The organism is Arthrobacter sp. UYNi723 (genome assembly GCF_054057635.1).
Window position 1 is genome coordinate 56783 of sequence record NZ_JBSRZM010000007.1, and the last position, 105514, is coordinate 162296.

The 105514-nt window shown below is 66.3% G+C and carries 102 protein-coding genes and 4 pseudogenes (1 of these 106 only partly in view); 47 read left to right on the forward strand and 59 right to left on the reverse strand.

Features of this window, described 5'->3' with window-relative positions; all coding sequences use genetic code 11:
- Positions 1–640, forward strand: partial view of a DMT family transporter gene (locus ACVWY0_RS07515; protein WP_485836133.1) — the 3' portion only. 305 nt of this gene lie to the left of the window's left edge; the window shows 640 of its 945 coding nt (coding positions 306–945); the start codon falls outside the window, past its left edge; the stop codon is at positions 638–640.
- Positions 641–657: 17 nt separating this feature from the next.
- On the opposite strand, the gene ACVWY0_RS07520 is transcribed toward ACVWY0_RS07515, so the two are convergent.
- Complete coding sequence (locus tag ACVWY0_RS07520) at positions 658–1278, reverse strand: class I SAM-dependent methyltransferase (protein WP_485836134.1); 621 nt, start codon at positions 1276–1278, stop codon at positions 658–660.
- Positions 1279–1350: 72 nt separating this feature from the next.
- On the opposite strand from ACVWY0_RS07520, the gene ACVWY0_RS07525 reads away from it, so the two are divergent.
- The 3 genes from ACVWY0_RS07525 to ACVWY0_RS07535 all read left to right on the forward strand — a co-directional run bounded on the left by ACVWY0_RS07525 (position 1351) and on the right by ACVWY0_RS07535 (position 4724).
- Complete coding sequence (locus ACVWY0_RS07525) at positions 1351–1779, forward strand: metallopeptidase family protein (RefSeq protein WP_056348808.1); 429 nt, start codon at positions 1351–1353, stop codon at positions 1777–1779.
- Positions 1780–1789: 10 nt separating this feature from the next.
- Positions 1790–2710, forward strand: coding sequence for a cation diffusion facilitator family transporter (locus ACVWY0_RS07530; RefSeq protein WP_485836135.1), 921 nt, complete (start codon positions 1790–1792; stop codon positions 2708–2710).
- Between the two features lie 568 nt (positions 2711–3278).
- Complete coding sequence (locus ACVWY0_RS07535) at positions 3279–4724, forward strand: C40 family peptidase (protein WP_485836136.1); 1446 nt, start codon at positions 3279–3281, stop codon at positions 4722–4724.
- Between the two features lie 74 nt (positions 4725–4798).
- On the opposite strand, the gene ACVWY0_RS07540 is transcribed toward ACVWY0_RS07535, so the two are convergent.
- The 5 genes from ACVWY0_RS07540 to ACVWY0_RS07560 all read right to left on the reverse strand — a co-directional run bounded on the left by ACVWY0_RS07540 (position 4799) and on the right by ACVWY0_RS07560 (position 12065).
- Positions 4799–5605 carry an ABC transporter permease gene (locus ACVWY0_RS07540; RefSeq protein ID WP_485836218.1) on the reverse strand — a complete coding sequence of 269 codons (807 nt, stop codon included), beginning with the start codon at positions 5603–5605 and terminating at the stop codon, positions 4799–4801.
- Positions 5606–5735: 130 nt separating this feature from the next.
- Entirely contained in the window at positions 5736–6692 is a 957-nt protein-coding gene (locus ACVWY0_RS07545; RefSeq protein ID WP_485836219.1) for an ABC transporter ATP-binding protein, read from the reverse strand.
- Between the two features lie 74 nt (positions 6693–6766).
- Complete coding sequence (locus tag ACVWY0_RS07550) at positions 6767–8182, reverse strand: LolA family protein (protein ID WP_485836137.1); 1416 nt, start codon at positions 8180–8182, stop codon at positions 6767–6769.
- A gap of 100 nt (positions 8183–8282) precedes the next feature.
- Positions 8283–11003: a PEP/pyruvate-binding domain-containing protein gene (locus ACVWY0_RS07555; protein ID WP_485836138.1), complete on the reverse strand. Its 2721-nt coding sequence runs from the start codon at positions 11001–11003 to the stop codon at positions 8283–8285.
- Positions 11004–11027: 24 nt separating this feature from the next.
- On the reverse strand, positions 11028–12065 hold the full coding sequence (locus tag ACVWY0_RS07560) for a universal stress protein (protein ID WP_485836139.1): 1038 nt from the start codon (positions 12063–12065) through the stop codon (positions 11028–11030).
- A 417-nt stretch (positions 12066–12482) separates the two neighbouring features.
- Between ACVWY0_RS07560 and ACVWY0_RS07565 the strand changes: the two genes are divergently transcribed.
- Positions 12483–13103: an FAD-dependent oxidoreductase gene (locus ACVWY0_RS07565; protein WP_485836220.1), complete on the forward strand. Its 621-nt coding sequence runs from the start codon at positions 12483–12485 to the stop codon at positions 13101–13103.
- Here ACVWY0_RS07565 and ACVWY0_RS07570 read toward each other — a convergent pair.
- Entirely contained in the window at positions 13100–13729 is a 630-nt protein-coding gene (locus ACVWY0_RS07570) for a copper resistance CopC family protein (protein ID WP_485836140.1), read from the reverse strand. The genes ACVWY0_RS07565 and ACVWY0_RS07570 overlap by 4 nt on opposite strands.
- A 114-nt stretch (positions 13730–13843) precedes the next feature.
- Positions 13844–16237, reverse strand: coding sequence for an ATP-binding cassette domain-containing protein (locus ACVWY0_RS07575; protein ID WP_485836141.1), 2394 nt, complete (start codon positions 16235–16237; stop codon positions 13844–13846).
- Between the two features lie 120 nt (positions 16238–16357).
- On the opposite strand from ACVWY0_RS07575, the gene ACVWY0_RS07580 reads away from it, so the two are divergent.
- Positions 16358–17800 (forward strand): NCS2 family permease, encoded by a 1443-nt coding sequence (locus ACVWY0_RS07580; RefSeq protein WP_485836142.1) that lies wholly within the window; start codon positions 16358–16360, stop codon positions 17798–17800.
- On the opposite strand, the gene ACVWY0_RS07585 is transcribed toward ACVWY0_RS07580, so the two are convergent.
- Together ACVWY0_RS07585 and ACVWY0_RS07590 are read right to left on the reverse strand one after the other, a co-directional pair.
- Positions 17797–18462, reverse strand: coding sequence for a response regulator (locus ACVWY0_RS07585; RefSeq protein ID WP_058930259.1), 666 nt, complete (start codon positions 18460–18462; stop codon positions 17797–17799). The two genes, ACVWY0_RS07580 and ACVWY0_RS07585, sit on opposite strands and share 4 nt — an antisense overlap.
- Complete coding sequence (locus tag ACVWY0_RS07590) at positions 18459–20036, reverse strand: sensor histidine kinase (RefSeq protein WP_485836221.1); 1578 nt, start codon at positions 20034–20036, stop codon at positions 18459–18461. Before ACVWY0_RS07590 ends, ACVWY0_RS07585 begins: the two co-directional genes overlap by 4 nt.
- Positions 20037–20274: 238 nt before the next feature.
- Here ACVWY0_RS07590 and ACVWY0_RS07595 point away from each other — a divergent pair, with 238 nt between their 5' ends.
- The 5 genes from ACVWY0_RS07595 to ACVWY0_RS07615 all read left to right on the forward strand — a co-directional run bounded on the left by ACVWY0_RS07595 (position 20275) and on the right by ACVWY0_RS07615 (position 24361).
- Positions 20275–21285, forward strand: a complete 1011-nt coding sequence (locus ACVWY0_RS07595; protein ID WP_058930261.1) for a Bug family tripartite tricarboxylate transporter substrate binding protein — start codon at positions 20275–20277, stop codon at positions 21283–21285.
- Positions 21282–21794 (forward strand): tripartite tricarboxylate transporter TctB family protein, encoded by a 513-nt coding sequence (locus ACVWY0_RS07600; RefSeq protein ID WP_485836143.1) that lies wholly within the window; start codon positions 21282–21284, stop codon positions 21792–21794. The genes ACVWY0_RS07595 and ACVWY0_RS07600 overlap by 4 nt, the downstream gene beginning before the upstream one ends.
- Positions 21794–23407, forward strand: coding sequence for a tripartite tricarboxylate transporter permease (locus tag ACVWY0_RS07605; protein WP_485836144.1), 1614 nt, complete (start codon positions 21794–21796; stop codon positions 23405–23407). Before ACVWY0_RS07600 ends, ACVWY0_RS07605 begins: the two co-directional genes overlap by 1 nt.
- A gap of 111 nt (positions 23408–23518) precedes the next feature.
- Positions 23519–23920: a universal stress protein gene (locus ACVWY0_RS07610; protein WP_485836145.1), complete on the forward strand. Its 402-nt coding sequence runs from the start codon at positions 23519–23521 to the stop codon at positions 23918–23920.
- A 183-nt stretch (positions 23921–24103) separates the two neighbouring features.
- Positions 24104–24361, forward strand: coding sequence for a hypothetical protein (locus ACVWY0_RS07615; protein WP_485836146.1), 258 nt, complete (start codon positions 24104–24106; stop codon positions 24359–24361).
- A 121-nt stretch (positions 24362–24482) separates the two neighbouring features.
- Here ACVWY0_RS07615 and ACVWY0_RS07620 read toward each other — a convergent pair whose 3' ends face one another.
- From ACVWY0_RS07620 to ACVWY0_RS07635, 4 genes are all read right to left on the reverse strand, one after another.
- A complete protein-coding gene (locus ACVWY0_RS07620; RefSeq protein ID WP_056348863.1) occupies positions 24483–24719 on the reverse strand; it encodes a hypothetical protein in 237 nt (78 codons plus the stop codon).
- Between the two features lie 161 nt (positions 24720–24880).
- On the reverse strand, positions 24881–26473 hold the full coding sequence (gene hutH, locus ACVWY0_RS07625) for a histidine ammonia-lyase (RefSeq protein ID WP_485836147.1): 1593 nt from the start codon (positions 26471–26473) through the stop codon (positions 24881–24883).
- A gap of 9 nt (positions 26474–26482) precedes the next feature.
- Positions 26483–28201 carry a urocanate hydratase gene (locus ACVWY0_RS07630; RefSeq protein WP_485836148.1) on the reverse strand — a complete coding sequence of 573 codons (1719 nt, stop codon included), beginning with the start codon at positions 28199–28201 and terminating at the stop codon, positions 26483–26485.
- Positions 28202–28386: 185 nt separating this feature from the next.
- On the reverse strand, positions 28387–29241 hold the full coding sequence (locus tag ACVWY0_RS07635; RefSeq protein ID WP_485836149.1) for an IclR family transcriptional regulator: 855 nt from the start codon (positions 29239–29241) through the stop codon (positions 28387–28389).
- A 220-nt stretch (positions 29242–29461) separates the two neighbouring features.
- On the opposite strand from ACVWY0_RS07635, the gene ACVWY0_RS07640 reads away from it, so the two are divergent.
- Positions 29462–30262, forward strand: a complete 801-nt coding sequence (locus ACVWY0_RS07640; protein ID WP_485836150.1) for a GNAT family N-acetyltransferase — start codon at positions 29462–29464, stop codon at positions 30260–30262.
- A 13-nt stretch (positions 30263–30275) separates the two neighbouring features.
- Here the strand turns inward: ACVWY0_RS07640 and ACVWY0_RS07645 are convergent.
- The 4 genes and pseudogenes from ACVWY0_RS07645 to ACVWY0_RS07660 form a co-directional block, all read right to left on the reverse strand.
- A pseudogene (locus ACVWY0_RS07645) lies at positions 30276–31861 on the reverse strand (HNH endonuclease signature motif containing protein).
- 209 nt (positions 31862–32070) lie between these two features.
- On the reverse strand, positions 32071–33042 hold the full coding sequence (locus ACVWY0_RS07650; RefSeq protein WP_485836151.1) for an NAD(P)-dependent alcohol dehydrogenase: 972 nt from the start codon (positions 33040–33042) through the stop codon (positions 32071–32073).
- Positions 33039–33272 carry a helix-turn-helix transcriptional regulator gene (locus tag ACVWY0_RS07655; protein ID WP_058930270.1) on the reverse strand — a complete coding sequence of 78 codons (234 nt, stop codon included), beginning with the start codon at positions 33270–33272 and terminating at the stop codon, positions 33039–33041. The genes ACVWY0_RS07650 and ACVWY0_RS07655 overlap by 4 nt, the downstream gene beginning before the upstream one ends.
- The gene (locus tag ACVWY0_RS07660) at positions 33266–33694 is read right to left on the reverse strand and encodes a hypothetical protein (protein WP_485836152.1); all 429 of its coding nucleotides are present in this window, start codon (positions 33692–33694) and stop codon (positions 33266–33268) included. Before ACVWY0_RS07660 ends, ACVWY0_RS07655 begins: the two co-directional genes overlap by 7 nt.
- A 176-nt stretch (positions 33695–33870) precedes the next feature.
- Here ACVWY0_RS07660 and ACVWY0_RS07665 point away from each other — a divergent pair.
- A pseudogene (locus ACVWY0_RS07665) lies at positions 33871–34299 on the forward strand (LysE family translocator); the annotation flags it as partial.
- 124 nt (positions 34300–34423) lie between these two features.
- Here ACVWY0_RS07665 and ACVWY0_RS07670 read toward each other — a convergent pair.
- Positions 34424–35287 carry an SDR family oxidoreductase gene (locus ACVWY0_RS07670; protein WP_485836153.1) on the reverse strand — a complete coding sequence of 288 codons (864 nt, stop codon included), beginning with the start codon at positions 35285–35287 and terminating at the stop codon, positions 34424–34426.
- A gap of 123 nt (positions 35288–35410) precedes the next feature.
- On the opposite strand from ACVWY0_RS07670, the gene ACVWY0_RS07675 reads away from it, so the two are divergent.
- Together ACVWY0_RS07675 and ACVWY0_RS07680 are read left to right on the forward strand one after the other, a co-directional pair.
- Positions 35411–35806, forward strand: coding sequence for a winged helix-turn-helix transcriptional regulator (locus tag ACVWY0_RS07675; RefSeq protein ID WP_485836154.1), 396 nt, complete (start codon positions 35411–35413; stop codon positions 35804–35806).
- A 261-nt stretch (positions 35807–36067) separates the two neighbouring features.
- Positions 36068–36367, forward strand: coding sequence for a hypothetical protein (locus ACVWY0_RS07680; protein ID WP_485836155.1), 300 nt, complete (start codon positions 36068–36070; stop codon positions 36365–36367).
- A 14-nt stretch (positions 36368–36381) separates the two neighbouring features.
- On the opposite strand, the gene ACVWY0_RS07685 is transcribed toward ACVWY0_RS07680, so the two are convergent.
- Entirely contained in the window at positions 36382–37131 is a 750-nt protein-coding gene (locus ACVWY0_RS07685) for a 3-hydroxybutyrate dehydrogenase (protein ID WP_485836156.1), read from the reverse strand.
- A 61-nt stretch (positions 37132–37192) separates the two neighbouring features.
- Positions 37193–38575 carry an MFS transporter gene (locus ACVWY0_RS07690; RefSeq protein ID WP_056349045.1) on the reverse strand — a complete coding sequence of 461 codons (1383 nt, stop codon included), beginning with the start codon at positions 38573–38575 and terminating at the stop codon, positions 37193–37195.
- 129 nt (positions 38576–38704) lie between these two features.
- Here ACVWY0_RS07690 and ACVWY0_RS07695 point away from each other — a divergent pair, with 129 nt between their 5' ends.
- Positions 38705–39616: a LysR family transcriptional regulator gene (locus tag ACVWY0_RS07695; protein WP_485836157.1), complete on the forward strand. Its 912-nt coding sequence runs from the start codon at positions 38705–38707 to the stop codon at positions 39614–39616.
- 29 nt (positions 39617–39645) lie between these two features.
- Here the strand turns inward: ACVWY0_RS07695 and ACVWY0_RS07700 are convergent, their stop codons facing one another.
- Positions 39646–40596, reverse strand: coding sequence for a spermidine synthase (locus tag ACVWY0_RS07700; protein ID WP_485836158.1), 951 nt, complete (start codon positions 40594–40596; stop codon positions 39646–39648).
- 140 nt (positions 40597–40736) lie between these two features.
- Complete coding sequence (locus ACVWY0_RS07705; RefSeq protein ID WP_485836159.1) at positions 40737–41267, reverse strand: hypothetical protein; 531 nt, start codon at positions 41265–41267, stop codon at positions 40737–40739.
- Positions 41268–41457: 190 nt separating this feature from the next.
- On the opposite strand from ACVWY0_RS07705, the gene ACVWY0_RS07710 reads away from it, so the two are divergent.
- The 4 genes from ACVWY0_RS07710 to ACVWY0_RS07725 all read left to right on the forward strand — a co-directional run bounded on the left by ACVWY0_RS07710 (position 41458) and on the right by ACVWY0_RS07725 (position 44645).
- A complete protein-coding gene (locus ACVWY0_RS07710) occupies positions 41458–42393 on the forward strand; it encodes a hypothetical protein (protein WP_485836160.1) in 936 nt (311 codons plus the stop codon).
- Positions 42393–42824, forward strand: a complete 432-nt coding sequence (locus ACVWY0_RS07715; protein ID WP_485836161.1) for a phage holin family protein — start codon at positions 42393–42395, stop codon at positions 42822–42824. Before ACVWY0_RS07710 ends, ACVWY0_RS07715 begins: the two co-directional genes overlap by 1 nt.
- Complete coding sequence (locus tag ACVWY0_RS07720) at positions 42821–43429, forward strand: DUF3618 domain-containing protein (protein WP_485836162.1); 609 nt, start codon at positions 42821–42823, stop codon at positions 43427–43429. Before ACVWY0_RS07715 ends, ACVWY0_RS07720 begins: the two co-directional genes overlap by 4 nt.
- Positions 43430–43544: 115 nt before the next feature.
- A complete protein-coding gene (locus tag ACVWY0_RS07725; RefSeq protein ID WP_485836163.1) occupies positions 43545–44645 on the forward strand; it encodes a YihY/virulence factor BrkB family protein in 1101 nt (366 codons plus the stop codon).
- A gap of 197 nt (positions 44646–44842) precedes the next feature.
- Here ACVWY0_RS07725 and ACVWY0_RS07730 read toward each other — a convergent pair whose 3' ends face one another.
- The 6 genes from ACVWY0_RS07730 to ACVWY0_RS07755 form a co-directional block, all read right to left on the reverse strand.
- A complete protein-coding gene (locus ACVWY0_RS07730; RefSeq protein ID WP_485836164.1) occupies positions 44843–45634 on the reverse strand; it encodes a glycosyltransferase family 2 protein in 792 nt (263 codons plus the stop codon).
- Positions 45603–47003, reverse strand: a complete 1401-nt coding sequence (locus ACVWY0_RS07735; RefSeq protein ID WP_485836165.1) for a PIG-L family deacetylase — start codon at positions 47001–47003, stop codon at positions 45603–45605. Before ACVWY0_RS07735 ends, ACVWY0_RS07730 begins: the two co-directional genes overlap by 32 nt.
- Positions 46997–48154, reverse strand: coding sequence for an acyl-CoA dehydrogenase family protein (locus ACVWY0_RS07740; protein WP_485836166.1), 1158 nt, complete (start codon positions 48152–48154; stop codon positions 46997–46999). Before ACVWY0_RS07740 ends, ACVWY0_RS07735 begins: the two co-directional genes overlap by 7 nt.
- Positions 48155–48176: 22 nt before the next feature.
- Positions 48177–48656, reverse strand: coding sequence for a Dps family protein (locus tag ACVWY0_RS07745; RefSeq protein ID WP_485836167.1), 480 nt, complete (start codon positions 48654–48656; stop codon positions 48177–48179).
- A gap of 97 nt (positions 48657–48753) precedes the next feature.
- On the reverse strand, positions 48754–49431 hold the full coding sequence (locus ACVWY0_RS07750; protein WP_485836168.1) for an O-methyltransferase: 678 nt from the start codon (positions 49429–49431) through the stop codon (positions 48754–48756).
- Between the two features lie 178 nt (positions 49432–49609).
- Complete coding sequence (locus ACVWY0_RS07755) at positions 49610–49933, reverse strand: thiamine-binding protein (RefSeq protein WP_485836169.1); 324 nt, start codon at positions 49931–49933, stop codon at positions 49610–49612.
- 120 nt (positions 49934–50053) lie between these two features.
- On the opposite strand from ACVWY0_RS07755, the gene ACVWY0_RS07760 reads away from it, so the two are divergent.
- Positions 50054–50689, forward strand: a complete 636-nt coding sequence (locus ACVWY0_RS07760) for a TetR/AcrR family transcriptional regulator (RefSeq protein ID WP_485836170.1) — start codon at positions 50054–50056, stop codon at positions 50687–50689.
- A gap of 162 nt (positions 50690–50851) precedes the next feature.
- On the forward strand, positions 50852–51070 hold the full coding sequence (locus ACVWY0_RS07765; protein WP_485836171.1) for a hypothetical protein: 219 nt from the start codon (positions 50852–50854) through the stop codon (positions 51068–51070).
- Positions 51071–51125: 55 nt separating this feature from the next.
- On the opposite strand, the gene ACVWY0_RS07770 is transcribed toward ACVWY0_RS07765, so the two are convergent.
- The 5 genes from ACVWY0_RS07770 to ACVWY0_RS07790 all read right to left on the reverse strand — a co-directional run bounded on the left by ACVWY0_RS07770 (position 51126) and on the right by ACVWY0_RS07790 (position 54454).
- Positions 51126–51446, reverse strand: coding sequence for a hypothetical protein (locus ACVWY0_RS07770; RefSeq protein WP_485836172.1), 321 nt, complete (start codon positions 51444–51446; stop codon positions 51126–51128).
- Between the two features lie 426 nt (positions 51447–51872).
- Entirely contained in the window at positions 51873–52184 is a 312-nt protein-coding gene (locus tag ACVWY0_RS07775) for an AzlD domain-containing protein (protein ID WP_485836173.1), read from the reverse strand.
- A complete protein-coding gene (locus ACVWY0_RS07780; protein WP_485836174.1) occupies positions 52181–52984 on the reverse strand; it encodes an AzlC family ABC transporter permease in 804 nt (267 codons plus the stop codon). Before ACVWY0_RS07780 ends, ACVWY0_RS07775 begins: the two co-directional genes overlap by 4 nt.
- Positions 52981–53469: a DoxX family protein gene (locus ACVWY0_RS07785; RefSeq protein WP_485836175.1), complete on the reverse strand. Its 489-nt coding sequence runs from the start codon at positions 53467–53469 to the stop codon at positions 52981–52983. Before ACVWY0_RS07785 ends, ACVWY0_RS07780 begins: the two co-directional genes overlap by 4 nt.
- 76 nt (positions 53470–53545) lie before the next feature.
- Entirely contained in the window at positions 53546–54454 is a 909-nt protein-coding gene (locus tag ACVWY0_RS07790) for a glycerophosphodiester phosphodiesterase (protein ID WP_485836176.1), read from the reverse strand.
- A gap of 50 nt (positions 54455–54504) precedes the next feature.
- On the opposite strand from ACVWY0_RS07790, the gene ACVWY0_RS07795 reads away from it, so the two are divergent.
- On the forward strand, positions 54505–55854 hold the full coding sequence (locus tag ACVWY0_RS07795; RefSeq protein WP_485836177.1) for a DUF445 domain-containing protein: 1350 nt from the start codon (positions 54505–54507) through the stop codon (positions 55852–55854).
- 37 nt (positions 55855–55891) lie between these two features.
- On the opposite strand, the gene ACVWY0_RS07800 is transcribed toward ACVWY0_RS07795, so the two are convergent.
- Positions 55892–56641, reverse strand: coding sequence for a LamB/YcsF family protein (locus tag ACVWY0_RS07800; protein WP_485836178.1), 750 nt, complete (start codon positions 56639–56641; stop codon positions 55892–55894).
- Positions 56631–57434 carry a hypothetical protein gene (locus tag ACVWY0_RS07805; RefSeq protein WP_485836222.1) on the reverse strand — a complete coding sequence of 268 codons (804 nt, stop codon included), beginning with the start codon at positions 57432–57434 and terminating at the stop codon, positions 56631–56633. Before ACVWY0_RS07805 ends, ACVWY0_RS07800 begins: the two co-directional genes overlap by 11 nt.
- A 152-nt stretch (positions 57435–57586) precedes the next feature.
- On the opposite strand from ACVWY0_RS07805, the gene ACVWY0_RS07810 reads away from it, so the two are divergent.
- A complete protein-coding gene (locus ACVWY0_RS07810) occupies positions 57587–58945 on the forward strand; it encodes an MFS transporter (RefSeq protein WP_485836179.1) in 1359 nt (452 codons plus the stop codon).
- 75 nt (positions 58946–59020) lie between these two features.
- Here ACVWY0_RS07810 and ACVWY0_RS07815 read toward each other — a convergent pair whose 3' ends face one another.
- The 3 genes from ACVWY0_RS07815 to ACVWY0_RS07825 all read right to left on the reverse strand — a co-directional run bounded on the left by ACVWY0_RS07815 (position 59021) and on the right by ACVWY0_RS07825 (position 63379).
- The gene (locus ACVWY0_RS07815) at positions 59021–61354 is read right to left on the reverse strand and encodes a glycoside hydrolase family 65 protein (RefSeq protein ID WP_485836180.1); all 2334 of its coding nucleotides are present in this window, start codon (positions 61352–61354) and stop codon (positions 59021–59023) included.
- An 81-nt stretch (positions 61355–61435) separates the two neighbouring features.
- Entirely contained in the window at positions 61436–62239 is an 804-nt protein-coding gene (locus ACVWY0_RS07820; protein ID WP_485836181.1) for an HAD family hydrolase, read from the reverse strand.
- Between the two features lie 522 nt (positions 62240–62761).
- Complete coding sequence (locus ACVWY0_RS07825) at positions 62762–63379, reverse strand: alpha/beta hydrolase (protein ID WP_485836182.1); 618 nt, start codon at positions 63377–63379, stop codon at positions 62762–62764.
- Positions 63380–63540: 161 nt separating this feature from the next.
- On the opposite strand from ACVWY0_RS07825, the gene ACVWY0_RS07830 reads away from it, so the two are divergent.
- The 5 genes from ACVWY0_RS07830 (at position 63541) to ACVWY0_RS07850 (ending at position 68212) form a co-directional block, all read left to right on the forward strand.
- Complete coding sequence (locus ACVWY0_RS07830) at positions 63541–63798, forward strand: DUF6458 family protein (protein WP_056348963.1); 258 nt, start codon at positions 63541–63543, stop codon at positions 63796–63798.
- Between the two features lie 214 nt (positions 63799–64012).
- Positions 64013–64816 carry a DeoR/GlpR family DNA-binding transcription regulator gene (locus ACVWY0_RS07835; protein ID WP_485836183.1) on the forward strand — a complete coding sequence of 268 codons (804 nt, stop codon included), beginning with the start codon at positions 64013–64015 and terminating at the stop codon, positions 64814–64816.
- On the forward strand, positions 64813–65838 hold the full coding sequence (locus ACVWY0_RS07840) for a 1-phosphofructokinase family hexose kinase (RefSeq protein WP_485836184.1): 1026 nt from the start codon (positions 64813–64815) through the stop codon (positions 65836–65838). The genes ACVWY0_RS07835 and ACVWY0_RS07840 overlap by 4 nt, the downstream gene beginning before the upstream one ends.
- A gap of 2 nt (positions 65839–65840) precedes the next feature.
- Positions 65841–67868, forward strand: a complete 2028-nt coding sequence (locus ACVWY0_RS07845; protein ID WP_485836185.1) for a PTS fructose transporter subunit IIABC — start codon at positions 65841–65843, stop codon at positions 67866–67868.
- Positions 67869–67933: 65 nt separating this feature from the next.
- Positions 67934–68212: an HPr family phosphocarrier protein gene (locus ACVWY0_RS07850; RefSeq protein WP_485836186.1), complete on the forward strand. Its 279-nt coding sequence runs from the start codon at positions 67934–67936 to the stop codon at positions 68210–68212.
- A gap of 154 nt (positions 68213–68366) precedes the next feature.
- Here the strand turns inward: ACVWY0_RS07850 and ACVWY0_RS07855 are convergent, their stop codons facing one another.
- Together ACVWY0_RS07855 and ACVWY0_RS07860 are read right to left on the reverse strand one after the other, a co-directional pair.
- A complete protein-coding gene (locus ACVWY0_RS07855) occupies positions 68367–68798 on the reverse strand; it encodes an SRPBCC domain-containing protein (protein WP_485836187.1) in 432 nt (143 codons plus the stop codon).
- The gene (locus ACVWY0_RS07860; protein WP_485836188.1) at positions 68798–69643 is read right to left on the reverse strand and encodes a class I SAM-dependent methyltransferase; all 846 of its coding nucleotides are present in this window, start codon (positions 69641–69643) and stop codon (positions 68798–68800) included. Before ACVWY0_RS07860 ends, ACVWY0_RS07855 begins: the two co-directional genes overlap by 1 nt.
- A 261-nt stretch (positions 69644–69904) precedes the next feature.
- On the opposite strand from ACVWY0_RS07860, the gene ACVWY0_RS07865 reads away from it, so the two are divergent.
- Positions 69905–70171 (forward strand): DUF7218 family protein, encoded by a 267-nt coding sequence (locus ACVWY0_RS07865; protein ID WP_056348983.1) that lies wholly within the window; start codon positions 69905–69907, stop codon positions 70169–70171.
- 72 nt (positions 70172–70243) lie between these two features.
- Here ACVWY0_RS07865 and ku read toward each other — a convergent pair whose 3' ends face one another.
- Positions 70244–71263, reverse strand: a complete 1020-nt coding sequence (gene ku / locus ACVWY0_RS07870; RefSeq protein WP_485836189.1) for a non-homologous end joining protein Ku — start codon at positions 71261–71263, stop codon at positions 70244–70246.
- Between the two features lie 40 nt (positions 71264–71303).
- Between ku and ACVWY0_RS07875 the strand changes: the two genes are divergently transcribed.
- Complete coding sequence (locus ACVWY0_RS07875; protein WP_485836190.1) at positions 71304–73865, forward strand: ATP-dependent DNA ligase; 2562 nt, start codon at positions 71304–71306, stop codon at positions 73863–73865.
- Positions 73866–73992: 127 nt separating this feature from the next.
- Here ACVWY0_RS07875 and ACVWY0_RS07880 read toward each other — a convergent pair whose 3' ends face one another.
- Entirely contained in the window at positions 73993–74253 is a 261-nt protein-coding gene (locus ACVWY0_RS07880) for a hypothetical protein (RefSeq protein ID WP_252600640.1), read from the reverse strand.
- 71 nt (positions 74254–74324) lie between these two features.
- Positions 74325–74534: a hypothetical protein gene (locus tag ACVWY0_RS07885; protein ID WP_252600642.1), complete on the reverse strand. Its 210-nt coding sequence runs from the start codon at positions 74532–74534 to the stop codon at positions 74325–74327.
- A 491-nt stretch (positions 74535–75025) separates the two neighbouring features.
- Here ACVWY0_RS07885 and ACVWY0_RS07890 point away from each other — a divergent pair, with 491 nt between their 5' ends.
- Positions 75026–76624: an MFS transporter gene (locus ACVWY0_RS07890; protein WP_485836191.1), complete on the forward strand. Its 1599-nt coding sequence runs from the start codon at positions 75026–75028 to the stop codon at positions 76622–76624.
- A 300-nt stretch (positions 76625–76924) separates the two neighbouring features.
- The gene (locus ACVWY0_RS07895; protein ID WP_485836192.1) at positions 76925–78004 is read left to right on the forward strand and encodes an FUSC family protein; all 1080 of its coding nucleotides are present in this window, start codon (positions 76925–76927) and stop codon (positions 78002–78004) included.
- On the opposite strand, the gene ACVWY0_RS07900 is transcribed toward ACVWY0_RS07895, so the two are convergent.
- Positions 77970–78737: an SDR family NAD(P)-dependent oxidoreductase gene (locus tag ACVWY0_RS07900; RefSeq protein ID WP_485836193.1), complete on the reverse strand. Its 768-nt coding sequence runs from the start codon at positions 78735–78737 to the stop codon at positions 77970–77972. The genes ACVWY0_RS07895 and ACVWY0_RS07900 overlap by 35 nt on opposite strands.
- 18 nt (positions 78738–78755) lie before the next feature.
- A complete protein-coding gene (locus tag ACVWY0_RS07905; protein WP_485836194.1) occupies positions 78756–79112 on the reverse strand; it encodes a VOC family protein in 357 nt (118 codons plus the stop codon).
- 47 nt (positions 79113–79159) lie between these two features.
- Between ACVWY0_RS07905 and ACVWY0_RS07910 the strand changes: the two are divergent.
- A pseudogene (locus tag ACVWY0_RS07910) lies at positions 79160–79636 on the forward strand (RNA polymerase sigma factor); the annotation flags it as partial.
- A 138-nt stretch (positions 79637–79774) separates the two neighbouring features.
- Here ACVWY0_RS07910 and ACVWY0_RS07915 read toward each other — a convergent pair.
- From ACVWY0_RS07915 to ACVWY0_RS07970, 12 genes are all read right to left on the reverse strand, one after another.
- Positions 79775–81628, reverse strand: coding sequence for an IucA/IucC family protein (locus ACVWY0_RS07915; protein WP_485836223.1), 1854 nt, complete (start codon positions 81626–81628; stop codon positions 79775–79777).
- Between the two features lie 77 nt (positions 81629–81705).
- On the reverse strand, positions 81706–82299 hold the full coding sequence (locus ACVWY0_RS07920; protein ID WP_485836195.1) for a GNAT family N-acetyltransferase: 594 nt from the start codon (positions 82297–82299) through the stop codon (positions 81706–81708).
- Positions 82296–83738 carry a lysine N(6)-hydroxylase/L-ornithine N(5)-oxygenase family protein gene (locus ACVWY0_RS07925; protein WP_485836196.1) on the reverse strand — a complete coding sequence of 481 codons (1443 nt, stop codon included), beginning with the start codon at positions 83736–83738 and terminating at the stop codon, positions 82296–82298. Before ACVWY0_RS07925 ends, ACVWY0_RS07920 begins: the two co-directional genes overlap by 4 nt.
- Positions 83735–85381 (reverse strand): pyridoxal phosphate-dependent decarboxylase family protein, encoded by a 1647-nt coding sequence (locus tag ACVWY0_RS07930; RefSeq protein WP_485836224.1) that lies wholly within the window; start codon positions 85379–85381, stop codon positions 83735–83737. The genes ACVWY0_RS07925 and ACVWY0_RS07930 overlap by 4 nt, the downstream gene beginning before the upstream one ends.
- A gap of 299 nt (positions 85382–85680) precedes the next feature.
- Positions 85681–86010 (reverse strand): GNAT family N-acetyltransferase, encoded by a 330-nt coding sequence (locus ACVWY0_RS07935; RefSeq protein WP_252568123.1) that lies wholly within the window; start codon positions 86008–86010, stop codon positions 85681–85683.
- Positions 86007–87371: an acyltransferase family protein gene (locus ACVWY0_RS07940; RefSeq protein WP_485836197.1), complete on the reverse strand. Its 1365-nt coding sequence runs from the start codon at positions 87369–87371 to the stop codon at positions 86007–86009. Before ACVWY0_RS07940 ends, ACVWY0_RS07935 begins: the two co-directional genes overlap by 4 nt.
- 96 nt (positions 87372–87467) lie before the next feature.
- On the reverse strand, positions 87468–87872 hold the full coding sequence (locus ACVWY0_RS07945) for a DUF1304 domain-containing protein (RefSeq protein ID WP_485836198.1): 405 nt from the start codon (positions 87870–87872) through the stop codon (positions 87468–87470).
- 37 nt (positions 87873–87909) lie between these two features.
- A complete protein-coding gene (locus ACVWY0_RS07950) occupies positions 87910–88758 on the reverse strand; it encodes a class II fructose-bisphosphate aldolase (protein WP_485836199.1) in 849 nt (282 codons plus the stop codon).
- Entirely contained in the window at positions 88758–90176 is a 1419-nt protein-coding gene (locus tag ACVWY0_RS07955; RefSeq protein WP_485836200.1) for a GntP family transporter, read from the reverse strand. The genes ACVWY0_RS07950 and ACVWY0_RS07955 overlap by 1 nt, the downstream gene beginning before the upstream one ends.
- A 99-nt stretch (positions 90177–90275) precedes the next feature.
- Positions 90276–91178, reverse strand: a complete 903-nt coding sequence (locus ACVWY0_RS07960; RefSeq protein ID WP_485836201.1) for an NAD(P)-dependent oxidoreductase — start codon at positions 91176–91178, stop codon at positions 90276–90278.
- On the reverse strand, positions 91175–91303 hold the full coding sequence (locus ACVWY0_RS07965) for a hypothetical protein (RefSeq protein ID WP_485836202.1): 129 nt from the start codon (positions 91301–91303) through the stop codon (positions 91175–91177). Before ACVWY0_RS07965 ends, ACVWY0_RS07960 begins: the two co-directional genes overlap by 4 nt.
- Positions 91304–91324: 21 nt before the next feature.
- The gene (locus ACVWY0_RS07970; RefSeq protein ID WP_485836203.1) at positions 91325–92809 is read right to left on the reverse strand and encodes a four-carbon acid sugar kinase family protein; all 1485 of its coding nucleotides are present in this window, start codon (positions 92807–92809) and stop codon (positions 91325–91327) included.
- 146 nt (positions 92810–92955) lie between these two features.
- On the opposite strand from ACVWY0_RS07970, the gene ACVWY0_RS07975 reads away from it, so the two are divergent.
- The 11 genes and pseudogenes from ACVWY0_RS07975 (at position 92956) to ACVWY0_RS08025 (ending at position 102213) form a co-directional block, all read left to right on the forward strand.
- A complete protein-coding gene (locus tag ACVWY0_RS07975; protein WP_248763112.1) occupies positions 92956–93660 on the forward strand; it encodes a FadR/GntR family transcriptional regulator in 705 nt (234 codons plus the stop codon).
- Positions 93661–93765: 105 nt separating this feature from the next.
- Positions 93766–93975: a dodecin gene (locus ACVWY0_RS07980; protein WP_056347910.1), complete on the forward strand. Its 210-nt coding sequence runs from the start codon at positions 93766–93768 to the stop codon at positions 93973–93975.
- Between the two features lie 252 nt (positions 93976–94227).
- Positions 94228–95049, forward strand: coding sequence for an aldo/keto reductase (locus ACVWY0_RS07985; protein ID WP_485836204.1), 822 nt, complete (start codon positions 94228–94230; stop codon positions 95047–95049).
- Positions 95050–95139: 90 nt separating this feature from the next.
- Positions 95140–96111, forward strand: coding sequence for an aldo/keto reductase (locus ACVWY0_RS07990; RefSeq protein ID WP_485836205.1), 972 nt, complete (start codon positions 95140–95142; stop codon positions 96109–96111).
- Positions 96105–97148 carry an SDR family oxidoreductase gene (locus ACVWY0_RS07995; RefSeq protein ID WP_485836206.1) on the forward strand — a complete coding sequence of 348 codons (1044 nt, stop codon included), beginning with the start codon at positions 96105–96107 and terminating at the stop codon, positions 97146–97148. Before ACVWY0_RS07990 ends, ACVWY0_RS07995 begins: the two co-directional genes overlap by 7 nt.
- A gap of 244 nt (positions 97149–97392) precedes the next feature.
- Positions 97393–97806: a DUF2975 domain-containing protein gene (locus ACVWY0_RS08000; protein WP_485836207.1), complete on the forward strand. Its 414-nt coding sequence runs from the start codon at positions 97393–97395 to the stop codon at positions 97804–97806.
- Entirely contained in the window at positions 97806–98033 is a 228-nt protein-coding gene (locus ACVWY0_RS08005; protein ID WP_485836208.1) for a helix-turn-helix domain-containing protein, read from the forward strand. The genes ACVWY0_RS08000 and ACVWY0_RS08005 overlap by 1 nt, the downstream gene beginning before the upstream one ends.
- Before the next feature lie 183 nt (positions 98034–98216).
- Positions 98217–100321 (forward strand): annotated as a pseudogene (locus tag ACVWY0_RS08010) (rhamnogalacturonan lyase family protein).
- A 28-nt stretch (positions 100322–100349) separates the two neighbouring features.
- Complete coding sequence (locus tag ACVWY0_RS08015; protein WP_485836209.1) at positions 100350–101183, forward strand: aldo/keto reductase; 834 nt, start codon at positions 100350–100352, stop codon at positions 101181–101183.
- Positions 101184–101316: 133 nt separating this feature from the next.
- Entirely contained in the window at positions 101317–101583 is a 267-nt protein-coding gene (locus ACVWY0_RS08020) for a GlsB/YeaQ/YmgE family stress response membrane protein (protein WP_248763117.1), read from the forward strand.
- Positions 101584–101694: 111 nt separating this feature from the next.
- A complete protein-coding gene (locus ACVWY0_RS08025) occupies positions 101695–102213 on the forward strand; it encodes a hypothetical protein (protein WP_485836210.1) in 519 nt (172 codons plus the stop codon).
- A 149-nt stretch (positions 102214–102362) separates the two neighbouring features.
- On the opposite strand, the gene ACVWY0_RS08030 is transcribed toward ACVWY0_RS08025, so the two are convergent.
- A complete protein-coding gene (locus tag ACVWY0_RS08030) occupies positions 102363–102938 on the reverse strand; it encodes a DM13 domain-containing protein (protein ID WP_485836211.1) in 576 nt (191 codons plus the stop codon).
- Between the two features lie 282 nt (positions 102939–103220).
- Here ACVWY0_RS08030 and ACVWY0_RS08035 point away from each other — a divergent pair, with 282 nt between their 5' ends.
- Both ACVWY0_RS08035 and ACVWY0_RS08040 read left to right on the forward strand, forming a co-directional pair.
- Positions 103221–105011 carry an HNH endonuclease signature motif containing protein gene (locus tag ACVWY0_RS08035; RefSeq protein ID WP_485836212.1) on the forward strand — a complete coding sequence of 597 codons (1791 nt, stop codon included), beginning with the start codon at positions 103221–103223 and terminating at the stop codon, positions 105009–105011.
- A gap of 140 nt (positions 105012–105151) precedes the next feature.
- The coding region (locus tag ACVWY0_RS08040) for a hypothetical protein (protein ID WP_485836213.1) at positions 105152–105514 on the forward strand (363 nt) is incomplete at its 3' end.

The window sequence follows — 105514 nt, forward strand, 5'->3', positions numbered from 1 at the left end:
CAACGTGGCCCTGAACGCGGCGGAACACCTGCTGGACGCCGGGACCGCCGCGCTGCTGATCAACGTCAACCCCATCCTCGTTGCCATCATGGCCGGCTTCTTCCTGAAGGAGGGCTTCCCGCGCTGGCTGATTATCGGGAGCCTGGTGGCGTTCGGCGGCGTGGCGCTGATCGCGCTCGGATCCGGCTCAGGTTCCGGGGAACGTTCGACGGCGGATGTGGCGGGCGTGCTGCTCTGCCTCCTTGCCGCCGTGCTCGCCGCCGTCAGCGTCATCATCCAGAAGCCGGTGCTGCGGAAGTTCCCGGCGGGCCAGGCCACCTGGTTCGGCATCATGGTGGGGGCGGTCTGCTGCCTGCCCTTCAGCGGCCAGCTGGTGTCCGAACTGCAGTCCGCCCCGCTGCCGGCAACACTGGGCCTGGTGTATCTGGGCGTCTTCCCCACCGCCATTGCATTCACCACGTGGGCCTACGCGCTGTCGCTGATTGACGCCGGAAAACTGGCGGCCACCACCTATCTGGTGCCGGGCACCACCATCCTGATCTCCTGGCTGGTCCTCAGCGAAGTCCCCGCCGTGCTGGGCCTCGTGGGCGGGGTGGTCTGCCTGGTGGGTGTGGGCCTGACGCGCCGCAGGTCCGGGTAGGGGCGGTCCATTCAGCGTCAGGAGGGCTTCACTGCTGTCCCCGCGATGATCGGCGTGGCCAGGGCAACAGCCGGAGCCTCCAACCTGCTGACTTCCGTGAATTCAAACCCGGCCTCGCCGATGGATGCCACCGTGTTCCGGTTGAGGTGGCAACCCGGCGCCACACAACGGCCCCACAGACCGTCCAGCCTGTCCTGCCAGCGGGCCGCACGGCCCTGCCCGCGGACATGCTCCAGCACCGCGAGGGTCCCGCCTGGTTTCAGTATCCTGCGGGCCTCCATCAGGGCAAGCCGCTGATCCGGCACCGAGCACAGCACCAGGGTGAATACAACGGCGTCCGCCGCGCCGTCCGGCAGCGGAAGGTGCTCCGCATCGGCGTCGGAAACCTCCACCGGAACGGGCGACTCCCCCAGACGGGCGCTCAATCTAGCCCGCATATAGCGGTCCGGTTCCACGAGGATCACGCGCTCGGCCTGGCGGAAGTGCCGCAGGTTGGCCCCGGTGCCTGCGCCGACGTCCACCACGGTTCCCGCCAGCGCGGAGAGCAGTTGCGCCCGCCGCGGAGCGAGCTCCCTGCGCTCCACAGAGGCCGACAGCGTGTCGTACATGGCGGCAAAAAGGCGATGGCGGACGGACATCCGGCTCCTCACAGGCAGTCAGGGATGGGATTCAGTATGCGCGCCAACCCGGCTGCGGACTAGAGTCTGCATATGCCCGTCAACCTGCCGCCCGGCCTGCCCATCATCCCGGATGGCCCGCAAGAGTCCGGTCCGTTTGAAATGTCCGCTGACGATTTCGAAGCCGCCGTCACGGATGCCCTGGGCCTGATCCCCGCCAAGCTTGCCGCGGCCATGGACAACGTGGCGGTGTTTGTCGAGGACGACTACGTGCCCGGCCCGGGCGAGGACCCGGACACCGTTCTGCTGGGCCTCTATGAGGGTGTTCCCTTGACGGAGCGGGATTCATGGTGGGATGCCGGTTCCCTGCCGGACCGGATCACCATCTTCCGCCAACCCATCCTGGACATCTGCGGGTCCCGCGACGAGGTGATCCAGGAAGTGGCCGTGACGGTGGTCCACGAGATCGCCCACCACTTCGGCATCGATGACCGGCGGCTGCACGAGCTCGGCTGGGACTAGCCTTGTAGGCATGGGACACGACCACAGCCACACACACGGGATCACGGCAACAGGCCGGCACCGCAAACGGCTCATCGCCGTCCTGACCATCACCCTTGCGGTGGTGGTGGTCCAGGTGATCGGCGCGGCACTGTCCGGATCATTGGCCCTGCTGGCGGATGCCGGCCACATGCTCTCCGACGCTGCAGGCGTGACCATCGCGCTTCTGGCTGCCTGGATTGCCGGACGCCCGGCGAGCGACCAGCGGACCTACGGCTACCAGCGTGCCGAGGTCCTGGCAGCCCTGGCCAACGCACTGATCCTGATTGTCATCTCGGTGGTCATCTTCACCGAGGCCATCCGGCGGATCGGCTCGGCGCCCGAGGTCCGCACCGACATCATGCTCTTCGCCGCCATCCTGGGCGCAGTAGCCAACCTGGTCTCGCTGCTGATCCTGCGCGGGGCACACCAGGACAGCCTGAACGTCCGGGGCGCCTACCTTGAAGTGCTGGGCGACCTGCTGGGCTCAGTCGCCGTCATCGTGGCTGCCCTGGTCATCATGTTCACCGGCTACCAGGCCGCCGATACGATCGCCTCCGTGCTCATCGCCCTGATGATCCTGCCTCGGGCCTGGAGCCTGCTGCGGGATGTGGTGGACGTCCTCCTGGAAGCGACCCCCAAGGGTGTGGAGGTGCAGATGATCCGCGAACACATCCTCTCCGTTGACGGAGTAGTTGACGTCCATGACATCCACATCTGGACCATCACGTCCGGCGTGCCGGTGTTTTCGGCCCACGTGGTGGTGGAGGACGGCGTCCTTAATGCCCGCGGCGCCGACCAACTCCTGGACAAGCTCACCACCTGCCTGGGCTCCCACTTTGACACCGAGCACTGCACTTTCCAGCTGGAACCCGCCAGCCACTCGGAGCACGAATCGCGCCAACACGCATGACACGGCGGCAGTGAGGCTGACATCCTCTGCGTGCTGCGCCCCACCGGCACCCCTAACCTCGCAAGCTCGGCCAGGGAACCCTGCAGGCGGGGGCCCACTACATCGCTTTGACGCACGCTGCCGGATCCAGCCCAACCGCGAAGCCCCCTTGCGTCACGCCGAGCACCCTTTTGGCCACCGGCGAAGTCGCGAACCCCGGAAATCCGCGGCCGGCAGACGCCCGGGCACGCAAAAATCTGCCTCCTGTGACGCCAAGTCAAGGGGCATAGCCAGACACAGCGGCGGTGACTTCCGGCCGCCCACCACTGGATCCCGCCCACGCGTACCCGGCGGAGCCCTAGCCACTTGGCAGGGAGAGATCTGTCCTGCGGAGCGGGAGCCGATTCCGCGACACGCCGGCCCAGATGCGCCGGAATTGCACTCTTGTTGTTTATGTTATTGATGTGACTAGTGTTGCCAAAGTGCACACGCTCACGTAGCCTCGGACTGCTGGGAGATCAGCAGAGGGGCTCCTTGTGCCGCCACCAGACCTCGCTCCCCCAGCCTTACTGCGTGCGAGGTTCTGCGAATGGGTTTGACCGGATCCGGCCTGAAGGCCGCCGTACTGTGCACCGCCGTCGTACTTTTCGGCAGCCTGACCCTCCCCGCCCAGGCAGCGCCGCTACCGCAGGCTCCAACAGTCCAGCGTCCGGCGTCACCGGAACTTCCCACCCCGGAGGACATCGCCACGGCTAAGGCGAGTGAACGCGCGACGGCGGATCAGGTCGCCATCATCGAACGCCTCCTGGCCGACGCCACCAGCGCCCAGCAAGCCACGTTTGCTTTGTCGCTGCAAGCCAACAACGCCTACGGCGAAGCCCTGGTAGAACTGCAGGACCGCAGGACGGCTGCGGAAGTGGCCACGGCCAAGGCCACCGCTGCGACCAACGAGCAGGACAGGACCCGGAAACAGGTCGGCCAACTCGCCGGTGACCTCTACCGCAACGGCGGGCTGAACCCGACGCTGGGCACGTTCGTCAGCGGCAATGCCGAAGCCCTGCACCAGGCCGCGACGCTGGAAGCCATTTCGGCCAGCCGGAGCCGCGCCTTCGAAGCGGCCGCATCCGCAGCGTCCGCGGCTCAGTCCCTGACGGCCGCCGCCGACGACGCCAACCGGGCCGCCGATGACGCCGCCCAGAAGGCCGAAGCCCGCAAGGAAGAAGCCGAACAAGCCAACGCCACCCAGGCCAAGGCCGTAGCCGAAGCCGCGGCGCAGCGGACAATCCTCGTGGATCAGCTCGCCCAGCTGCGGAACACCACAGTGGCCCTCGAATCGGCTCGCATTGATGCCTTGGACAGGCGGCGCGAGGAGGCCAGGCTCGCCGAACTGGCTGCGGCTGCTGATCGGGCTGCGGCCCAAGCAGCGCCAGACCGGCCCGCAGCCGGACCGGCCGCTGGCGGGAACCTGCCGGCCGCACCTGCACCCGCTCCAGTTCCAGCACCGGCGCCAGCTCCCGCCCCTGCACCGGCACCCGCGCCCGCCCCTGCACCGGCACCCGCGCCAGCTCCCGCGCCTGCACCGGCTCCGGCCCCAGCGCCTGCACCAGCCCCGGCTCCAGCACCCGCGCCTGCTCCTGCGCCTGCTCCAGCCCCATCGCCGGGCGGTTCCAATGAGACTGCCATTTCCGTGGCGATGTCCAAGGTGGGGGCGCCGTACTTCTACCAGTACGGCGGCACGGGCCCCAACGGCTTTGACTGCTCCGGTCTCGTGCAGACGGCGTTCGCCGCCGCGGGCAAGTACCTGCCGCGTACCGCTGCGCAGCAGTACGCGGCAGCTCCCGTTCACGTGCCGATCTCCCAGGCGCGGCGTGGAGACCTGCTGGTCTGGGGCTCAGCGCCGGGCTTCTATCACGTGGCGATCTACCTGGGGAACGGCCAGGTAGTGCAGGCGCTGAATCCGGATGAGGGCATCGGCGTGACCCAGTTGAGCTGGATGGCCGGGATGCAGCTCCACCCTTACGCAGCCCGCTACTGACCGGGCCAGGGCTCCTGTCCGAGGCTCCGGCGCAGGACTTCAGGCGCAGGAATGAAAGCGCAGGACATCCAGGCTCAGGACAGAACGTCCTTGGTGACGAACCGGCCATAGGCGAGCGCCCCGAAGACGGCGATGTAGCCCGCCTGCAGCAGCGCGTTGCTGGCAAAAGAGTCCCACAGCACCGGTTGGCGCAGGACGTCCGCGAAGCCGAACCAGTAATGTGTAAACAGCCAAGGGTGCAGCCATTCCAACTGCGGCAATTGGTCCAGGACCTGCGAGACCACTGACAGCACCACAGTGGCGGCCATGGCGCCCACCGGGACCACCGTCAAGGTGGACAGGAACAGGCCGATCGCCGAGAGTCCTGCCAGGGACACCGCAAGGTAGGCAGCAATCAGGACCAGCCGCAGCGCGGCCTCGGGTGGCTGGACGACGTCGCCGGACAAGAGGGTCACAGGCCCAATGGGAAAGAGCGACACTCCGATCGCCGCCCCGGCAAGGGCCACCGTGACGGGGGCGGCCAGGCAGAACGCCAGCGCTCCCGCGTACTTCACCAGCAGCAGACGCACGCGCCCGGCGGGCGCCACCAACAGGTAGCGCAGCGTGCCCAGACTGGCCTCGCCGGCGATGGTATCGCCCGCCACCACCCCAATGGTCAGGGGAAGAAAGAGCGGCACAGAGACCAGCATCGCCGTGACGGCCACAAACAGCCCGTTCTGGCTGATCCGGTCCAGGAACGCCGGTCCTCTCCCGGGAGGAACGGATGACGAGAGCCGGACGGCGACGGCGATCAGCACCGGTATCGCGGCAAGCGCCAGCAGCATGGCCGCGGTCCGGCGACGCCGGAACAGCGTCTTCAGCTCAGACGCCAGCAGGGACAGGCTCGACGGCGCACCAGGAGCGCTCCTGAGCCCAGAACCACTGCTGGTTTCGGAACCACTGCTGGTCTCAGAACCGCTGCTCGTCTCAGGAACGCTGCTGGCTGAAGGAAGACTGCCGGCCTCGGAAGCACTATTGGGCAATGTCGAACCCCTCCCCCGTCAGCGCCACAAAGCGCTCCTCCAGGCTCTCCCGCTCAACGGAAAAGCCCCGCACCCGCACCCCGGCCGCCACGAGCTCCGCCACAATGTCCTCCGGGGCCTCCAGCCGGGACGCAGCCGCGACGGCGGTCAGCACGTCCCCGTCCGGTTCAGGCGTTCCCGCCTCAGGGCTTCCCATGGGGGACATGCCCAGCCGCAGCAGGACCTCACTGGCCGTCCCGGCGTCGGGCGTTAACAGGCGGATCCGCGTCTCACCGGCCTGGCGGAGCTCCGCCAGCGGCCCCTGAGCCACCAGCCGGCCGGCGCTCATGATGGCCGCGTGCGTGCAGATCTGTTCCACTTCTGCCAGGAGGTGGCTGGAGATGAAGACGGTGGCGCCATCGGCGGCCAGCGACCGGACCAGGCTCCGCACTTCCCGCGTTCCCTGCGGGTCCAGTCCGTTGGTGGGCTCATCGAGCACCAGCAGTTCCCGCGGCGACAGCAATGCGTTGGCGATCCCCAGCCGCTGCTTCATGCCCAGAGAGTAGGCGTGGACCCGCTTGCCGGCGGCGTGTGAGAGGCCCACCCGCTCAAGCGCGGCGGCAACTCGGGCGGTCCGGGAAGCGGGCGCCGCATGCCGGCTGGCAGCATCCAGGCGGTGCAGGTTGGCGGTGCCGGAAAGGAACGGATAAAACGCCGGCCCCTCCACCAGCGCCCCGACGCGCGGCAGGACCTCATGCAGCCGCTGCGGCATCTGCAGGCCCAGGACGCTGACGGTTCCAGCCGACGCCGCGGCAAGGCCCAGCAGCATCCTGATGGTGGTGGTTTTGCCCGACCCGTTGGGGCCCAGGAACCCGAACACGGCGCCGTGGGGAACTGCGAGGTCCACGTTGTCGACCGCCAGCTGGTGGCCGAAACGCTTGGTCAGGCCTTGGGTCTCGATGGTCAGCCCGGCCGTCCCATTGCCTGTGGAAGTGGTCCGGGCGGCGGCTATCCCGGCGGCAGCCGTCCCCCCGGCCGCAGTCACGCCGCGCCGGCGGCGGCCTGCAGCCGCTCCGCCGGGACCATCCCCACAAAGATCCTGCCGTCGTCCGTCAGGAAGACGTTGACCAGTGCCGTGGACAGGAGCCGTCCGCCGGGAACGACGACGGCGGCCTGGGACAGGAGCGGATCCTTCAGCAAGGATTCAGTCCAGGCAGCCCCTTGCCCGCCGGGTGCCGCGGGGAACCCGAGCACCGTTTCCCAGCCCCGGCCGGTCACTGTTGGCCGGGGTGCATCACGGTGCCGCAGGCTGGCGTCGCGGCCGGGAATCTTGTCCGGGGCGGGGAGCTCTTCCGGCACGGCGGTGGGCTGGTCCAGCGGAACCGCGTCCGGAGGAACCTGGTCCGGCGCGGTGGGCTGGTCCGGCGCAGTGGGCTGGTCCGGGCCGCTGTCTGGAACCACGCCGGGCGTAATCCCGCCGGGACTGGGCGGGAGAGCTGGCATCCCGGGCATATACGGGACCGGCGGCACCGGCAGCTCCTTGACCGTGGCGCCCGGCGGGGCAACAAACGTAAACACCGAGTCGTCCGGGGCCGCCAGGGACAGGCTGGTGAAGCCGGCCTCAAAAGCCGGTTCCGCCTGGCCGCGTGCCATCACAGTTACCCGCAGTGGCATTCCTGTCTCGCCGTCCACGGCGATGGCAACTTTCTCAAGCAGCGTCCCCTGCGTCCTCGGCACCAGAGCCAGATTGTAGGCGGACCGGCCGGCGACTTCGACGTCCGGACCCACCGTCACCTCGGTGGAACTGTCCACGACGGCGAGGAACTTCCGGGCCAGATCCTCGGGCGTCGGCATTACGGGCGGGCCAGGCAGGTTCTCGCCGGGCAGGATGGGCATAGGCAGAACGGGCAAGGGCAGGTCCCGGCCCGGCAGGTCGCCGGGCGGTGCGGGAGGTTCAGGCAGGGCGGGAGGTCCTGGCAGAGCGGGGGTTTCGGGGACAGGCAGCGGCAAATCGGTGGCGAACGCCGGCAGGGCCAGGTGGGCGGCGCTGTTGTCCTTGGAGTTGTAGAACCACACGTCATTGTCGCGCCGGATGACGTCGCGTTCAGCGAGCCGGTCCATCACTTGGACCCGCATCTTGGTTGGCCCGTCCATAAAGATCCGGGCGGTGTGTTCGCCGGTCAGGAACTCCAGGACCGACGCGGCCCCGCCGGCCGACACCGGTCCGGAGCTGGGACCGGCGGCCGGCAGTTCGGGCAGGCCCAGCTCGGCGGACTGCTGGACTGTTCCGGAGAATGACTTGGTGTTGTGCTGGCCCAGGAGGGTCAGGACCTCAGCCGGAGACTTTTGTGGCAGCGGATCGCCGGCCCGAGCCGGAATGGATCCCACCAGCACACCGGCGGCGATCACTGCAGGTACAGCTGCGGCAGGCACCCAGCGCAGCCATGCGCGGTTCATGCCAGCCCCGCTTCATCCTTGGAGCCCATACTTCAGGTTACGCCTGGGGACCGCCGCCGCACACGTCCCCTTCTGGAAGTCATGCCGAGGGGCACTCCGGCTACGACGGCACCACGGTTCCGGCGCCGCCGTCGACCGTTATTTCCTGCCCGGTGAACAGCCGGAGCGTGGCGTCCGGGACACCCACCACCGCCGGGATGCCGTACTCCCGCGCCACCACGGCCCCGTGCGAATTGGGTCCGCCCATCTCCATCACGAGTCCGCCCGCGGTGAGGAACAACGGCGTCCAGCCGGGGTCCGTGGACGGCGCCACCAGGATTTCTCCCGGTTCCAGGTGCGCACCCACAGGGTTGAGGATCACGCGGGCGGCCGCTGTGACAACACCGGCCGACGCCGGGCTGCCGCTCAGTGCCCCCGGCACCGTGGATGCCGTCACAGCGTCGCCGGATGGAATGGCTTCCGGCTCCGTGCCGTCCGACAGCAGCACCCGGGGTATGTGCCGCCGTTCAAGTTCCACGGCGTAGTCCGCGCGCCGCTGCGCCACCAGGGCCCGGAGGTCAGCTGCTCCCGAATCGAGGCCGGTCCGGGCTTCATTCAGGTCCAGGAAGAAGATGTCATCCGCCTCGGCTACCACCCCTGCCGCAGCCAGCGCCGCGCCGGCCAAGGCCAGTTGCTTCCGCACTTCGGCGAGGCCCACCACCAGCTGGTACTTGGGCAGCTCGCGCAGTCCGGCGAACAGCCTGGCCCGACGCAGCGCGGCCCGGACCACCGTTCCGCGCAGCCGGCCGCGGCTCCGCGCCTCCGCGACGAGGCGGTCAACGCAGGCGTCCGCTTGCTCGGCGGCGTTGCTGAACTGGACATCCGGCGCCAGCGCGGAACCCTCAAGCCGGAGATAGTTGGCCAGGACACCCAGGATATGGGTGGGATCATCAGACCAGCGCGGCATACCGACATCGATCTCGGCCACCGCCCGGTGACCGTACTGGCCCATAAACCGCGCCAGCCCGGACTGCAGCACCGCGGGCAGCTGGCCCGCGCGGAAGTCTTCGGCCAGCTCGGCGGGTTTCCGGTCCGTCACGGCGGCGCGGGAACCGCCGTCGTTCTTAATCACCTGGGCGAGGCGCCACAGCTCCAGGTCCATCTCGGTGGTGACGTTGTTGGGCAGCCCGCGGAGCACAACCTGCAGGTCATCCCACCGGCCGCCGCCCAGCAGTTTTCCGGCGAGCGCCAGGGCAGCGAACCCGAGAGCCGGGAGCGGCAGGATGGACGGCACCACCGAGAAGATGCGCGTGCCGAGTACGTGTTCAGCGTGGTCCAGGCGCTGCAGCGGGGTGAGGCCGGCGGGCGGTTCGAGGGAGTCGGCGAACTCGCGCGCCCGCCGGTTGGTCCTGCGGAGGGCCGCGTCCGGGCGGAAAACGGCCCGAAGCAGCGTCTCCGGCACCCTGGCATGCACCGCCGCCGGGACCACGTGCCGCAGCAAGCCCAGCGGCGTCCTGCGCGTCACGGAAAACCGTGGGTCCTCGAAAACCCTGCGCAGCACCGTGGCCGAGCGAGCTTCCATCACGTCAAAGACGCGCGGAACGATCCGCCGGCCGGTGGTGCTGCGGGCTACGGCGGTCAGATCAAAGTAGATCCGCTGGGCCGCCACTGCGTAAGGGGACGGACCCCTGCGCGGCTCGGGCACATCGAATTGCGCCGCGCGGGCCACCGAGGAGGCAATAAGCCGGAATGCTGCCAGACCCATGGGCGTGATGGGGCGGGTCAGGCCTTGCGCCAGGCTGAAGCAAAGGTAAACGCGCGTGCCCTCCCCGCCGGCCGCCCGTTGCGGGACGGGGAACAGCGTGGTGATGGGCCGCGACTGGGTCAGCCAGAAATGACCGTCGCCGGCAATGGCCCATTCAATGTCCTGCGGCGAGCCAAAGTGACCCTCCACCCGGTGGCCTAAGGCTGCAAGTTCGGCGGCCTGCTTGTCCGTCAGGCACGCCGCGGCCCCGCCGTTGCTGATGGCCAGAGTCCGTGTGCCGCCGCCGGGGATGGGCCGGACCGCGATGCGTTTGTCCCCAAGCCGGCGTTCCAGGACCCGCCCGGTGAGCGGGTCAACGACGAAATGGTCCGGGTTCACGGCCCCGGACACTACCGCTTCCCCCAAGCCCGGGCTGGCATCGATCACGGCCTGCTTCCGGCGGCCCGTCAGCGGGTTCGCGGTGAAAAGCACACCGGCGGCGGTGGCATCCACCATCCGCTGGACCACCACGGCCAGCGCCACCGCGGCCGGATCGATCCCCCGGCTTGCCCGGTAGCTGACCGCCCGGTCCGTCCAGAGCGAGGCCCAGCAGTTGCGCACGGCTTCCACGACGGCGGCAGCGCCCACCACGTTCAGATAAGTGTCCTGCTGGCCGGCGAAACTCGCCGACGGAAGGTCCTCCGCAGTGGCTGAGGACCGGACGGCCACCGGAACGTTGTCGCCCAGGGCGGCGTAGGCCTGTTCGACGGCGGCGGCCACCTCGGTGGGGACCGGGGCGTTTTGGATAATACCCCGGGCCCGGGACGCGAGCGCAGCCAGGGCGGGGAGGTCGCCGTCGGGCGTTGCTTGAAGCGCCGCGTGGACCTCGGCGAGCGGGCCGCCCGTTCCATGCGCGTGGCCCGCGGTCGCCTCGCGGTAGGCCTCCGTGGTGAGGCAGAATCCGTCAGGCACGGGCAGCCCGGCGGCGAGCAGCTCCCCCAGGTTGGCCGCTTTGCCACCCACCAGGGGAACCATTGCTGCGGTGACCGCCTCCAATCCGAGGATGGGAGACGAACTGCCGGTGCCAGGCATTTTCATGCCTCCTGCTGCGAAGGTGATGGGTCAGGCTGCGCCGGGGATCGGTCCGAACTGTGCCCGGTCCGCCAGCCGCGGATCGTCGCGGTCCGGAACCACGAGGACCGGGCTCTTGGCGTGGTGGAGCACGCCGCCGGACGTGGAGCCCAGGAGCATGCCGGTGAACCCGCCACGGCCCCGGGTGCCCACAACCACCAGTTCTACGTGCCGGCTGGCCTCAACGAGAACATCCACGGCCGAACCGTCCAGCAGTTCCGACTCCACGGAAAGGTTGGGGTAGTGGCTTTTGAGCCAGGCCATCCCGGCGTTAAGTTGGACCCGGATGTCATCGAAGAGGGCTTTGCGGTCCATGGGGGCCGGAACCCAGGCCAGGGAGCCGCTGAACTGCGGCACCGCACAGATCACGCGCAGGGTTGCCCCGAGCCGTTCAGCCTGGTCCGCAGCCTCCAGCACGGCGATGCGTGCCTGTTCGGACCCGTCCACGCCCACCACGACAACGTTCTCGACCTGCTTGTGTCCTGGCTTGGCCTGCTCGGCCCTGATGCGCTTGTCTTCGGTGGTTTCGCCCAGCCGGTCCGAACACACCAGCGGCACCGTGACCGTGGGGCACTTGGCGTGAGCCGGCAGGGCGCTGCTCACCGAGCCCAGCAGGCGTCCCACAAATCCGCCGCGGCCGCGGGTGCCAAACACCAACAGATCGGCTGTCTCGGACATTTCCAGGAGCACGCCTGAAGCGTCTCCGTTCTCCACGGAGCCGTCAACTTCGATGTTGTAGCCGGAAACCTTGTCCAGCGCCTGCTTGACGATCGCTTCGGCGCCCTCGCGGATAACGGAATCATCCACGGTGGCGTACCCGCCGTCCAGTCCGGACGCCGCAAAGATCGGCACTGAATACGCGGTGACAATATGCAACGGCCGACGGCGGCGCACGGCTTCCCGGGCTGCCCACACCAAAGCGCACTGGCCGTGGTCGGAACCATCCACCCCCACAACTATCCCCACCGGAGCAGCCGAATTTCCGGCCCGGTCCTGGTCCGGATCCGGATGCATCTCTTGTGCGCCCATCGGGCCGCCTCCTCGCGATACTGCCTTATGTTGCGGCTATTCTGCCAGAAGCGGCGCCCTCCGCCCGCACCGGCCGCGATGTGGGCCCCGACGGGCTGGAGAACCCTGCTTCCGCTTCTCACTATTCTCGGTCCGCAGACACTTAGCAAGCGGCTGCGGACCGCTGGATGACGGGTTATCCACAGCCCATGGCAAACGGAGTGGCAACCGTATTCAACGTTAAGGAGAATGTTTGTGTTTGGGCTATCCACGGCCCTGAATGTTCTGTAGTCTTCGAGGCACTGCCGGTCCGCCGACGCCCATTCAGGTGCGTCCCGGGCCGGTGCTGCGGCCGGACTTTGGGGGTAACGGAACGCATGCGGGGCAACGCTGCCTGCATCCGAAAGCCTTTGAAGGAGGAAAACTGTAGTGTCAAGCATGCCTGTGAATGGCGGGACCGAACGGACCACCACGGTGATCATCGGCACGGGGCTCTCAGGCCTGGCTGTTGGCGCAGAACTGCGCCGCCGCGGCGTGGACGCGATTGTGGTGGATGGGCTCGACATCCTCGGCGCCGGACAACCGGCCAACACTGCTTCACTGCAGCGCTGCGACGCAGCAGACTCCGACTCCCTCCGGGAGCGCAACGAGATCCTCCGCCACCTGCGCAACTACGCCGCCAGCCACCACATGGATGTCCGCAACACCACCCGGGCGGTTCAGCTGACCATGGTGGGCGGCGCACCAGGCGGAAATACTGCGGGAACAGCCGCGGGCTCCCCGCCCGGCAAGTGGGAAGTCCATACGCCCAACGGAATCCTGCTGGCTGACAACATTGTGCTGACCCGGTGCGCACACAGCCAGCTGCGGCGCATGCTCAGCGACTTCGGCATCACGGTTGGCCGCAACCTAGTGGCGGCCATGCGGCAGATCGGCATCTACCTCGTGGGAGTGGGCGAGCTCATCACGCCCTCACCCAAGGAAGTCCTGCGTCAGGCGAAGACCGTGGGCCAGGCCATTTCAGCAACGGTCCACCCGGAAAGCGCCGCCGCCGTCTAGGCCTGTTCGGTTTCTTCGTCGCTGCCTGCGGTGAGGCGACGCTTCGCGAGGATACCGATGGCCACCAGCAGCCCGACGGCCACTGCCGCAAAGATCACCAGGCTCCAGGGGAACGGTTCGGACGCGTCTTCGGCCGGGGCCGGAGCTGCCACCGTTCCCGGCTGCGCGGTTCCCATCGTGGGAACAGCGGCCGACGGCGACGCTCCCGCCGACGATGTTCCCGAGGGCGCGGCTCCCGCCGCCGCGGCGGTCGCCGTGAAGCCGAACGTCCCCTCGATCGGGTGGGAATCCGAGCTGACCACCCGCCAGGCCACCGTGTACGCCCCCGCCGGAGCGCCGGCCCTGAGCTTTTGGGTGGCAGTGCTGTCCACGATCTGAACAGCGCCGTCCGCCCACTCAGCCCCGGCGGAATCCTTGACGGAGAACTGTGCACCGATGCCCAGCGGGTTTTTGTTGAACGTGACCGAGACCTGCTCCGGCGTTGTGGCCACCGTGGCCCCCTGTGCGGGGCTGCTGGACTCGGCGGCATCGTGTGCCGACGCCGGGGCGGAAAACCCCAGCAGCGCGGCGGCGAGAACGAAGGTCCCGAGCACAACGCTCAGCAACTGGCGGCGGATTGATCGCATGGGTGTACTGCTCCATTGGGTTGGCGTCCTCCAAGCCTAGGCGAACTTCCCCGGGCAGCGGCAGCGCGCGCTGTGCGCGCACGCTTCCCGGGCACGCTCCCCGGGCACCGGCATTCAGCCGGCGACGTAGGCCGCGAGGTGCTTGCCGGTGAGCGTGGACTTGGCCGCCACGAGCTCTGCGGGCGTCCCCTCGAAAACGACCTTGCCGCCGTCGTGCCCTGCACCGGGACCGAGGTCGATGATCCAGTCGGCGTGCGCCATGACCGCCTGGTGGTGCTCGATGACGATGACGGATTTGCCGGACTCGACAAGCCGGTCAAGGAGGCCCAGCAGGTTCTCGACATCGGCGAGGTGGAGGCCGGTGGTCGGCTCATCGAGGACGTAGACGTCGCCCTTCTCTGCCATCTGGGTGGCCAGCTTGACGCGCTGCCGCTCGCCGCCGGACAACGTGGTGAGCGGCTGGCCGAGCGTCAGGTACCCGAGCCCGACGTCGACGAGCCGGTCCAGGATCTTGTGGGCGGCGGGCGTGCGGGCCTCCCCTTCGCTGAAGAACACTTCAGCCTCTGTCATGGACATGGCCAGCACTTCGGAGATGTTGCGGCCGCCCAGCGTGTATTCCAGCACTGACGCCTGGAACCGCCGGCCCTCGCAGTCCTCGCACGTGGACTCGACGGTGGCCATCACGCCGAGCTCGGTGAAGATGACGCCCGCGCCGTTGCAGGTGGGGCAGGCACCTTCAGAGTTGGAGCTGAACAGCGCCGGCTTCACGCCGTTGGCCTTCGCGAACGCCTTGCGGATCGGCTCGAGCAGGCCCGTGTACGTGGCGGGGTTGCTGCGGCGGGAGCCCTTGATGGCGCCCTGGTCTACCACCACAACACCGTCGCGGCCGGCCACCGAGCCGTGGATCAGCGAGCTCTTGCCGGAACCGGCCACACCCGTCACCACGCAAAGCACGCCGAGTGGAACGTCGACGTCGACGTCCTTGAGGTTGTGCGTCGAGGCGCCACGCACCGCGAGCGTGCCGGACGGCGTACGCACTGCTGCCTTCACCGACGCCCGGTCATCGAGGTGGCGGCCGGTGATGGTTCCACTTTCCCGCAGCCCCGCCACGCTTCCCTCGAAGCAGACGCTGCCGCCCGCGGTGCCGGCGCCGGGGCCGAGGTCAACGACGTGGTCAGCGATGGCGATGGTCTCGGGCTTGTGCTCGACGACGAGCACGGTGTTGCCTTTGTCGCGCAGCTGCAGCAGCAGCTGGTTCATCCGTTCGATGTCGTGCGGGTGGAGGCCGATGGTGGGTTCGTCGAAGACGTAGGTGATGTCCGTGAGCGACGAGCCCAGGTGCCGGATCATCTTGGTGCGCTGGGCCTCTCCTCCGGAGAGGGTGCCGGCCGGGCGGTCGAGGGAGAGGTAACCCAGCCCGATCTCGGCGAACGAGTCAAGGAGGTGCCGCAGGCCTTTGAGGAGCGGGGCAATCGACGGCTCGTCGAATTCGCGGACCCACTCGGCCAGGTCGCTGATCTGCATCTCGCAGAGGTCGGCGATGTTCTTGCCCTGGATCCTTGAGGACCTGGCCTCGGGGCTGAGCCGCGTGCCCTCGCACTCGGGGCAGGCCTGGAAAGTGATGGCGCTCTCCACGAAGCGCCGCACGTGTGGCTGCATCGCCTCGACGTCCTTGGACAGCATGGACTTCTGGATCTTCGGGATGATGCCCTCGAACGTGAGGTTGATGCCCTCAACCTTGATCTTGGTGGGCTCGGAGTACAGCATCGTCTCAAGCTGCTTCTTCGTGAACGTGGCAATCGGCTTGTCCATCGGGAGTCCCATGCCCTCGAACAGCCGGCCGTACCAGCCGTCCATGCTGTAGCCGGGGACGGTCAGTGCACCGTCGCCGAGCGACTTGCTGTCGTCGTACAAAGCCGTGAGGTCGAAGTCGGAGACCGAGCCCATGCCCTCGCAGCGCGCACACATGCCGCCCAGGTAGACAACGTTCTGCACCACAGCCTTCTCCACCCGGCCGCCGGCCTTCTCGGTGCTCATCACACCGCTGGCCTTCCGCGTCGGGACGTTGAAGGAGAATGCCGTGGGCGGCCCGACGTACGGCGTGCCCAGCCGGCTGAAAAGGATCCGGAGCATGGCGTTGGCGTCCGTGGCAGTGCCCACCGTGGAGCGAGGGTTCGCGCCCATCCGCTCCTGGTCAACAATGATCGCCGTGGTCAGCCCGTCGAGGTGGTCCACGTCGGGCCGCACCAGGTTAGGCATGAACCCCTGCACAAAGGCGCTGTAGGTCTCGTTGATCATGCGCTGGGACTCCGCGGCGATCGTCGCGAACACCAGTGAGCTCTTGCCCGATCCGGACACCCCGGTGAACACCGTCAGACGCCGCTTGGGGATCTCGATGCTGATGTCCTTGAGATTGTTCTCCCGGGCGCCCTGCACACTGATCAGATCGTGGCTGTCGGCAACGTGGGTCGCGGGGAGCTGCTGGACTGTCGATGTGTCAGTAGTCATGGCGTCTCCAACATTGCTCGGCATTGTGAGGTTCCTGACAGACATTCTAGGGGCGCATACTAGGCGCGGTCCCCCGCCCTCTAGGATCGAGTAACCCCAACAACACATCCCGGAGGACTAATGCTTAAGCAGGGCTTTGCCTTGGACCGGTACTTCAAGATATCCGAGCGGGGGTCCAACCTCTCCCGCGAGATCCGCGGCGGCTTTGCCACGTTCTTCGCCATGAGCTACATCGTGGTGCTTAACCCCCTGATCCTCTCCGGCCCGGATTCCAGCGGCAACACACTTGGTTTTGCCGCAGTGGCCGCTGTGACGGCTTTTGTGGCAGGCATCCTCACTATCCTGATGGGCGCCTGGGGCAGGCACCCCTTCGCGCTGGCCGCGGGGCTGGGCGTGAACGCGTTTGTGGCCGTCACGGTCGCCACGAACCCGGGCCTGACGTGGCCGGACATGATGGGACTGGTGGTCCTGTCCGGCGTGACCATGATGATCCTGGTCCTCACCGGCTTCCGGACCGCCGTCTTCAAGGCCGTCCCGGACGGGCTCAAGACCGCCATCGTGGTGGGAATCGGCCTGTTCATCGCCCTGATCGGGCTGGTGAATGCCGGCTTTGTGCGCCGGATCCCGGACGCTGCCGGCACCACCGTTCCCGTGGGCCTGGGCTTCGACGGCAAACTGCTGGGCTGGCCCACGGCCGTCTTTGTGTTCGGCCTGATCCTCACCATCGCCCTGGTGGTCCGTAAGGTCAAGGGCGCCATCCTGATCGGCATCATCGCCTCCACCATCATTTCCGTGATCCTTGAAATGACCCTCCACATCGGCCCCGGCTTTGACGGCACTACGTCCAACCCGCAGGGCTGGTCCCTCGTGGCGCCGTCCTTTACGGGGTGGAGCGCCCCGGACCTGTCGCTGATCGGCAAGGCCAACCCGTTCGGCGCTTTTGAACACCTGGGCTTCGTGGCCGCCACCCTGCTGGCCTTCGTGATCCTGCTCAGCATCTTCTTCGATGCCATGGGCACCATGGTGGGCCTGGCCAACGAGGCCGGCACGGTGGACAAGGACGGCAACATCCCGGACGTGGACCGTGTGCTCCAGGTGGACGCGCTCGGCGCGATCGTGGGTGGCGGCGCATCCGTCTCCTCGAACCAGATCTATGTTGAGGCCGGCGCCGGGATCGGCGAGGGTGCTCGGACGGGCGTGGCGTCCATCGTCACCGGCCTGCTGTTCCTGGTGGCCATGTTCTTCACCCCGCTGATCAACCTCGTTCCGTTCGAGGCGGTGGCCCCGGCCCTGGTGGTGGTGGGCTTCATGATGGTCTCCCAGGTGGGCAAGATCGACTGGCAGGACTGGGGAATCGCCATCCCGGCTTTCCTGACCTTGACCCTGATGCCGTTCACGTACTCCATCGCCAACGGTCTCGGCGCGGGCTTCATCGCCTATGTCCTGATCCGGACATTCCAGGGCCGTATCAAGGACGTCCACCCGCTGATGTGGGCGGTGGCCGGCGCGTTCCTGCTGTTCTTCGCCGTCGGTCCGATCGAGGCCGCACTGGGCATGCCCTAGCCCTTCAGCACATACCGCCGCTCGGGCCTGCCCACGCCGTACTTGAGCCGGACCTCCAGCACGCCTTCGTCGTGGAGGTACTCCAGATACCGGCGCGCACTGACCCGGGACGTGCCCAACTGGACGGCCACTTCGGCGGCGGAGAGGTCGCCGTCGGCCTCCTTCAGGGCAGCTTCCACGAGCTTCAGCGTTTCGATGCTGCAGCCCTTCGGCAGCGGCCGATCGGTCCGGTCCAGCCCGAACACCCGGTTCACGTCCGACTGCTCCGCCACATCCTTGGCGGAGTCGAGGCCCTGGTAGGCGCTGCGGTAGTGCTCCAGCCGTTCCTGCAGGTCAGTCTGCGAGAAGGGCTTGATGAGGTAGTGCACAATCCCGCCGCGGAGGGCCTTGCGCACCGTGTCCACCTCACGGGCGGCGCTGATCACCAGGACATCCAGCTCCGGAGCCACCTCGCGCAGTTTGTGCATCAGGTCCAGGCCGTTGATGTCCGGCAGGTGGATATCGAGCAGCACCAGGTCCGGTTGCAGCCGCCCCGTTTCGATGACCGCCTGGGCGCCGGTATGGGCCACCCCGACGACGGCGAACCCGGGAGTGCGTTGAATGAACCCTGCGTGGACCTTGGCCACCATAAAGTCGTCATCGACGATCAGGACTTTGATCATTGCTGCATTCTCCGTGTTCGTTCCAGCCGGGCGGTAAAGACCGCCCCGTTGTTGTTGGTTACCGTGAGGTCGCCGCCGCTGCGCCGGCAGACCACCCGGGAGAGCGCCAGGCCGAAGCCCCTGCTGCCGCCGGGGCCGGGGTCCTTGGTGGTGAAACCCTGCTGGAAGATTTCCCCCGGATCCCCGGCGACGCCGGGGCCGGAATCGCTCACGGTGACCGTCACGCCGTCGGCTGTGTCCTCCACGAGCACCCTGACCACTGCCTCCGGAAGCCCGGTGACGGCGTCGAACGCGTTGTCCACCAGGTTCCCGACGACGGTGGTCAGGTCGCGGGACAGCTCATCATCAACGCGCTTCAGCCCGGATTCCGGGTCTAGCTGCAAGGTGACCCCGCGTTCGGTGGCGAGGCTCGACTTGGCGATCAGGAGTGCGGCGAGCGCCGGGTCCTCGATACGGCTGGTGACCTCGTCGTTGAGCCGGGTCCGGTCCAGGGTGGCACCGTTGACGAACTGGACCACGGAATCGTATTCCCCGATCTGGATGAGGCCGGAAATCACGTGCAGCTGGTTGGCGAATTCGTGGGCCTGGGCGCGGAGGGTGTCGGTGGCCGTCCGGGTGGCCCCGAGTTCCCGCTCAAGTGCGGACAGTTCCGTGCGGTCGCGCAGCGTGGTGACGGAGCCGATATCGCGGCCGCGCGAACGGATGGGCACTCGGTTCAGCACCACCAGCCGGTCGCCAACGAGCACCAGCTGGTCCGGCTCCGGTTGCTCGCGGGTGAGGACTTCCTTGAGCGCAGGCTCCACGGACAGGCCGGCGAGCCGCTTGCCCACACAGTCAGCGGGGAGGCCAAGCAGCGCGCGGGCACTGTCGTTGGCCACGGTGATGCGCTCGTACGGGTCCAGCGCCACGACGCCTTCCTTCAGGCCATGCAGCATGGCCTCGCGGTTTTCCACCAGGCCGGTGATTTCGCTCGGTTCCATGCCCAGGGTCTGCCGCTTCACCCTGCGGGAGAGCAGCAGCGAGCCAGCAACACCCAGCACGCTGGCCACACCGAGATAGGTGAGGAGGTTGGGCACGGCATCCCCCAGCCGCTCCAACGTGGAGGGGTAGTTCCGGCTGATGGAGGCAATACCGATCATTTGTCCGGTGTCGTCGAGGACAGGAACGTGCGCGGACAGTTCCTCCGTGCCGGATCCGTCCACCACGCCGGTCCATGCGCGGCCTTCCAGCACGCGGCTGGCGCCGAGTTCCAGCGGCTGGCCCAACAGGCTGGGATTGGAGGAGGCAACCACTGTGCGGTCGAGCTTCGCGAGCGCCACGTGCGATGATCCGGACACTGTCCGCACCGACTCGGCCACGGCGGGAAGGGCTGAGCCGCCGCGGGGCTCGGCCGCGGGTAGCAGTGCCCGTACGGTGGGATTGGCACCCAGGGCTTCGGCGGCGGACAGGGCCCGGCGGCCCTCAACGCGCTCGAACGCCGCCGCGGACTGGGCCAGGGAGATGGCCACCACGGCCACCAGGACGGCGAAAACGATAAGCAACTGCAGGACCAGGTACTGCCCCGCAAGGGACATGCCTCTTCGTCGAGTCACTGTGGTTCTTTCCTCTTGTTGCGTGGTCTTTGATTGTCGGGTCTCTGGTGGTCAGGCTACCTGAACTATGCCTGCTGCAGAGCCACGGTGTACCGCCGGAAACGTGAACGCAATGAACTTAACTTTCTCTGCGTACACAAGAGTGATGCCCGTCACTTAGGGGCCTAGCATCGGATCACCAGTCAGTTACTTGCTGATCAGATTTAGAGAAGAGGAACACATGCGCCAGATCCGCGCATTGCGAATCGCCGCCGTCGCTGCCGGCATCGCCCTGATGGCCACCGGCTGCGGTGCCACCGGGAAGAGCTCTACAGACGGAGCCAGCTCCGGCGCCCCCGCCGGCCCCCTGACCGGGCTCCAGATCATGGTCCCCAACACTGCAGGTGGCGGCTACGACACCACCGCCCGCGTGGCGGCCAAAGTCCTCGAAGACGAGAAAATCGCCACGAACCCCGAAGTCTTCAACCTCGCCGGCGCCGGCGGAACCGTGGGCCTGGCCCGCATCGTCAACGAAAAGGGCAACGGCGACCTCACCATGCTCATGGGCCTGGGCGTGGTGGGCGCGAGCTACACCAACAAGTCCGAGTCCAAGCTGACGGCCACCACTCCCCTGGCCCGGCTCATCGAAGAACCCGGCGCCATCATGGTCAACAAGGATTCGCCCTACAAAACCATCGATGACCTGGTCACCGCCTGGAAGGCTGACCCGGGTTCCATCAGCGTTGGCGGAGGTTCCTCCCCCGGCGGCCCTGACCACCTGCTGCCCATGCAGTTGGCCGGAGCCCTGGGCATCGACGCCACCAAGGTGAACTTCGTGTCCTACGACGGCGGTGGAGACCTCCTCCCGGCCATCCTGGGCAACAAGGTGGGCTTCGCGGCCTCCGGTGCAGGCGAATACCTCAAGCAGATCGAATCCGGTGCGGTCCGTGTCCTGGCCACCAGCGGCGAGAAGCGGCTCGACGGCGTGGACGCTCCCACGCTCAAGGAATCCAACATCGACCTGGTATTCACCAACTGGCGCGGCATCGTGGCCCCTCCGGGCATCACCGACGCTGACAAGGCCAAGCTGATCGCGGCACTCGAAAAGATGCACGGCACGGCCGCCTGGAAGGAAGCCCTGAAGACCAACAGCTGGAGCGACGCCTTCATCACCGGCGCCGAGTTCGAAAGCTTCCTGGCCGAGCAGGACAAGCGGGTGGCGGACGTCCTCACGAAGCTTGGCCTGGCGTGAGCTCCTCACCAACTTTGGCCTCACGGCTCAAAGGCCGCTCCGAGCTGGGGGTTGCCCTCCTGCTCGGGGCGGCCGGGGCCTTGGTCATATGGGACGCAACCCGCATCGCTACCACCTACTCTCAGTCTGATCCCGTAGGACCTAAGACCTTGCCGTTCATCGTGGGCGGCCTGCTGCTGATCTGCGCCGTGATGCTGGCCGTCAACGTGCTCCGCGGTGGCAAAGGCGAGGCGGAAGGCGGCGAGGACGTGGACCTTTCCCACCCCGCCGACTGGAAGACGGTCCTGCCACTGGCAGGCGCCTTCATCGCGAACATCCTGCTGATCGACTGGGCCGGCTGGGTCATCTCCGGCACCATCCTGTTCTGGGGCAGCGTCTGGGCACTGGGCGGCCGGAACTACATCCGCGACGGACTCATCTCGGTGGCAATGTCCCTCCTGACCTTTTACGGTTTCTACCTTGGCCTTGGCATTAACCTGCCCGCCGGCCTCCTGGAAGGGATTCTCTGATGGATGTCTTCTCCTCCCTGATGGACGGCTTTGCCACCGCCCTCACCCCCATGAATTTCCTCTACGCCGTGATCGGCGTCGTCCTGGGTACCGCCGTCGGCGTCCTCCCGGGCCTCGGCCCGGCCATGACCGTTGCGCTCCTGCTTCCGGTCACGTACGCCCTGGAACCCACCAGCGCCTTCATCATGTTCGCCGGCATCTACTACGGCGGCATGTACGGCGGCTCCACCACCTCCATCCTGCTGAATACGCCGGGTGAATCGTCGTCTGTGGTCACGGCCATCGAAGGCAACAAGATGGCGAAAGCCGGCAGGGCCGCCCAGGCGCTGGCGACGGCGGCCATCGGCTCGTTCGTGGCCGGCACCATCGGCACCGCCCTCCTCGCTGTCTGCGCGCCGATCGTGGTGACGTTCGCCATCAGCCTGGGCGCCCCCAGCTACTTCGCGATCATGGTGCTCGCGCTTCTTGCCGTTACCGCGGTCCTGGGTTCCTCGCGGCTCCGGGGCTTCGCGTCCCTGGGCCTCGGCCTCGCCATCGGCCTGGTGGGCCTGGACGTGGTCACGGGCCAGGCCCGGCTCACGTTCGGCGTACCGCTCCTGGCTGATGGCCTGGACATCGTGGTGGTTGCAGTGGCTATCTTCGCCGTGGGCGAGGCGCTGTGGGTTGCCGCGCACCTGCGCCGCACACCCCTGCAGGTCATCCCCGTGGGACGTCCGTGGATGGGCAAAAAGGACTGGAAGCGGTCCTGGAAACCCTGGCTCCGCGGCACCGCGTTCGGCTTCCCGTTCGGCGCACTTCCGGCCGGCGGCGCCGAGATCCCCACATTCCTCTCCTATGTCACCGAGAAGAAACTCAGCAAGCACCCAGAGGAGTTCGGCAAGGGCGCCATCGAGGGCGTGGCCGGTCCGGAAGCAGCCAACAACGCTGCCGCAGCCGGCACTCTGACCCCCATGCTGGCCCTGGGCCTGCCCACCAACGCCACGGCTGCGGTAATGCTGGCAGCCTTCACGCAGTACGGCATCCAGCCGGGACCGCAGCTGTTCGAGAGCCAGGGACCGCTGGTGTGGGCCCTCATCGCGAGCCTCTTCATTGGCAACTTCCTGCTCCTGATCATCAACCTGCCCCTGGCACCGTTGTGGGCCAAGCTCCTGCAGATCCCGCGACCCTACCTGTATGCCGGCATCCTGTTCTTCGCGACACTGGGCGCCTACTCGGTGAACCTGCAGGCGTTCGATCTGGTGCTCCTGCTGGCGCTCGGCGCGCTTGGCTTCATGATGCGGCGGTTCGGACTTCCCGTCCTGCCGCTCATCCTCGGAGTCATCCTCGGACCGCGCATCGAAAAGCAGCTCCGCCAGACGCTGCAGCTCAGCGCCGGCGACCCCGCCGGCCTTTGGAGTGAGCCGATCGCCGTCGGCATCTACATCATCATCGCCCTCATCCTCCTGTGGCCGCTGCTTTTCAAGCTGATCCGCCGGAACCGGCCGGCAGCAGTGCCGGCAGGTGTGGCCGCCACCCGCTCCGGCGCATCCGAACCGACGGATGCCTCGGGTGGCAGCTCCAGCCATAGCAGCCACCGTGCCACCACTGGCGGCGACGGGGACGGCGACGGCTAACCAGTCGGCTACCCAGTCCTGGGCATCAGGCCCGCATCAGCCCCCCGTATCCGCCCCGCCCCGCATCCGCCCCGCAGCAGAAGATCAACTGACAGAAAAAGAGGTACAGCCATGACGATTGTGGTGGGATACGTCCCTACCCCGGAGGGCGAAGCGGCCCTGGCCCAGGCCATCGCCGAGGCCAGGAGGAGCAACACCACCCTGCTGGTCATCAACTCCTCCAAGGGTGATGCCCTGGTGGACAACCGGTACGCCCAGGAGTCCGAAATGCAGGGCATCGAGGCGCGCCTGGCCGCCCACGGGATCGACCACGTGATCAAGCAGCCGGTCCGCGGCCACGATGCGGCAGCGGAGGTGCTCGATGCCGCGGAGGAGCACAACGCCGAGCTCATCGTGATCGGGCTGCGCCGCCGCAGCCCGGTGGGCAAACTGATCATGGGCAGCACGTCGCAGCGGATCCTGCTCGAGGCTGATTGTCCAGTATTGGCCGTCAAAGCGGGCATGGCGGGCTGATCCGGGCACCGCCTTCTATCCGAAGTTTGTTCGCCGGACCCCGCCCTGACGGTGTGGTCCGGCGAACAAGCTTCGGATTTTTGGCGTCTAGGCGCACGAGACAGCAGTCATCTGACATCCTAGGTCCCGTATCCGATAGAGTGGATCGAGCCGTTTTGGCACGAGACACAGAAAGTTCGGCACATGAATACAGCTACATTGGAACGCCCCCTGGCCGCCGTGGCGGCCGTCGAAGCCGCGGCTTCCCTGTCCATCGACCTGCAGTTTTCCACAGCGCACGAGATGCACGAAGGACTGGACAACGCTGTTGCCACGCTGATCGAGCCGGCGAAAGAAGCCGCCTGCGGCATCCTTGTTACGCGGCTGCGCCCGGGACGCTTCACCGTGGCCCTGGACGAGTCGGTCCCCTTTGGTGAAACGTACGAAAGCATTGCAGCCTGAGCTGATTCGGCCCTGGATCCGGGCTTCGATCGATGCTTCGATCCAGCCCGCGATCCACGCAAAGAGTCCCCACCTGCCGGTAACGGAAGGCGGGGACTCTTTGCTATTTGGTCTTGTGTTCCTAACTCCTGCGGACCTCTACACCGTCGGATTTAAGGAAAAGTTCCTTTTCTGACGGAGTGGCCGGCACGAGCCACAGCACGTTCCCGCTCTGCGATACTTCTTCCACTTCGCCCGCCGCAATGACGTGCGCGTGTTTGATGATTTCCACCCGGTCCCCGGCTTTGAGCGTTCCCCACTCCGAGATGGTGGCCGAGTGGACATTGCGCCTCGACAGGACAGCCCCACGTGCTTTCATTTGAACTACTACCCCTTTGTATACGTCCTGCGCCACAGCCTCTTTGATGTGACTTTTACTACACCTTCAGTTCTACTACACTTCCCGGCGTCGAATTGTTCGTGTTGCACCATATTTCGACATTGGACGAATTTCTCGGCAGGACCGAAGGATATTCCCGCTCAGGCAAGAATTCCGACGGCAGATTCGGCGGCTGCCCGGACCCTTCCTGAGGCAACCAGACGGTCAGCTGCCTCCAGCTCCGGCGACAGGAACCGGTCGGTTCCCGGGCCTTCGACGACGGACCGCAGCACCCCGATCACGGCAGCGCCTGCCGGGCCGGGGGTGAGCTCGCCGTCGGACAGCTGCGTCCGCATGTCGATGGCACGGGCGCTCGTCACCAGTTCGATGGCCAAGACGCGGCGAAGGTTCTCCACGGCCTTGCGGAGCTTTCGGGCCGCGTGCCAGCCCATGGACACGTGGTCCTCCTGCATGGCGGAGCTGGGAATGGAATCCACCGACGCCGGGACGGCCAGGCGCTTGTTCTCCGAGACCAGCCCGGCCTGCGTGTACTGGGCGATCATCAGGCCCGAGTCGACACCCGGATCCGCGGCCAGGAACGCCGGCAGCCCGTGCGAACGCGCCGGGTCCAGCATCCGGTCCGTCCGGCGCTCAGCGATGGAGCTGAGGTCCGCAACGGCAATGGCCAGGAAATCCAGGACGTAGGCCACTGGTGCGCCGTGGAAGTTGCCGTTGGAGCTGACGCGCCCGTCCGGCAGGACCACCGGGTTGTCGATGGCCGCGGCGAGCTCGCGGGACGCCACCAGGGCGGCGTAGTCCACCGTGTCCCGCGCGGCCCCGGCCACCTGGGGCGCGCAGCGCAGCGAGTAGGCGTCCTGGACTTTGGAATCCCCCACGCGGTGCGAGGCCACGATCGGCGAGTTCGACAACACACGCAGCATGTTGTCCGCGCTGGCGGCCTGGCCGGGGTGCGGACGCAAGGCCGCATGCAGCTCCGGCACAAAAACCTGGTCCGTACCCAGCAGCGCCTCGACGCTGAGCGCGGCGGTGATATCCGCCGTCGTCAGCAGTTGGCGAAGGTCCGCGATGGCCATCAGGAGCATGCCCAACATTCCCTCGGTGCCGTTGACCAGCGCCAGGCCTTCCTTCTCGGCGAGGGTGACCGGTTCGATGCCGTGCCCGGCGAGCAGCTCGGCGACAGCTGCCTCACCCCGCCCGCCGTACGTCACGCCGTCGGGCCCTTCCGCTTCACCCTCTCCCATCAGCACCAGGGCGCAGTGGGACAGCGGGGCGAGGTCGCCGGAGCAGCCAAGCGAGCCGAATTCGCGGACCACCGGTGTGATGCCGGCATTGAGAACGTCCACCATGGTCTGCAGGACGACGGGGCGGACGCCGGTGCGGCCGGAGGCCAGTGTCTTGGCGCGCAGGAACATAATGCCGCGGACCACCTCGCGTTCCACGGCCGGGCCCATGCCGGCGGCGTGGCTGCGGATCAGCGATTTCTGCAGCTGGGTGCGCAGCTCGCTGGGGATGTGCCGGTTGGCCAGCGCGCCGAAGCCGGTGGAAATGCCGTAGGCGGGGGTCTCGCTGTGCGCGAGTTCGTCGATGTGCGCGCGGACCTTCGCCACCGTGTCCAGCGCTTCCTGGGCGATGGTCACCTGGGCGTTGTGGCGGGCGACGGCGACAACGTCCTCGGGCGTGACGCCGCTGGAGCCAAGGGTGACGGTGAGCGGTGCTTGCGTGGTGATGGTCATTGAATGTTCCTAGTTCTTTGCTTCTGCGGAGTCTGCGGTCTCGTTCATGGGGATGCGGACGCCGCGTTCTTTGGCGACGTCGGTGGCTCGGTCGTAGCCGGCGTCGGCGTGGCGGATGACGCCCATGCCGGGGTCGTTGGTGAGGAGGCGTTCGAGTTTCTGGGCGGCGAGGTCGGTGCCGTCGGCGACGGAGACCTGGCCGGCGTGGATGGAGCGGCCGATGCCGACGCCGCCGCCGTGGTGGATCGAGACCCAGGTGGCGCCGGAGGCGGTGTTAAGCAGGGCGTTCAGCAGCGGCCAGTCCGCAATGGCGTCGGAGCCGTCGGCCATGGCTTCGGTCTCGCGGTACGGGGAGGCGACGGAGCCGGAGTCGAGGTGGTCGCGGCCGATCACGATGGGCGCTTTGACCTTGCCTTCCTTGACGAGCTGGTTGAAGAGCAGGCCGGCCTTGGCGCGGTCGCCGTAGCCGAGCCAGCAGATCCGGGCCGGCAGGCCTTCGAACTCGACGCGTTCCTGGGCGGCGTCGATCCAGCGGTGCAGGTGCTTGTTCTCGGGGAAGAGTTCCTTGATGGCCTCATCCGTGACCGCGATGTCCTCGGGGTCACCGGAGAGCGCGACCCAGCGGAACGGGCCCAGACCCTCGCAGAAGAGCGGGCGGATGTAGGCCGGGACGAAGCCGGGGAATTCGAAGGCGCGGGTGTAGCCGCCCGTGCGGGCCTCGTCGCGGATGGAGTTTCCGTAGTCGAAGACCTCGGCGCCGGCGTCCTGGAACTCCACCATGGCCTGGACCTGCCGGGCCATGGAGGCCTGGGCCTTCTTGGTGAAGCCCTCCGGGTCGGCGGCGGCCTCGGTGTGCCATTCGGCGACCGTGATGCCTTCGGGCAGGTAGGACAGCGGGTCGTGGGCGGAGGTCTGGTCCGTGACGATATCGACCGTGAGCTCGCCCGCACGGTGGCGGCGCAGGATCTCGGGGAAGACCTCGGCGGCGTTTCCGACGTAGCCGACGGACCAGCCGCGGCGCTCTTCCTTGGCCGCCAGGACCTTGGCGATGGCGGTGTCGAGGTCGGTTTCGACCTCGTCGAGGTAGCGTTTGCCGGCGCGGCGGCGCAGGTGGCTTTCGTCGACGTCGACGATCAGGCAGGCGCCCTCGTTCAGGGTGACCGCGAGCGGCTGGGCACCGCCCATGCCGCCGCAGCCGCCGGTGAGGGTCAGGGTCCCGGCGAGCGTGCCGTCCTCGTCGCCGGTGAGTTTGCGGGCGATAGCGGCGAAGGTCTCGAAGGTGCCCTGCAGGATGCCCTGGGTGCCGATGTAGATCCAGGACCCGGCGGTCATCTGGCCGTACATCATGAGGCCCTCGGCCTCGAGCCGGCGGAACTCGGGCCAGTTCGCCCAGTCACCCACGAGGTTGGAGTTCGCCAGGAGTACCCGCGGCGCCCATTCGTTGGTGCGGAACACGCCCACCGGCTTGCCGGACTGGACCAAAAGGGTCTCGTCGCTTTCCATGGTTTCGAGGGTGCGGGTGATCGCATCAAACGCCGCCCAGGACCGGACCGCACGGCCCGTGCCGCCGTAAACCACCAGATCATCGGGGCGCTCGGCGACCTCGGGGTCCAGGTTGTTCATCAGCATCCGCAGCGGGGCTTCGGTCTGCCAGCTCTTGGCGGTGAGCTCAGTGCCGCGGGCAGCTTTGACCGGGCGGGCACCGGTAGTGAAATCGGCGGGTGCCATGAGGGGCTCCTTTGTGTTCTGGGCGAGTACGAGGTTCGCGGTGTTGGGAAGTGGTTCTGTATCAACTAAAGCCGTTCCGGGCGGGGCCGGACAGGGCTTTAGGAGGGGTGGTGTCCGGGATTCCAGACCGCTGCGGGTTCCTGTCGGACCGTCGGCGAGGCAGAGCCAGCCGACGGCGGGCAGTACTACTTGGCAGGGCGGCCGTGGATGCGGACGGAGAGTTCGTCCGCTACTTTCTGGACCCGCGCGGCGAGCGCCGGCCATTGGTCCGCCGGCAATTTGTCCTCGAGGAACGTGACGGCGACTGCCGCCGTCGGCCATCCCACGTGGTCCGTGACAGCGGCGGCGATCGAGCCGAAGCCGGGCGTCACCTCGCCATGTTCGGTGGCGTAGCCGCGCTGCCTCACTTGGTCCAGGTGCGAGGACAGCGCGGAATACTTCATGATGGCGCCCTCCACCTCATGCCGGGCGGTGAAGGCCTCGGCATTCGGGTAAAGCGCCCGGACCTGCGACTTGGGCAGTGCGGCGAGAATGGCGCGGCCGCTGGCGGTGAGGTGGCTGGGAAGCCGGACGCCGACGTCGGTCACCAGGGACGGGCGGTTCTTGGCCCGTTCCTCCACGATGTACAGCACGTCGCGGCCATGTAGCACGGCCAGGTGCGCGCTCTCACCGATGACGTCCACCAGCGACGCCAGCAATGGCCGGCCCAGGCGGGACAGCGGCTCCTGCCGGGAATAGGCCGAGCTCAGCTCGAAGGCACTGATGCCCAGCCCGTATCGCTGCTCCTCGTGCAGATGGAGGACAAAGCCGTTCGCCTCCATCACCCCCAGGAGGTGGTAGACGCTGGAGCGCGGCAATCCCAAGGATGTGGCAATGCTCGACGCCGCCATCGGCCCCCGTTTGGAGGCCAACAGCTTGAGGATACGCAGGGTGTTCTCGGCGGCGGGGACTTTGGACGTCGCCCTTGGTTCACTGCCCGCCTCTGGCCTGGCTTCCGTGCTCGACACCACTGCACTCGACTCCACTGCGCCCTCCGTCATTTCTCGCGGGGCTTCCGGCCATGTCCGGGATCCCGTACTTAACTTTGCGCCCACGACCGGTCCCCTCATGGCCATCAAAACACGGCCGGTGTCCGGGATGCCAGACATAGCCAGTCGCGCGCCCCCTTACCGCCTACTGGGCCTGGGTTGTCCTCCCGGCCCGGCTCGGGTCCGCTCGGGGCCGGCGGCGTCCGGCGGCGCTGGTCGTAGGCTGAAGCGTATGGCCTCAACCACCGATATCCTTGCCGCGTACGATTCCCAGCTCCGCCGGCTGGTTCCCCCAGCCGTTCCGGCAGGCCACGAATATCAGCTGCTGGGACCCCTGCTACGCGTGACCGGACAGCGGCGGGGTTTCATCGAATCGGCTCGTGACCTCGGCGTGGAGGTCGGGATGCTCGACAGGATGATCGTCGAACAGCGTGAGTACTTTGCCGGCCGGGGGGAGGCCGTCGAATGGAAGACCCGGGCGCATGACTTCCCAGCTGATCTTGAGTCCCGCCTCCGCGCAGCAGGCTTCGTACCGGAAGATCGCGAGACCGTCCTGGTGGGTGAGACGGCCGCGATGGCCGGTGAACCTGTGGTCCCGGAGGGCATTCAGGTGAGGCTTGCCCGCGAACGCCCTGACCTGGAGCGCATCGCGGCGATGAAATCTGAAGTGTGGGCCGCCGATTACAGCTGGGTGGCCGCTGATCTGCAGCACCGGCTGGCCTCGGACCCGGAAAACCTGGTGGTCTTCCTGGCCGAGGCCTCGGGGGAAGTGGTTTCGGCGGCCTGGCTCGAGATCAATCCCGGCACGGACTTCGCCGGTTTGTGGGGCGGGTCAACTTTGCCTGCATGGCGCGGGCGCGGGATCTATAAGGCTCTGGTTTCCGCACGCGCCCAGGTGGCGGCCGCCCGTGGAGTGAAGTACCTGCAGGTGGACGCGTCCGCTGACAGTGAGCCGATCCTGCGAAGGTTGGGATTCAGGGCAATCACCACCACGACTCCGTTTGTGTGGACTCCTCCTGGAACGGGACGCTGAACCGCAGAGCGACTCACGGTCCTAGATGTTCCAAGACGCTGACGTTCGATGTGGTCGGAGACGGCCGCTCATCCGGGGACGCGTCTTCTGTCCGGGGTTGGTCGGGCTGGTGGTCCTCGGGCAGGGACAGGTCGCCGGGCGGGTTTTGAGGATCCGGGCCAAAATCTTGAAGTCTTAGCCATTCGCCAATTTCTTGATGCCCCAGCTGTTCTTCGATCTGGTGTGGCCAGGTTGGTGGTTCCCAGTCGGGGTGTTCGCTGGCGTAGTACCGTCCGGTGGGTGATATCCAGCCTGGTGGTTTGTTCTTGGTGGCGCCGATTGGTGTCCAGCCTGTGGCGTGGCGGAGTCTGTGGTGTTTGGGGCAGGGCTGGCCGAGATTTGAGATGCCGGTGCTGCCGCCATGAGCCCAGGCGAGGAGGTGGTCGGCTTCGTTGTCCAAGGACTGGTTGCTGCAGCCGGGGAACGGGCACTTACCGTCGCGCAGCCGTAGCCATTGGCGCTGGGCTTTCGTCACGCGGTAGCTGGTCCGCCCGATCTCCAGTGGAGCTCCGTCGCGGGGATCTGTCAGGACCCGGCGAAAGGACTCCGCACCGTCCGCGACGAGCCGGCGGGCCATGGATGGTGGGATCGGGCCGTATCCGTCGAGCATGCCGGGCTCATCCGTGACACCCAGCAGCGAGAGGACCGGGACGGTGACAAGAACCTGCGCCCTCGGCGATGGAACAACAGGCGACGGAACACCATCAGCAAAACCGCTGCTCATTTCCCGGCTCCCATCACCGGTTCCGCCGAGGAGCCAGGTAGCGGCGGTGTCAGCGCGGAGCTGGCTGAGGGTCCGGCCCTCATGAGGTCCCTGCAACGCCCTGGCGGCGGCGGTGGTGCGGTCCCAGATCCCGGCGGCCTGATCCGCGGGCAGGTACGCGGAGAGCCAGGCCATGCCGTCGCGGTCCGGGGCGTACTCCAGGCGCCGATCCTGGACACCGCGTGCGTGGCGCTTTTCGATACTGACCGGATGATGCCGTTCCCGCCACGTATGGGCCTTGTGCCGGAACCTCCCGGGGACGAGCCCACCGGCCAGGCAACCCCTCGCCCGGTTGAGTGCGTGAGGGTCCAGGAATGCGCCTCCAACGCCTGTGCAGCGGCCGGGTCCAGGTTCACGGTTTCGTCGACCATGATCCGGGCGTGCTGCCACGAGATCGTCCCTGCCTGCAACGCCGACAACGTCAGGGGAAGGGCCGTGGCGAGTTTGTGGGCTTCGGCGAGCAGGGCGCCCGCGGCGCGTTCGCTGACCGTCAGCACACACGCGACCTCAGCGACCACCGCCATCTCCTGCCCGGTATGGTCCTGCGGCGACTCAGCAGGACCCGCCAGGGCCTCGGCAGAGGCGGCATACAAGGTGGCCGCGTGAACCTTCAGCGCCGCCAACTTCGCCTCCCCGCAGGCCACGGCAGCCAGCGTCCGCAGGGCAATCTCGGCCCTCCGATGCAACAGATCAGCACACGGACCCGAGGCCTCACCAGCTTCACCGATCACAACCGCCAGCTCAGCGAAGGACACCGCAAGGGCCTCCGCCGTCGCCACCGCTGCTCTGCTATCCATACTCAAATCATCGCGCGAGGCTCTGACAATAACGGCGAGGCTGAACGGCTATGTGCATAACCCTTCTGACGTCATTGTTGAAGTGTCGGCGGAGCTGGGCGCTTATGTGTCCCCTCGCACGGGGGCCGCACGTGTCACCTCGCGCAGGGGGCTCAAGTGTCCCTTCGCGCCGAGGGTGGAAGGGCGACGGGGTGGGAGCGTGAAGAGCGTCAGATGCTGACAACAACCTTGCCGCGGGCCTTGCCTTCGTGCATGTATTCGACGGCGGCCGGCGCCTCAACGAGCGCGTAGACCTTGTCCACGGCAGGCTTCACACTGCCGGCTTCAATGAGCATGGTCAGCGCCTCGAGATCGCGATAGTTTTCCGTCGAAACAAGCCCCTTGAATTTCTGCCCGGAGAACAGCGACACCAGCGGCGCACCCATCGAACGCTCAAACCCGCCGGTCAGGTTCCCACCGCCCTCGCCGCCGACGATCACCAGCGTCCCCCGCGGGGTCAGCACGCGCCGCAGGACTGAGAGCGGCCGGTTGCCGGCGGTATCCAGGATGACGTCGTAACGCATTCCGGCGCGGGAAAAATCGTCCCGGGTGTAGTCGATGACCTGATCAGCGCCGAGGGACCGGACCAGCTCCATTTTTCCTGTGCTGCAGACGCCTGTGACCTCTGCCCCGAATGCCTTCGCCACCTGCACCGCAAAGGACCCGACTCCCCCGCCAGCACCGATGATCAGCACCTTCTGGCCGGTCGTCATCTGTCCGGCATCGCGGACAGCCTGCAACGCGGTTACACCCGAAATGGGTGCCACCGCAGCTTCCTCGAACGTGAGGTTCGCGGGCTTCGTGGCCACACGACCCTCCCTGGCGCAGACAAATTCCGCGAAGGACCCCTCACACGTGCCGAACACTTCGTCGCCAAGCTGGAAGCGTGTGACGCCAGCCCCCACAGCCTCCACGACGCCGGCAACCTCACGGCCGCGGACCGGAATCTTGGGCTTCTTCAGCCCGAAGCCGAAGAGGCGGAGCAGATACGGCCGCCCGGTCATGAGGTGCCACACACCCTGGTCGACGCCGGCCGCGCGGACCCTGATCAGTACTTCCCCATCACCCGGCACAGGCAGCGGGATATCCCTTAGTTGGAGCACGTCGGCATTCCCGTAAACGTCCTGCACGATAGCTTTCATGATGCGTCTCCTTGATGATTCGGGTACTGGAACACGTCCTCGAGCGGCACGCTGAGCACATGGGCGATCTGGAACGCCATCTCCAGGGACGGTGAGTACCGGCCCTGTTCTATGGCGATGACGGTCTGGCGGGTGACGCCCACACGTTCGGCGAGTTCGGCCTGCGTCATCTCGCCCCGTTCGAACCGCAGGCGGCGGATTGAATTGGTCACCCGCGTTGGCTTCACCACGGCTGGAACCCCCGGCGGTACGCGACGGTCTTGGCCACGGAGCCCAGGATCGCGGACAACACAAACGTCAGGTAGATGACGTTTGCGATCCAGAAGTGGTCCACCTCGGCCATCGCCAGGAGCAGCGCCGCGACGCCGCCGATGACCACAAACGACTGCCCGATGTACTCGCCGAAACGGTAGATCTCCCTGTCGCGCTGGTCCTTCTTCCCGGCCTCCTTGGGCGAAATAATGCCCAAGAGTACGTGCACGGCGATGGACGCAGCAATGGATGCCCCGATGGTCCACAGCAGTGGAGCCACGTACGGAACCTCGGCAACGGGCATTGTGCCGGCCAGGCCCAGGACGATGGCCAGATACACGCCATAAGAACCCGCGGCCACCACCCCCATGATCCAGGCGCTCTTCTCTTCGAAGGACATTTCCGTTCCTGCCATTTCCACCAGATGTAAAACAAAGCTGACATTTCAAATGTAAAGAAAACCAGACATGATGTCAAGAGTTTTGGACTCGGTACAACGCGCAGTGCAGATACCAGCCCCCAGTCTGAGATGGAAGACGCCAACCGCCCGTGAGTCTCATCATCTCGGGCGCCAAAGTGGTCCTCTTCAGCGTGGTGAAGCTGGCCGGGGCCGCCTACCTGGTCTATCTGGGCATCAAGGCCATCCGGAACCGGCGGCACCACTCATTCGCGGATCGTCAGCCAGTGGCCACCTCGCCACGACGGCTGGTGGCGGAAGGCCTGGTGGTTGGTATCACTAACCCCAAGTCAGTGGTGTTCTTCGTGGCGGTGCTGCCGCAGTTTGTTGACTACCCTTCCGGGGCCATTCCGTTCCAGCTGGCGCTGCTGGGGGCGGTGTTCCTGCTGATCGCCATCGTTTCAGACAGCCTCTGGGCCGTCGCCGCAGGGTCAGCCCGCCAATGGTTTGCCCGGTCACCCCGCCGGGTTTCAGCGGTGGAGGCAACAGGCGGGGCCTTGATGATCGGCCTCGGCGGAACCTTGGCCTTGACCGGCAGCAAGTCCTAGTTGCCCGCCCCGACGCTCTCCCACTTTTGGGGCGATTTGGGCCAACGCTCTCTCATCTGAGGTGAGAGAGCGTTGGCCCAAAACGTGCATTAAGCGAGAGAGCGTCCGGGAGTTGCGCTCGTGCTCAGACGGCGGCGAGCGCCGAGCGGACCGCAGCCGGCATCGGCGTTGTGGGCCGGCCGATCAGGGTGCGGAGGTCCGAGCCGCTGACCAGGAGGTCGCCGCGGGCAATGCCGAGGTCCGAGTCCGCCAGGATGTCGGCGAAGAGCTCCGGCACGCCGAATCCGGCGAGGAGTCCTGCGTAGTCGCTGGCCGGAAGGTCCTGGTACACCACGGGCCTGTTGGCCGCGGCGCTGATTTCCTGGGCCAGTTCGGTGAGCGTGAAGGCGTGGTCTCCGCCGAGCTCGTAGACCTTGCCGGCCTGGTTCTCGGCAACCAGCACGGCCGCCGCCGCCTCGGCGTAGTCCACCCGGGCCGCGGCACTGACCTTGCCTTCACCGGCGCTGCCGGCAAGCGCGCCCTGGGCAAGGGTGCCCTGCAGCTGGTCGGTGTAGTTCTCGAGGTACCAGCCGTTGCGGAGAATGGCGAATGGAACCCCTGAGTCCTTCAGGATGGCCTCGGTTGCCTGGTGCTCAGCGGCCAGCTTCATGCCGGTGGTGTCAGCGTTGGCCACACTTGTGTAGGCCAGCAACTCCACGCCTTCGGCCTTGGCTGCCTCAATCACCGTGCGGTGCTGGTCCACGCGCTGGCCAACCTCGCTGCCGGAAATCAGGAGAACCTTGCTGGCGCCCTGCAGGGCCAGCGCCACGGACGCGGCGTCCGTGTAGTCCATTGCCCTGACCTGGACGCCGCGCGCTGCGAAGTCGGCAAGCTTTTCAATGGACCGGCCGGCGGCCACAATCTCTGCCGCCGGAACGTTGCGCTCCAGGAGGGCCTCGACGACGTGGCGGCCAAGCTGTCCGGTTGCTCCGGTGATGACGATGCTCATGGGTTGGTTCCTTTCACCATTTCTTAGGGGGTCACCTTCCACAACCAGCCGCCCCACCGATTACTTCCTGAAAGACAGTACGCACTTTTAGGTAAGGTACTCACCTTTTGGTAAGTTGTGGGTATGGAAGCGACTGTACGGCCCACCAACCTGCCGGAAGATCTCCGGGCACACCTGCCGGAAGGATTGGCCGACGGCGTGTTCCCGGCTGGGTGCCCCAGCCGTACCGTCCTGGACCACATCACCAGCAAATGGGGAGTGCTGATCCTCTTGGCGCTCTCGGAAGGTGAGCAGCGCTGGAGCGAACTCCGGCGCCGGGCAGAGGGAATCAGCGAGAAAATGCTGGCGCAGACCCTCAAGACCCTGGAGCGCGACGGCCTGGTGCTGCGGAAGGCCCAGCCGGTCATCCCGCCCCGCGTGGACTACAGCCTGACCGAACGCGGCTATGAGCTGTCCGGCCTGCTCGTCCCGCTCATCACCTGGGCCTACAACAACGCTGACGACATCCTCAACGGCTAGCGCTGATTCCGGCGGGGCGCTGATTTCGGCCCGCCCTGATTCCCGGACAACCATGATTCCCGGCCGGCGCCGACCCCTGAATCCCCTAAGTAGGACTCGTCCGCGAAGTCGAGTACATGTTACTGGTGTGACTGGTGTGAATAGCGCATAGCGTATCTGGAAGGTGCCAGCCAGGAATTGGAGGACCATCCTCTGCTGGGAGCGTTCCGGCAACCGCACCGACAGTGAGCGGACGAGCGCCGCGCTGAAGGAGTTGTTCCGATGGTCAACGCTGCCCGCAATCCGGCCCAACACGAACCTCGCCATGACCGCCTTGACCGCCACCGCGGCGACGAAGCCGCCGCGAGGCAACCGCGCCTCATGGCAAGGGCCTGGAACCGCGTCCGCGCGGTGCCAGGCCCAGCAAGCCCTTACAAAATCGGTGACGCCGTGGTGGGGGACGATCCCTTCAACGGCCGGCACGAGGGTGTGGTGGTCTCACGGACGACCGGCTCCGTGGGTATGGGGACCGCAGAGGGCGTTGTCTACTACGATCCCCGCCAGGTCAGACGGCAGGAGTAGGCAACCGGCCCGGCCTACCGCGCCGACCAGCCGCCGTCCATCGCGTAGCTGGCCCCGGTGACCATACCGGCATGATCGGACGCCAGCCAGGCCGCCAGGGAGGCCACTTCCTCCGGTTCCACCAGGCGTTTCACGGCGGACTCGGTGAGCATCACCCTGGCCAGGACCTCCGACTCGGGGATGCCGTGCACCTTGGCCTGGTCCGCGATCTGCTTCTCGACCAGCGGGGTCCGGACGTAGCCAGGGTTGATGCAGTTGGACGTGACTCCGTGCCCCCCGCCCTCAAGTGCCGTCACCTTGCTCAGCCCTTCCAGGCCGTGCTTGGCGGAAACGTACGCGCTTTTGAACGGGGAGGCCCGGATTCCGTGCACGGATGACACGTTGATGATGCGGCCGAAGCCGTTGGCGTACATGTGCGGCAGCGCGGCCCGGATCAGCAGGAACGGGGCCTCGAGCATCAGCGCGATGATCCGGCGGAAGTCCGCCGGATCGAACGCTTCGATGGGGCTGATGCTCTGGATCCCGGCGTTGTTCACCAGGATGTCGCAGTCCAGGCTCAGGGTGGCGAGTGCTTCCACGTCCAGCAGGTCAACGGCCCAGGCAGTGCCGCCCACTTCATCGGCGAGGGCGGCAGCGCCGGCGGAGTCGACGTCGGCCACCACCACTTTCGCCCCGCGGGCGGCGAGTTCCCGGACGCAGGCAGCCCCGATCCCGCTGGCGCCGCCGGTCACCACGGCCTTGCGGCCGTTCAGTGTGTTTTCCATTGCAGATCTGTTTCCCATCGTGTGCGCGCTCAATTTCCCTGCGGTGAACTGCTCAGGCAGTTCAGCGTGAGGCCGCCGGGAGCAGTCCCTCGCGGGCGGCGTCGGCCTTGTCCACTTCTTCCAGCGCGATACCCTTGGTTTCCTTCAGGCTCAGGACCGCCACCGTAGTGATCGCGCAGGCAACCACGAGGTAGATCGCCGTGGGCAGCCAGGAACCGGTGTCCTTGAGCCACTGGGTAGCCAGCAGCGGGGCCAGCGAACCGGCGAAGATCGAGGTGACCTGCGAGCCCAGCGAAACGCCCGAGTAGCGCATCCGGGTGGGGAAGAGCTCGGCCATGATGGCAGGCTGGCCGGCATACATAAACGCGTGCAGGCACAGGCCGATGGTCACAGCCAGGACAATCACCACGGCGTTGCGGGTATCGAACATGGGGAAGGCGAAGAACGGCCAGGCCGCACCGGAGATGGACCCGATCAGGTAGACCGGCTTGCGTCCCAGCTTGTCCACGAGCCGTCCCACCTGCGGGATGACCAGGAAGTGGATGACGTGGGCGATCAGGAGTGCAAGCAGGAGCGAGGACGTGTCGTACTTGTGCACGCTCTTGAGGTAGACAATGGCGAAGCTGACCACCAGGTAGTACATGATGTTCTCCGCGAAGCGCAGCCCCATGGCCTGCAGGATGCCCTTGGGGTACTTGCGCACCACCTCGAAGACGCCGTAGCTGACGGCCTGCTCCTTCTCCACAAGGGCCTTGGCTTCAAGGAAGATGGGCGCCTCGGTGACGTGGGTGCGGATGTAGTAGCCAACGAAGACGATCACGGCGGAAAGCCAGAAGGCCACGCGCCAGCCCCAGCCGAGGAATGCCTCCGGGCTCAGGGCGGTGGACATAATAAACAGCACCAGCGTTGCCAGCAGGTTGCCCACCGGCACTGCGGCCTGCGGCCAGCTGGACCAGAATCCGCGGGACTTGTTGGGGCTGTGTTCGGCAACCAGCAGCACGGCGCCGCCCCATTCGCCGCCGAGCGCGAAGCCCTGGATGAAGCGGAGGGCCACCAGCAGAGCCGGAGCCAGGTAGCCGATGTCGGCAAAGCCCGGGAGGCAGCCCATCAGGAAGGTGGCCACGCCGACGATCACGATGGTCAGCTGCAGCGTCGGCTTGCGTCCCAGTTTGTCGCCGATCTGGCCGAAGACGATGCCGCCGAGGGGGCGTGCCACGAAGCCCACCGCGTAGGTCAGGAACGCCTGGATGATGCCGTCCAGCTCGTTGCCGGTGGCAGGGAAGAAGTACTTCCCGAAGACCAGGGTGGCGGCGGTGGCGTAGAGGAAGAATTCGTACCATTCCACCACCGTGCCCACCATCGACGCGGCCACAATCTTCTTAAGCCCGGATCCCTTGGGTGCGGATCCGGCGGCATTGTCTGCCGAGCGCTGCTCTACGCTCATGAGTTTCTCCTTAGTGTCCACTTTGACACGCGCTGTGATCCACAGCACTAATGGCTCCACTGAGTATTACTGCACAAACCTGAGCCTTCAATGCCCAATCCGGCACCAACTGTGTGCACAATTGCAGATATGAAGGCGAATCCCGATGACCTCCTGGTCCTGCTTGCGGTATCCCGCTCCGCCAAATTTACGACGGCGGCGCAAGTGTTGGGGCTGAACCACACCACCGTCTCGCGTCGGATAGCCGCCTTGGAGAAGGCGCTCGGCGGACGTGTCCTGGCCCGGGCGGCCGGCGGCTGGGAACTGACGGAACTGGGCACGGAGGCTGTCCGGGTCGCCGAACAGGTGGAGGCGGCGGTCAGTGTGCTGGGACCGGCAGGCCAGGCACCGGACCCGATTACCGGCGTCGTACGCATGACGGCGACCGACGGCTTCAGCGCCTACATCGCAGCGCCCGCGGTGGCGCGGCTGCGCCGGAAACACCCGGGGCTGAGCGTGGAAGTGGTGACCATGACCCGGCGCGCATTGCAGCAGCGCTCGGGCCTGGACATCGAAGTGGTGGTGGGCGAACCGCAGGTCCACCGGGCCGAAGCCGTTCAGCTGGGCGAGTACATGCTGGGGATGTACGCCTCGCGTGCCTACCTCGCCGAGAACGGGACGCCGGCGAGCGTTGCCGAGCTGACGGAGCACCCGCTGGTCTACTTCGTGGATTCGATGCTGCAGGTGGACGACCTGGACGCACCCCGGCGGCTGGTGCCGGCCATGCGCGAAGGGCTGACGTCCACCAACGTGTTTGTCCATGTGGAGGCCACCCGTGCCGGTGCGGGCATCGGGTTCCTGCCGTGCTTTATGGGCAATCTGCACAACGACCTGGTCCGGCTGCTCCCCGACGACTTCGCCGAACTGCTCCCTTATTGGATGGTGCTGCGGCCGGATTCGATGCGCCGCCCCGCCGTGGCCGCCGTGGTGCAGGCACTGCGCGACCAGACGGCGGCGCACCGGGACGCCCTGCTGGGGAGGGGCAGGAACTCCGGTGGTTGAGCTTGTCGAAACCCAGGATTTCGGCAAGCTCAATCACCGGAGGCGTTCACTGCCGGGTCGTGACGGACCTGGGAGTTCGCGGCGAAGGCGCGCACCTGGGCGTCGTTCCAGATGTGGGCCGGGACGGCACCGCCCAAAAGCCGGCGGGCAAGCTGCGGGTCCCCGTCCAGCGGGGTGTCGCTGCCGGCCATAACCATGTTGCCGTAGCGGCGGCCCTTCAGCATGGAGGGGTCGGCGATGATGACGGTGTGTGCGAACGCGGCCGCGATGGTGGCGGCGTCTTCCCGCGCATTCTTCAGATCCGGGGCGTCGCCTGAGTTCACTACATAGATGCCGCCCGGCGACAGGACCCGCTTGATGTGGTCATTGAACTCGGCGGTGGTGAGCGGCCGCGGCGTGAGTGAACCGGCAAACACGTCACGGATGATGAAGTCGCGGCTGTCCGGTGTGAGCGTCTCGGTGACCTCGCGGGCCTCCCCCACGCGCAGCCGAAGAAGTGGCGCCTTGGGAAGGTCGAACCAGCCGCGGACGTACTCGGCCAGTTTGCCGTCGAGCTCCACCACCACCTGTCGGGCGTCCGGATAGGCGGTGTGGAAGTACCGGGCCAGGGAACAGGCCCCGCCGCCAAGATGCAGTCCGCGCAGCTTCTCGGCTCCGCCCGCGGTGGGCGCAACACCCTTGGGCCCGCCCTTTCCGGACTTCGGCGGCCAACGTGATTCGATCAGCGCCGCCATCCAGCGCATGTACTCAAAATCGAGGAAAAGCGGATCGGCGAGGTCGATGTGGGAGCTCATAACGCCATTGATTTTCAGGAGCCACCCGTCGGAGTTGTCCTGGTCCGCAATGAGCTCGCAGTCGCCGGTATCAACGTAGTAGACGCCCTCAACCGGGCCCTCAGGACGGGTTCCCTTGGGCACGTCGATGACACCCGCCGTCGAACGCTGGCTGTTCCGCCCGCCTGACTTGCCGCGCTTTGCCATTTACCCGTGTGCTGCTTCAGTCATGGATCAACCATAATTGACCGCCCAGCGTCAGCGGTCCGGCGCGGTCTCAGTCCAGAACGGTCCGGCGCGGGCCGGACCGAACCGCGGGGAATAGGGCTAGGCTGCGGCAACCAGGACTAGGTTGCGAGCGGCCTGTCCCGATCTGTCCTTTCCTGGTTCCGCCGAAGTTCCTCCGCCCGTGTGGCGTCGGTGCGCTCGTTCCCCTCCGGATTCACGTCGGTGTCCGGCCGAACCGCCTCCGCCCGCCTGGCATCGGTGCGGGTGGCGTCCGCCCGAGTGGCGTCGGTTCGCGCGTCCCCGTCCTGATTCATGTCGGGGTCCAAGGCATCAGCCTTCCGCGTGCGTTCAGCCACGTCCTCCCGGAGCGATCTGGCGTTGTCGGCCTTCTGTTCAGCCTCCTGCTTCAGCCTCGCCGCGTCCACCTGCGCCTGCTCTGCGTCGGCGCGGGCGCGGGTGGCCCGGGCTTCGTTCTCACGCGCATCGAGCTCGATATCATCCGCCTTCCGGCGTATTTCGGCGACCTTTTCGCGGTGCGATTCGTCCCGCTTCTGCTGCAGCGCTCGACGGCGACTCCAGGCCACCAGCAGCACAATCAGCAACAGAACAACAATGCCAACAATCACCCAAACCCACGGTGCTGTGTCCAACCTGCCCACCTCTTTCCACTCGTTGCGGACCGGGCCTCGGCGACGCCAAAAAACGGCAAACGATCCGAACCCGTTTGAATTCAGTTACAAAGGGTACTTACCTTTCATTAGTAACCATGCTTACTATTTTACGGCCAGTATCGCTGGTTCTTGATCAACAACCGGCCTTCTTTGGAAAGAGAGAGCGAAGATGACAGAGAACCAATGGCCCGAGGATCCGGCTTACGCGGCTCCACCGGCCACCCGCGCAACCACAGGAGAACGTGAGCCAAGTACGTTCCCAAGCACGTTACCCACAGCAGCGCCGCAGACGGGTGATACGTACGGGACCTCCCGCACGGATGCAGCCAAAGAAGAAGCCGGAGATGTGGCGCGGACCGTGGCGGATTCCGCCCAGAGCGTGGCGGAAACCACCAAGTCGGAAGCAGCCAACGTCGCATCAGAGGCCAAGGCGAACGCCAAGGACCTCCTGCAGCAGGCCCGCCATGACCTCACCCAACAGGCCAGCACGCAGCAGCAGAAGGTAGCCAGCGGCCTCCGGTCAGTGTCGGACGAACTGCACGCCATGGCGCAGGCGTCCGACCAGCCCGGAGTGGCTACTGACCTGGTCCGCCAGGCGGCGGAACGTTCCTCGTCCGTCGCCACCTGGCTGGACGGAAGGGACCCGGGATCGCTCCTGAACGAGGTCAAGGGCTTCGCCCGGCAGCGCCCGGGGACATTCCTGCTTCTGGCTGCCGGGGCAGGCATCCTTGCCGGCCGGCTCAGCCGCAGCCTGAGCGCCGGCGCACCCGAGTCCGCGTCGAATTACCCTGGCACAGGCGGCCCGTACGGCTCCGGCCCCGGTGGCTACACGCCGTCGGCCGGTGGCACTGTCCCGCCCCCGCCGGTGCAGTTGCCCGGCCCGGCCACCACCATGGCAGGGTTCGACGGCGGTGCGCCAGGGAGCAGCTACGGGGACCCTTCGCGTCCCGCCAGCCCGTTGGACAGCCCACAACTCGCCGAGGAGTGGTCTGATGAGCGCCGCGACGACGATCCCTTGCGGGATGGCGCTTTCGCCGACGATCCTATGGCCAACGACCCCTTGACCCGGGACCGCTCCGCAGACGGCCAGGCTGGCAGGCTCTGATGAGCAGCCAGATACCTGCGCCTCCCCCGTCGGCGGCGCACGCTAAGGCGGACAACACGTCGTTGGGTGACCTGCTCGGCGAGGTGACGCGCGACCTGTCCACGCTGATGCGCCAGGAAGTGGAGCTTGCCAAGGCCGAACTCAAGGAATCCGCCAGCAAGGCAGGCCGGGGAGGTGGCATGCTGGCCGGCGCCGGCGTAGCTGGCCATTTCGTGCTCCTGTTCCTGTCGATCGCCCTCTGGATCGCGCTAGGCGAGCTGATGGGACTCGGCTGGTCCGCCGTCGTCGTCGCTGTCATCTGGGGCGTCATCGCCGCAGTGCTGGCGTCCGTGGGCCGCAGGGAGCTCAAAACTGTAAAGGGCATGCCCCAAACCGCTGAAACACTCCAGGAAATTCCCCCAACCCTAAAACCCGGTGAGGTAAAACCATGAGCGACAACCCGGACGTTATCCGTTCAGATATTGAGGCAACCCGTGCCCGCCTGGGCTCGAACGTGGACGCGGTGGCAGACAAAGTGACGCCGTCGAACATCGTCCATCGTCAGACAGACAAGGTCAAGGACGCCGTGTTCGGAGTGAAGGAGAAAGTCATGGGAACAGCCGACGACGTCACCAGCCGCGTGCACGGTGGCGCCCACGCCCGCACCGACAGTGCAGGCAACGCCCTCAGCGAAGCGGGTGCTGCCATTGGTGACGCTCCGCACCAGGTGAAGGCCAAGACGCAGGGCAACCCGCTTGCTGCTGGGCTCATCGCGTTCGGCGCCGGCCTGCTTTTGTCATCACTGATCCCGGCGAGCGAGAAGGAACGCGAAGCAGCGGATGCCCTCAAGTCCGCCGCCGAACCGTTGACCACCGAGCTGACCGAGGCCGCTAAGGAGATCGCTGAGGGCTTGAAGGAACCGGTGCGGGAAGCCATGGAGAACGTCAAGGCCACAGCAGCCGACGCCGCCGAGCACGTCAAGACAGAAGGCCAGGTTGCGGCAGAGGACGTCAAAGACCGTGCCGCGGACGCGAGGGAGAATGTGCAGAACACGTAACGGCGACAGCCCCTGAGGGCGCCAAAACCTTACGAGTACAGCGCACAGACAGGCCGGTTCCGCCTCCCCCGGCGGAACCGGCCCGCTCCTTTTTCCAACCCCGGGAGGACACCCCATGGCCGCTCATGACTCACCCGAAACCAGCACCGCCAAAGCGGGCAGTGCTCCGGCACCCGATGATTCCCGGAAACCGGACAGCCCCACCGACGTCACCAAACCGTCGTGGCAGTACATCGCCAAAAAGACGTTCAGGGAATTCAGCAAGGACCAATGCCCCGACCTGGCGGCAGCCCTGACCTACTACGCCGTGCTTTCACTTTTCCCGGCGTTGCTGGCACTGGTTTCGCTGGTCGGCCTTTTCGGCGATGCGGAAAAGACCACCTCGGCCCTGCTCGAAATCGTCCGGGGCATCGCGCCTGCGGACACGGTGAACACCGTCAGCGGGCCCGTGCAGGAGCTGGCCGCCGCGCCTGCCGCCGGGCTGACACTGTTCATCGGCCTCGCAACCGCGCTGTGGTCAGCGTCCGGTTACGTCGGAGCGTTCGGCCGGGCCATGAACCGCATCTACGAAGTGGATGAGGGCCGCCCCTTCCTGAAGCTGCGCGGGACCATGCTGGCCGTGACGTTGCTGGCAGTGGTCACGGTGGCCGTCCTTGCCGGCATGCTGGTGCTGAGTGGACCGGTCTCGGAGGCAGTCGGCGGGGCCATCGGGCTCAGCGACGCGTTCCTCACTGTCTGGAACATCGCGAAATGGCCCGTGATCGTGGCCCTGGTCATGGCTATCATCGCCGTGCTTTACTACGCCACGCCGAACGTGAGGCAGCCCAGGTTCCGGTGGATGAGCATCGGCTCGTTTATCGCCTTGGTGGTGTTCCTGCTGGCCTCGCTCGGCTTCGCTGTCTATGTGGCCAACTTCGGCAATTACAACAAAACGTACGGTGCGCTCGGCGGTGTGATCGTTATGCTGCTCTGGCTGTGGATCCTGAACATGTCGCTGCTGTTCGGGGCAGAGTTCGACGCCGAGATGGAGCGGGGACGGCAGCTCCAGGCCGGAATCGAGGCCGAGGAGACCATCCAACTGCCGCCGCGGGACACCAAGAGGAGCGAGAAGATGCAAGAGCAGGAAGAGGACGACATCCGGCGCGGCCGCGAGCTGCGTGAGCGCCACCGGAACGGCGCTGAGCAGTCGGAACGGGACACCGCCACGCGGGACTAGGCAGGGCACCCCACTTGGAGGAAAATCAATACCAGCAGATTCTTTCAGGTTTCCCGGGGCCGTGACGTCCCGGGTGTCAGGCGGGGTCGGCGGCGAGGTGGCCTCTTCTGAGACCGAGGCCAGTCCCCCCAGTCGTCGTCGGCCCCCTCATTGTGTTTGCTGCGCAGCGTCCATGTGGTTCCACCGTTCCTGCTTCCTCAGCGTTCGAACGCCACGGCGGATTCCATGCCAAGGGACAGCAGATACGCGCCGAATCCCTGCGGCGCCCGGGCCTCGGTCCGCCCGGAGGTCACAACCCGGACCGCGTCCGTGGAAGTAATGCGGTACCCGTGGCGGCGTAGCTGTGCCGCCAGTGCCCGGTCCTCATGCGAGCGCTGGCGGGGAAAGCCACCAGCACGAATGTAGGCCGAGGCCCGTACCCCAAAATTCGCACCGTACACATGGGGATGGTCCTCCCCCAGCGGATGCCGGACGTGCCAGCGCCGCAGGAGTTCGCCGTCCATCCCCGCCGGATCCGGTTCCACCGTTCCCAAGACCGCATCGGCGCCGCGGTCAGCCAGTTCCACCTGACGGAGGAGCCAGTTTTCCGGTACCCAGGAATCGGCGTCTGTATTGGCCAGCCACACCCGTTCGGTGGCCAGCACGCGGCCCGCCCGCGCACGGTCCGGCCAGCGTCCTGCGAGGAGCAGGTTGATCCCTGCCCGCCGGCTCCTCCCCACGCTGCGGAACGCGACCGGCAGCAGGGTGATGCGGCGATCCGCCGCTGCAAACCGCGCCGCCACGGAGCCCGAGCCGTCCGTGCAGGCGTCCAAAACCACCACGATGGCGACGTCGATGTCCGGTTGGCTATGCTGCAGCGCATCAGCTGCGCTACTGAGCGCTGCCAGCGCACGTGCCAGGTGCGGTTCCTCGTTATGGACCGGAATGACCGCGGCAACCTGCTCGATCCCGCCCACCTCAGGACACCGGAGGTCCGGGATCGCCGGCATCGGCGGGAGCTACGAGCGTTTCCAGCACAAAATCGCGTTCCTGGTACAGACCGGCGGTGGGCCACCGCAGCCGGTTCCGGGCCAGCGCGTGGACCGAGTCGCCGTCGAGCTCCCATCCGGAAACCGGGTGCCGCCAGTGGCACAGCAGCAGCGTGCCGCCCGGCGCCATCGATTCCTGGATCCGCTGCAGGAGCAGGTCAAACTCTGCCGCCGACAGGTAGTAGCCCACCTCCGAGACCACCACGAGGTCGAAGCGGCCCCCGGGCCAGTCGGCAGGGAGCGTCAACTGCCGCGTGCAGACGCCGGGAAACGGCGCGAGACGGCGGGCCGCAAGCTCAATCGCGGTACCGCTGGCATCCACGGCAAGCAGGCTGGTGCATCTGGTGGCCAGTTCGGCGGTCAATGTTCCGATGGAGCAGCCGATTTCCAGGCCAGAAAGGTAGGTCTCCTGGGGCAGCGCGGCGAGGGTGAGGGTGCGCTTGCGCCGCTCGTACCAGCTGGTGGTGTACGCCCAGGGGTCATCGGACTTCGCGTGCACGGCGTCGAAGATCCGTTGCGCGTCCGCGCTGGAATGGGGAGGGGATTGGACCAGGTGGGCCCCGGGCGGCGTCCAGGCGAATGTCTCAAAAGAGCGCCTGAAATGTTGCAGCAGCCCCTCGCCGAGGAGCACTTCGTCTCCGGCCAGCCCCGACAGCGGACGCATCTGGCTCGTGTGTGAGTCCATGGCGGATCTCTTCGCCGCCTGCTGTTCAGTACGTAGCGGAACGCGCGCCCAGGACCGCCAGGCAGGGTCCTCCGGGGAGGCCCACAGCCAGTACCAGATGGGATACTCCAGCAGGCCGTGCCCACCTTCGCCGGCGACGTCCGCGGCCACCGCGCCGAGGGCGTTGTGGTCCGCGTGCCCGTCATCCCGGTAAGGGGCCACAATTGCCAGCTGCTGCGGTGGGCCGGCGAGTCGGCCAATGGCCTCGCGCAGCCGGCCGGCGATTTCCGGCGCCAGTTCTTGCAGGCCCCTGTCCGGCAACCCGAGGAAGCGCCAGCGTCCGGCCAGCCCCAGGACTCGCATCGCCGCCGCAAACTCCTCAAGCCGGACGGCGGCGAGCTGTTCAGGCGTGGTTGTCGCCGAGTCCGGGTGCGAACCCTCCCCCGCCGTGCACAGCAGCACCTCGACGTCGGCGCCCAGCGAGTGCAGCAGCGCCAGCAGGCCCCCGGCGCCCAGGGTCTCGTCGTCAGGGTGTGCAGCCAGCACCACGAACCGCATGGCAGCCAATTCATTCTGCCCCAACGGCAACTCCGCTATCGCGGCGAGCCCGCTCGCCGCCCAACGAGCCTCGGCAGTCCCCTGGTCCGTGTGCGAGAAAGTCACCACAAATGTTCCCCCTTCAGCGTCAGTTTTCCCAGCTGCGCATCGTCCCGCATGGCATGGTGCTGGCGCACGTACAGCGCCAGGTCCGCCATGCGCTTGGCATACGGTTCGTCGAATGCCAGCGGCGCCGGTCCCCGGTTCCGGCTGACCAGGGACAGGACGCGTTCGACGGCGGCCGCTACGGTTCCACGTACACGTAACGCTTCGCTCCACGCGCTCCGGTCCGCCCCCGTGTGCGCCCCTGCCTTCCGGGGGTCTTCCCTGGCTTCCGGGCTGCGGCCTCCGGTCTCCGGTGCATCTTCCCCGGTAGACAGGCCGCCGTCGTCAATAACAGTTGCCGTTCGCGCCAGGTCCTGGAGCGCGGCGGTGAGGATCCTGTCTGTTTCGCCCAGGGCAGCCAGGGCAATCTGGTCAGGTTCGCGGCCGGACCGGGCGGCGGCGGCCAAGGAATCTTTGTAATCCCGCGCCACGCCCACGGCGCCCCCGAGCCAACAGGCAGCTACCCCCATGCCACCCCAGGCAAAACCGGGCCGGCTGAAATACCAGCCGTCGCTGCCCAGCTGCTGTGCGGGCACTTGGCTGAAATGGACCGTACCGCTGGGAATCTCCCGCAGCCCGCGGGCCACCCATACCGGCTCGTCACACGTCACGCCCGGATGCCGGAGGTCCACAGCAAAGGCGGCTCGTCCGCCGGTTTCTGTGTGGGCAGTGATAACGGCCCGGTCCAGGAGCGCCGCCAGTGAACACCACGGCTTGGACCCGCGTAAGAGAATTCCGGCGTCGCCGGTCTTGGCCTCGAGGCGAAGCCCCGGGCCTTCGGCGGCAAACACTCCCCATGCCCCCGCGCGGTCGGCCGGATCGTGGCCCGCCCGATAGTTCCCTGCCTGGGCAAGGATCGCTTGGGCATCCAAATGCGGTTCAAAAACACGGCCGGCGGCAACGTCCACGGCGGATACGGAAGCGAGCAGCTCCCAGAGATGGGCAGTATGCCCGCCCCCTGGCTGCGGCCAGTTGCCTCCCGCATCCCGGGCCAAAGACAGCAGCGCGGGGACGTCGCCTGCCGCGGAGGCCACGGAGTCGAGCAGGGGAACTGTCCAAGCCAGTTCCGATTGAGTTGAGACCATGCGGACAGGCCGGTGGGACGATGCAGACATTCTGGCGTTTCTCCGGCCCGACCTACTTTGCCGCCGGTTCCGTGACGGCGGCGGACGGCGTCATGGTTTCCGCGTTGACCATCCACGCCAGCTGTTCCAGGCGTTCGATGCCGGCATGCAGCAAGTCGGCGCTGGTGGGATCCTCTTCGTCCACCTCATCGTGGACGTCCCGCATGGTCTTCACCGTCCGCTCCAGCCTGGCCGTGACCAGTTTGACGGCGTCCTTCGTGGAAATCAGCCCGCCGGTGAGCTCATCAAGGCGTGTGTCTGCGGCTACGGTCTGGCTCCGCCCGTCGGGCAAGGCATGCAGTGCCCGCATCCGCTCCGCCGTCTGGTCGGCAAACAGCCGGACACTGGCGATGATCTCGTCCAGCTGCAGGTGAAGGTCTCGGAAGTTGGTGCCCACGAGGTTCCAGTGGGCCTGTTTGGCCTGGAGGTGGAGTTCAATCAGGTCCGTGAGGACCATCTGAAGGTTGCTGGCAAGGGTGGGTGACGCTTTCATCGTGTTCCTCCAGTGCAGGCGGCTCGGGACGGAGCATTGGCCGGACATCATTCTAAGCATACTTAGCAATTAACGAATGGCCGGGGGCGCTGTGCGCTCAGCGGACGCGTGCCAGCGCGAACCCGTCCCAGCCTTTGGACCCGACAGTCTGGATCACGGTGGCGTCGAGCTGAGGATGCTGGCCCAGCAGTTCCAGGGCGCTGATGATCCCGGGGGCGTTGATCTGGTCCATGGAAGGATCCAGCACCGCGCCCTCCCAGACGGCGTTATCCAGGACCACCACGGTTCCCGGCCTACCCAACCGCACGGCCCACTCGAGGTACGCGGCGTCGTTTTCCTTGTCCGCGTCGATGAACACAAAATCGAACGGCTCCTGGCCCTCAGCCTCCAGCGCGGCCAACGTGTCCAGGGCAGCGCCCACGCGGACCTCCACTTTGTCCGCCAGCCCCGCCGCCTCCACATTCGCCTTGGCGACGTCCGCATGTTTGGCGAGGTATTCGCACGTCACCAGTCGGCCGCCGTCGGGAAGTCCCTGGGCCATCCAGATGGTGCTGAACCCGGCCAGCGTACCGATCTCCAGCACACGCCGGGTTCCGGACACCTGGATCAGGAGCTTGAGCAGTTTGCCGGCGCTGGGCGTCACTTCAATGGGTGGCATCCCGGCGTCAACGGCGGAGCGCACCGCCTGCTTGAGCGCAGCGTCCGGATGCACCACTGTAGTTGTGAGAAAGTCTTCCACGGCCACCCACCCTGGCTGGGTCTTGTGCTCAAACATGGCCACAGTCTGGCACGCAGGCGCCCGACGGTCTAGGACACGTCCCCGGAACGGGCCTGGGAACGTAAATGCGGGCGTCACGCGGAGCAGGCTTTTGGCCCCACCGAGACGTCACATCCTTGGATTGGCGGGGCCCGCGGCGACCGGCCGGCGCCAATAGATTGCCTGGCGTGACGGCCTAGGAACCGTCTGAGAGTGCCTCTTCGAGGCGGTCCACCTTGGCGCTGAGCTCGCCCTCATAGCCGGGCCGGATGTCTGCCTTGATGACCAATGAGACGCGGCTGCCAAACTTGCCCACGGCCTCGGTGGCGCGCTTAACCACGTCGAACACCTCGTCCCATTCGCCCTCGATGGTGGTGAACATTGAGTCCGTCCGGTTGGGCAGGCCCGACTCCCGGACGATCCGCACGGCGGCCGCAACGGCGTCGTGCACTGAAGCGTCAGTGGGCCGGGATCCTCCGGCGGGCGTACCGGACGGGGCGACTGAAAATGCAAGCAACATTGGGCAAGTCTGTCATGCAGCCAACCCTGAAACGGATCTCGCGAGGCTGGCGAAGCGTCATATAGATGGCTACCCTCCGGTAACCATGATGGCTGCCTGCGGCATTGCTAACCTGAACGAATGAGCATTGCTGTCGTCCGCAAGCCACTACGCGCAGACGCTGCCCGGAACGTGGACAAGATCATCCTGGCCGCGCGCCAGTGCTTCCGCGAGCATGGGCCGGAGGTTCCCCTCCAGACCATCGCACTGACGGCAGGCGTTGGCCCGGCCACCCTGTTCCGGAACTTCGCCGACAAGGAGGAGCTGGTCCTGGCCGCCCTCAACCGGCAGCTCCGGGAGTCGGTGGACCCTGTCATGGCGGACGCGTTGGCGGACATCGACGCAACTGCGGGACTGCTGCGCGTCCTCGAGGCCATCATGGCCGCGGCCAGCGCTGATGCCAACCTGCTGGGCGCCGTTGCGGGACGCCGCGAACTCCTCACCGGCATCACCGGCTCGCTGATGGATTCCATGAGCGTCCTGCTTGGCCGCGGCCAGGGTCAAGGCACCCTGCGTTCGGATATTTCCATGACTGACATGTTCCGCCTGCTCGCCATGCTGATCGGCGTCGTGGACACCATGGAGCCCGGTTCCGACGCCTGGCGCCGCCCGCTGGCACTGATCGAGGACGCAATCCGCATTGAACGGCCCCAACGCCCGTTGCCCACGCATGTGCCGCTGCCCGCCCCGCAGCTACAGGGTCCACAGTTCACCTGACACCCGCCGCCCGAGCAAGCGCCGGCACAGCCGCGAGCGACCCATTGTTGGTGTCCAAACGTTGGATTAGACTCAGGTAAGGTTACGCAGCCAGCCTCTGAATCTTCAGAGGAGCATCATGAAATACGTCCAGCGCAGCCATTCCAACGCGATCGTCCGCCGATGAACCAGACGCACTTGTCCCGGCTCATCCACGACCCCCGTGGCCCGGTGAAGATCCTTCCTTCGCTGGCAGCGGAGGAACTGGCCAATCTGCTGGACGCCCTCTACCAAAACCTCGACACTCCCACCCCGGTGTTCGGTGCGCAAGCGTGGTACGAGCTGGCCGTCGAAGAAAGCGCCCGTCGGACCGGAACGCCAGAGGATGAGCAATCCGCCTGACCGTCCTGCGTCCCGGACCACGAGGGTGGCGGTGCCGGACTGACGCTGAACCCAATCAGCTGGCGTCGCCCCCGGGGTTATTTTCGGGCGTGTTCTTCTGCGGCCCGGCGCTGCCTTTCTCCTCCGCCGCGGGAGGCTCCTGGCCGTGCCTGTGAGGCTCATGATCGTAGTGATGGGGCACGTGCTCCTTGGCCTCCAACAGGTGCTGCTGCAGCTTCTCCTCCGCGTCGCGGCGGCGCCGGGAAGTATCCCGCAGTTCCCGCGTCGATTCGGAGACACTGGTGTCGTGCACCGGCCGCGGCTTCGGGTCCGAAGCCTGGGGGTTGTCGGTTCCGCTATCGGGATCCGGGGTGTTGGGCTCTGGCTGTTCGTTCATCTAAGTGACTCCTTTAGGCCATAGCGACCGCCTCACGCCGATACACCGGCCGGCCATCAATCGTCCGGTTCCGTTTCCCGGTTTCGGAGTTCGGCCCGAACCGCCGCGTGCAGGGCGGTCATATTCGTTTCCTGGCTGAGATCCAAGGCCAGTCTTATACGCTCGGAAAGTAAATCCAAATCCTCTGGCGGCAGGTCGGCCAAGGACCGGAACCGGGTAAAAAAGCGCTTCACGGGCAGCCCAGCGCGCCAACCACCAGGTACTGGACGGCGAGTCTTGCCGGGTCTTGCACCGGCTGGGTGCAGTCTTATTTCCATGGTCAGCGCTCTCACGAGAGTCCACGGCCAACTGCATAGCCAGCCTTATGCTACAACGCAGGTAAGCCGCACCACCAGTGTTTTGGTGCCGGTTTCATCCGATGGACAGTCAGTTCCATCCGATCAGCCGCAGCAGGGCTGCAGCACCGGCACCCACCACAACCACCACGAGGAAGGGCGCACGGAAAGCCAAAGCGAGGGCTGCAGCGGCGAGGGCTCCCAGCCGCGCGTCGGCGGCCAGCGTCTGACCGGACGCCACGGTGTTGACAATGGTCAGGGATGCCAGCAGTCCGATGGTCATGGTGCCGGCAATACGCGACATCCGGGGGTCCTTCAGCAGCTTAGCCGGGACGAAATAGCCCACCAGCTTCCACGCGTAGGCAAGGACGCACGCCAGCAACAACCAGATCCAGAGATTCATGTGCCCGCCTGCCCCGTCTGACCGTTGCCGTCCCCATGCTTGTCCCGACGTGCGGCCAGTTGGGTGTCCCGGTTTCTGTCCCGGCGCCCGTGGTGCTCGTCGTAGGGATCCACGTCCGGTTCCAAGCCTTCGTCACTGCGTCCGTGGCTGAACCAGCCGATCAGCGCAGCGACCACGGCGGCGATCAGGATGGGCACGCCCGCGGGAACGAACGGTACGGCTACTACCGTGGCCAAGGCGCACACCACCGCAATCGCCGCCGGTTCCCGGCCCTTGAGCCGAGGCCACAGCAGGGCCAGGAATGCGGCCACGGCGGCACCGTCCAGGCCCCACTGTTTCGGATCGCCCAACCCGCTTCCGGCGAGGGCACCCACGGCGGTGAACAGGTTCCAGAGAATGTAGATGCCGATGCCGGCCGTCCAGAAACCACGGCGTTGCTCATCAGGATCAGTCTGCCCGCTGCTGGTAGCCGTCGACTCGTCGATGGTGACTTGCGCGGCAACATACTTCCGCCAGCCCGTCGGATGCAGGAGGGCGTTGAGCTGCATGCCGTAGATGCCGTTCCGCATGCCCAACAACGTGGCTGCGCTCATGGCGGCAATACCGGATCCTCCGCCCGCCACCACACCGATGAACGCGAACTGGGAACCGCCGCTGAAGAGCAGCAGGCTGAGCGCCATGGTCTGCCAGAAATCAAGTCCGGAGGTGACGGACAGCGCGCCAAAGGAAATCCCGTAAAGCCCCGTTGCAACGCTGATCGAGATTCCCACCCGCACGGCCGGGGAGGCTAGCAGCTTCATCGCCGTCGTCCCGGTTTCCGCAGGCTCCAGGCCCACAGGATCAACGGCAGCTGAAGCGGCAGCCGGACAGTGTGCACTTTGCGCTGAGTTGTGGAGCCCGTGGGGCCGTGGGCGCGGCGAAGGGCGTCCACGTGCCCGGCCAGGAAGACCGTGAACAATGCCGTCACGGCGGTGGCTGTTGCCCGCCGCGTCACCGGGATCAGGAGGCCGACGGCGGCACCCGCCTCCAGCAGTCCGCTCACCGCAATCCATTCCTCGCGTGACATCACCGCCAGGGGCCGCCTACCGCCGTCGTGCGCTGGTGCTTCACTCCCCTCCGGCGACTCGCCAACAGCACCTGGAGCCTCGCGGCAAAGGTAATCAGGGACCACCTGTTCGAAGAACCGCGGCTCGCGGAAGTGCTTCATGGCGCTGGTCATCAGCAGCGCGCTCATGGCCGCCGCGGAGACAGTTTGGGTGGCCCAGGCGGACCAGCGAAAAGGCATGAGTCCACTCAATCACAGCGCCGCCCCGGCGGCTAAACAGCAGAAGCTTAGACAACACCGGCTAACCAGCTCCGGCTCAGGAGGGCAGTTGGACCTGTTGCCCGCTCGGTTGGAGCTGCGCCAGCACACTGGCAGGTTTGTTGGTGGTGATTTCGTGGATCCCCAGCCCCTGGCAGAGCGCCACATCCCGCTCCGAATCCACAGTCCACACGCGGAAGCGGCGGCCGGATTCCAGCCAGCGCTGAACGGTCCGGGCGTGCTCGCGGACGTACATGATTCCCGGCCCCGCGAGTCCCACCTCGCACTCGTCCAGGATGCGCTCGCCTTCCAGCTGCGCCGCCTTCATCAAATTGGCGATTGCGCCGCCAGCCAAGGGGCCCAGGCTCAGTTCGTCGCGGAGTTCGTCGACGTCGATGTCGTCTACCAACTGGCAGATGAATTCGGCGGGCACGCTCCGGAGCAGATGCTTCACCGAGTCCGGGCTGAAACTCATGAACGTCACCCGGACGTTGTTCACCGTCGAAGTTCCGGCGTCCCAGCCTTCTGCCCGGAGCACGTCCAGCACACGGTCTTCCAGTTTCAGCTGGTAGGGACTGGGGTGCTTGAGCTCGATGGCCAGACCGATGGGCCGGCCAACGCCGCGCAGGATTTTTAGGAGTTCCGGCAGGGTGAGGAACTGCTCAGTCCGGGCGCCGTACTCCTCCGGAATCCTGGCGCCCTTCCAGGACGAAAAGTCCAGCTGCCGCAACTCCGCCAGCGTTCGGTCCGCAACGGGCCCGGTTCCGTCCGAAGTCCGGTCCAGGCTGGCGTCATGGAGCAGGACGGCGTGCTGGTCCCGGGTGAGGTGGACATCGCACTCAACCCCGTCTGCGCCGTCGGCTATCGCCTGCAGGTAAGCGGCGCGCGTGTGCTCGGCAAATGCCGCGCTGGCGCCCCGGTGGGCAAACACCAGTGGCCGTTCCGGCTCAGACTCCTCGAATGTCATGAGGACACGCTAGCGGACGCGGCCCGGCGGAGCGGGGCTAGGCTGGGCACATGCAGGTGAACTCTCAGCCAACTACCCGCCAGGACCCGCCCCGGCCCGCAGGTCCAGCGCCGCGGCCCCCCCAGGCGGGCGCCGCCGTCGTCGGTCATCAACTCAGCGCAGGGGACGCCGAAAAGGCGGCAGCGCTGCGGAAAATGAAGCTTCTGGCGCTGGGACTCCTCATTGCCATGGCCATCATTTTTGTGTTCGCGTTCGCGCTGCAGAAGGAGTATCCGTGGCTGCAGTACGTCCGCGCCGCGGCTGAGGGCGGCATGGTGGGCGCGCTGGCCGACTGGTTCGCCGTCACCGCGCTGTTCAAGTACCCCATGGGAATCAAGATCCCGCACACCGCCATTATCCCGCGCCGCAAGGACCAGATCGGGGCGTCGCTGGGTGAATTTGTGGAGACCAACTTTCTGTCCGAGCAGGTGGTCCAGGACAAGCTGGCCAGTGTGAACGTCGCCCGGAAGGCCGGCCAATGGCTTGCCGGGCCGGGTGGCGCCGAGCGGGTGGCGAAGGAGGGTGCCGCCGTCATCCGCGGTGCGTTCAAGGTGTTGAACGACGACGACGTCCAGGCGGTCATCGAGGGAATGGTGCGTAAGCACCTGCTGGCTCCGCCGTGGGGACCGCCCGTAGGCAGGATGGCGGAGCGGATTTTTGCCGACGGGCACCACCACAAGCTGGTGGACCTGCTGGTGGACCGCGCCGCGGACTGGGTGGACGACAACCACGAAACCGTCAGCCGGCTGGTCTCGGACCGCTCCCCCACCTGGGTCCCGCAGTTTGTGGACGGGCTGGTGGGCGACAAGGTGTACGTGGAGATCCTCAAGTTCACGCGCGCCGTCCAGTCCGATCCGAACCACCAGGTCCGGCAGCAGATCGACAAATACCTGAACGACCTTGCGCAGGACCTTCAGCACGATCCCGCGATGATCGCCCGGGCCGAGGACATCAAGGCACAGGTTCTGGGAGATCCAGAGGTCCGCGAATTGGCCTCCCGCACCTGGGGAACCGTGAAGGGCGCCCTGTTGTCTGCGGTGGACGATCCGGAGAGTGAACTGACGGTTCGGTTCAAGGCGGCCGTGCGCGATTTCGGCTCACGCCTGGTGAACGACGCCGAGCTGGCCGGCAAGGTCAACGCCTGGATCGGCGACGCCGCCGGTTACCTGGTGCGGACCTACCGCTCCGACATCGCCGCAGTGATCACCGATACCGTGGCCCGCTGGGATGCCGAGGAAACGTCGCAGAAGATCGAACTCCAGGTGGGCAAGGACCTGCAGTTCATCCGGATCAACGGCACGGTGGTGGGCTCACTGGCCGGGCTGGTCATCTTCAGCGCGGCGCACCTGGTCTTCGGTTAGCCGCGCCTTCCCGTCTCGCGCCGTTAGGTGCTGGCTGCTACGCGAAGGACTCCAGCTGAACGCCGGCCGCATCGAGCCCGGCGCGAACACCGGCGGCCATCTCCACGGCCCCGGGGGTGTCGCCGTGGATGCACAGGGAGTCGGGCCTGACCTGAACCACCGTGCCGTCGACGGCGACAACTTCGCCCTTCGTCGCGAGCCGCACTGCGCGCTCAACGATCGAGTCGACGTCGTGCAGGACAGCACCCGGCTGGGAGCGCGGCACCAAGGTCCCGTCGGCCTGGTAGGCGCGGTCCACAAAGGCCTCCACAAAGACGGGGTGGCCGGCTTCCTTGGCCTGGAGCAGCAGCTGTGAGCCCGGCAGTCCCAGGATCGGCAGGCCGGGGTCGTAGGCTTGGATGGCGGCAACCAGGGCGGACGCCTGCTCGGCGTCGTGGACGAGGCGGTTGTAAAGGGCGCCGTGGGGTTTGACGTAGTCAACGGAGGCACCGACAGCGTGCGCCACGCCGTCGAGCGCGCCCAGCTGGTAAAGGACGTCACCGAACAGCTCATCGAAGGACATGTCCAGGGACCGGCGGCCGAAGCCGGCCAGGTCCCGGTACCCCACGTGCGCACCAACCGTCACATCAAGTTCGAAGGCGGCGCGGCAGCTGTCCAGCATGGTGACGGGATCCCCAGCGTGGAAGCCGCAGGCCACGTTCGCGCTGGTCACCAGCCGGAACATGGCGGCGTCGTCCCCCATGTTCCACGAGCCGAACGATTCGCCGAGGTCAGCGTTAAGATCCAAGGTTGTTGCCTTCCAGAGTAAGTTTTTCCGGTTCCGCCGCCACGGCCCTGAGCTCCCCCGGGATGGTGTCCGGCATGGGGCCAAAGGCTTCCTTGGCGTTAGCCACCACGGCGCGGCCCATTATGAGGTTACCGGCACCGCCCACCACCGCGCCGATGCCGAACGGAAGCGCCCGGCCAAGCAGCGCCGTGCCCTGGCGTTTGAGCAGGTTCTTGAGGAAGGCCTTCTGGATCTTGTTCCGAATGGCACCGAAGCCCGACGGCATGGACTTGGTCAGCACGTTGCCCCATGCCTGGGTGGCGCTGGCTCCCTTGCCCATGGCCTGGCCGCTCAGCGTTCCCAGCAGGGCAGTGCCTTCTTCGCCCAGCATGATGGCCATGACCATGGTGCTGGCCTTTTCCGGGTTGGTCAGCCGGATGCCATGAAGTTCCGCCAGCGAAGTGGCATAGAGCGCCGTGGCCTCGAGGAAGCCAACTGTAGCCACGGCGGAGAGGCCCAGGGAGGCCACAGTTCCGACGCCGGGCACAACGGCAGTTGCCCCGACGATCGCACCGCCGCCGGTCACCGCCCGCAGGTAGTCGCGTTCCAGGATCTCCGCGAGCCTGGCGGCGCTGGCGCGCGGGTGTTTGCGTTGCAGCCGCCGGACGTAGGCGAGCACCAGCGGCCGCTGGATTTCGACTGCCCGGAGGAGCATGTTGTGGACTCCGGGTTTCGGCTTGCCGTCGGCGTCGAATACCGCGTTGTGGGCGGTCTCCTGTGCGATACGTACTGCGGGATTGCTGCGCTTGGCCATGGTCACCTCTGCTTCTGTACTGCATGTGTCCGCCGGCAGTGTTGGCTGCGGCTCTGCCTTAACACTAAGGGTGCTTAAGACTAAGCGGTCCCGGCCCCAACCGACCCGCGCCGTTGAGTTCCGCCAAAACCGGCCGAGCCTAGACTTGCCCTATGCCCACACTCCAAGCCCTGCGGCCCTTTGCGCACCGCGAGTACCGGGTCCTCATAGCGGCGCTGGCCATCTCCATTTTCGGATCGGGAATGTGGGCTGTCGCCATGGTCTACCAGGTGATCCACCTCGGCGGCGGCCCGCTGGAACTGTCCCTGGTGGCCACTGCCGGCAGCATCGGCCTGGTGGCGTTTGTCCTCGCGGGCGGTATCGCCGCTGACCGCGTGCCGCAGCGGCTCCTCATCATTGCCGTCGAAGGCGTCAACCTCGCCGTTATCGCGGCGATCAGCGGGCTGGCCGTGGCAGGGTGGCTGCAGCTGTGGCACCTCGCCGTGGGCAGCTTTGTCCTGGGCGTGGGCGCCGCGTTCTTCTTCCCCGCCTACTCAGCGATCCTGCCGCGGATTCTTCCGCCCGAAGACCTGCTGGCCGCGAATGGCATGGAGGGGACCATGCGGCCCATCCTCCAGCAGGCGGCCGGACCCGCCGTCGCGGGCGTGGTGGTGGCGGCGCTCTCGCCGTCGCACGCCGTGACCGGAGTGGCCACCTGCCACCTGCTGGCGTTCATCGTCCTGAATTTCCTGGGGCGCCATGCCCTGGAGGCGCCAGCGAACGGTGCTCACGGCCGGGCTGACCGCGGAGGCGCCGAGACAACGGGCGCCGGGGCAGACGCAGACGCCGGGGCAACGGGCGCCGCGAAAACGTCCTTCTTCCATGACCTCCGCGAGGGCATCAGCTACACCATCCGCACGCCGTGGCTGCTGTGGACCTTGCTTTGTGCCTACGTATCGGTGCTGTTCCTGATTGGCCCCATCGAAGTGCTGATGCCGTTTGTGGTCCGCGACCAGCTGGGCGGCGACTCGAGCATGTTCGGCTTCCTGCTCGCCGTGATGGGCGTGGGCGGGGCCGTCGGCTCGCTGGTGACCGCGTCCCTGAAACTGCCGCGCCGCTACCTCACGGTCATGATGGTGTCCTGGGGTGCGGGCAGCCTGCCACTGGCCGCCGTCGGCATCCTGGACAGCTTCTGGACCTTGGCCGCCGCGATGTTTGTGTTCGGGGCAACCGGCAGCGTGGGCATGGTCATCTGGGGCACGCTGCTGCAACGACGGGTGCCCAGCCACCTGCTGGGACGGGTCTCCAGCCTGGACTTCTTTGTGTCCCTCGCGCTGATGCCCATCTCCATGGCACTGGCCGGACCGGCAGCCGAGGTCTTCCCCATTTGGGCAATTTTCCTTGCCGCCGGCGTCGTCTGCCCGGTCCTGGCGGTGATCGCCATGATCGCCGCCCGGATGCCCGCCGACGAACTGGATCACCCGCTGGACAGGCCAGTTTTGGTGGAACGCACGACGGCGGCAGGAGACTGACGCACCCCGTCACCAGAGACGGCGCAGTCACGTCAGGCGCGTCACCCCAGGCGGGAGCCTCACCTCACAGGTGCCTCACCTCACAATGGGGAGGCTCGCCGTCGGGGGCCCGCTGGGGAAGACAGTACGTTCCGGAACTTCAAAGGGGTCCAGGGCAACCCGGAGCGCTTCTTCGCCGATGCTGTGCACCTGGCCGCGGACATCCACGTCCAGCGGTCCGCCGCTGCGGACGCTGAGCGTGAGTGCGCCGGCGTCGAGCTCCACCAGCAGCAGCCGGCCCTGGATCTTCAGGTGGAAGGACAGCGCCTCCCACTCGGCCGGAAGCCGCGGATCGAAGAACGGCACGTGGCCCTGGTCCCGGAGCCCCGCAAAGCCGGAGACCAGCGAGCTCCAGACTCCCCCGGCGGAGGCGATGTGCACGCCGTCGATGGTGTTGCCGTGGGTGTCGTCCAGGTCGATGAAAACGGCGTTGGTGAAGTGCTTAAGGGCAGCTTCGGGGTGCCCCACCTCGGCGGCCATGATCCCCTGCACGCAGGCGGACAGGGTGGAATCGCCGGTGGTGATGGGGTCGTAGAAATCGAACGCGCGGCGCTTCTCCTCGGCGGAGAAATCCTGCCACTGCAGGAACATGGCCAGCACCGTGTCTGCCTGCTTCAGCACCTGGTGCCGGTAGATCACCAGCGGGTGGAAGTTCAGCAGCAGCGGGTACTTGGACCGGGGGGTGGTCCAGTCCCACGGCTCCAGGGTCATGAAGTCGTTGTCCTGCGAGTAGACCTGCAGGTCTTCGTCGAAGGGCAAGTGGATGCGGTTGGCGGCCTGCTCCCACAGCTCGCGTTCGGCGTCGTCGATCTCCGGGTGGTCCAGCGCCGCGGCCGCACGCAGGTTAAAGCGGGCCATCACGTTGGTGTAGAGGTTGTCGTTGACAACCGCTGTGTATTCGTCAGGACCGGTAACGCCGTGGATGTGGAAGGCCCCGTCCTTGCCGAAGAAGCCCAAGGCGGCCCACATGCGGGCGGTTTCGATCAGGAGTTCGGCGCCCATACCCTCGCGGAAGGTTTCGTCGCCGCTGGCCCACAGGTAGCGGTTGGTGGCGAAGGCGATGGCGGCTGCAATGTGGAACTGCGCGGTGCCGGCGGCGTAATAGGCGCTGGCTTCAAGGCCGTTGATGGTGCGCCACGGGAACAGTGCGCCGTCCACGCTGAGTTCCTTGGCCCGGATCTTGGCGGCCGGAAGCATGTCGTGCCGGAACTCCAGGACCTGGCGGGCGCCGTCGGGGTTCGTGTAGGTGAGGTAGGGCAGGAGGTAGACCTCCTGGTCCCAGAAGTAGTGCCCCTCATAACCCGAGCCCGTGACGCCCTTGGCGGGGATGCCGGCGATGTCGGCCCGTGCGGTGGCCTGGGCCAGCTGGAACAGGTTCCAACGGATGGCCTGCTGGAGCTCGGGCTGGCCGCCCACCACGATGTCCGAGGTGTCCCAGTACGCGCGGTAATGCTCGCGGCTCTCGGTGAAGATGTCCTCCACAGACCGGAGCCCGGCTTCGGCGGCCTCCGCCGCGTCCCGTTCCGAGTCCTGGACGCCGCGGCCGGCGGCATAGCTGACGCTCTTTTCGAGCCGGAACGGCTCGTCGGCGCGGACAGCAAGGACGTACCGGACGCTGCTGTCGTCTTCGCCTGCCACGGTCTCAAAGGGCTGGTGGCCGGCGGAAGTCCAGTGGTCCACGGCGATTCCCACGCGCTGCCCGGATTCAGCCGCTTCCCAGGAGAGACGGAGCGAGCCGTCGCCGCCGTCGGTCCTTACCGGCAGCAGGACCCGGCCTGCGTGCCGGCCTGCCCGGCGCGGGTCATGCGCCGAGTGGTCCTCCACAGGCTGGTCCTGGCGGTTGATGACGGAGGACGTCACATCGGCGGAAACCTCGCGGTCCGAAGCTACTTCGAGCGAGATGCCCAGGCTGCCGCGTGAGGCGAAGCCCACGGCGCGGCGTTCGGTGGTGGTCACCGTGGCACCGGACCGGCACAGCCAGGTGACCCGGCATTCGTAGATGCCGGTGGCGAAGTCGACGGAGCGGCGGTAGTCCAGCACGGCTGATTCGGCGAGGGTGAGGCTCTCGCCGTCGATGATCACCGTGAAGTTGTTCGCATCCGGGATGTAGATGATCCGCTGTCCGGTCCGGGCGAAGCCGAACGCGTTCTCCGCATGCTTGATGTCCCAGATCTCATGGAGGCCGTTGATGAAGCTGCCCGGAAGGTCTGCGTCCGGGGCCGCCCAGTGGGCGCCGCGGATGCCCAGATGGCCGTTGCCCAGGGCAAAGAGCGTCTCAAGGGTGCCCGCGCTGCCCGGCTGGTGGCGTGTTTCCACAAGCTGCCAGGGGGTGTTGGGGAACCGTTCACGGTCCGCGGTGATAAGAGCCATGGTGTTGGGGTCCTTTGGCGTTGTGCGTTGCGGGGAAGTGCTTCGTGTCTGAGGCCGGGGAGCGTCAGGCGGCGATGGCTGTTAGAGCAGTTCGTCGAGGTCGTTGACCACGCTCGTGGCTCCGGCGTCGAGCAGGGTCTGCCGGCCGGCGCCGCGGTCCACGCCGATCACCGAGTGGAACTGTCCCGCGTGTCCGGCCTGGACGCCCGAGACGGCGTCCTCAACCACCACGCAATCTTCGCTGGGCAGGCCCAGCAGTTCCGCGGCGTACTGGTAGGTGGCAGGACTCGGTTTGCCGGGCAGGCCCTCGTCCGCAGCCACCACACCGTCAACCACTATTTCGAAGTGCGTGTTCAGGCCGGCGGCCTTCAAGACAGCCGGGGCGTTCCGGGATGAGGAGACGACGGCGACCTTGAGTCCGCGGTCCACGGCGGCTTCCAGGAAGCGCACCGAGCCTTCAAACGGCACGACGCCGGCGCTGACGATGTCGTTGAAAACCTTGTTCTTCCGGTTGCCCAGTCCCTGGACGGTGGCGTTGGCGGCGTCCTGCTGGGTAAGGTCCTGCTGAGTGGCGTCCTGCCCGGCGTCCTCGGTGGAATCTTGACCGGCAGTGCCGTCACTTGGCGCGCCTTCTGGCAGCACGATGCCGCGGGACGCCAGGAAGTCCCGGACGCCGTCGAACCTGGGCTTGCCGTCGATGTGATCGAAGTAGTCGTCCTCGCGGTAGCCGGGCACATCCGGACGGGACGCCAGGAAGCCCTCAAAGAGTTCCTTCCACGCCTGTTCGTGCACAGTGGCCGTGGGGGTCAGCACGCCGTCGAGGTCGAACAGGATGGCGGAGGCAGTGGTCCAGCTAGTGCTTTGGGTTTTCAGAACGTCAGTCATGCGCGGTGTCCTTTCAGACGGCGGGCAACAGGCAGGATGTCACGGGCGGGTTGTCACAGGGAGGTAAGCAAGGGGCTATGTAAGTGAGGCTGTGCAAGCAGGCGGAACGTGGAAGAGCTGGCAGAAAAGCGGCGGGCAGCAAGGAGGGGTCCAAACACGGAGAGGGCGGCCACGATGCCGCGGGTCAGCAGGAGCGGCTAGGGCCACGGTAAAACCACGGCGGGCCGATGGGCTGCTGTTAACGTCTTCTTCCATCATGAGCGCCTCGGCACGGCATGACAACTTGGCGGAGCAGGCACCGCGGCGCAGGGCGGGCAGGAGGCCTGGATGGAGGCCTGGCACATGGCATCTGTCCGGCTGCCCTTTCCGACGGTTTCAACGGCCCGCAAAGAGTGGGCCACCGACGAGTGTAAGCGCTTACAAATTTCGCGCGCAACTGTTTTTTCTCATATTGCGATACGGGGCGCACACCCGGCCGGGCACAGGGTTCAACCGATCACGCGCTTGAACCGATTACGCAGTTCAGCCGAGCACGTAGTGGCGTAGGAAGGCGCTGACGTCCACCATCTCCGTCTTGCTCATGGCGTGGCCCATGCCCGGATACGTCCTGGCGGTCAGCCGGGTGTTTTCGTTCAGCCATTGTCCGGTGTATGCCGTGGCGTCCTCATTGATCACCAGGTCCGCCTTGTCCCGCCCCCAGAAGAAGGGCGGCGGGGCTGTGAAGGATTCGGTCAGGGACAGCAGCTCGTTCTCCAGCACAAAACCGGAAAGCCCAACCGTGGCCTTGTAATCCGCGGGATGGAGCCGGAGCAGCGTGCTGGCCATGGCCATTCCCTGCGAGTAACCCAACAGACTCACGCTGACGTGCTGGCCCCTGACAGAGTTAATCCACGCCTGGACGGTATTGGTGGCAGCGATGACATCCGCGAAATCGTTGGCCAGGAAGTAGTCCAGCAGGAACCAGCCGTAGTGGTCGCCGATCACCACGGGGGCCCGCAGCGCGACACAAGTGAACTCGGCCGGCAGATATTCGAACAGCCGCACCATCCGCGACTCATCGGTGCCATAGCCATGCATCAGGACAAGCAGCGGCGTGCCGTCCCGTTCAGCCTCCGGCTTGGACCAAACTACTGTCTCCATCGGATCAGCCTAACGAGCGGCAGACCCCTGAACAGCCAAGACGTTGGCGCGTCCCGGTGGCCTCAACATTGAATCGCGCCCCGACGGGCTGTAGCGTGAGCGTACGACAGCATGCTTATCAAGTTCGGCACCACATGTACTCGAACAACAAGGAGCAAGTCATGAGAATCGGTTCCTCCATCTTCCTTATTGCACTCGGCGCCATCCTGGCCTGGGCCGTCGCCCCGGGACTGATCCCCTTCATAGACCAGGTCATGGTGGGCTACATCCTGATGGCCGTTGGTGTGATCGGGCTGATCGCCTCCCTCATCCTGGCCTCACCGGGCCGCAGCCGCCGGGTCAGCGAAACCCGTTCGGTGGTTGATCCCAACACCGGCGAGCGCATCACCCGCAACGAAAGCCGCGACGGCGGTATCTAGGCTCCAAAACCACCCGGACGCCGGGCCGGACCACAAAGGTCCGGCCCGGCTTTTCCATTTCCGCGCGGAGACCCGGCCCGGCTTCTGTGTTTTTGTGGCTTTCATTGACAAACCAACATAGACGCAGATAAAGTCAAGTAATTCAACATCATGTGATGCCAGTCACTGGACTTCACAGCCGCTGGGATTCAGCACTTTACGCAATGGAGGGTACGTGTTCGCCGAGGAGCGCCAGCAGAAGATTGCCGAGCTAGTCGCCGGCACCGGCCGGGTCAGCGTGACCATGCTGGCGGAGCGCTTCCGCATCACCACCGAAACCGTCCGCCGCGACCTCGCCACCCTCGAAACCACCGGCACCGTGCGGCGGGTCCACGGCGGAGCAGTTGCGGCCGACCGCTTCAGCACCACCGAGGAAAGCATCATCGAACGGACCATCCAGCGCCCGGACCAGAAGATGCGCATCGCGCAGGCGGCCCTGGCCCTGATCCCCCAGGCCACGTCCGGCAGCATCCTGCTCGACGCCGGTTCCACCACCGAAGCGTTGGCCGACCTCCTCTCCCGCCGCGCCGCCGTCGAACCTTCCGCCGGCGGAACTGGAGCCGAACTGGTGGTCATCACCCACGCCGTTCCCATTGCAGCCAAACTGTCCAGCGCTCCCGGAATCGCCCTCCAGATCCTGGGCGGCCGGGTGCGCGGCCTCACCCAGGCCGCCGTGGGGCAGTCAACAGTGGAGGCCGCGCAGCGGATGCGCCCGGACATCGCCTTCATCGGCACCAACGGCATCCACCCCACCTTTGGCCTCAGCACGCCCGATCCTGAAGAAGCCGCCGTCAAGGCAGCCTTCGTCCATTCGGCACACCGCATCGTGGTGCTGGCCGATTCCTCCAAGCTGGACGCAGAAACCCTGGTCCAGTTCGCCTCTCTGAAAGATCTGGACACCTTGATTACAGACAGCGAGCCCAGCCCCGAACTGGCGGCAGCCCTGAGCGAGGCCGGCGTTGACGTGGTGATCGCGTGATCGTCACCCTCACGGCCAACCCCAGCCTTGACCGCACGGTGGCCCTGCCCGGCCCCCTGGAACGCGGCGAGGTCCAGCGCGCCGTCTCGGTCAGCCAGGAGTCCGGCGGCAAGGGCGTCAACGTCTCGCGCGCCCTGGTTGCCTCCGGCCTGGAGACGATCGCAGTGCTCCCGGGCGCCGACAATGATCCCGTCCTCGCCGGGCTGCTCCACGATGGCGTGCCGTTCGCGGCCCTTCCCATCGACGAGCCGCTGCGTACCAACGTGGCACTCACGGAACCGGGCGGCGTGACCACCAAGATCAACGAGCCCGGACCCGTACTGAGCGAGGACCAGCAGGAAGCCCTGATCGGCCTGCTGCTGGAACGCGCCCGCGGCGCCAGCTGGGTGGTCCTGGCCGGTTCCCTGCCTCCCGGATTCCCGGCCGACTTCTACGCCACCGTCACGCGGCGGTTGCGGGCGGCAGCCGACGGCGGCGCCCCGCTGATCGCCGTCGACTCCTCCGGCGGCCCGCTCGTCGCCGCCGTCTCCGGCCCCTCGCCGGACGGCACGGCACAGCATGGCACTTCACAGGACGGTGTGTCCGGGAAACCGGACCTCCTCAAACCCAACGCCGAGGAACTGGCGGAACTGGCTGCTGCAGCCGGCTTCGCCACGGCGTCCACCGCCGACGAACTTGAAGCGGATCCGGAGGCCGCCGCAGCGGCCGCCGCCGCCGTCGTACGTTCCGGTGTGGGTGCTGTGCTGGCAACTCTCGGATCCAAGGGAGCTGTCCTGGTAACGGCCGACGGCGCGTGGCTGGCCACGCATCCGCCGGTCGCCGCGGTCAGTACTGTCGGCGCGGGCGATTCATCGCTGGCTGGCTATCTGCTCGCCCACGGCCAGGGCGCCGCCCCGGCCGATTGCCTCCGTCAGGCGGTGGCACACGGTGCCGCCGCCGCTTCCCTGCCGGGTTCCACCGTCCCGGCAGTCCACCAAACCACCCCGGATGCCGTAACCATCACGGCCCTTCGAAAGGATTGACAGTGACTCAGCTCATCACCACCGAACTGGTCGAGCTCGACCAGAACCTTGGCACCTCGCCCGAGGACGTGATCCGGCACCTGGCCAGCAAAGTAGCTGCCACCGGCCGCGCGTCAGAAGTTGAAGGTCTCTTCGCCGACGCCTTCGCCCGCGAACAGAAAACTGCCACCGGCATCCCCGGCGGCATTGCCATCCCGCACTGCCGCTCTGCTGCGGTCAGCGAACCCACGCTGGCCATGGCCCGGCTCAACCCCAAGGTGGACTTCGGCGCCAAGGACGGCCCGGCGGACCTGGTCTTCTTCATCGCAGCCCCCGAGGGCGCGGACCAGGAGCACCTGAAGCTGCTGTCCAAGCTGGCCCGGTCCCTGATCAAAAAGGACTTCACGGCCGCCCTACGTGCCGCGTCTTCACGCGAGGAGATTGTGGAACTGGTGGACGGCGCTCTGGCGGACAAGCCGGCATCCCACGCGGCTGCTGAGGCGGCGGCTGCTGCCGTTTCGACAGGCTCGGTTTCGACAGGCTCAACCACCGCGGGCCCCAGGCGCCTGGTGGCCGTGACCGCCTGCCCCACCGGCATCGCCCACACGTACATGGCCGCCGACTCACTGGTAGCCGCAGCCCAGGAAATGGGCGTGGACCTGCAGGTGGAGACCCAGGGTTCCTCCGGCGCGAAGCCGCTTGACCCTGCCGTCATTGCCGCCGCCGAAGCCGTGATCTTCGCGGTGGACGTGGACGTCCGCGGCAAGGAGCGCTTCGCCGGCAAGCCCGTCATCAACGCCCCCGTCAAGCGCGGCATCGACGAGCCCGCCAAGATGGTCAAGGAAGCACTCACGGCAGCCACGGATCCGCATGCACGCCGCGTGCCGCACTTCGGTGCCGAGGAGCAGGCTGAAAACGCGGCCATGGAAAAGGGCGAGCACATCGGCCAGAAGCTGAAGAAGGCCCTCCTCACAGGCGTCAGCTACATGATCCCGTTCGTCGCCGGTGGCGGTCTGCTGATCGCACTGGGCTTCCTGCTGGGCGGCTACGACATCACCGCAGTCGCTGACAAGGTGGTGGTGGAGAACAACTTCGGCAACCTGCCCGAAGGCGGCCTGGCCATCTACCTCGGCGCGGTCATGTTCAAGATCGGCGCCCTGTCCATGGGCTTCCTGGTTCCCGCACTGGCCGGTTACATCGCCTACGCGATCGCCGACCGTCCCGGCATCGCACCCGGCTTTGTTGCCGGCGCGGTCGCAGGCTTTATGGGTGCGGGCTTCCTCGGCGGTATCGTCGGCGGTCTGCTGGCGGGCTACATGGCGCACCTGATCGGGACCTGGCAGGTACCGCGCTGGCTCCGCGGCCTGATGCCCGTGGTGATCATCCCGCTGCTGGCTTCCATCTTTGCCTCCGGACTGATGTTCCTGGTCCTCGGCGGTCCCATCGCCGGCCTCACCACCGCGCTGAACTCCTGGCTGTCGGGCATGACCGGTGCGTCCGCCGTCGTCCTCGGAATCATCCTCGGCCTCATGATGTGCTTCGACCTCGGGGGCCCGGTCAACAAGGTTGCGTACGCGTTTGCTGTTGCCGGCCTGAGCGCCGGCAGCGCCACCAACCAGGCACCGTGGCAAATCATGGCGACCGTTATGGCTGCCGGCATGGTTCCGCCGCTCGCCATGGCTCTGGCCACCACGCTGGACAAGAAGCTCTTCAGCCTGGCTGAGCGCGAAAACGGCAAGGCAGCCTGGCTGCTGGGTGCATCCTTCATCTCCGAAGGCGCCATCCCGTTCGCCGCGGCCGATCCGCTGCGCGTCATCCCCGCCAGCATGGTGGGCGGCGCCCTCACCGGCGCTCTCTGCATGGCCACCGGCGTCACCTCGCAGGCACCCCACGGCGGTATCTTCGTGTTCTTCGCCATCGGCAACCTGGTGATGTTCGTCGTCGCCATCCTGGCCGGAACCGTGGTCAGCGCGCTGGCTGTCATTGCCCTCAAGCGCTGGGCAGCCGCCAAGCCCGCTGCTACCGTGGAGTCCATTCCCGTAACGGTCTGACCCCGCCTTACCAACAACGATTCACGGCGCTGAAGCAACCGGCGCCGAAAGACAAAGGAGCAAAAATGACAGAACGCACCGCAACCGTCGCCAGCCGAGTGGGCCTGCACGCCCGCCCCGCCGCCATCTTTGCGGAGGCCGCCGGCGAGTTCGACCTGGACATCACCATCGTCCGCCAGGGCGAGCCGGTCGATGAGGCAATGGACGCCGCGAGCATCCTGTCCCTCATGAGCCTGGGTGCCGCCCACGGCGACGTTGTGGTGCTCCGCGCCGAAGGTACCGGCGCGGATGACGCCCTGGAGCGCCTGGTCCAGATCCTGGAAACGGATCACGACGCCGAGTAAACACCTTGACGCCAGCGGCCGCCGTCGCGCCTGTCCCCTCTCTTGGGGAAGGTACGACGGCGGCCGCTGGTTCTTAAGGCCCGGCCCAACTAGGTCGCGGTAAGTGTCGTTATGGACGCTTATAACGACACTTACTGCTACTCACTTGGGCTGCTTAGGGGCGTTCCGCGATCTTCTTGACGTCCGCCACGAGCATGTCCCACATGCCCTTGGAGTGCTCCGCCGCGTCTTCGTTGGCGTTGTTGTCCTGTGAGAGCGTGAGCGTTGTTGCACCGTCCTGGTCCTCGAGGGTCCAGGTGAGCGTGTGGTAGTTTCCCGGCTTGTCCTCTTCGCCGCCCAGCGGACTGAAGTGCGTGTGGACCAGCTTGCGGCCGGGATCTACCTCGAGGATCTTGCCCTTATCTTCGTAGGGTTTGCCTTCCCACTCGCCACGCCACGCGATGGGGCTACCCTCCGTCCAGTCCGTTTCCAGGTCCGCGCCGAACATAAATTCCTTCACGGCGGCCGGATCGGTGATGACCTTCCAGACACGGTCCGCCGGAGCACCAATAGTGATGGTGGATGTGGCCACAAGGTTCCCGGGCACTACCGGGCCTCCTTGGCGGTCAACAGCAGATATTCCCACTCCATTTGCCATACGGCATCACCGTGGGCCTCGCCAAACGAATCGGCCAGTTCGGTGAGGGCTTTGTCCAGGGCCTGTGCCTTGTCCTGGTCGTCGCCGATGAACTTGTAGACCGAAATGGTGGGACCGTAGTGGGACTTGAAGTACCTTAGGAAGTCCTCCGGCTGGTGGAAACTGCGGATGGCCAACGTGCGCTTTTTCGCCTGGATATCGGTGATCCTGTCGCCGAAGAGTTCCCGCACGTGGTCTTCGCTGCCCCACAGCGGGGGCGGCTGGGCTCCGGGCGGAGGCGGCGGCGCGAACGGCTTCATGGTGGCAAACATCCTTCCAATGAAGCCTTCGGGCGTCCAGCTGAGCAGGCCGATGGTGCCGCCGGGCTTGCACACCCGGACGATTTCGTCCGCACCGGCTTGGTGGTGCGGCGCAAACATCACACCCAGGCAGGACGTCACCACGTCGAATGCGTCGTCCTCGAATGGCAGCGCCTCGGCGTCGGCTTCCACCCATTCAAGCCCAACGCCGCGATCGGCAGCTTGCCGGCGCCCGGCGTCGAACAACTCCGGGGTGAGGTCGCTGGCCACCACATGGGCACCCATCATGGCCGCAGGGATGGCCGCGTTGCCGGCGCCGGCAGCCACGTCCAAAACGTGCTGTTTCGGCTTGATTCCGCAGGCATCAACCAGAATGGCCCCGAGATCCTGCACCAGCTCACTAGCCAGTGCCGGGTAGTCCCCCGAGGCCCACATGGCCCGGTGCTTTTGCTTCAATGCCCGGTCTGCCTCGTCTACGTCCGCTTTGTCATTCATGGTGGCGCCCCTCTCCTTTGACAGGCTTTTTCCTTGACAGGCTTCGAGTGACAGCACGCTGTTGCACAGGGCTGCAATGCGACCCATTGTTGCCGCAGCGGGGCGGGCTGTAAAGCGTCTGGGGCTAGGGGCTCGGCACAGAAGCAAGCAAACTTAGGGTTTCCTTGTGTTTCCCCGACCCCGGAATTAGCGTGGAAGCTTGACCAGCCATTACGGCGCTACGGCGTCCAGGATTTCCCGGTCCCGGTGAAGGAGGACGACATGCCCGGCAAAAAGAACCCGAGCCTGAAAGATCCTGAACTCTACGAGGAACTGCGCGAGGACGGCGCGTCCAAGCAGAAAGCCGCCCGTATCTCGAACGCGGCCGCCAAGAAAGGCCGCTCCGCGGTGGGCCGCAAGGGCGGGAAATCCGGCGACTACGACGACTGGACCGTCCCGCAACTCAAGGCCAAAGCCAAGGAAATAGGCCTCACCGGCTACTCAGCCAAAAAGAAGAGCGAGCTTATCTCCGCCCTGCGGAACTCCTAGGCGGCTGCCATCCCCACCAACGCAGCGTGTACGCGGCCTACGCATTCCCGGTCCGCTTTTTCGCGGACCGCCTCAAGCACCCTTTCGCGCCCGCGTGGTGGTGGCCTTCGCCGCAGGCTTCGCGGCGGCGGTTTTGGTTTCGGAGGACTTCGCCGCAGCCGTCTTGGCACTCGTCGTCCTTGTCCCCGCAGACTTGGCACCGGCTTTGGCGGGAGCCTTCCCGCCGGAAGTGTCGGCACTCTCTCCTGTGCCGGCGTCGTCCGCGTCCTCGTCGTCCGCATCCTCAGAGGCGGCAGGCTTCCCGCCGCCGCGCTTCCGCTCCAGGCTGCGCTTCAGCGCCTCCATCAGGTCGATGACTTCGCCGTTGCCGCCCTCACCCGCTTCCGCGCCGAACGTTTCGTCGGTATCGAGCGAATCGCCCTTCTCCAGCTTGGCCTCGATGAGCTTCCGGAGCTGCACCTGGTAGTCATCGGTGAAGTGCTCGGGTTCGAAATCGGCTGCCATGGACTCCACGAGTGCCGCGGACATTTCGCGTTCCTGGGCGGAAATCCGGATGGACGTGTCCAGCGCAGGGAAGCTGGCCTCCCGGACCTCGTCGGGCCACAGCAGGGACTGCAGCACCAGCACCTCGTCCTTGATGCGCAGCGCCCCCAGCCGTGTCTTCTCGCGCAGGGCGAACTGGACGATGGCCACACGGTCCGTATCCTCGAGCGCCCGGCGCAGCAGGACATAGGCCTTGGGCGACTTGGAATCCGGCTCCAGGTAATAGCTCTTCTCGAACATCATCGGTTCCAGCTGCTCCGACGGAACAAACTGGACCACCTCGATCTCGTGGCTGTTCTCGGCCGGGATGGATTTGAGCTCGTCCTTGGACAGGACCACCGTCCGGCCCTCGTCCTCAAACGCCTTGTCGATGTCCGAATAGTCGATGATCTTGCTGCACACCTCGCAGCGGCGCTGGTACCGGATCCGGCCGCCGTCGGCATTGTGGACCTGGTGGAGGCTGATGTCGTGGTCCTCGGTGGCGCTGTAGACCTTCACGGGCACGTTGACCAGCCCGAACGCGATGGCACCTTTCCAGATGGCTCTCATCCCTCAAGTGAACATCACGCGGGGCCGGAGGTGAAGACCCATGGCCGGCCCTAAAGAGCGCGTCAGGGTCGCGGGGCGGGAACTGACCCTCACCAACCTGGACAAAATCATCTACCCGGAGACCGGCACCACCAAGGCCGATGTCCTGGCCTATTACGCCGCCGTGGCCCATGTCCTGATTCCCGCCGCGGCCAACCGGCCCGCCACCCGCAAGCGGTGGGTCAACGGGGTGGGCACCGCCGGGCAGCCCGGCGAGGTGTTTTTCCAGAAGAACCTGGAGGATTCAGCGCCCGGCTGGCTCCCCCGCGCCGCCATCACGCACAAGGACCGGACCATCTACTACCCGATGGTGAACGATCCCGCCACGCTCACCTGGTTCGGCCAGATCAATTCGCTGGAAATCCATGTCCCCCAGTGGCAGGTGGACTCCCACGGCAAGCAGCTGAACCCGGACCGCCTGGTGCTGGACCTCGATCCCGGCGCCGGTGCCGGACTGGAGGAATGCGCCGAGGTTGCCAGGCTGGCACGCGCCATCCTGCAGGACGTGGGCCTGGAACCTGTGCCGGTGACCAGCGGCAGCAAGGGCATCCACCTCTACGCGGGCCTTGACGGAACGCAGACCTCCGACCAGATCTCGGACTTTGCGCACGAACTGGCCCGCGCGCTGGAAGCGGACCACCCGGATCTCGCCGTGAGCGACATGAAAAAGACGCTGCGCACAGGCAAGGTGCTGGTGGACTGGAGCCAGAACAGCGCCGCAAAGACCACGATCGTGCCGTACTCCCTGCGCGGCCGCCTCACGCCCACGGTGGCCGCCCCGCGGACCTGGCAGGAGATCGGGTCTCCCAAGCTCGAGCACCTCGACTACAAAGCCGTGCTGCGCCGGGTCAAGGCGGGCAAGGACCCGTTCGCCGCCGTCGGCAGCGGTGCCGGGCACGCTGGGGACGCCGGGAACCCCAGTGCGAAGACGGACGACGGCGGCGCGCACGCCCGACTGGAGCGGTACCGGTCGATGCGGGACCCTGACGCGACGCCTGAGCCGTTCTCCGGCGCCTCCGGAAATGGGGATACTTTCGTGATCCAGGAGCACCACGCGAGCAGGCTCCACTTCGACTTCCGGCTGGAGCACGAGGGTGTGCTGGTGTCGTGGGCCCTGCCGAAGGGCGTCCCGGAATCCGGCGGGAAGAACCACCTGGCGGTCCAGACCGAGGACCACCCTTTGGACTACGCCACGTTTGAAGGCACCATTCCCAGAGGCCAGTACGGCGCCGGCGAAGTCACTATCTGGGACCACGGCACGTATGAACTGGAGAAATGGATCAACGGCCGGGAGGTCATCGCCACGCTGACCGGCACCGAGGGCGGCGGCCTGGGCGGCACCAAGAAGTTCGCCCTCATCCACACCGGTAGGGGGCAGGGCAGGGACGCCGAAGGGCAATGGCTCATCCACCTGATGGACAAGGACCACCACACTTTCCATCCGCGGCGGGCTCCGGCGGAGGATGAACCGGCGGAGGACGCGGCGGATGATGAGCCGGCGGCGGATTCCGCGGCGGACGCGCCGGAGAATTCGGCGGCGGACGCTTCCGGGGCTGAGCCTGCCGCGGACGTTTCCCCGGCCGCGGCCGCGCCTTCCCCACTGCGTGCCGAGGATTTCGGTCCCATGATGGCAACGTCCGGGACCGCCGCCGACCTTCACGGCAGCGACTGGCAGTTCGAGCTGAAGTGGGACGGCGTGCGTGCCCTGTTGGTCGCGGACGAAGAGAGGGTCCGTGTCTTCAGCCGCAACGGAATTGACGTCAGCGCAACCTACCCCGAGCTGACGGACCGGACCTGCTGGCCGGCGGGCCCGTTCGTCGCCGACGGTGAGATTATCGCCGTCGGGCCTTCCGGCAGACCCGATTTCGGGCTGCTCCAGGGACGCATGAAACTGACCCGGCCGGCCGACGTCGCCAAGGCCCGCGCAGCAATCCCTGTCCGGCTGATGCTTTTTGACCTGCTGTCCGACGGCGGCGGGGACCTTCGCCGGCTGCCTTTCGCGAAGCGGCGGCTGCGGCTGGAGGAGTTCCATCACCCGTCGGAGTGTCCCGTGGAGCTGTCCACGGTCCTGTACGAGAGGATCGAACACATCCTGGAGAGCGCGCAGGAGCTCGGCCTTGAGGGCGTGATGGCCAAGCGGACCGACAGCCGCTACGTCAGCGGGCAGCGGACCCGGACGTGGATCAAGATCAAGCTGGAGCAGACCCAGGAAGTGGTGGTGGGCGGCTGGCGGCCGGGCAAGGGCGGGCGGCAGAGTTCGGTGGGTTCGCTGCTGGTGGGCATCCCTGACGGCAACAAGCTGCGGTATGTGGGCCGGGTGGGCAGCGGGTTCAGCATGCGCGAACTGCACGAACTCCGCCAGATAGTGGACGATCTGGCGCGCAAGACGTCACCGTTCGACGACGTTCCCCGCGAGGATGCCTCGGACGCCCACTGGGTGACGCCAAGGCTGGTCGGTGAGGTGACCTTCGGGGCATGGACCGGCAGCGGCAAGCTCAGGCATCCAGTGTGGCGGGGCTGGCGGCTGGACAAAAACGCCGACGAAGTGGTGCCGGAGGGCTAATGACGCTGCGTTGGCGACGCGCAAATTTTCCTGGGACACGCAAAAGGCCTGGCGACACCCGAATTCAGGTGTCGCCAGGCCTTTTGTGTGTCGTCAGGTCAGATGCGCGTCGCCAGGTCGGATGTTCCTAGGACGAGTGCGGCATCTGCGGGCGGCCGGTACGGTGCACGGCCGTGACTGCAGCCTCATGGCCCGCCCGGCCATGGTCTGAACCCTGCTCCTTGGGGTGCCGGTGCTTGCCGTTGCCGTCCGGCCAGTGGTGTTCGCCGGCCATCGCCGCAGTCACCGCAAGGGTGGCCGGGTCCGGCATGGACGGGGTGTCCATGGCTGCCGCGAGATGGTCCGCGACCTCCGGTTCGATCCTTGCTCCAGCATGTTTTTCAGCCATTTTTTCTTCCTTCCGCAATGAAATGAAGTGTTTACCAATGGTAGGTCTGGCGTGCTGTCCTGCCGCTGGATTTACCAGCGGACCTTCTTCTCTGCCGGGCCCTGCTTGCCGCTGACATGGGTGGGCTTGTGGTTCTTGCCGACGCTCTGCAGCCCGGCGTCGCCGCCCCTGGATTTGCTGGCCAGCATGGCCCGCTGCGCTTCGGTCAGCCCGGCCCGGATGCCCTTGGCTTCGGCATCGTCCTGCGCGGATTCGGGCTGGCTGGGAGTGTTTTCAGTCATTTGGTGGAACCTTTCTGAGGAGAATCAGTGTGTCTGACGAGATCAGCATGGACGGGGCCGGTGGTACCAGGCCGCAGGCGTCCGCCTACTCAAAAATCAGTGTTCCCATGAATCAACAATAGGCAGTTTCAGGCTCGGTTGTGAACCCCCGGTTTCCGGCCTGTACATGGGGCCGAGTGGCGGCCGGAACTGGTGCCCGAACGGCCGTGGCGGCTGTCACTTTTCCGCGCGAATCAGGGGAAAAATGGCGCAAAAAAGGGGTCGTGAACAAAAAGATTCCGTAACGATGGGCCCGAACCGCCCGAATCCCAGTAATGACGGGACGAGAGCAGCCAAAAGAAATCCCTGAAAACCGGTGGAAACCCTCTCTAAGGAAGGCACTTTACGGTATAAAACTCTCATTTGCCATAGAATCCGCGTAAAATTGGAAGCCTGCCCAGAGCGGGGCAGCTACAAGTCGCAAGCAAATGACCTCCATAGGAGTCGCCCAAATGCCCACAGACCGAAGCACGACCGACTCTTCAGCAGGCGTGAACAACGCCAGCCGACCCAACGATGCAGTACCAAATAGCGCACTACCAAGTGCGCGTAAACCGAAGATCCTTGCGCGTCGCCGACTCAAAGAGTCCGACGTGAATGTTGTAAACCAGCCCATGCTGAAAAAAGCGCTCGGCGGAACCATCGTGGGTAACACCATGGAGTGGTTCGACGTCGGTGTATTCGGCTACCTGATCACCACCATGGGACCTGTCTTCCTCCCCGAGGCCGACAAGTCCGTCCAGACGCTGTTCCTGCTTGGAACGTTCGCTGCCACCTTCATTGCCCGTCCACTCGGCGGTGTTGTGTTCGGCTGGCTCGGCGACAAGATCGGGCGGCAAAAAGTACTCGCCGCAACACTGATGATTATGGCTGCCAGTACGTTCGCCGTCGGGCTGTTGCCCGGCTACGCCCAGATCGGCATCTGGGCCGCTGCGCTGCTGGTAATCCTGAAGCTTGTACAGGGCTTCTCCACCGGCGGTGAATACGCAGGCGCCACCACGTTCGTGAGCGAATACGCCCCGGATAAGCGCCGTGGATTCTTTGCAAGCTTCCTGGACATGGGCAGCTACCTCGGCTTTGCCCTGGGTGCGGCGCTGGTTTCTGTCCTGCAGCTGACCCTTGGCCAGACAGCCATGGAGGAATGGGGCTGGCGCATACCCTTCCTCGTTGCCGGCCCGCTGGGCCTCATCGCCATCTACTTCCGGAACAAGATCGAGGAATCCCCTCAGTTCCAGGCCACGCTCGATGCCCAGGAATCCATCGGGCAGGCCGCCGCAGCAGCTGACGTGGACGCCGCCAAGAGTCCGGTCGGAATCGTCAAGGCCTATTGGCGCTCGCTCATCGTCGCGATGGTCCTTGTCGCCGCTGCCAACACCGCCGGCTACGCCTTGACGTCCTATATGCCGACGTACCTCACTGAGTCCAAGGGCTACGATCCCGTCCACGGAACGCTGCTGACCATCCCCGTGCTGGTCATCATGAGTCTCTGCATTCCCCTGACGGGCAAGCTGTCCGACCGCATCGGCCGCCGGCCGGTCCTGTGGATCGGCGCCATCAGCACCGTGGTTCTGGCAACCCCGGCGTTCTTGCTGATCGGCATCGGTGGCGTCTGGTCCACGCTGGCAGGCCTTTCGCTGATCGCGTTCCCCGTGACGTTCTATGTTGCGAACCTCGCCTCGGCATTGCCCGCACAGTTCCCGACAGCCAACAGGTACAGCGCCATGGGTATCGCCTACAACTTCGCCGTTGCCATCTTCGGAGGCACCACCCCGTTCATCGTTGCCGCGCTGATCACGGCGACCGGCGATGACATGATGCCGGCCTACTACCTCATGGGGACCTCAGCCATCGGGGCTGTGGCTATCTACTTTCTGAAGGAATCAGCCCAGCGTCCGCTGCCCGGCTCCATGCCCAGCGTGGACACCCAGGCGGAGGCCAAGGAACTGGTTGCAACTCAGGACGAGAACCCGTTGATCGACCTGGACGACATGCCGTTCGAATCCCAGGACGTCACCGATGCCGCGGCTTCCAAGGTTCCGGCCGGAGTCTAAGCACCACAGCTAAGCACCGCAACAACAAACCGGCCTGACCGGGCCGTCTTGTAGCCCGCGCTCAAAGGCCCGTCCCGCGCGCTTTCCTTGGGGGAAGCACGCAGGGGCGGGCCTTAGCCGTGCCCGGCAGTGCCCTCCCGGCCGGCCCAGCCCGGCCCGGCCCGTCCGGCCCGTCCGGCCCGCCCCGCCCCGCCCCGCCCCGCCCCGCCCAAGCGACGCTCTGTGACCCAGCTAATGGTGACCATTCCGGGGTTCTGCTAAATTTTCGAATAAGGGCTTGATTGATAGGTGGTGTTGGCTGTGCGCAGAGTCATGGCCCATGCCCGCACCCTGTACGCCCTGGGCCCGGCGAACAACGACCGGCTCTCGGCCGTACGGGTTGCCCTCAGCGTGGCAGTGCCCTCCCTGGTCCTCCTGGCCATCGGCCACCCCGAGCTCACCATGTACGCAGTCTTCGGTGCCCTGACCGGTATGTACGGACGCTCGGAATCCCATCAGCTGCGCCTCAAGCACCAGGCTCAGGCGGCAGTGGTCCTGGTCAGCGGCATCACGGTGGGCGTGTTCCTGTCCGTCAACCACCTCCACTCCTGGTGGTTGGTGCTCGTGGAGGCCGTGCTGGCCGGTGCCGGTTCCCTTTTCTCCGACAAGGTGCGGCTCAAGCCCAACGGACCGTTCTTTGGCATCCTGGCACTGGGCGCCTGCGCCTCGGTCCCGACGAACGTGCCGTTCCTGACGGCCGTACTGATCGGTGCGGCCTCGGCCGCGTTCTCTATCCTGGTGGGCTTCGCCGGCTGGCTGCGGGTCCGGGCTTGGCAGGCGGGTGCCGTGCGGGATGTTCCGCGGCTCAGCGGTGAACGCCGGCAGGCCGCGTTGGTGCATGCCGCCCGCTATGTCCTGGCCGTCGGTGCCGCCGGCGCCTGCGGAGTGCTGAGCGGCAGCGGCCATCCGCACTGGGCCATGGCCGCGGCCGCCGTCCCGCTCGCCGGGGCCGACCTGCCCAGCCGCGTCCACCGCGGGATCCACCGCATCGTGGGGACGTTCGTCGGTTTGGCGTTGGTCGCCGTCGTACTTTTCCCGGGGCCGTTGTCCCCGCTGCAGTATTTCCCCGGCCACGCTGCCGTCGTGCTGGCGCTGCTGGTGATCGGATTCCAGTTCCCCACCGAACTCTTCATGGCGCGGCACTACGGCTGGGCCATGGTCTTCTTCACGCCGGTGATCCTGCTCATGACGCAGCTTGCCGCCCCCGCGGACCCGGGCCTCCTGGTCACCGAACGCGCGGTGGAGACGTTTGTGGGCGCCGTGATCGGTATCGCCGTGGTGGCGGCCGTCCGCGCACCGCGGAAAGCTACTGCTTCGGACGCCGCGGCGGCCCGGACGTAAACCGCGCCGGCAGCACGCGTGAGATGGCGGCCACCAGTTTGTAGCGTTTGGTGGGGATCGAAACGCCCTTCCCGCGGGCGTTGTCAGCGAGGCCCTCCCGGACCACCTGGTCGGCCCGCAGCCACAGCCAGCGCGGGGCGACCGACTTGTCCATGCCCATGCGGTCGTGGAATTCGGTGTGCGTGAATCCGGGGCACAGCGCCGTGACATGCACGCCTCTCGGCCCGTAGGCCAGGTTGGCCCAGCGGCTGAAGCTGACCTGCCAGGCTTTCGCGGCCGAGTAGCTGCCGCGGTTGGCGAACGCCGCCACGCTGGCCACGTTGATGATCCTGCCTGAATGCCGTTCCAGCATCCCCTGCAGGGCGGCATGGCAGAGCTCCATGGGGGTCTGCACGTGCAGGCGAAGGTGCCTTTTCTCGTCCTCCAAGGAATTGTTTTCGAACGAATGCAGCAGCCCGATCCCCGCATTGTTCACCAGGACCTCAACCGGCCGCGCAGCGTCCGTGAGGCGCCCGACGACGGCTGCCACCCCGGCGTCGTCCGTCAGGTCGGCGGGCAGCACCTCAGCGGAAACGCTGTAATCACGCTCCAGTTCTTCAGCGATCTGCTGGAGCCGGGCGGCGTCGCGGGCCACCAGGACCATGTGGTGGCCTTCCTGCGCGAGCTGGCGGGCGAACTCCGCTCCCAGCCCTGCTGTTGCCCCTGTTACGAGCGCTGTGGTGGGTGTCTCCATGCGCCCAGACTAGCCGTGTTACGGCGCAGGGGGCTGGTGCAGGCCGAAGGTTGAGCCCTGGTCGTCCTTGCAGAGCTTGAATCTTCCGTACTCCGCCGGGTCCTCGTCGCCCAGTTCCGCACTGTCCGTCGAGCCGCCAAGTTCACGCACCCGGGCCAGGGCGGCGTCCATGTCGTCCACCCGGAAGAACAGGTAGGGCACCGCGCCCTTGTCGCCGCCGTGCAACCCGCCGGGGATGCCGGGTGTGCCGATTATGGACCCGCCCTCATCGGACGGTCCGGGGCTGAAGTCCCCGCCGAAGAGCGCGCCGTAGATCGCCCTGCCCCGTTCGGAATCTTCGACGCCGATTTCAAGGAACGCTGGTTCGCCGGCCATGGCTTCTCCTTGTCTCGTGGGGTCAGGTGGGTCGAGTGCGGTGCCGCCCGGTGCTTCTGGAAGACCAGGACCGACGGCGGTGGGACCAGGCCGCGATCCGGCGCGGACGTGCGGCGCTGGCCCGGGCCGCGGGTTCCGGGCGCGGGCTGGGCGCCTACGGTCTCCAGGCCTCCATCGCCGAGTGCCATGCGGTGGCGCACTCGGTGGCCGAGACGGACTGGCACCGGATCGTCATCCTCTACGAGGCCCTCGGACGGCTGGCCCCCTCCCCCATCATCGAGCTCAACCGTGCCGTCGCCGTCGCGATGGCTTCCGGCCCGGCGCACGGGCTGGAACTGGTGGAGGCCCTCGCCTCGCGCGGGGAACTGGCGGGCTCGCACCTGCTTCCCGCGGTCCGTGGCGAGATGCTCACCCGGCTCGGCCGCCGCGACGACGCACGGTCCGCCCTCCTGCAGGCCGTTGCGCTGTGCGGGAACGCCGCCGAGCGCGCGGTGCTGGAGCGCAAGGTGGAAGAGCTCAGCTGACCCCGGGTGGGCCTCGGTCCAGCACTCGCGGCGGCCCGCTGCCGGATTCTGCTCCATCATTCCTGCAACCCCCGGCACCGCGCCCGGAATCACGGGCCACCTGGCCGAAACCCGCGAATGATGGAGCAGAATCCGACGCTATGCGAACCTGGCGAGCGGGTTGGCGAGCCTGCCGGCCATCTGCAGCCCGCCGGACGGGTCCGTGAGGTCAAGCATCTGCTGGTTGTTCCGCAGCTGCAGCCGGTTCAGGCACGACAGTTCAAAGTCCGCGGCGAACAGGTCGTGGCGGGCGAACTGGTCCGCCAGCTCCGGGTGTTCACCCTGGTAGTCCTGGATGACCCGCGCGGCCGTGCCCCAGAACTCCTCCTCGCTGAGTTTCCCGTCTTCCACCAGCAGGGCACCGAGGAAGCGGAAGATGCAGTCGAAGATATCCGTAAAGATGGCCAGCACCTTTTCGCCGTCGGGAATGTCCACCTGGATCCGTGATACGTCCTCGGGCAGGTCCAGCCGGTTCCCCATCACCACGATTTCCTCGGCGATGTCCTTCATCACTGCCCGCACGGGCACACCGTTGTCCAGCACGAGGATCACGTTCTCGCCATGCGGCATAAAGGCGAGTTCGTACCGGTAGAGGCAGTGGACCAGCGGGACGAGGTAGGCCTCGAAGTAGCGGCGCAGCCATTCGGCAGGCTCCAGTCCGGAGCGCTCAATCAGGGCAGACACCATCGGTTTGCCTGTCGAATCGACGTGCAGCAGGGACGCCATGGTGGCAAGCTGCTGGCCGTCCTCCAGCAGCGGGAGCGGACTTTCCCTCCACAGCGCGGACAGCATCTTCTGGTACGGCGAGCCCTTGGCGGACGCGGCCTCGTAGTAGCCGTTGTGGTAGCCGATCGCCGCGATCTCGCTGATCATGGCCAGGCCGCGCTTCTGCAGGGCTTCGTCTGACCGGATCAGGTCCTGCAGCCAGTCGTTGATGGCGGGGGTTGCCTTCATGTACTGCGGCGAGAGTCCCCGCATAAAGCCCATGTTCAGGACGGACATCGCCGTCTTGACGTAGCTCTTGGCGGGCGCGGCCGTGTTGAAGAACGTGCGGATGGACTGCTGGGACTGGTAACTGTCTGCACCGGTCCCCAGGTGGATGATGTGCTGCTGGGCGATTTCGGCAGCGAACGTGACAGTGAGCTTGTTCTCCCACTGCCACGGATGCACCGGCATCAGGAAGTACTGTGCGGGGTCCACACCCTGGGCGGTGAATTCGGCGTCAAAGGACTGCAGCGCGGCGGCGCCGAGCTCGGCCTCCAGGTGGGCGCGGTAGTCCAGTCCGGCGCTGGCGGTGAAGACAGCCTTGCTGCGGTGGACCCCGATCCATTCCAGGTGGACGGGGGCTCCGGTCTCCGGCGCGAACGCCCGGTAGTCACTGATGCCGAAGCCCAGCCGGCCGTTGTTGGCCACGAAACACGGGTGGCCCTCCGTCATGCTGCGTTCGATGGCCTGGAAGTCGGCTGCGGGGTCGGTTCCGCCGGTGACTCCTGCCACGAGCTCTTCGGCGGACGGTTGTCCCAGCCATTGCTTGTAGGAGTGGCCGGCCAGGGTGCTGCTGATCTCTTCAAGGTAGACCGGGAGCATCTCCTCGCGGATGCCCAGAGTGTCCCTGAACTCGGTGATGAAGCGCAGTGCATCCGGGGCGGCATCCTCGCCGCTGCGTGTGCAGTGGATCGAAGCGGCGTCCACCGACCAGTGCTCCAGCTCCAGGACTCGGGCGGTGAACGAGTACGCCGTGAGGCCGTCGTCGCTGCGGACCACGTACACCGCGGGCTCCTCCGGACCCGTGGCACCCCTGCCGGAGCCCAGTCGCTGCGGCTCCAGGATGCGTTCGTGCAGGAATTCGGCGAGCGCCTTGCGGACCAGGTGGCGGTTGGCCGCCGCCCAGCGTTCGGGTGCGAGGTGGGGAACGGTGTTGGCGGTGCTGTCCGGCCTGTCGGCCGGGTCAATTTCGGCCGCGTCAGTGTCGGCGGTGTCAATGGCGGGGGCGGATTCCCGTACGACGGCGGGGTCCAGCTCGATGATGGTCACAGTGATGCTCCCTGGTGGATCGGGGCGGAAAGGTCATGGGAATGGTCTTGGGGGCGGTTCAGCGCTGCGCGGGCGGCGAGGTAGTCCTGGCGTGTGCAGAAGCTGAGCAGCGCTTCCTTGTCCGGCAGGGTGACAACCCCCGCCGGCTGGAAGCCAAGCCGCTCGTTGAGCGCATGGATCTTGGAGTTTCTGGCGTCTGGTTCCACCACCACGCGTTCCACGCCCGGTTTTCCGAACAACCGCTCCAGCACGGCGTCCATCACCGCGGCCGTGTACCCCGGTTTGGGATCTCCCGACGGCGGCGCCACCAGCAGGTGCATACCGATGTCGCCCTTCTGCACGGCATAGACCGCGGCCAGCGGCGAGGCGGCCGGCAGGTATTCCTCCATCAGGAAGGCGGGGACGCCGTCGTCGTTGATCCCCAGCAAGGCATGGTGATGTCCCGTTGCCTGGATTTTCGAGTATTCCTCCACAACGCCGTCAACTGTTGAGGAGAGCATCCCCCAGAACGACGCGTACGGCTGCGTGACCCAGCTGTGGAGGAGGCGTGCATCGGCAACGGCGTCAACACAGCGGAACGTGAAGCTCATGCGGACACCTCCACAGTCTGAGTGGGAGCCGGCTCGGCGCTGAGTCCGGCCGGACCGGCGACTGAACCGGAGACTGAACCGGAAACCGCGCCGGGCTGGGGCAGGCCGGGCTGGGGCAGGCCGGGCTGGGGCGGGCCGAACTGCTGGAACGCGATGCCGCGCTCCACGGGATAAACCTCGCGGCCGGTGATCTCACGCAGGATGCACGAGTTGCGGTAGGCGGCCATGCCGAGGTCCGGGGTGACAAACCCGTGCGTGTGCAGCTCCGCGTTCTGGACGAAGAGTTCGCCGGGTTCGACGCCGGTGCTGTAGTTGCGTGCCACGGCGAACCGGCCGGCGGAGTCCCTGGCAATCCGGTCCTGGATGCCCGCCAGGAAGTCCGGCTCGCGGTAGGTGTAACCGGTGGCCAGGACCACTGCTTCGCTATCCAGCACATAATCCGAGCCCTGCTCCTCGTGCCGGAGCTGCAGCGCGTGGGAACCGGCGGCCTGATCCCACGCGGCGCCGGTGAGCGACGAATGGGTGAGGAGCTGGGTGTCCACCATGCCGGAAAGGCTCTTGGTGTACAGGAGGTCGTAGATGGCGTCGATCAGCTCGGAATTGATGCCTTTGTACAGGTTCTTCTGGCTCTTGATGAGGCCGTCGCGCTGGTCCTGGGGCAGCCCATGGAAGTAGTCCACGTACTCCGGCGAGGTCATCTCCAGGGTGAGCTTGGTGTACTCCAGCGGGAAGAATCGCCCCGACCGGGTGACCCAGTTCAGCTGGTAGCCGTAGGTGTCGATGTCCTGCAGGAGCTCGTAGTAGATCTCCGCGGCGCTCTGGCCGCTGCCCACGATGGTGATGCTCCGCTTGGCCTGCAGCTCACTTTTCCTCGACAGGTAGTCCGCGTTGTGGAGGACAAGTCCCCCGCCGCCATCAGCGGCCGCGTCGACTATTCCGTCACAGGACGCCGGCACGTAGGGCGCCGTGCCCGTGCCCAGCACGAGCCGACGCGCCAGCAGCACCTCAGGCCCGTCCGGACCTTCCACCGAAAGGCGGTACACGCCGGCGTCGTACGTTACATCCAGCACAGCTGTGCTAAAACGGACCGAACGCAGCTGGCCGGCCACCCACTGGCAGTACTGGTTGTACTCGGCGCGCAGCGGATAGAAGTTTTCGCGGATATAGAAGCGGTAGAGGCGCCCGGTCTGCTTGAGGAAATTCAGGAACGAATACGGCGACGTGGGGTCGGCCAGCGTCACCAGGTCCGCCATGAACGGCACCTGGAGGTGGGCCGGCTCCAGCATCATGCCGCGGTGCCAGTCGAAGGATTCCCGTTGCTCCAGGAAGACGCCATCCAGCCCGTCCACCGGCGCGCTGAGGGCGGCGAGGCCAAGATTGAAGGGCCCGACGCCGATGCCGGCGAAGTCGAAAATGCGCGGTTCGGTGGAGGCGCTCATGCGGACACCTCGCTGGTGCTAGGGCTGGCACTGGCGCCGGCCAGCAGCTGCACGCCGGTGCTGCGCAGCAGCTCGATGATCTCGCTGATGTCCTCCAGGGTTGCTTCCGCGTTGAGGAGCGTGAACTTCAGGTAGTGCCTGCCAGCAACCTTGGTGCCGGCTACGACGGCCTGCCCGGACGCGAAAACCGCCGCGCGGATGGCCGGGTTGAGGGTGTCGGCCGCATCCTCGGAAAGCCGGCCGTGAGCGTCATTGAGGCCGACATCGGCAAAACCGGCGCCGGCAAGGGCAGCAGCAGTTCCGGGCACACGGGGCCGGTACCGGAACACCAGCGTGCTGAGCTGCGGAGCGGCGGCGAGCTCAAAGTCGTCATCGGCCGCCAGCACTGATCCCACCCGGGCGGCGAGATCGATCGCTTCATCAAACAGAGCGCCAATCGCATCCGCGCCCATGATGCGCAGGGTCAGCCACAGCTTGAGCGCGTCAAAGCGCCGGGTGGTCTGGATGCTCTTGTCCACCTGGTTGGGGATCTCGGCCAGGGCGGCGCTTTCGGGGTTCAGGTAGTCCGCGTAGTACGTGACGTGCTGGAGCATGGCGCGGTCGCGGACCAGCAGGGCGCTGGAGCTGACGGGCTGGAAGAACGTTTTGTGGAAGTCCACGGTGACGGAGTCTGCCAGGCGGGTCCCGTCCAGCAGGTGGCGGTAGCGGCCGGAAACCATCAGCCCGCCGCCGTAAGCCGCATCAACGTGGAACCAGGCACCGTAGGCGCGGGCCAGGGCGGCGAGGTCCGCGAGCGGGTCCACCGCACCGAAGTCGGTGGTCCCGGCGGTGGCCACAACCGCCATCGGCACCAGCCCGGCGTCGTGCGTTTCCGCCATGGCCTCGGCGAGCGCGGCCGGGTCCATCTTGTGGTCCGCGGCGCACGGGACGGAGATGACGGCGTCGAAGCCCATGCCCAGCATGGACGCGGACTTCTGGATGCTGAAGTGGCTGTCTGCTGATGTGAAGATCCGCAGCTTGTCCAGCAGCGCGGGCAGCCGGAGTCCGGCGTTGGCCGGGTCCTGCCGCAGGCCGGCAACGGCGTGGTTGCGCGCGATCAGAAGCGCCTGCAGGTTGGACTGGCTGCCGCCGGAGGTGAACACGCCGTCGGCTGCAGCCCCCAGCTGCAGCCGTTCGGCGGTCCAGTCGATGAGCCGGCGCTCGATCATGGTGGCCCCGGCGCTCTGGTCCCAGGTGTCCATCGAGGAGTTCACCGCGGACAGGATGGCCTCCCCCACCAGCGCCGGGATCACCACCGGGCAGTTCAGGTGGGCCGCGTACTTCGCATCGTGGAAGTAGATGGCGTCCCGGAGGTAGACGGTCTCCAGCTCTTCCAGCGCCGCGGCGGTGTCCGGGAGGGGCTGGTCCAGGTCAACGGCGCGGATGCGCGCCTTCATTTCGGCAGGCCCGACGCCGGTAAAGGGCCGGGTGGTCCGGTCGATTTTGGTGGCCACGGCGTTGACGCCCTGCAGCACCTGCGCCACGTACCGGGTGGAGTTCCTAGTGTTGAACAGATGGTTGGTGGCAGCGAGGGCCAGCTCCACGCGGGAGCCGAAATCCTGCCCGGGCAGGGTTTCGCCCACCCGATTTTCATCCACGTACATCTCATCAACACGGGGCAGCAGCGGCACAGTGGTCATCCTTAGTTCGACGTTGGGGGTTGTCTTTAGCAAGGTAAGCCTTACTTAGGTGAACCTTTTCGTCAAACTTTAGTGACTTATTTATCTTAAGCCGCGGGAATACGGGCGTTCTTCAGGTCGCGGGCGCGTCATTGACTGGCCCCGATCGCGAATCGGGTGCAAAATACTCCGCGCGAACGGACACTTGGGCCACCCTGCGGGAGCTTTCAGGGGCTTAAGTGACCGCTCGCGCCAGCCGGAGGGGGCTTAAGTGACCGTTCGCGCTAGTTGTCCGGCCAGTCGATGTGCTGTTCGTAGCCCTCGTGGGCACGGAGGTAGCCGGAGATGAAGGGGCAATGCGGGATGATCCGCTTACCCGAGGCCACCACGTCGTCGAGCGCGAAGTGCGCCAGCACCTTGCCCAGGCCCTGGCCCTTGAAGTCCTCGGCGGTGTCGGTGTGGAGGAAATCCACGTGTCCGGGCAAGTCCCGGAAGAAGGACTGGACGGCGATCTTCCCGCCCACCCGCAGCTCGTAGCGGTGATGCTCGTCATCCCTGGACAGCGAGACGTCAGGGCTGAACTTGTCCTCTGTGGAAATCATGTTCTCAGTCATGGTTCGACATTGGCACTACTTGGCCCCGCTGGCAATGGCCCGTCAGACTGGCTGCCATCGTGGGCGACGCGTTCGGCACCGACATCGCCGGGGACACGTTCGGGCATCCTGCCCAGCAGCAGGACGGCCAACACAAAACATGCTGCGCCGCCTCCGAGCAGGCCAAGCGTCAGGCCGTTGAGGGCAGCGTCCGCCACCGGAATGAAGACGACGACGGCGGCCGTCACCACCGCGGCGGCGGGCCGGCCGCGGGTGTGGACAGACGCCGTCGGACGCTCCTCAAGGTGGCCGAACACGGCCAGCACCGGGAGCAGGAGAGCCACAACCCCCAGGAGGACGAGCGGACGGGCCCACCACCATTCAGCGGTGCCGGCCGCAGGCTTGGGGAAGTCGGTGAGGAGCAAAAGCCCGGACATCGCCACGAGCAACGGCAGGTGCCAGAGGTACACGGTCATGGAGCGGCGGCCGGCCACCATGACCACCGCGCGGACCCAGCGCACCCCGGAAACCCAGCCGAGCCCCGGCCGGAAAAGCTGGAGCGCGGCAGCCTGGGACACGCCCAGGAGCAGCAGGCAGAGGTTGGGTGGATTGAGGTTGACCAGCATATTTCCGGAGTAGAGACCCAGCCCAGTGACCAGCCCCAGCAGCAGGTTGGCTGCCAGGATGATCCCCACCAGGCCGGAGCGCGTGAGCCTGGCGAAGTAACCGTCGGCCATCAGGAAACCAAGCTGCTGCACGGCGCACCACAGGAAAACAAGATTTGCGTAGGCGAGCATGGGCAGGGCTCCGCGGAAGCAGTCGACGGCCACCACGAGAGCCGCCAGGACCGCAACGGTCAGCCAGGGCGCGCGCTCATGGAACCGGGCCAGGAGCGGAATGTTGAGCTGGGCTGCCAGGTAGGCGGCGAGGAACCACAGGGGCATGCCGGCCCCCGTGGTCATCAGCTGCACCACCTGGGCGTCCACGCCCAACAGAAGCGCGGCCCAGAGCCCCAGGAACATCACTGCCAGGAGTGCCGCCGCCGGGCGGACCAGCCGCAGCAGCCGGGCCTGGACAAACTCGACGCCCGTACCGCCGCGGGCTCTCAGCCGCTGCCAGGACTGGAGGCCGGTGGTGCCGCCGGTCACGAAGAACAGCGGCATCACCATAAAGATCCAGATGACCGGCACGAACCAAGGCTGATCGCCCAGGGTATTTTCCGAGGTCACGGTGCCGTCCCCTTGCAGGACTGGGCTGACCATCATGCAGTGGCCCACCACCACCAGGGCCAGGCAGACGAACCGGACAAGGTCGATCACCAGGTCGCGCTGGACCGCCTGTTCACCCTGCGGGGCCGGCCCCGGCTCCTTCACACCACTCACGTGCAGTCCCTACATGCGCCGATGCTGCTGTTGACTCAATTGTCCGCCCGCGATGCGCTCCCGGCCAGAAAGGCACCCTCTGGCCAGGAGTGTCAGTCAGCCAGCAACGGCCAGCAACCCAAGCACGACGGCGAGCAACGGCGTCGTGCCTTGCAGAACCGCGGCGCGGAGGTACTTCCGTCCAGACAGTGCCAGCACCGCGGCAGCCAGCAGCATGGACCCGCAGCAGCTGAAGATCAGCGTCCAGCCCACCACGTGCTGCGCCGAAGCGTCCGGGCCAAGCGCCACGCAGCCCATTCCGATGAACGCGCCGATGGCCAGGAACAGGTTGTAGAAGCCCTGGTTGTAGGCGAGGGGTTTGGTGGTCTCGGCGTCGGCCTGGGAGGCGAGGCCGAAGCGCTTCCACGTGGCCGGCGTGGTCCACGTGAGGGACTCCATGGTGAAGATGTACACGTGGAGCGCGGCGGCGATGAACGCAAAAAGCAGGGAGGCCAGGATCATGTGCTGATCCTAGCCTCCCCAAAACTCAACGGATGCGTCAGCGGAGCATGCCCAGTGCGGACGTGGCGAATTCCCTGGCCGAGGTGTTCCAGTGGCCCAGCAGGCCCTGGAGGTTCTCGCCGTCGGCCCGTTGCGCCGGCAGCTGTTCCTGGAGCGTGGACAGCACGCCGGTACGGAGCTCCGTATTGAAGTTCACTTTGCCCACGTTCATCGCGGCGGCCTTGACCAGCTCCCCCGCCGGAATGCCGGACGCGCCGTGGAGCACCAGCGGGATGTGGGTCCGCACGGCAATGTCCTGCAGGACATCCCAGCGCAGCTGCGGCTCGCCCTTGTACTTGCCGTGCACGTTGCCCACGGCGACGGCCAGCAGCTCTGCTCCGGTCCGGGCCACAAAGTACGCCACCTGGGCCGAATCCGTCAGGCCAGCCACTGCCACCCCGGCTTCGTCCGCGCCGAAGGCCCGGTCCTCGTCGCCGGCCAGTCCCCCGAGTTCCGCTTCAAGCACGACGTCGGCACCCAGCACAGCGCGCGCCTCGCGGACCAGCGCAATATTGTCCTCATACGGAAGGGACGAACCGTCCGCGAGGACGGAATCCGCCCCCGCGGTAACGGCGTCGACCATCACTTTCAGGTCCGCCGCGTGGTCAAGCTGCACCGCCACCGGAACGGACGCGCTGTCCGCCAAGCCGCGGAGCGCGGCGATCAGCCGGAGGCCGTTGGACGTAGCGGCGGTCTTGGGGGCCACCACCAGAATGACGCCATGGCCAGTGTCTTCGGCAGCGCCCACAACAGCCAGGGCGGTGGTGAAGTCGTAGCAGGTGAACGCGGGAACGGCCGAACCCTGCTGCAGGGCGGAGGTAACGAGGTGGTCGAGTCGGGTGCGCATCAGACGCCCAGGCCTCCCACCAGGATCCAGACCAGGAACGTCAGGGCGAAGCCTGCCAGGCCCAGGATGGTGGTGAGGACGGTCCATGTCCGAAGACCGTCAGCAACCGAAAGCCCCAGGTAACGTGTCACGATCCAGAAGCCGGAGTCGTTCACGTGGCTTAAGCCGAAGGCACCGAAGCCGATGGCTATCAGAATGAGGGCGGTCTGCAGCGGTGAGAAGCCGCCGTCGGCCACAGAGGCGGCCAACAGGCCCGATGTCGTGATGATGGCCACGGTGGCCGAGCCCTGTGACGCACGGAGGATTGCAGCAAGGATGAAGGCCATCACGATGACGGGAAGTCCCGCCGTCTGCAGGCCTTCGGCGAGCGCCTTGCCGATACCGGATACGGTGAGGACCTTGCCAAAGACGCCGCCTGCGCCCGTTACAAGGATGACGATTGCGGTGGGTGCAAGGGCCGAATCCATGACCCCACCGGTGTGCTGTGAGGACCAGCCGCGGCGGATGCCCAGGAAGTAGTATGCCAGGCCCAGGGCCGTGAGAAGGGCAATCAGGGGAGCGCCGACGAAGGCCGCGAGCTGGGCCGGGAAGGAGTCCTTGGGCAGGATCACAGCGCCCACGGTGCCTACCATGATCATCAGGATGGGGAGAACGATCAGCGTGATGATCATGGCCGGGCTGGGTGCGGTCTTTACCTCCGTCTTGACTGCAACGTTTGAAGCACCCTGGCTGGCTTCCTGCTCCACTTGGGATGTGCCGGAACCGAAGAGCCGGAACTGTTCGCCAGTGGCCGGCAGCATGGTGAATTCGCGGCGGTTGAGCTTGCGTGCAACGAAGTAGCCCAGGACGCCGACCGGGATACAGAGCGCGAGGCCGAGGATGGTGGTCCAGCCGATGTCAGCGCCCAGGATACCGGCGCCGCCTACAACGCCGGGATGCGGCGGAACTACAACGTGAATGGCCAGCATGATGGCGCCTACCGGAAGGCCGATTTTGACCGGGTTAACGCCTGCGGCCTTGGAGAAGCCGTAGATGATAGGGATCAGGATGATGAATCCGACATCAAAGAACACGGGGATAGCCAGCAGGAAGGCTGCTGCGGTGAGCGCAGCGATCACGCGCCGGGGGCCCAGCAGTTGGGTGAATTTCCCTGCAAGCGACTGGGCACCGCCCGAGATTTCGATCATCTTTCCCAGCATGGCGCCGAGGCCCACCAGGATGGCGACGGACCCAAGGGTTCCGCCCATCCCTTCCGTGACAGTCTTGATGATGTCCGGCAGGGGAATGCCTGCTACCAGTGCCACGGAAACGCTGACGACAAGCAGTGCGAGGAAGGCTGGGATCTTAAACTTGATGACAGCCACGAGCAGCAGGGCGACGCCTGCGGCTGCTATGGCCAAAAGAGCTAGTGCGCTCATGATGTGTCTCCTTTGACATCGCTAGTTAAGCCTAGCGAACTGGTGGTACGACGACGGCGGAGGGGGACCGCCGTCATCGGGCTTGGTGGGTGGAACTGACTAGCTCGCAGTGCGCTTCGTGGGCGCTACAACCTTGATGACTGCGGAATCGTCGGCGGCGGCGAGGCCCTGGGCCTGGCCCAGGAGGTACAGCTGCTCGGCGGCGGCGGCAACGGGGGCTGCCAGGCCGGCGGCGCGGGTGGCCTTGCCCACGATGCCCATGTCCTTGACGAAGATGTCCAGGCGGGACAGGACCTCGGCGCCTTCCTCGGTGTAGGCCTCGAGGATGCGCGGGCCACGGTTGGAGAGCATGAACGAACCTGCCGCGCCGGCTTCGAGGGCTGCCAGGGTCTTGGCCTGGTCCAGGCCGAGGGCGTCGGCGAGGGCCATGGCCTCGGCGGCGGCCGCGATGTGGATGCCGCAGAGGAGCTGGTTGACGGTCTTGAGTGCCTGGCCGTCGCCGGGCTTGTCGCCCACCACGGTGAGCGTGGAGGCCAGCAGTTCGAGGGCCGGGCGGGCCTTCTCCTGGGCTTCCGGAGAGGCGCCCACCACGATCAGCAGGTCGCCTTCGCCGGCGCGCTTGGGACCGCCGGACAGCGGCGCGTCCACGAGCTCAACGCCGTATTCGGCGAGACGCGCCACGGTGGCGGGGATCGCTTCGGTGCCCACGGTGCTGCCGAGGATGACGACGGCGCCCGGCTCCAGCACGGTGGCCACGCCGTTCTCACCGAAGAGGACGTCGTTGAGCTGCTCGCCGTTGCGGACCGCCAGGAGCAGGGCGTCGGCGCCCTTGGAGGCTTCCCGGGCGGAGGCGAAGGTGCGGATGCCGGCTTCTTCGGCGAGCTTCAGGCGCGGCTCGGCGATGTCGAAACCGTGAACGGTGAGCTCGCTGGCCAGGCGGGTGGCCATGGGCAGGCCCATGGCGCCGAGGCCCAGGACGGTGATGGTGTAGTTGCTGGTCATGGTGTTCTTCCTTGAATACTGGCGATATCGGTGATGCCGGTGATGCCGGTGATGCCGGTGATGCCGGTGATGCCGGTGATGCCGGTGATTGAACCCGTCGTAATCCGGTGACGGGGTTTCGACAAGCTCAACCACCGGGATTGGGATTAGAAGGTGTTGCTGAGCTTGCGGGTGACGTCAGCGAGGGACTGGTCGTCGCCCACGTTGCCGGCGAACACGATGTACGGGATGCCCTTGGCGGGGCCGTCCACCGGCTCCCAGAGCGAGACGATGCCCGGCAGCATGGGACCGCGGACAATGGCGTGGCGGATTTCTAGGCCGTGGGCGGCGACATCGGAGGACGTGATGCCGCCCTTGGCGATGACGAACCGCGGCGGGAAGGTCTTGAGGGTCCGGTTCACCACCGCGACGACGGCGGCGGACACCGTGCGCGCGATCCGCAGGCTCGCTGCGGCGTCCTCGGTCTTGATGAGCAGGCGGCTGGTGTGGACGATGACATCTCCCCCGTGGAGTGCCTCCACGACGGTGTCAACGATCTTGTCGAGGTGGGCGTCCCCGGCGTCGCTGAGCAGCTTCTCGACGTCGATCTCCACAATGCGCGCGGCGCTGTGCTGTTCGGTGAGGGCCTTGAGCTGGCGGGTGGTGACGCCCACGTGGGAGCCCACCACGATCAGGCCGCCGGCCTCGGACGGGGTGTTGCCGGCGTAGGCTTCAGCGCCGGTGAGCTCGGTGCGGATTTCCTGGCCGATCCGGGCGCGGACAAACGGCGGTCCCACGCGGTAGAGGAGCTTCTTGCCGCGCCGTTCGGCTTCTTCCAGGCCCAGGGACAGGGCGCGGAGATCGTTCTCGGTGACGATGTCAGCGACGATCGGCGTGGAGTTGGTGGCAGGCTCGATGGCGTCGGCGATGGCCTTGGCGGTGATTTGCGGATCGGCAGAGGCGCGGATGATGTTCAGGTCCAGGACAATCACGGAATCCGCGGCGAAGCGGCCCTGCGACTTCTCTTCCACGTATTTGGTCATGTCCGAGTTGGCGAAGCCGAAGCTGGCGTCCTTGGCGAATTCGGTCTCGGCCACGGGGGTGAGGTTGCCGGCGTCATCCCCGGTGCCGCGCATGTAGTGCACGCCGCCGATGGTCACGCGGCCGGCGTCGGGGAACGCCGGCACCAGCACAACGCCGTCGGTGGCTTCTCCGCTGACGTCAGCAACGGTGGCGGCGATGACGTCGGGCTCCAGCGGGTAGTGGCCGCGGAGGGTGGAGTCGCTGCGGCTCACGAACGCGAGCCGCAGGCTGGAACCGGCGCTGGCATCTGCGGACCCGGCAGCGGCCAGCGCGTTGCGGACCACTTCCTCGTTACGGACTGCAGCTTCTGCGGGGTCCAGGCTGCGGGTGTTAGTGAGCACGTACACGGCGGGCTTCGACTGGCCGAAGGCCCAGATGAAGTCCTCCACTTCCCAGCGGGTGAGCACTGGCAGATCCGCAACGGACTGCGTTCCGGTGGGGTCGTCGTCGAGCACTACGAGCATCCGGGGGGTCACCGCGCTGGACGCGGCGACGGCGTCGGCAACGAGGCGGGCGGGAATCCGGACTTCGGCCGGGAAAGCGGCCAGGATGTCTGCTTCAAGCGTCACAGTGCACTCCGTTGTGTGGAAATCTATAAGTATTGACGTAACTGTAAGATGTCTGACATCTAACATTTCAAATAGTGTGGCACAGGACATAGAAACGCGCAAGTAGACTTGTCAGACATATCTGGCGACGGCGGCAAGGGGGACATATGGCACGGAAATCACTGGTGGGCGTTGTTGCAGACGAACTCCTGGACCGGATCATTGCCGGGGACTTCCCACCCGGATCCAGCGTTCCCGGCGAGCTGGAACTCAGCGCCAGGCACGAGGTGAGCCGGATGACGGTGCGCGAGGCCATGAAAACCCTGGAAGCGCAGCGGATCCTCAGCGTGGAACGCGGCCGCGGCACATTCGTTAACCCGTTGAACCGTTGGGCTTCGCTGGAAGCTGTCCTGCGCGCCGCGTCAGAGGGACAGAACGAAGCCGCCGCCTCCGTGCAGCTCATTGAACTGCGCCGAATGCTTGAAACCGGGGCGTGCGAACTCGCGGCGGCACGGATCAGCGACGCCGACATCCAGGCGCTGTTCGGCCATGTAGCGGCGATGCGGGCCGCCCATGAGGTCAACGACATTGCCGCCTTCGTGGAGGCCGATCTGGCATTCCACGACCTGATCCTGCGCGCCTCGGAGAACGTTTTTGTGGCGGTCCTTTTCGCACCGCTGCACCGGGTGCTGGAAAAGCGCCGGGCCGAAACATCGGCCGTGCCAACCATCCAGGAGCACGCCATCGGACACCACCAGAACATCGCCGAGGCACTGGAATCGCGTAACCCGAGCAGGTCGCGCGAAGCCATGGACCTGCACATGCAACAGACCCTGGATGACCTCAAGAACCTGGTCCTCGAAGCGCCCTGACCAGAGTCCACTCCGAAGTATTGGCTCTGGCCACGCTTCAGAAGTGCCACTAGTGTTCAAGAACGGCCCGCAACCGGGAATCGAAGGCGATCACGAGGAGCGAAGTTGTCCAACCACACGTACAGCATTACTGAAATTGTCGGCACCTCCGAAGAAGGCGTGGACGCGGCAGTCCGCAACGGGATCGCCGAGGCCGCCAAGACCTTGCGCAACCTGGACTGGTTCGAGGTCAAGGAAATCCGCGGTCACCTCGAAGACGGCAAAGTTGCCGACTGGCAGGTACGGATCAAGCTCGGTTTCCGCCACGAAGGCTGACCCTTCCAGGTCTGAACAGTGATGGCCGCGTCCTTTGGGCGCGGCCATCACTGTTCAGCCATCCGGCACGGCCCTGCCAGGCACTTCCTACAACGAATGTAGGACTGCCAGTCCTAGGAAAAACAGGGACACGGTCAAGGACTGACTATCGGCGCGAAAGTGCATAGGCTCGTACCGGAGCAATTCCCGAAAGCGGTTTCCTGCCGGACATCCCGAGCCAGGAACCATCCTTCAGCACTACGAGGAGTACCCATGTCAGAAATCTCGCTGAACAACGGCGTCACTATCCCCCAGCTCGGTTTCGGCGTTTTCCAGGTTCCGCCGGAAGACACCCAGCGGATCGTTGAGGATGCCCTGGCAGCCGGCTACCGCCACATCGACACCGCCGCCGGATACCGCAACGAAGCAGGTGTGGGCGCTGCCATCGCAGCCTCGGGCATTCCGCGCGAGGAAATCTTCGTGACCTCCAAGCTCCGCAACGGCGATCAGGGCCGGGCCTGGGACGCATTCCAGGACACCCGCGAGGCGCTGGGTCTTGACTTCGTGGACCTCTACCTCATCCATTGGCCGGTCCCGTCACAGGGCCTCTACGTCCAGGCTTGGAAGGAACTGGGGGCCCTGTATGCCGCCAAGGCGATCCGTGCCATCGGCGTCTCGAACTTCCTCTCCGACCACCTGGACACGCTGCTCGAGTCCACGGACGTCGTACCCGCCGTGAACCAGATTGAACTGCACCCCAGCTACCAGCAGGCCAAACTAGCCGCCAAAAGCCGTGCCCTCGGGATTGCGGTGGAGGCCTACAGCCCGCTGGGCCAGGGTGGGGACCTCAACGGAAACGCCGTCACCGCCGTTGCGCAGGCACACGACGCCACCACGGCGCAGGTGGTCCTGGCCTGGCACCTGGCCGCCGGCACCATAGTCATCCCCAAGTCGGTTAACCCGTCCCGTATCCGCGAAAACTTCGCGGCCGCGTCCTTGACCCTGACCGACGACGAGCTCGCCTCCATCACCGCGCTCGAGCGGGGCGCGCGCATCGGTTCCGATCCCGCCGTCGCCGCTTTCACACAGCTGTAGCCAACGCTGACCGAGCCTGCCGGCACCGATTACGGCGGGCTCGGTCACCGGGTTCCGCCACGTCCAACCACCAGCGAAGGATCCCTCCGTATGCAGTACACGCACCTGGGCCGTTCGGGCCTGAAAGTTTCCCGGCTTTGCCTGGGCACCATGAACTTCGGCCCGCACACCGACGAGGCTGACGCGCACCACATCATGGATTCCGCCCTGGACGCCGGCATCAACTTCTTCGACACAGCCAACGTCTATGGCGGCAGCGGGCACCGGGGCTGGACCGAGGAAATCATTGGCCGCTGGTTCGCGAAGGGCGGCGAGCGCCGCGAACGGACCGTCCTGGCCACCAAGCTGTACGGCACCATGACTGACCGCCCCAACGAGTCCAAGCTGTCCGCGCTGAACATCCGGCGCGCCCTGGACGCCAGCCTGAAGCGCCTCCAGACGGACTACATCGACGTGTACCAGTTCCATCACATAGACAGGGACACACCCTGGGACGAGATCTGGCAGGCCATCGAAGTGGCCGTCCAGCAGGGCAAGATCCTCTACTCGGGCAGCAGCAACTTCGCGGGCTGGCACATCGCTCAGGCACAGGAAGCCGCCCGCCGCCGGAACTACACCGGGCTGGTCAGCGAGCAGTCCATCTACAACCTGTTCCGCCGCGAGGTGGAGCTGGAGGTCATCCCCGCCGCACAGCAGTACGGCCTGGGCCTGATCCCGTGGTCGCCGCTCCAGGGCGGGCTGCTGGGCGGCGTCCTGAAGAAGGAACGCGCGGGCGTCCGGCGCACCGAAGGGCGCGCCGCAGAAACGCTCAAGCAGCACCGGGACCAGATCCAGCAGTTCGAGGATCTCGCGGACGGGCTGGGGCACGAACCCGGCGACATTGCGCTCGCGTGGCTGCTTCACCAGCCTGCTGTCACCGCACCGATCGTGGGGCCGCGCACGCAGGAACAGCTCGACGCCGGCATCCGGGCGTTGGAGGTCACGCTTGACGCCGACGCGCTCAAGCGGCTCGACGACATCTTCCCGGGCCACCGGCCGGCACCGGAAGACTACGCATGGTGAATCCATTGGATTCCGCGGCCGACACCGTGGCACCACGGAACATCCTCTTCCTAGGCGGCACCGGGGTGATCAGCGCCGCAGCGGCGGAACGCGCCGTCGTATTGGGACACCGGGTGACCATCCTCAACCGCGGCCAATCAGGTAAGCCGGTACCGGATGGCGCGGAGGTCCTGCACGCGGACATCCGAGACCAGGACGCTGTGCGGGCGGTGCTGCAGGGCAGGGAGTTCGACGCCGTTGCGGACTTTATTGCCTTCACTCCAGATCAGGCGCGCTCCAGTATGGAAGTGTTCCGCGGCCGGACCGGCCAGTACTTGTTCATCAGCACGGCGTCGGCCTACCAGAAGCCGCCCACCCGGCTGCCGATCCTGGAATCCACTCCGCTGAAAAATCCGTTCTGGCAGTATTCACGGGACAAGATCGCGTGCGAGGACCTCTTGTTCGAGGCCTACCGGTCAGATGACTTTCCGGTCACCGTGGTGCGTCCCTCACATACGTACGACCGCACGAGGGTGGGCCTCGTGGGCGGCTGGACAGACATCCACCGGATGCGCACCGGCCAGCCCGTCATGGTGCACGGCGATGGCACGTCGCTCTGGACCGTGACGCATGCCAGGGACTTCGCGAAGGCCTTCGTGGGACTGCTCGGCAGGCCGCAGACAGTGGGCGAGAGCTACACCATCACCTCGGATGAGTCCCTGCCCTGGAACCAGATCTACGGCCTGTTTGCGCGGGCGGCCGGGGTTGCCGAACCGGAGCTGGTCCACATATCTTCGGAAACCATCTCCGCCCACAGCGCCGCGCACAGCCCCCACCTGGGGCCAAGCCTCCTGGGCGACCGCGCCCACTCGGTGGTGTTCGACAACGCCAAGATCAAAGCCCTGGTGCCTGGCTTTGCCGCCACCATCCCGTTCGCGGACGGGACCCGGGAGATCGTTGACTGGCATGACAGCCACCCGGAACTTCAGGTGGTGGACCAGTCGTTTATGGATCTGAGTGATCGGCTGATCAGGTGGGCGCGAAGGGCGGCTGACTGACGGTGCGGCCGCATCCCTTGGCGCCGGCGGCAACCCGGATGGCCCGAGCGCTCCTGCCCAGTTGCTGTTGGCCCACCCGCCGACATGCCGTGGCGCGGCGCGGTTTGTCGGCCTCGGCGTGGAGCAACCGGGCGGGAGCGCACTCAGGGCCGCGGTCTTGAACCGAGGCCCCTTGCCGGGCCCTGCCAAGTGCTTGCCAGGTCCTTGCCAAGTACTTGTCTGTTCACTCTTTGTCCAGGTCTGGATGGTGCCGCTGCTGTCCATCGACCTGGAGGAATCCGGCACCGACCCGGGCGTGCGCATTCTGGCCCTCGTGATTGTGGTCCTGGGTATCGCCGCCGTACAGGTCACGCTGGTGTGCGTTTGGCGCCTGCTGACGATGGTGCGGCGCGGAACAGTGTTCTCCCACGCCGCCTTCCGGTACGTGGACGTCATCTTCTGGGCCGTTGCGGCCGCGTCCGTGTTGGTGTTCGCGCTTGCCGTGATGCTCGCGCCGGGTGACGCCGCCCCCGGCGTTGTGCTGCTGATCTGCGGGGCATCGCTGCTGATCGCAGGAGTGGCCCTGATCGTGCTCGTACTCCGGGCGCTGCTGGCCCAGGCCGTGGCCCGCGACGCCGAGGCGAACACCCTGCGTGCCGAGCTGGGCGAGGTGATCTGATGCCGATCGTTGTTGACATCGATGTGATGCTGGCCAGGCGAAAGATGCCCGTGGGTGAGCTCGCCGACCGGATCGGGATCACTCCGGCCAACCTGGCGGTCCTCAAGAATGGCCGCGCCAAAGCCGTGCGCTTCACCACGCTTGAGGCGCTGTGCGACGTCCTCGACTGCCAGCCCGGGGACCTGCTGCGCTGGGAGCCCGGGGAAGAGGGCGACGCGGAAGGCTGATTGGGGGCAGGCCCGAGGCCGCCCCACCCTGAACAGGTCATCCGGGAATCCGCCCGGCCAAGCCATTTACAACGTTCTAAATACTCGGAATTCCCACCGGGTGCAAGGGTTGATTTGTGGCGCACACCCCCACCAAGTTACTGGGGAAGCGTTTTCCCAATCCAAAATTGAAAGGATTCACTGATGAATCCGAGCAGGATATCTGTGCGCCGTTTTTTGGTGGCCGCAGCTGCTGGCCTTGCCTTGACCGTGGGGTGCCTCACCACCCCGGCAGCCGCCGTCGGGCCTTCCGCGAAGCCCGCCACGGCGGGCGTACAGCTGGATTATCTGGACCGCGGGCTGGTTGCTGCCGGCACATCCGAGGGCGTCTTCCTGAGCTGGCGCCTCCAGGGCCACGAGGCAACGGGCTCGTCCGCCACAGGCCTCACCGGCACCGACTTCAATGTGTACCGCGACTGCCGGAAGCTCGCAACAGCCACGGACAGCACGAACCACCTTGATGCCGGCGGAACCGCGTCGTCGGCATATGACGTGTGTGCCGTCGTCGGCGGCGTTGAACTGGACCGAAGCGCCACAGCCACCTCGTGGGGCGGCAACTTCAAGGACATCCCGCTGAAGAAGCCCGCCGACGGCGTGACGCCCGCCGGCCAGGCGTACACCTACTCGGCGAACGATGCTTCGGTGGGAGACGTCGACGGCGATGGCCAGTACGAGTTCGTGGTCAAGTGGGATCCAAACAACTCCAAGGACGTCTCCCAGGTGGGCTACACGGGCAACACCTACGTGGACACCTACAAGGCCGACGGCACGCTGCTCCACCGGATCGACCTGGGCGTCAACATCCGGTCCGGCGCCCACTACCCCCAGATGCTGGTGAACGACTTCGACGGCGACGGCCGCTCCGAAATGATGTTCAAGACAGCCCCGGGCACCAAGACCATCTCCTACAACCCGGACGGCTCGGTGGCCGCAGAATCCTTCATCTCGCTGCTGCAGAAGGACCTCGACGCAGGCTACGCCAACTCCGACGATTACCGGATGAGCGCCGCCGACTACTACGAGCACATGGTGGACACGTTCATGGGCTGGAGCGACCACCCCGAGGTGAAGGCCGGCAACTGGCCCGCCACCCTGGAAGAAGCGTTCGGCATCGCCCCGCAGTACCAGTACCCGCTGTCCCGGACAGATGCCGAAGCGGTAACGGACTACTTCATGGATGTCTATGCGCCGGCCCGAAGCGCCCGGAACACCCTGCGGGCCTTTGAGGGCTTCATCGTTTCCGGCCCGGAATACCTCACCGTCTTTGAAGGCGCCACGGGCAAGGAACTGAAGACGGTAGCGTATGAGCCCGGCAGGCACGACGACGGCCTGATGTGGGGCGACTACGCCATGCACGTCACGGACATTGATCCGGCCCGCCCCCGGCAAGGAGATCTTCACGGTGCATGAAGGCGGCACGTACGCCCCCTACGGCTACGCAATGCGCGACGCCGCCACCGGCGAGGTACTGTTTGGCACCTACTCCGGGAAGGACACCGGCCGCGGCATGATCGGCGACGTGGATCCGGCCGTCCCCGGCATCGAGAACTGGGCCATTGGCATGCAGTCGGCTGACGGCGACAAGCTTTCCGCCACCAGTCCGGGCACCAACATGAGCATCAAATGGGCTGCGGACATGACAACACAGATCATCAGCGGCTCCGGCGACCAGACCCCCACCATTGACGACTGGAAGCGCGGCAGGCTGCTCACCGCCACGGACACCCGGACCAACAACGGCACCAAAGGCACCCCGAGCCTCGTTGCAGACGTCGTGGGTGACTGGCGTGAGGAGATGCTGGTCCGGACGGCCGACAAGCACCGAAGCGACCAACCACAAGCTCTACACACTCATGCACGACCCGCAGTACCGCGCCGAGGTGGCCAGGCAGAACACCACGTACAACCAGCCGTCTTACACGGACTACTATCTGGCCTCGAACATGCACTTCGGAAATGTGCCGCTGCGCGCGGCCTGGCTTCCGGGCAGTGTGAAAGCCCTCCAGCAGGCTGTGGAGGACCTGGTTGAGTCCGGCGACGTGGCGGGCCCGGTCGCGAAGCAGCTGGCAGCGGGTGTGCAGGAGGCGGCAAAGGCAGTGGACGACGGCGATGCCTCCCAGGCGGCACAGGCCATCCAGCGCTTTGTGGAATTCCTGGACCAGCAAAAGAAGCCCGATCAGGTATCCGACGTGGCACGAACAGTACTCGACTACCAGGCCGGAAATATTCTCCGGGCATTCGAAGGCTAGGAACGCGAAAGCACGGCAGACTGTTGAAATGACTCTCTCACCGCTCATCACGCTCAATGACGGCCACGGCATCCCGCAACTGGGGCTCGGCACCTGGCCGCTGGACGACGAACAGGTGACTGCCGCCGTCGTACATGCCCTGGAAGCCGGGTACCGGCACATCGATACGGCAGTGAAATACGGCAATGAGGAAGGTGTTGGGAACGGCATCCGCGCCAGCGGGGTGAACCGGAGCAAAATTTTCGTCACTACCAAGCTGGACGGCGAATTCCAGGGCCAGGACCGCGCGGTGGCGGGCTTGGAGGGGTCGCTGACCCGTCTGGGGCTGGACTACGTGGACCTGCTGCTGATCCACTGGCCGCTCCCTGGACGTGATGATTTCGTCTCGACGTGGAAAACGTTCGAGCGGCTGCAGGCGGAGGGCAAAGTCCGGTCCATCGGCGTCTCCAACTTCAAACCGGCACACCTGGAACGGCTGCTGGCCGAAACCGACGTTGTGCCTGCGGTAAACCAGATCCAGCTGAGCCCCGCGATCACCCGCGAGGCGGAACGGGAGTTCAATGCCGGGCATGGAATTGTCACCGAATCGTACAGCCCGCTGGGCGGGTCGGGGGCAAGCCTGCTGACCGCTCCCCTCCTTGCGCAGCTCGGCGAAAAATACGACAAGACCCCGGCTCAACTGGTGCTGCGCTGGCATATTGAGAAGGGACTTGTAGTCATTCCAAAATCGGGAAATCCCGAGCGGATGCAGGAAAACCTGGACATCTTCGATTTCTCCCTGGATCGGCAGGATCTCGCGGAACTTGCCATCCTGGACGACGGGCCCGGCGCCGGTAACGATTCGGACGCAACAGGGCACTGAGAGGGCCCGAACAGGCTTTCCGCGGAGATTTAGAGTGGCGAAAAGAAAGTAAGCATGATTAGTATTGGGGCAGAGGGATGAAGCGCGCCCGGGATCCGGGCGCCTCCCTGATGTAGGAAGAAGGAACGACAAAATGGGTTTCTTTGCATTTTTGATTCTTGGCCTTATTGCCGGCGCGATCGCTAAGGCAATCCTTCCAGGCAAGCAGGGTGGCGGCTGGATCATCACCCTCATCCTGGGCGTCGTCGGTGCGTTCCTCGGCGGCTGGCTTGGCGGAATGATTTTCGGTACCGGCCTGCAGGAGTTCTTCTCGCTGCAGACCTGGCTGCTCGCGATCGCCGGCTCGATCATCGTGCTGCTGGTTTACGGCATGATCACGAAGCGCAGCGTCCGCAGCTAACTTCGTCACCGGCATGAATACCGGCCCTGGGACAATATCCCGGGGCCGGTTTTCTTTCCCCCGGCCACGCGGATCGGGGACTGACACCTTCTCAACGAGCAGGAGTTCACTATGAAATCAAAACTACTTTTAGGTATCGGCATCGCGGCCGGCTACGTCCTGGGATCGCGGTCCGGCCGGGCAGCGTACGACAAGCTCAAGGCCAGGGCGGCGAACATCTGGGACAGCAAGCCGGTCCAGGACAAGGTCAGTGCCGCCACGGAGGCCATCAAGGAGAAGGCTCCCGAGGTGGCAGACCAGCTCGGTGAGGCCGCGCGCCGGGCGGGCACAGTCATCAGCTCCGCCGTCCACCACGACGCCGCGTCCGGCACCAGCAAGTCCAAAACGTCCGACGCCGGCACCTCCGTGGGTGCCTCCGGCACCGCTGCGGTTGGCAGCGCTGCGGCCGGCAGTACTGCGGAGGGCGATCACGTTCCCGCCCACAGCACGCACCCGGAAACGGTGAACCTGGGGACATCGGACGTTGAGTCCGACCCCGCCCTTAATGACACCCAGGGCCAGGACTGGTCCGGTGAAGGCGGCGCCACTGCTGCCGGTGCAGCAACGAACGTTGACCCCCGACGGGAATGATCCGGGATCGTTGCCGGGACGTTACGCAGGATTCGCCGTGTGACACGGAAGCCACGTTGAAATTGTGCTAAAAATGGTCGTTGCTGGCCGCCGCGCTCCTTGGGGGACGCGGCGGCCAGCCGCGTTTCAGGTCATGGCCACATGCCGGCTCAGGTGACCAGCTCGGCAGCACCGAACGACACGCTGAACTGAACGCACCACAGGTCAACTGACGGGTACTTCGACAGATCAACGTCGGCGGGAATCTGGTAAACCTGATTGCCCTGATTTCCCTTGATCAGGCCTAGGTCGTAGTAATCAGCGGAGCCGGCGGTGAACCACCCGGCCGTCCCGTCCACCACATGAGCGGCACTTAACCAGACGTGCACATCCGGACCATTGGACGTATCCAGGTTTTCGAGCGTGAGCAGCCTGGCGCCGTCAGGCTGCTGTACGATCCGGACAGTTCCCGTGGTGGCGTGTTCATGGCTGATCAGCGTACCCACAGCAAGCTGCACCGGGCCTGCAGGCATGGGTGTCGGAGTCGGCGCCAGGGGTGTAGGCGGAGTCGGTTGTGCTTGCGCGGGACCGCTGGCCACGATGGGAAGCTGTTCATCCACCTTCACGTCCACAAAGAGAAGCCAGGGCTTGAACAGCACAAGCCCAATCACCAGTCCTACCGCTGCAACGGCCGCCGCAGCGATGATCCAGGTCCGGCGTCGGTTTGGAGTTTGCTTTCCGCTCATGGACTTTCCGCTCATGGAATCATCGTCCGCGTATCCGCCGACCGGCGCAACCGACTGGCCGTAACCGGGTTTGCGGCCTTTTGGGGCGACGGCCGCAGTACGGGCATTAATGTCGTACCCCCTTGGCAGAGTATTCCTATGGAAGCTCTCGGGGATCAGCTCGCGGACGACGACGGCGGCACCACCGTGCTGACGCTCGCCTGTTCGGCTGTAGGGGGCGCTTCTAACACTGAGATATTCGACAGCGGCCAAAATGTCGCACCCCCACGGCAGAGTGTTCCTATGGAAGCTTTCGGGGATCAACTCGCGGACGACGGCGGCACCGCCGTTCTGACTGCCGACGCCGGGCTGGCTGCGGTGATCAACGCAGTGAACGCTGCCGCGGCCTCGGCTCCCGGGACGCTGGCGATGGCCGGCTACGTCGAGGCCGCCGATTTCGCCGGACTGGTTGAGGACCTCTCCCGGACCGTGGACTACCTCCAGATCCTCGCCGCAGGCGCCGTGGACCGCACCCGCACCCGCACCCAGGCCATCACCGCCGCCGCAGCCGCCCGCACCACCCGGTCATGGATCGCCGGCTGGGACATCGGCACCGAAACCCTGAACGAAACCGACGCCGCCTGGCCTGCCGGTACCACCGCCGGAAACCCCGGGACCGCCACCGGGAGCACCCGGACTGTTCCGCGGTCACCGGCCGATGACGGCTGCAAGAACACGGCCGAATTCCTGCGCCTCCGGCTCCGGATCGGGCGCAGTGAAGCCCAGCGCCGCATCCATCTCGCCCACAGCATCCTGCCTGCCACCACCCTCACCGGGGACCCCGTAGCTCCAATGAGGGAACACCTCGCCGCAGCCCTCACCCCTGCCGGCGCCACCAGCAGCTCGACAGAGACCAGCGCCGACGACGACGCCGTAACCCCGTTTCAGGCCGTGCCAGGGGCCGGGCCCGTGGTCTCCTCCCGCGCCGGGACCATCATCAGCGCCACCCTGGACCGCCTCAAGCACCACACCACCCCGGAGAACCTGGACCGGATCGAACACGACCTCACCCACACCGCCGCCACCGTGGACCCTGACTTCCTCGCCCGCGTCGCCCGCCGCTGGGCCGACACCCTCGACGCCGACGGCACCGAACCCACCGAAGAAGCACTCCGCCACACCCAAGGCGCGTTCATCCGCAAACCCCGCCACGGCCTCCACCACCTCGAAATCTTCGCCACCACCGACCAATACGAACACCTCGCCACCATCATGAACGCCGCCACCAACCCCCGCACCACCACCGGCACAGGGACCAGCACCTCCACGGGCACAGAAGCCGGGTCCGGGACCGGCATTCCCGACACCGGCCAGGGCAACAACGTCTGGCAGGACACAGACCTGGATCTGGACCGGCGCACCCGCTCCCAGAAACAACTCGACGGCATCATCGGCGCCCTCAAGGCCGCCCTGAGCACCAACTTGCTGCCCACCACCGGCGGGAACCGCCCCCAAATCCTCGCCACCATCAACTACCAAGACCTCCTCCCCAACCCGGCCACAGCCACCGGCGACATCGGCTACGGCACTGGCGACGGATTGGCGGCAGGAACAGGCACAGAGAACAGCGGTAATGGCACTGGAACGGGCACGGGCACGGGCAGCTTCACGTTCACCGGGCCCGTCGCGGCAACCACCCTCCGCAAACTCGCCTGCGACGCCGACATCATCCCCGTCCTACTCGGCACCAGCGGCGAAATTCTGGACCTCGGCCGCAAAACCCGGCTCTTCACCCCCGCCCAACGCCTCGCCCTCACCGCCCGCGACCAAGGCTGCACCTTCCCCAACTGCACGATCCCAGCCCCCTGGTGCGAAGCCCACCACATCACGTACTGGTCACACCACGGCCCCACCAACGTCGGCAACGGCGCGCTCCTCTGCTCCCATCACCACCACCTCATCCACAAAGAACAATGGACCATCCACACCCGCAACGGCGTCCCCTGGTTCACACCCCCACGCCACATCGACCCCACCCAAAAACCCCAACAAAACCACTACTTCAAACCACCACCCCCACCGCAGCAGGAATAGGCGACACGGCAACGCAAACGGGCAGCCGCCGTGCGGGAATAGGTACCTGCCAGCCCGCCGCTCTACTGTGGTCGGGCGCGTCCGACGACGACGGTGCCGTCCAGTTCTTCCGAGCGGACAGTCCTCACCGCGAAGCCCGCATGCGCCAGGATCGACGACGTCCCTGGGGCCTGCCGCTCGCTGGTTTCGATGATGAGATTCCCGCCCGGTCGCAGCCATCCGCTGGCCTCCGCAGCGACGCGGCGGTGGAACTCGAGTCCGTCAGCGCCGCCGTCGAGCGACAACAACGGTTCGTGCTCGCGTGCCTCGTGCGGCATGGAATCTATGGCGCCGGTGGGGACATACGGGGCGTTGACCGCCAGAACACGGATACGTCCCTTGATGGCGGGCGGCAGTGCATCGAACAGGTGTTACTCGTCGCGTTATTTGCCGATGTCGGCGTCGGTTTCGGTGACAACGGGCCGGGCATGGAAATGCCCCGCCGGAGGGTTTCGGCGGGGCAT

Coding starts and splice junctions, on each gene's coding strand:
- ACVWY0_RS07520 (WP_485836134.1), bottom strand. CDS start 1,278: ATGTCCGTCCGCCATCGCCTTTTTGCCGCCATGTACGACACGCTGTCG.
- ACVWY0_RS07525 (WP_056348808.1), top strand. CDS start 1,351: ATGCCCGTCAACCTGCCGCCCGGCCTGCCCATCATCCCGGATGGCCCG.
- ACVWY0_RS07530 (WP_485836135.1), top strand. CDS start 1,790: ATGGGACACGACCACAGCCACACACACGGGATCACGGCAACAGGCCGG.
- ACVWY0_RS07535 (WP_485836136.1), top strand. CDS start 3,279: ATGGGTTTGACCGGATCCGGCCTGAAGGCCGCCGTACTGTGCACCGCC.
- ACVWY0_RS07550 (WP_485836137.1), bottom strand. CDS start 8,182: ATGAACCGCGCATGGCTGCGCTGGGTGCCTGCCGCAGCTGTACCTGCA.
- ACVWY0_RS07555 (WP_485836138.1), bottom strand. CDS start 11,003: ATGAAAATGCCTGGCACCGGCAGTTCGTCTCCCATCCTCGGATTGGAG.
- ACVWY0_RS07560 (WP_485836139.1), bottom strand. CDS start 12,065: ATGGGCGCACAAGAGATGCATCCGGATCCGGACCAGGACCGGGCCGGA.
- ACVWY0_RS07565 (WP_485836220.1), top strand. CDS start 12,483: ATGCCTGTGAATGGCGGGACCGAACGGACCACCACGGTGATCATCGGC.
- ACVWY0_RS07570 (WP_485836140.1), bottom strand. CDS start 13,729: ATGCGATCAATCCGCCGCCAGTTGCTGAGCGTTGTGCTCGGGACCTTC.
- ACVWY0_RS07575 (WP_485836141.1), bottom strand. CDS start 16,237: ATGACTACTGACACATCGACAGTCCAGCAGCTCCCCGCGACCCACGTT.
- ACVWY0_RS07580 (WP_485836142.1), top strand. CDS start 16,358: ATGCTTAAGCAGGGCTTTGCCTTGGACCGGTACTTCAAGATATCCGAG.
- ACVWY0_RS07585 (WP_058930259.1), bottom strand. CDS start 18,462: ATGATCAAAGTCCTGATCGTCGATGACGACTTTATGGTGGCCAAGGTC.
- ACVWY0_RS07590 (WP_485836221.1), bottom strand. CDS start 20,036: ATGTCCCTTGCGGGGCAGTACCTGGTCCTGCAGTTGCTTATCGTTTTC.
- ACVWY0_RS07595 (WP_058930261.1), top strand. CDS start 20,275: ATGCGCCAGATCCGCGCATTGCGAATCGCCGCCGTCGCTGCCGGCATC.
- ACVWY0_RS07605 (WP_485836144.1), top strand. CDS start 21,794: ATGGATGTCTTCTCCTCCCTGATGGACGGCTTTGCCACCGCCCTCACC.
- ACVWY0_RS07610 (WP_485836145.1), top strand. CDS start 23,519: ATGACGATTGTGGTGGGATACGTCCCTACCCCGGAGGGCGAAGCGGCC.
- ACVWY0_RS07615 (WP_485836146.1), top strand. CDS start 24,104: ATGAATACAGCTACATTGGAACGCCCCCTGGCCGCCGTGGCGGCCGTC.
- ACVWY0_RS07620 (WP_056348863.1), bottom strand. CDS start 24,719: ATGAAAGCACGTGGGGCTGTCCTGTCGAGGCGCAATGTCCACTCGGCC.
- hutH (WP_485836147.1), bottom strand. CDS start 26,473: ATGACCATCACCACGCAAGCACCGCTCACCGTCACCCTTGGCTCCAGC.
- ACVWY0_RS07630 (WP_485836148.1), bottom strand. CDS start 28,201: ATGGCACCCGCCGATTTCACTACCGGTGCCCGCCCGGTCAAAGCTGCC.
- ACVWY0_RS07635 (WP_485836149.1), bottom strand. CDS start 29,241: ATGACGGAGGGCGCAGTGGAGTCGAGTGCAGTGGTGTCGAGCACGGAA.
- ACVWY0_RS07640 (WP_485836150.1), top strand. CDS start 29,462: ATGGCCTCAACCACCGATATCCTTGCCGCGTACGATTCCCAGCTCCGC.
- ACVWY0_RS07650 (WP_485836151.1), bottom strand. CDS start 33,042: ATGAAAGCTATCGTGCAGGACGTTTACGGGAATGCCGACGTGCTCCAA.
- ACVWY0_RS07660 (WP_485836152.1), bottom strand. CDS start 33,694: ATGTCCTTCGAAGAGAAGAGCGCCTGGATCATGGGGGTGGTGGCCGCG.
- ACVWY0_RS07670 (WP_485836153.1), bottom strand. CDS start 35,287: ATGAGCATCGTCATCACCGGAGCAACCGGACAGCTTGGCCGCCACGTC.
- ACVWY0_RS07675 (WP_485836154.1), top strand. CDS start 35,411: ATGGAAGCGACTGTACGGCCCACCAACCTGCCGGAAGATCTCCGGGCA.
- ACVWY0_RS07680 (WP_485836155.1), top strand. CDS start 36,068: ATGGTCAACGCTGCCCGCAATCCGGCCCAACACGAACCTCGCCATGAC.
- ACVWY0_RS07685 (WP_485836156.1), bottom strand. CDS start 37,131: ATGGAAAACACACTGAACGGCCGCAAGGCCGTGGTGACCGGCGGCGCC.
- ACVWY0_RS07690 (WP_056349045.1), bottom strand. CDS start 38,575: ATGAGCGTAGAGCAGCGCTCGGCAGACAATGCCGCCGGATCCGCACCC.
- ACVWY0_RS07695 (WP_485836157.1), top strand. CDS start 38,705: ATGAAGGCGAATCCCGATGACCTCCTGGTCCTGCTTGCGGTATCCCGC.
- ACVWY0_RS07700 (WP_485836158.1), bottom strand. CDS start 40,596: ATGGCAAAGCGCGGCAAGTCAGGCGGGCGGAACAGCCAGCGTTCGACG.
- ACVWY0_RS07710 (WP_485836160.1), top strand. CDS start 41,458: ATGACAGAGAACCAATGGCCCGAGGATCCGGCTTACGCGGCTCCACCG.
- ACVWY0_RS07715 (WP_485836161.1), top strand. CDS start 42,393: ATGAGCAGCCAGATACCTGCGCCTCCCCCGTCGGCGGCGCACGCTAAG.
- ACVWY0_RS07720 (WP_485836162.1), top strand. CDS start 42,821: ATGAGCGACAACCCGGACGTTATCCGTTCAGATATTGAGGCAACCCGT.
- ACVWY0_RS07725 (WP_485836163.1), top strand. CDS start 43,545: ATGGCCGCTCATGACTCACCCGAAACCAGCACCGCCAAAGCGGGCAGT.
- ACVWY0_RS07730 (WP_485836164.1), bottom strand. CDS start 45,634: ATGCCGGCGATCCCGGACCTCCGGTGTCCTGAGGTGGGCGGGATCGAG.
- ACVWY0_RS07740 (WP_485836166.1), bottom strand. CDS start 48,154: ATGTCTGCATCGTCCCACCGGCCTGTCCGCATGGTCTCAACTCAATCG.
- ACVWY0_RS07745 (WP_485836167.1), bottom strand. CDS start 48,656: ATGAAAGCGTCACCCACCCTTGCCAGCAACCTTCAGATGGTCCTCACG.
- ACVWY0_RS07750 (WP_485836168.1), bottom strand. CDS start 49,431: ATGTTTGAGCACAAGACCCAGCCAGGGTGGGTGGCCGTGGAAGACTTT.
- ACVWY0_RS07755 (WP_485836169.1), bottom strand. CDS start 49,933: ATGTTGCTTGCATTTTCAGTCGCCCCGTCCGGTACGCCCGCCGGAGGA.
- ACVWY0_RS07760 (WP_485836170.1), top strand. CDS start 50,054: ATGAGCATTGCTGTCGTCCGCAAGCCACTACGCGCAGACGCTGCCCGG.
- ACVWY0_RS07765 (WP_485836171.1), top strand. CDS start 50,852: ATGAACCAGACGCACTTGTCCCGGCTCATCCACGACCCCCGTGGCCCG.
- ACVWY0_RS07770 (WP_485836172.1), bottom strand. CDS start 51,446: ATGAACGAACAGCCAGAGCCCAACACCCCGGATCCCGATAGCGGAACC.
- ACVWY0_RS07775 (WP_485836173.1), bottom strand. CDS start 52,184: ATGAATCTCTGGATCTGGTTGTTGCTGGCGTGCGTCCTTGCCTACGCG.
- ACVWY0_RS07780 (WP_485836174.1), bottom strand. CDS start 52,984: ATGAAGCTGCTAGCCTCCCCGGCCGTGCGGGTGGGAATCTCGATCAGC.
- ACVWY0_RS07785 (WP_485836175.1), bottom strand. CDS start 53,469: ATGCCTTTTCGCTGGTCCGCCTGGGCCACCCAAACTGTCTCCGCGGCG.
- ACVWY0_RS07790 (WP_485836176.1), bottom strand. CDS start 54,454: ATGACATTCGAGGAGTCTGAGCCGGAACGGCCACTGGTGTTTGCCCAC.
- ACVWY0_RS07795 (WP_485836177.1), top strand. CDS start 54,505: ATGCAGGTGAACTCTCAGCCAACTACCCGCCAGGACCCGCCCCGGCCC.
- ACVWY0_RS07805 (WP_485836222.1), bottom strand. CDS start 57,434: ATGGCCAAGCGCAGCAATCCCGCAGTACGTATCGCACAGGAGACCGCC.
- ACVWY0_RS07810 (WP_485836179.1), top strand. CDS start 57,587: ATGCCCACACTCCAAGCCCTGCGGCCCTTTGCGCACCGCGAGTACCGG.
- ACVWY0_RS07815 (WP_485836180.1), bottom strand. CDS start 61,354: ATGGCTCTTATCACCGCGGACCGTGAACGGTTCCCCAACACCCCCTGG.
- ACVWY0_RS07820 (WP_485836181.1), bottom strand. CDS start 62,239: ATGACTGACGTTCTGAAAACCCAAAGCACTAGCTGGACCACTGCCTCC.
- ACVWY0_RS07825 (WP_485836182.1), bottom strand. CDS start 63,379: ATGGAGACAGTAGTTTGGTCCAAGCCGGAGGCTGAACGGGACGGCACG.
- ACVWY0_RS07830 (WP_056348963.1), top strand. CDS start 63,541: ATGAGAATCGGTTCCTCCATCTTCCTTATTGCACTCGGCGCCATCCTG.
- ACVWY0_RS07850 (WP_485836186.1), top strand. CDS start 67,934: ATGACAGAACGCACCGCAACCGTCGCCAGCCGAGTGGGCCTGCACGCC.
- ACVWY0_RS07860 (WP_485836188.1), bottom strand. CDS start 69,643: ATGAATGACAAAGCGGACGTAGACGAGGCAGACCGGGCATTGAAGCAA.
- ACVWY0_RS07865 (WP_056348983.1), top strand. CDS start 69,905: ATGCCCGGCAAAAAGAACCCGAGCCTGAAAGATCCTGAACTCTACGAG.
- ku (WP_485836189.1), bottom strand. CDS start 71,263: ATGAGAGCCATCTGGAAAGGTGCCATCGCGTTCGGGCTGGTCAACGTG.
- ACVWY0_RS07875 (WP_485836190.1), top strand. CDS start 71,304: ATGGCCGGCCCTAAAGAGCGCGTCAGGGTCGCGGGGCGGGAACTGACC.
- ACVWY0_RS07880 (WP_252600640.1), bottom strand. CDS start 74,253: ATGGCTGAAAAACATGCTGGAGCAAGGATCGAACCGGAGGTCGCGGAC.
- ACVWY0_RS07885 (WP_252600642.1), bottom strand. CDS start 74,534: ATGACTGAAAACACTCCCAGCCAGCCCGAATCCGCGCAGGACGATGCC.
- ACVWY0_RS07890 (WP_485836191.1), top strand. CDS start 75,026: ATGCCCACAGACCGAAGCACGACCGACTCTTCAGCAGGCGTGAACAAC.
- ACVWY0_RS07900 (WP_485836193.1), bottom strand. CDS start 78,737: ATGGAGACACCCACCACAGCGCTCGTAACAGGGGCAACAGCAGGGCTG.
- ACVWY0_RS07905 (WP_485836194.1), bottom strand. CDS start 79,112: ATGGCCGGCGAACCAGCGTTCCTTGAAATCGGCGTCGAAGATTCCGAA.
- ACVWY0_RS07920 (WP_485836195.1), bottom strand. CDS start 82,299: ATGAGCTTCACGTTCCGCTGTGTTGACGCCGTTGCCGATGCACGCCTC.
- ACVWY0_RS07925 (WP_485836196.1), bottom strand. CDS start 83,738: ATGAGCGCCTCCACCGAACCGCGCATTTTCGACTTCGCCGGCATCGGC.
- ACVWY0_RS07930 (WP_485836224.1), bottom strand. CDS start 85,381: ATGTACGTGGATGAAAATCGGGTGGGCGAAACCCTGCCCGGGCAGGAT.
- ACVWY0_RS07935 (WP_252568123.1), bottom strand. CDS start 86,010: ATGACTGAGAACATGATTTCCACAGAGGACAAGTTCAGCCCTGACGTC.
- ACVWY0_RS07945 (WP_485836198.1), bottom strand. CDS start 87,872: ATGATCCTGGCCTCCCTGCTTTTTGCGTTCATCGCCGCCGCGCTCCAC.
- ACVWY0_RS07950 (WP_485836199.1), bottom strand. CDS start 88,758: ATGCGCACCCGACTCGACCACCTCGTTACCTCCGCCCTGCAGCAGGGT.
- ACVWY0_RS07955 (WP_485836200.1), bottom strand. CDS start 90,176: ATGAGCGCACTAGCTCTTTTGGCCATAGCAGCCGCAGGCGTCGCCCTG.
- ACVWY0_RS07960 (WP_485836201.1), bottom strand. CDS start 91,178: ATGACCAGCAACTACACCATCACCGTCCTGGGCCTCGGCGCCATGGGC.
- ACVWY0_RS07975 (WP_248763112.1), top strand. CDS start 92,956: ATGGCACGGAAATCACTGGTGGGCGTTGTTGCAGACGAACTCCTGGAC.
- ACVWY0_RS07985 (WP_485836204.1), top strand. CDS start 94,228: ATGTCAGAAATCTCGCTGAACAACGGCGTCACTATCCCCCAGCTCGGT.
- ACVWY0_RS07990 (WP_485836205.1), top strand. CDS start 95,140: ATGCAGTACACGCACCTGGGCCGTTCGGGCCTGAAAGTTTCCCGGCTT.
- ACVWY0_RS07995 (WP_485836206.1), top strand. CDS start 96,105: ATGGTGAATCCATTGGATTCCGCGGCCGACACCGTGGCACCACGGAAC.
- ACVWY0_RS08000 (WP_485836207.1), top strand. CDS start 97,393: ATGGTGCCGCTGCTGTCCATCGACCTGGAGGAATCCGGCACCGACCCG.
- ACVWY0_RS08005 (WP_485836208.1), top strand. CDS start 97,806: ATGCCGATCGTTGTTGACATCGATGTGATGCTGGCCAGGCGAAAGATG.
- ACVWY0_RS08015 (WP_485836209.1), top strand. CDS start 100,350: ATGACTCTCTCACCGCTCATCACGCTCAATGACGGCCACGGCATCCCG.
- ACVWY0_RS08020 (WP_248763117.1), top strand. CDS start 101,317: ATGGGTTTCTTTGCATTTTTGATTCTTGGCCTTATTGCCGGCGCGATC.
- ACVWY0_RS08025 (WP_485836210.1), top strand. CDS start 101,695: ATGAAATCAAAACTACTTTTAGGTATCGGCATCGCGGCCGGCTACGTC.
- ACVWY0_RS08030 (WP_485836211.1), bottom strand. CDS start 102,938: ATGAGCGGAAAGCAAACTCCAAACCGACGCCGGACCTGGATCATCGCT.
- ACVWY0_RS08035 (WP_485836212.1), top strand. CDS start 103,221: ATGGAAGCTTTCGGGGATCAACTCGCGGACGACGGCGGCACCGCCGTT.